The organism is Streptomyces sp. NPDC104367 (assembly GCF_055583825.1).
On sequence record NZ_JBVJND010000038.1, the window covers coordinates 1 to 87,941 of the forward strand.

Annotated in this window: 68 protein-coding genes, 2 tRNA genes and 5 pseudogenes; 42 read left to right on the forward strand and 33 right to left on the reverse strand. The window is 71.6% G+C overall.

The features are described from left to right. Positions 1-116 (reverse strand): annotated as a pseudogene (locus ACZ619_RS38590) (DNA-directed RNA polymerase subunit alpha); the annotation flags it as partial. Between the two features lie 150 nt (positions 117-266). On the opposite strand from ACZ619_RS38590, the gene ACZ619_RS38595 reads away from it, so the two are divergent. Continuing rightward, a complete protein-coding gene (locus tag ACZ619_RS38595; RefSeq protein WP_469609450.1) occupies positions 267-488 on the forward strand; it encodes a hypothetical protein in 222 nt (73 codons plus the stop codon). Positions 489-635: 147 nt separating this feature from the next. Here ACZ619_RS38595 and ACZ619_RS38600 read toward each other — a convergent pair. Then, a pseudogene (locus ACZ619_RS38600) lies at positions 636-1,176 on the reverse strand (site-specific integrase); the annotation flags it as partial. A 467-nt stretch (positions 1,177-1,643) separates the two neighbouring features. Between ACZ619_RS38600 and ACZ619_RS38605 the strand changes: the two are divergent. The 4 genes and pseudogenes from ACZ619_RS38605 to ACZ619_RS38620 form a co-directional block, all read left to right on the forward strand. After that, positions 1,644-1,877: pseudogene (locus ACZ619_RS38605) on the forward strand (UTRA domain-containing protein); the annotation flags it as partial. A 253-nt stretch (positions 1,878-2,130) separates the two neighbouring features. Further along, positions 2,131-3,795 (forward strand): energy-dependent translational throttle protein EttA, encoded by a 1,665-nt coding sequence (gene ettA / locus ACZ619_RS38610; protein ID WP_469609453.1) that lies wholly within the window; start codon positions 2,131-2,133, stop codon positions 3,793-3,795. A 6-nt stretch (positions 3,796-3,801) separates the two neighbouring features. After that, positions 3,802-4,212 (forward strand): acyl-CoA thioesterase, encoded by a 411-nt coding sequence (locus ACZ619_RS38615; RefSeq protein WP_469609456.1) that lies wholly within the window; start codon positions 3,802-3,804, stop codon positions 4,210-4,212. Continuing rightward, positions 4,209-4,877, forward strand: a complete 669-nt coding sequence (locus tag ACZ619_RS38620; RefSeq protein ID WP_469609459.1) for a DUF8010 domain-containing protein — start codon at positions 4,209-4,211, stop codon at positions 4,875-4,877. The genes ACZ619_RS38615 and ACZ619_RS38620 overlap by 4 nt, the downstream gene beginning before the upstream one ends. 36 nt (positions 4,878-4,913) lie before the next feature. Here the strand turns inward: ACZ619_RS38620 and ACZ619_RS38625 are convergent, their stop codons facing one another. Next, positions 4,914-5,318, reverse strand: a complete 405-nt coding sequence (locus ACZ619_RS38625) for a globin (RefSeq protein WP_469609462.1) — start codon at positions 5,316-5,318, stop codon at positions 4,914-4,916. 99 nt (positions 5,319-5,417) lie between these two features. Here ACZ619_RS38625 and ACZ619_RS38630 point away from each other — a divergent pair, with 99 nt between their 5' ends. After that, the gene (locus ACZ619_RS38630; protein WP_469609464.1) at positions 5,418-6,389 is read left to right on the forward strand and encodes a methyltransferase domain-containing protein; all 972 of its coding nucleotides are present in this window, start codon (positions 5,418-5,420) and stop codon (positions 6,387-6,389) included. 13 nt (positions 6,390-6,402) lie between these two features. Here the strand turns inward: ACZ619_RS38630 and ACZ619_RS38635 are convergent, their stop codons facing one another. The 14 genes from ACZ619_RS38635 to ACZ619_RS38700 form a co-directional block, all read right to left on the reverse strand. Next, a complete protein-coding gene (locus ACZ619_RS38635) occupies positions 6,403-8,037 on the reverse strand; it encodes an FHA domain-containing protein (RefSeq protein WP_469609467.1) in 1,635 nt (544 codons plus the stop codon). A gap of 79 nt (positions 8,038-8,116) precedes the next feature. Continuing rightward, positions 8,117-9,457, reverse strand: coding sequence for a vWA domain-containing protein (locus tag ACZ619_RS38640; RefSeq protein WP_469609469.1), 1,341 nt, complete (start codon positions 9,455-9,457; stop codon positions 8,117-8,119). A 135-nt stretch (positions 9,458-9,592) separates the two neighbouring features. Continuing rightward, positions 9,593-10,918 carry a PP2C family serine/threonine-protein phosphatase gene (locus tag ACZ619_RS38645; RefSeq protein ID WP_469609472.1) on the reverse strand — a complete coding sequence of 442 codons (1,326 nt, stop codon included), beginning with the start codon at positions 10,916-10,918 and terminating at the stop codon, positions 9,593-9,595. A gap of 3 nt (positions 10,919-10,921) precedes the next feature. After that, complete coding sequence (locus ACZ619_RS38650; RefSeq protein WP_469609475.1) at positions 10,922-13,438, reverse strand: serine/threonine-protein kinase; 2,517 nt, start codon at positions 13,436-13,438, stop codon at positions 10,922-10,924. Positions 13,439-13,460: 22 nt separating this feature from the next. Further along, a complete protein-coding gene (locus ACZ619_RS38655; RefSeq protein WP_469609478.1) occupies positions 13,461-14,792 on the reverse strand; it encodes a hypothetical protein in 1,332 nt (443 codons plus the stop codon). Positions 14,793-14,840: 48 nt separating this feature from the next. After that, the gene (locus ACZ619_RS38660; protein ID WP_469609481.1) at positions 14,841-15,875 is read right to left on the reverse strand and encodes a glutamate ABC transporter substrate-binding protein; all 1,035 of its coding nucleotides are present in this window, start codon (positions 15,873-15,875) and stop codon (positions 14,841-14,843) included. A gap of 14 nt (positions 15,876-15,889) precedes the next feature. Continuing rightward, the gene (locus ACZ619_RS38665; RefSeq protein WP_469609483.1) at positions 15,890-17,275 is read right to left on the reverse strand and encodes a hypothetical protein; all 1,386 of its coding nucleotides are present in this window, start codon (positions 17,273-17,275) and stop codon (positions 15,890-15,892) included. 180 nt (positions 17,276-17,455) lie between these two features. Next, complete coding sequence (locus ACZ619_RS38670; protein ID WP_469609486.1) at positions 17,456-18,427, reverse strand: N-acetylglucosamine kinase; 972 nt, start codon at positions 18,425-18,427, stop codon at positions 17,456-17,458. Then, on the reverse strand, positions 18,418-19,686 hold the full coding sequence (locus ACZ619_RS38675; RefSeq protein ID WP_469609489.1) for a 6-phospho-beta-glucosidase: 1,269 nt from the start codon (positions 19,684-19,686) through the stop codon (positions 18,418-18,420). The genes ACZ619_RS38670 and ACZ619_RS38675 overlap by 10 nt, the downstream gene beginning before the upstream one ends. Before the next feature lie 7 nt (positions 19,687-19,693). Further along, a complete protein-coding gene (locus ACZ619_RS38680; protein ID WP_469609492.1) occupies positions 19,694-20,587 on the reverse strand; it encodes a carbohydrate ABC transporter permease in 894 nt (297 codons plus the stop codon). A gap of 2 nt (positions 20,588-20,589) precedes the next feature. Continuing rightward, positions 20,590-21,531, reverse strand: a complete 942-nt coding sequence (locus ACZ619_RS38685) for a carbohydrate ABC transporter permease (RefSeq protein WP_469609495.1) — start codon at positions 21,529-21,531, stop codon at positions 20,590-20,592. 2 nt (positions 21,532-21,533) lie between these two features. Beyond that, positions 21,534-22,886 carry an ABC transporter substrate-binding protein gene (locus ACZ619_RS38690; protein WP_469609498.1) on the reverse strand — a complete coding sequence of 451 codons (1,353 nt, stop codon included), beginning with the start codon at positions 22,884-22,886 and terminating at the stop codon, positions 21,534-21,536. 87 nt (positions 22,887-22,973) lie between these two features. After that, entirely contained in the window at positions 22,974-24,185 is a 1,212-nt protein-coding gene (locus ACZ619_RS38695) for an ROK family transcriptional regulator (RefSeq protein WP_469609501.1), read from the reverse strand. Between the two features lie 255 nt (positions 24,186-24,440). Next, positions 24,441-25,274, reverse strand: a complete 834-nt coding sequence (locus ACZ619_RS38700; RefSeq protein ID WP_469609504.1) for a hypothetical protein — start codon at positions 25,272-25,274, stop codon at positions 24,441-24,443. A gap of 249 nt (positions 25,275-25,523) precedes the next feature. Here ACZ619_RS38700 and ACZ619_RS38705 point away from each other — a divergent pair, with 249 nt between their 5' ends. Continuing rightward, on the forward strand, positions 25,524-26,069 hold the full coding sequence (locus tag ACZ619_RS38705; protein ID WP_469609507.1) for a hypothetical protein: 546 nt from the start codon (positions 25,524-25,526) through the stop codon (positions 26,067-26,069). Then, positions 26,066-26,710 (forward strand): hypothetical protein, encoded by a 645-nt coding sequence (locus ACZ619_RS38710; RefSeq protein WP_469609509.1) that lies wholly within the window; start codon positions 26,066-26,068, stop codon positions 26,708-26,710. Before ACZ619_RS38705 ends, ACZ619_RS38710 begins: the two co-directional genes overlap by 4 nt. Before the next feature lie 166 nt (positions 26,711-26,876). Here the strand turns inward: ACZ619_RS38710 and ACZ619_RS38715 are convergent, their stop codons facing one another. Next, positions 26,877-27,980, reverse strand: a complete 1,104-nt coding sequence (locus tag ACZ619_RS38715; RefSeq protein WP_469609512.1) for a mechanosensitive ion channel family protein — start codon at positions 27,978-27,980, stop codon at positions 26,877-26,879. 324 nt (positions 27,981-28,304) lie between these two features. Here ACZ619_RS38715 and ACZ619_RS38720 point away from each other — a divergent pair, with 324 nt between their 5' ends. Next, the gene (locus ACZ619_RS38720; RefSeq protein WP_469609515.1) at positions 28,305-28,841 is read left to right on the forward strand and encodes an HNH endonuclease; all 537 of its coding nucleotides are present in this window, start codon (positions 28,305-28,307) and stop codon (positions 28,839-28,841) included. A 106-nt stretch (positions 28,842-28,947) separates the two neighbouring features. Here ACZ619_RS38720 and ACZ619_RS38725 read toward each other — a convergent pair. Further along, positions 28,948-29,292: pseudogene (locus ACZ619_RS38725) on the reverse strand (ABC transporter permease); the annotation flags it as partial. A gap of 14 nt (positions 29,293-29,306) precedes the next feature. Beyond that, on the reverse strand, positions 29,307-29,840 hold the full coding sequence (locus ACZ619_RS38730; protein WP_469609518.1) for a PadR family transcriptional regulator: 534 nt from the start codon (positions 29,838-29,840) through the stop codon (positions 29,307-29,309). Positions 29,841-29,980: 140 nt separating this feature from the next. Here ACZ619_RS38730 and ACZ619_RS38735 point away from each other — a divergent pair, with 140 nt between their 5' ends. From ACZ619_RS38735 to ACZ619_RS38745, 3 genes are all read left to right on the forward strand, one after another. Beyond that, positions 29,981-30,190, forward strand: coding sequence for a hypothetical protein (locus ACZ619_RS38735; RefSeq protein WP_469609521.1), 210 nt, complete (start codon positions 29,981-29,983; stop codon positions 30,188-30,190). Further along, the gene (malQ, locus tag ACZ619_RS38740; protein WP_469609524.1) at positions 30,191-32,257 is read left to right on the forward strand and encodes a 4-alpha-glucanotransferase; all 2,067 of its coding nucleotides are present in this window, start codon (positions 30,191-30,193) and stop codon (positions 32,255-32,257) included. A gap of 69 nt (positions 32,258-32,326) precedes the next feature. Continuing rightward, complete coding sequence (locus tag ACZ619_RS38745; protein WP_469609527.1) at positions 32,327-32,578, forward strand: hypothetical protein; 252 nt, start codon at positions 32,327-32,329, stop codon at positions 32,576-32,578. Positions 32,579-32,679: 101 nt separating this feature from the next. Here the strand turns inward: ACZ619_RS38745 and ACZ619_RS38750 are convergent, their stop codons facing one another. After that, positions 32,680-33,279 carry a TetR/AcrR family transcriptional regulator gene (locus tag ACZ619_RS38750; RefSeq protein WP_469609530.1) on the reverse strand — a complete coding sequence of 200 codons (600 nt, stop codon included), beginning with the start codon at positions 33,277-33,279 and terminating at the stop codon, positions 32,680-32,682. A 116-nt stretch (positions 33,280-33,395) separates the two neighbouring features. Here ACZ619_RS38750 and ACZ619_RS38755 point away from each other — a divergent pair, with 116 nt between their 5' ends. Continuing rightward, complete coding sequence (locus ACZ619_RS38755; protein WP_469609532.1) at positions 33,396-34,841, forward strand: FAD-dependent monooxygenase; 1,446 nt, start codon at positions 33,396-33,398, stop codon at positions 34,839-34,841. Between the two features lie 286 nt (positions 34,842-35,127). On the opposite strand, the gene pepN (ACZ619_RS38760) is transcribed toward ACZ619_RS38755, so the two are convergent. Both pepN (ACZ619_RS38760) and ACZ619_RS38765 read right to left on the reverse strand, forming a co-directional pair. Beyond that, complete coding sequence (pepN, locus tag ACZ619_RS38760) at positions 35,128-37,701, reverse strand: aminopeptidase N (protein WP_469609535.1); 2,574 nt, start codon at positions 37,699-37,701, stop codon at positions 35,128-35,130. Positions 37,702-37,886: 185 nt separating this feature from the next. Continuing rightward, entirely contained in the window at positions 37,887-38,903 is a 1,017-nt protein-coding gene (locus ACZ619_RS38765; protein WP_469609537.1) for an aspartate-semialdehyde dehydrogenase, read from the reverse strand. A gap of 316 nt (positions 38,904-39,219) precedes the next feature. Between ACZ619_RS38765 and ACZ619_RS38770 the strand changes: the two genes are divergently transcribed. Together ACZ619_RS38770 and ACZ619_RS38775 are read left to right on the forward strand one after the other, a co-directional pair. After that, positions 39,220-39,747 (forward strand): RNA polymerase sigma factor, encoded by a 528-nt coding sequence (locus ACZ619_RS38770; RefSeq protein ID WP_469609540.1) that lies wholly within the window; start codon positions 39,220-39,222, stop codon positions 39,745-39,747. 2 nt (positions 39,748-39,749) lie between these two features. Next, positions 39,750-40,655: a hypothetical protein gene (locus ACZ619_RS38775; protein WP_469609543.1), complete on the forward strand. Its 906-nt coding sequence runs from the start codon at positions 39,750-39,752 to the stop codon at positions 40,653-40,655. A 61-nt stretch (positions 40,656-40,716) separates the two neighbouring features. On the opposite strand, the gene ACZ619_RS38780 is transcribed toward ACZ619_RS38775, so the two are convergent. Continuing rightward, positions 40,717-44,025: a S8 family serine peptidase gene (locus ACZ619_RS38780; RefSeq protein ID WP_469609546.1), complete on the reverse strand. Its 3,309-nt coding sequence runs from the start codon at positions 44,023-44,025 to the stop codon at positions 40,717-40,719. A gap of 210 nt (positions 44,026-44,235) precedes the next feature. On the opposite strand from ACZ619_RS38780, the gene ACZ619_RS38785 reads away from it, so the two are divergent. The 3 genes from ACZ619_RS38785 to ACZ619_RS38795 all read left to right on the forward strand — a co-directional run bounded on the left by ACZ619_RS38785 (position 44,236) and on the right by ACZ619_RS38795 (position 48,246). Beyond that, complete coding sequence (locus ACZ619_RS38785; RefSeq protein WP_469609549.1) at positions 44,236-44,700, forward strand: NUDIX hydrolase; 465 nt, start codon at positions 44,236-44,238, stop codon at positions 44,698-44,700. A 244-nt stretch (positions 44,701-44,944) separates the two neighbouring features. Next, on the forward strand, positions 44,945-46,726 hold the full coding sequence (locus tag ACZ619_RS38790) for a TIGR03767 family metallophosphoesterase (RefSeq protein ID WP_469609552.1): 1,782 nt from the start codon (positions 44,945-44,947) through the stop codon (positions 46,724-46,726). Positions 46,727-47,043: 317 nt separating this feature from the next. Next, entirely contained in the window at positions 47,044-48,246 is a 1,203-nt protein-coding gene (locus ACZ619_RS38795; protein ID WP_469609630.1) for a glycosyltransferase, read from the forward strand. A gap of 69 nt (positions 48,247-48,315) precedes the next feature. Here ACZ619_RS38795 and ACZ619_RS38800 read toward each other — a convergent pair whose 3' ends face one another. Continuing rightward, a complete protein-coding gene (locus ACZ619_RS38800) occupies positions 48,316-49,353 on the reverse strand; it encodes a hypothetical protein (RefSeq protein ID WP_469609554.1) in 1,038 nt (345 codons plus the stop codon). Between the two features lie 228 nt (positions 49,354-49,581). Further along, positions 49,582-52,167, reverse strand: coding sequence for an aminopeptidase N (gene pepN / locus ACZ619_RS38805; RefSeq protein WP_469609557.1), 2,586 nt, complete (start codon positions 52,165-52,167; stop codon positions 49,582-49,584). 137 nt (positions 52,168-52,304) lie between these two features. Here pepN (ACZ619_RS38805) and ACZ619_RS38810 point away from each other — a divergent pair, with 137 nt between their 5' ends. Next, on the forward strand, positions 52,305-52,967 hold the full coding sequence (locus ACZ619_RS38810) for a mycothiol-dependent nitroreductase Rv2466c family protein (RefSeq protein WP_469609560.1): 663 nt from the start codon (positions 52,305-52,307) through the stop codon (positions 52,965-52,967). An 18-nt stretch (positions 52,968-52,985) separates the two neighbouring features. Here ACZ619_RS38810 and ACZ619_RS38815 read toward each other — a convergent pair whose 3' ends face one another. Together ACZ619_RS38815 and ACZ619_RS38820 are read right to left on the reverse strand one after the other, a co-directional pair. Beyond that, positions 52,986-53,207 (reverse strand): hypothetical protein, encoded by a 222-nt coding sequence (locus ACZ619_RS38815; RefSeq protein ID WP_469609563.1) that lies wholly within the window; start codon positions 53,205-53,207, stop codon positions 52,986-52,988. Between the two features lie 358 nt (positions 53,208-53,565). Beyond that, positions 53,566-54,955: pseudogene (locus ACZ619_RS38820) on the reverse strand (amino acid permease). A 708-nt stretch (positions 54,956-55,663) separates the two neighbouring features. Between ACZ619_RS38820 and ACZ619_RS38825 the strand changes: the two are divergent. Beyond that, positions 55,664-56,242, forward strand: a complete 579-nt coding sequence (locus ACZ619_RS38825; protein ID WP_469609566.1) for a biotin transporter BioY — start codon at positions 55,664-55,666, stop codon at positions 56,240-56,242. A 106-nt stretch (positions 56,243-56,348) separates the two neighbouring features. On the opposite strand, the gene ACZ619_RS38830 is transcribed toward ACZ619_RS38825, so the two are convergent. Then, on the reverse strand, positions 56,349-56,993 hold the full coding sequence (locus tag ACZ619_RS38830) for a hypothetical protein (RefSeq protein WP_469609633.1): 645 nt from the start codon (positions 56,991-56,993) through the stop codon (positions 56,349-56,351). A 371-nt stretch (positions 56,994-57,364) separates the two neighbouring features. Between ACZ619_RS38830 and ACZ619_RS38835 the strand changes: the two genes are divergently transcribed. From ACZ619_RS38835 to ACZ619_RS38845, 3 genes are all read left to right on the forward strand, one after another. Next, positions 57,365-58,900, forward strand: coding sequence for a serine/threonine-protein kinase (locus ACZ619_RS38835; protein WP_469609569.1), 1,536 nt, complete (start codon positions 57,365-57,367; stop codon positions 58,898-58,900). 187 nt (positions 58,901-59,087) lie between these two features. Further along, the gene (locus tag ACZ619_RS38840; protein ID WP_469609572.1) at positions 59,088-59,573 is read left to right on the forward strand and encodes a ribose-5-phosphate isomerase; all 486 of its coding nucleotides are present in this window, start codon (positions 59,088-59,090) and stop codon (positions 59,571-59,573) included. Between the two features lie 111 nt (positions 59,574-59,684). Further along, entirely contained in the window at positions 59,685-60,494 is an 810-nt protein-coding gene (locus ACZ619_RS38845; protein WP_469609575.1) for an Fpg/Nei family DNA glycosylase, read from the forward strand. A gap of 47 nt (positions 60,495-60,541) precedes the next feature. Here the strand turns inward: ACZ619_RS38845 and ACZ619_RS38850 are convergent, their stop codons facing one another. Next, entirely contained in the window at positions 60,542-61,792 is a 1,251-nt protein-coding gene (locus ACZ619_RS38850) for a GNAT family N-acetyltransferase (RefSeq protein ID WP_469609578.1), read from the reverse strand. 175 nt (positions 61,793-61,967) lie between these two features. On the opposite strand from ACZ619_RS38850, the gene ACZ619_RS38855 reads away from it, so the two are divergent. Further along, entirely contained in the window at positions 61,968-63,131 is a 1,164-nt protein-coding gene (locus tag ACZ619_RS38855; RefSeq protein WP_469609581.1) for a SpoIIE family protein phosphatase, read from the forward strand. A gap of 27 nt (positions 63,132-63,158) precedes the next feature. Further along, positions 63,159-63,611 (forward strand): HD domain-containing protein, encoded by a 453-nt coding sequence (locus ACZ619_RS38860; protein WP_469609583.1) that lies wholly within the window; start codon positions 63,159-63,161, stop codon positions 63,609-63,611. Between the two features lie 110 nt (positions 63,612-63,721). On the opposite strand, the gene ACZ619_RS38865 is transcribed toward ACZ619_RS38860, so the two are convergent. After that, positions 63,722-64,840 (reverse strand): acyltransferase family protein, encoded by a 1,119-nt coding sequence (locus ACZ619_RS38865; protein WP_469609586.1) that lies wholly within the window; start codon positions 64,838-64,840, stop codon positions 63,722-63,724. 463 nt (positions 64,841-65,303) lie between these two features. Here ACZ619_RS38865 and ACZ619_RS38870 point away from each other — a divergent pair, with 463 nt between their 5' ends. Continuing rightward, entirely contained in the window at positions 65,304-65,498 is a 195-nt protein-coding gene (locus ACZ619_RS38870; protein ID WP_469609589.1) for a hypothetical protein, read from the forward strand. Between the two features lie 166 nt (positions 65,499-65,664). On the opposite strand, the gene ACZ619_RS38875 is transcribed toward ACZ619_RS38870, so the two are convergent. After that, positions 65,665-65,735 (reverse strand) — tRNA-Gly (locus tag ACZ619_RS38875). 165 nt (positions 65,736-65,900) lie between these two features. Between ACZ619_RS38875 and ACZ619_RS38880 the strand changes: the two genes are divergently transcribed. The 5 genes from ACZ619_RS38880 (at position 65,901) to clpX (ending at position 70,686) form a co-directional block, all read left to right on the forward strand. After that, positions 65,901-65,977, forward strand: a tRNA-Pro gene (locus ACZ619_RS38880). A 187-nt stretch (positions 65,978-66,164) separates the two neighbouring features. After that, the gene (gene tig / locus ACZ619_RS38885) at positions 66,165-67,553 is read left to right on the forward strand and encodes a trigger factor (protein ID WP_469609592.1); all 1,389 of its coding nucleotides are present in this window, start codon (positions 66,165-66,167) and stop codon (positions 67,551-67,553) included. A 313-nt stretch (positions 67,554-67,866) separates the two neighbouring features. Continuing rightward, positions 67,867-68,472, forward strand: coding sequence for an ATP-dependent Clp protease proteolytic subunit (locus ACZ619_RS38890; RefSeq protein WP_469609635.1), 606 nt, complete (start codon positions 67,867-67,869; stop codon positions 68,470-68,472). Between the two features lie 72 nt (positions 68,473-68,544). Then, positions 68,545-69,210: an ATP-dependent Clp protease proteolytic subunit gene (locus tag ACZ619_RS38895; RefSeq protein WP_469609595.1), complete on the forward strand. Its 666-nt coding sequence runs from the start codon at positions 68,545-68,547 to the stop codon at positions 69,208-69,210. 189 nt (positions 69,211-69,399) lie between these two features. Further along, the gene (gene clpX / locus ACZ619_RS38900) at positions 69,400-70,686 is read left to right on the forward strand and encodes an ATP-dependent Clp protease ATP-binding subunit ClpX (protein WP_469609598.1); all 1,287 of its coding nucleotides are present in this window, start codon (positions 69,400-69,402) and stop codon (positions 70,684-70,686) included. A gap of 74 nt (positions 70,687-70,760) precedes the next feature. Here clpX and ACZ619_RS38905 read toward each other — a convergent pair whose 3' ends face one another. Next, positions 70,761-71,708, reverse strand: coding sequence for a hypothetical protein (locus ACZ619_RS38905; RefSeq protein ID WP_469609601.1), 948 nt, complete (start codon positions 71,706-71,708; stop codon positions 70,761-70,763). Between the two features lie 137 nt (positions 71,709-71,845). Between ACZ619_RS38905 and ACZ619_RS38910 the strand changes: the two genes are divergently transcribed. The 11 genes from ACZ619_RS38910 to ACZ619_RS38960 all read left to right on the forward strand — a co-directional run bounded on the left by ACZ619_RS38910 (position 71,846) and on the right by ACZ619_RS38960 (position 87,387). Next, positions 71,846-74,470, forward strand: a complete 2,625-nt coding sequence (locus tag ACZ619_RS38910) for a valine--tRNA ligase (protein WP_469609604.1) — start codon at positions 71,846-71,848, stop codon at positions 74,468-74,470. 114 nt (positions 74,471-74,584) lie between these two features. After that, complete coding sequence (gene folC, locus ACZ619_RS38915) at positions 74,585-76,084, forward strand: bifunctional tetrahydrofolate synthase/dihydrofolate synthase (protein ID WP_469609607.1); 1,500 nt, start codon at positions 74,585-74,587, stop codon at positions 76,082-76,084. 2 nt (positions 76,085-76,086) lie between these two features. Then, positions 76,087-76,446 carry a DUF4233 domain-containing protein gene (locus ACZ619_RS38920; protein ID WP_469609610.1) on the forward strand — a complete coding sequence of 120 codons (360 nt, stop codon included), beginning with the start codon at positions 76,087-76,089 and terminating at the stop codon, positions 76,444-76,446. Positions 76,447-76,513: 67 nt separating this feature from the next. Next, complete coding sequence (gene ndk, locus ACZ619_RS38925; protein ID WP_093503045.1) at positions 76,514-76,927, forward strand: nucleoside-diphosphate kinase; 414 nt, start codon at positions 76,514-76,516, stop codon at positions 76,925-76,927. A 341-nt stretch (positions 76,928-77,268) separates the two neighbouring features. Then, positions 77,269-78,288 carry a rod shape-determining protein gene (locus ACZ619_RS38930; RefSeq protein WP_099928866.1) on the forward strand — a complete coding sequence of 340 codons (1,020 nt, stop codon included), beginning with the start codon at positions 77,269-77,271 and terminating at the stop codon, positions 78,286-78,288. A 183-nt stretch (positions 78,289-78,471) separates the two neighbouring features. Next, entirely contained in the window at positions 78,472-79,425 is a 954-nt protein-coding gene (gene mreC / locus ACZ619_RS38935; protein ID WP_469609615.1) for a rod shape-determining protein MreC, read from the forward strand. A gap of 14 nt (positions 79,426-79,439) precedes the next feature. After that, the gene (gene mreD / locus ACZ619_RS38940) at positions 79,440-80,117 is read left to right on the forward strand and encodes a rod shape-determining protein MreD (RefSeq protein ID WP_469609617.1); all 678 of its coding nucleotides are present in this window, start codon (positions 79,440-79,442) and stop codon (positions 80,115-80,117) included. 115 nt (positions 80,118-80,232) lie between these two features. Then, entirely contained in the window at positions 80,233-82,485 is a 2,253-nt protein-coding gene (mrdA, locus tag ACZ619_RS38945; RefSeq protein WP_469609620.1) for a penicillin-binding protein 2, read from the forward strand. Continuing rightward, positions 82,482-83,681 carry a rod shape-determining protein RodA gene (rodA, locus tag ACZ619_RS38950; RefSeq protein WP_469609623.1) on the forward strand — a complete coding sequence of 400 codons (1,200 nt, stop codon included), beginning with the start codon at positions 82,482-82,484 and terminating at the stop codon, positions 83,679-83,681. The genes mrdA and rodA overlap by 4 nt, the downstream gene beginning before the upstream one ends. A gap of 128 nt (positions 83,682-83,809) precedes the next feature. Next, positions 83,810-85,312 carry a CYTH and CHAD domain-containing protein gene (locus ACZ619_RS38955; protein WP_469609626.1) on the forward strand — a complete coding sequence of 501 codons (1,503 nt, stop codon included), beginning with the start codon at positions 83,810-83,812 and terminating at the stop codon, positions 85,310-85,312. A gap of 101 nt (positions 85,313-85,413) precedes the next feature. Beyond that, positions 85,414-87,387 carry a TIGR03960 family B12-binding radical SAM protein gene (locus tag ACZ619_RS38960; RefSeq protein WP_469609629.1) on the forward strand — a complete coding sequence of 658 codons (1,974 nt, stop codon included), beginning with the start codon at positions 85,414-85,416 and terminating at the stop codon, positions 87,385-87,387. Positions 87,388-87,941: the final 554 nt, after the last annotated feature.

The following is an 87,941-nucleotide window of genomic DNA, read 5'->3' on the forward strand; positions in this document are numbered from 1 at the left end:
CGAAGGGAGTTGCCGAGGGTGTAGCCGAAGCCCGGCTCCAGCGGCTCGATCACGAACCGGGACCGGAACTCGTCGACGACCTCTTCGGTCAACGAGGGACGCTGAGCAATCAGCACGGGGTATTGCCTCCAGTGTTTGGCGCCCGCTATGTGACGCCGTAGTCAACGAAGGGTACGGCGGGTTCGGCCGTGCACGAAGCCGAACCGCCCGCACCCACCCTTCCGAGACCGGCCACAGAGGCGGTCCCAGGGCGCATACTGGGGACGATGACTAAGCCTGCCGCACCGAAGCGCCACTTGCCCACCAGCCCCTTCAGGGCCCCGGACACCCCGGCTCCCAAGCAGTTCGCCGTGGGCGACCAGGTCACCCATGACGTCTACGGCCTCGGCCGGGTGATCGGCATCGAGGAAGGAATCGCGGCACTCGTGGATTTCGGTTCCTCGCAGATGCGGATCCTCAGCCCCTACCCCAAGATGACCAAGCTCTAGCCCCCGCCCCCGAAACCCCAGCTCACAGCCCCCGACCGAACGGGTTGACACCCGAGGCCGGACATCAGGCAAGATGGGCTATTTCTTGCCAGGAGAGGGCACGAAAGGGCCCCTCACCAGCAGGTTTCCCGCCGATGAGGGGCCGTTTCAGGCAGCCTGGGCCGCCCCTGGGCCGTCATGAGCATGACCGGCGGCCCGGTACATCGCGGAGACGGCTTTCCGCGTCCGCGTCTCGCTGGACGGCATGAGGTGCGTGCAGACCCGGAGGGTGAACCCCGGGTCGCTGTGTCCGAGGTGGAGACTCGGCGCCTTGATGCTCTCTCCGGCGTCCAGCAGGACCGAGGCGCAGAGGTGCCGGAGCGCGTGCATCCCGTGCTCGCGGGCGGCGGCGTACCGCCGGCCCTTCTCGGGCACCGGGATGATGCCCGCGGAAGCGAGCGCGGGCTTCCATGCCTGATCATTGAAGCCCTGGCTCCAGATGGCGGCGCCGATGCCGCTCGTGAAGACGAGCCGGTGCGTCACCTTCGGACCGGCAGGGGTCAGCCACGGCAAGGTCACCTCGACGGGCGGGAAGCGCTCCATGCGCTCGCGGAGAGCCGCGGAGAGCCGCGGAGACCTCGGGATCGAGAGGAACATCACGTACCTTGCCGCGCTTCCGTGGTGCGAAGACGAGCGTGCCGCGGACCTTACAATGCGGAACTGGCGCGTGAGGTGGCGTCAGCTGGGGTTCAAGCAGGGGATGGTCAGTAGAGGACGACTTGCCAGGGCTCGACCCACCGGTGCCAAGCGCCCCCCGGCCCGCGGAGCAACACGCGGTCCTCCTCCAGGCCCCAGACCGTCCCGTAAAGCGTCGCGTCGGGAAGATCCGCCCGGACGACGTCGTGGACCGCCAAGTCCGTCTCGATCAAACGAGACCAGACGTGGCCGCAGCGGTCGCACGTGTAGCTGACCTCAGCGCGGTCGGCGGCGCAGGGCGGGGTGCCCAGACGGACTGCTTCGTTGGCGCAGCTAGGGCACGGGTCGGCGGTATGCGGGCCGATCAGACGGGACACCCAGCGATCCTGCGGTACGGCAGCCGAGTACGACAACCCCAGCGATTCGCACAGTCCCCCACGGCCTTCCCCGCTGCCTGTACGACCTCGAACGACCGATCTCGTCGTGAACCGCATGGCCGCGATCGGGATCGTCGTCGGCCACGCCGTGGAGCAGCCCGAGCCCCGGCAGGCCACCGCCGAGGAGGCCTCACTCCTCGGCATCCAGAAGGCCGCGCTCGTCACCCACATCCGGCGGACCTGTTACAGCGACCAGGGACGCCCCGTGGAGACCGCGGACATCATCGTGCCCGCCGCTCACTGCGAGATCGTCTACGAGATCCCGATCAACCGATAGCCGGCAGGCGGGCCTTTGGTTCGGCGTCGCTCGTCGCGTACTCGGTTCGAGCGGCTGAGTGTCGTGCCGGGCCGTGCGAGGGCGGCCGAGGCCGATCGCCGGTGACCGGTGGTGACCGGCGCGGCGGTGGCACCTGAAGGGAAACCGCAGGTCACAGCCCCCCGACCGAACGGGTTAACACCCGAGGCTGGACGTCAGGCAAGATGGGGTGTATCTGCCCACTGCCAGATTTCAAGCTGCCGGACGGTTTCTCTTGGCTGAGTTCATTTACACCATGCGCAAGACGCGCAAGGCGCACGGCGACAAGGTGATTCTCGATGACGTCACCCTGAACTTCCTGCCGGGGGCCAAGATCGGCGTCGTCGGTCCGAACGGTGCCGGTAAGTCGACCGTGCTGAAGATCATGGCGGGCATCGAGCAGCCCTCCAACGGCGACGCGTACATCTCCCCGGGTTACAGCGTGGGCATCCTGATGCAGGAGCCCACGCTCAACGAGGAGAAGACCGTCCTGGAGAACGTCCAGGAGGGCGTCGCCGAGGTCAAGGGCAAGCTCGACCGGTTCAACGAGATCGCCGAGCTGATGGCCACCGACTACTCGGACGCGCTGCTCGACGAGATGGGCAAGCTCCAGGAGGACCTCGACCACGCCAACGCGTGGGACCTCGACGCCCAGCTCGAGCAGGCCATGGACGCGCTCGGGTGCCCGCCCGGCGACTGGCAGGTCACCACCCTCTCCGGTGGCGAGAAGCGCCGCGTCGCGCTCTGCAAGCTGCTGCTGGAGGCCCCCGACCTACTCCTCCTCGACGAGCCCACCAACCACCTCGACGCCGAGTCGGTGAACTGGCTGGAGCAGCACCTCGCCAAGTACGCGGGCACCGTCGTGGCCATCACCCACGACCGGTACTTCCTCGACAACGTCGCCGAGTGGATCCTCGAACTCGACCGCGGCCGCGCCTACCCGTACGAGGGCAACTACTCCACGTACCTGGAGACCAAGGCCACCCGTCTCAAGGTCGAGGGCCAGAAGGACGCCAAGCGGCAGAAGCGGCTCAAGGAAGAGCTGGAGTGGGTGCGGTCGAACGCCAAGGGGCGCCAGGCCAAGTCCAAGGCCCGTCTCGCGCGGTACGAGGAGATGGCCGCCGAGGCCGACAAGATGCGGAAGCTGGACTTCGAGGAGATCCAGATCCCGCCGGGCCCGCGGCTGGGCAACGTCGTCGTCGAGGTCGACAAGCTGAACAAGGCCTTCGGTGAGAAGGTCCTCGTCGACGGCCTGTCCTTCACGCTCCCGCGGAACGGCATCGTCGGGATCATCGGCCCCAACGGCGCCGGCAAGACCACCCTGTTCAAGATGATCCAGGGGCTGGAGAACCCGGACTCCGGCGACATCAAGGTCGGCGAGACCGTCAAGATCTCCTACGTCGACCAGGGCCGCTCCAACATCGACCCGAAGAAGACGCTGTGGGAGGTCGTGTCCGACGGGCTCGACTACATCAACGTCGGCCAGGTCGAGATGCCGAGCCGGGCCTACGTGTCCGCGTTCGGCTTCAAGGGCCCGGACCAGCAGAAGCCGGCCGGCATCCTCTCCGGCGGTGAGCGCAACCGCCTCAACCTCGCGCTCACCCTCAAGCAGGGCGGCAACCTGCTGCTCCTCGACGAGCCGACGAACGACCTGGACGTCGAGACCCTGTCCTCCCTGGAGAACGCGCTCCTCGAGTTCCCCGGCTGCGCCGTGGTCGTCTCCCACGACCGGTGGTTCCTGGACCGGGTCGCCACCCACATCCTCGCCTACGAGGGCGAGTCCAAGTGGTTCTGGTTCGAGGGCAACTTCGAGTCGTACGAGAAGAACAAGATCGAGCGACTCGGTCCGGACGCCGCCCGTCCGCACCGTGCCACCTACAAGAAGCTGACCCGGGGCTGATCGGTCTTGCGCCACATCTACCGCTGTCCCCTGCGCTGGGCCGACATGGACGCGTACGGCCACGTCAACAACGTGGTCTTCCTCCGCTACCTGGAGGAGGCCCGTATCGACTTCCTGTTCCGTCCGGAGAAGGACTTCCAGCAGGGGTCGGTCGTGGCGCGCCACGAGATCGACTACAAGCGGCAGCTCGTCCACCGGCACCACCCGGTGGACATCGAGCTGTGGATCACCGAGATCAGGGCCGCGTCCTTCACCATCGCCTACGAGGTGAAGGACGGCGACCTGGTCTACGTGCGGGCCTCGACCATGGTCGTGCCGTTCGACTTCGAGGCGGGCCGGCCGCGCCGGATCACCGCCGAGGAGCGGGAGTTCCTCGCGGAGTACCGGGACGACAAGGAGGAGGCCGTCGCCGCATGACGGTGCTCCATCTCGCCGACGAGGGGGAGGCGGCGGACCTCGCGGCCTTCCTCTCCCGGCTGATCCACTACGACCGTGGCGCCGCGGTCCGTCTCCAGGCCGCCGGGACGGCCCTGGCCGTCTTCGGACGGCCGCCGTCCTTCGAGGTCCTCGCGATCCGCGCGGTACGGCTGGCGAAGCCGTACGAGGACGGCCTGGACGTCACCCTCGACGTCACCGTCTCCGCCGGTGAACTGCTGGAGTCCGTGGACGAGAAGGCCGCCACGGCCGCCGTGCCGGGCGCGGTGACCGGACCGCCGTGGGCGGGCGTGCTGCCCCCGCGCGGCGGCTGGCGGCCCGAGCCGGGGCTGCCCGCGCCGGCCACGCTACGGGCCACCGTGAGCGCCGCCGTGAGCGAATTCCGTTCCCGTACCCAGGAGTTGGCGCCGGACGGCCGTACCAGGGCCGCGCTCGACCGGATCGGGCGGGACATCTGGTCCCGGACCGTCGGCGCGACCGCGCTGCCGGTGCGGGCCCTGCACGCCGCCCAGTCGCTCGGCTTCCTACGGCCCGACGACGAGGCCGTCCTGCTCGGCGCCGGGGCGTGGCTGCGGCTGCGCACCCCGTTCGGCTCGGTCGCCGTAAGGCGGGCCGGGCTCGGGATGTTCGACGTCAGCGTCCGCTGACCGGAACCAGCGGCTCTGACGGCGTGCGGCGGCCGGTCACTCGGCGGTGTTGACCATCGAGGCGGCCGCGTAGGTGAGGTAGTTCCAGAGCTGTTCGCGGTGCTCCTCGGAGAGACCCAGCTCGTCCACGGCCACCCGCATGTGCTTCAGCCACGCGTCGTGCGCCGCCCGGTCCACGGTGAACGGGGCGTGCCGCATGCGCAGCCGCGGATGGCCGCGGTTGTCGCTGTACGTCGTGGGGCCGCCCCAGTACTGCATGAGGAACAGGACGAGCCGCTCCTCCGCCGGGCCCAGGTCCTCCTCCGGGTACATCGGCCGCAGGAGCGGGTCCCCGGCGACGCCCTCGTAGAAACGGTGGACCAGCCGGCGGAACGTCTCCTCCCCACCGACCTGCTCGTAGAAGGTCTTCTCCTGAAGCGTGCCGCGCCGAATCTCTCTCACCCGTACATGGTCTCAGACGGGACGGCCGAGGTCTCAGGGCTTAGGACCCGCGGTATCCGGTACCGGGGGCCGGCCGGGGCACCGCTCTAGGGTGGACGCATGGGCGTCTACGACTCCGGGACCGAGGGGCTCGCCGCCGTGGCGCGGGACGGGCTGGTGCGGGGGATCGACGCCGAGGGGATCTGGGCGGCGGACCCGGTGTGGCGGGAGGCCTTCGCCGCGGTGCCCCGGCATCTGTTCGTGCCGTACTACTACGCCCCCGGGGGAGGGGGGTACGAGCGGCTGTGGGGCGAGAGCCCCGACCGCGCGGCCCGTCAGCGGTGGGTGCGGGGGGCCTACGAGGACGTGCCGCTGGCCACCCGGATGCGGGACGGCGAACTGCTGTCCTCCAGCAGCCAGCCCTCCCTGATGGCGCGGATGCTGGTCGCGCTGCGGGTGGGCGACGGGGACCGGGTGCTGGAGATCGGCGCGGGCACCGGGTACAACGCGGCGCTGCTGGCGCACCGGCTGGGCGACGACTCCCTGGTCACCACCGTCGACGTGGAGCCGGAGATCGCCGAGTCCGCGCGGCGGCACCTGGCGGCGGCGGGGTACCGGCCGGCGGTGGTCACGGGGGACGGGGCGCGCGGGGTGCCGGAGCGGGCGCCGTACGACCGGATCATCGCGACCTGCGCGCTGCCGGGGGTGCCGCGGGGGTGGGTCGGGCAGTGCGCGCAGGGGGCGCGGATCCTGACGCCGGTCGCCACGGGGCTGCTGGCGCTGTCCGTGCGGGGCGGGACGGCCGAGGGGCGGTTCCTGCCGTCGGCGGCGTACTTCGTGCCGTTGCGCGGGGTGGAGCGGGCGGCGGCGGGGGACTTCGGCGGGGTGCCGGAGTGGGCCGTCGAGGACGAGCTGTTCCAGTTCCTGGCGGAGCTGACCCGGGGGGTGCTCAGCCCTGCGGAGGCGTACCGGGTGTGGGCGCGGGCGGGCAGACCCGGGCGGGAGCGGTACGGGGTGAGCGTGGCGGCGGACGGGGAGCGGGTGTGGCTGGACGACCGGGAGGGGCCGTGGGTCTGGCCGCTCCCGGTCTGACGTCCGCTACGCCTCAGCCCCGCCGGACGGTGATCGTGGTCCAGGCGCCCACGTGCACCCGGTCCCCGTCCAGGAGGGGCACCGGAACGAAGGGCTGGATCGGCTCCTCGCCGTTGTTGACCGTCGTGCCGTTGGTCGAGTTCTGGTCGACGACCGCCCAGCCGCCGTCGGGCTGCTGGACCAGGACCGCGTGCTGGTGGGAGACGCCCGGGTCCTCCGGCGGCACCGCGAGGTCGATGTCGGGGGTGTCGCCGGTGGAGTGCCGGCGGCGGCCGATGGTGACCTGGTTGCCGCTGAGCGTGCGCTGCTGCTCCGGGGAGTAGGCGGGCAGGTTGAGGCCGGCCGCCTCCGGGCCCGAGCGCTGCATCATCGCCATGAAGTACTCGCGGTCCGGGCCGATCGTCGCCGTCCAGGTCGCCGGGCCCTGGGGGGCCTGCGGGAAGGCGGGGCCGGACGGGGCCTGCGTGGGGCCGGGCTGCGGGTAGCCGTAGCCGCCGGGGGCGCCGGCGGACGGCGGGGAGATCACCCAGTCGTCGTCACCGCCGCCGAACGCCGGGCCGCCGGCCGGGGGCCTGGTCTCCTGCGGGAAGCCGGGCGGGGCCGACTGCTGGAAGACGCCGGGAGGGCCACCGGCGGTCGTGCCGGGGCCGGGCGGCGGGACCGGCGGCCGGGAGGGGTCCCCGCCGCCGAAGGGGCCGGCGGCGGGGCCGCCGGACGGGTCGCGGGTGAAGGGGCCGGCCGCCTGGCCGGTGCCGGGGCCCTGGCCGGGAGCGCCGCCGAAGGCGGACGGACCGGAGGGGGCACCCGGGTTCTGCCCGGGGCCGCCGCCACCGAACGGCGAGGGCGGCCCCGAGGGACCGCGCTCACCACCGAACGGCGGGGGACCGGACTGCCCGCGGTCGCCACCGAAGGCGGGGGGACCGGACTGGCCGCGGTCGCCGCCGAAGGGCGGGGGACCGGACTGGCCCCGGTCACCGCCGAAGGCCGGCGGGCCGGACTGCCCACGGTCATCGCCGAACGGGGAGGGTGCGGACTGGCCGCGGTCGCCGCCGAAGGGCGGGGGACCGGACTGGCCCCGGTCGCCACCGAAGGCCGGCGGGCCGGACTGGCCGCGGTCGCCGCCGTAGGGCGGAGGGGACGGGGGGCCGGAGGGGCCGCCGCCGGGGCCGCGCTCGGACGCGAACGGGGTCGGGCCCGAGGGCTCGCTGCCGAAGGAGGGGATGGGCTCGGCGGGGCGGTTCACCTGCGAGGGGCGCGAGCCCTGGTACTCGAACGAGTCGCCGCCGCCGAAGGCCGGCGGGGCGGGCGGCCGGAAGGTGGGCGAGCCCTGGCCGGGCGCCGGCGGGCGCGGGGCGGCCGGGGTGTACGAGGTGGCCGTGTTGGTGAGGAAGTTCCAGCGGCACTCCTCGCAGAACGGCGCACCGCCCTCACGGGGCGTACGGCACTGCGGGCACAGCTCAGGCTCGGGCGCGTTCGGCACGGAGGACAGATGGCGGCCGCCGCCCGGGGCGCCGGGCGCGGGCGGCGGGAAGCCGTAGCCGCCGGAGGTCGGCGGGGGCGGCGGAGGTACGGCACCGGCCATGCGGTGACCGCACACCTCGCACCAGTCGTCGGAACCCGACTGGTGTCCGTTCGGGCAGGTCGGCATGTCGGCGCTTCCCTCTCTGTCAGGTTCCTCCGCCGGGTTCGTCCTGGACCCGGCCGGGTGTCCTGCGTGTACTGCTAGGTCACTTCTTTACACGAACAGTCTTTGTGGACCTGGTCTCGAGAGTCATCTCGTCGGCCTCCGCAACCTTCGCTTTCAGTCGCACAGTACCCGTCGCGGCGTCGACCACGTCCACCACCTTCGCAAGCAGTTTCGCAGTATCCGCGTTCCCCGAAGCGCTTGCCAACTGAACGGCCCGTCCCAGTTTGGCGGTTGCCCCATCCATATCGCCCGCTTTGCGTAGATCGAGCCCTTGTTGGATGGCTTGTGCCAGTTCGGCCTGACCTGTGTAGTGGGCGACTTGGGGGTTGATGGAGGTGGAGGCGGCCATGTCGTCCGTCCAGACCGCCCTGATCAGCCCCTGCGCGCCCAGGTTCTGGACGCTGCCGTCGGGCTGCGGGACGACCAACGAGACGCGGGCGGCGAGCATTTCCTGGCCGAGACCGGCCGAGGGGACCTCGACGCAGACGTGGTAGTCACGGGACTCGTCGCCCCAGGAACCGGTCGGGTAGTCCCCGGCCCGCGGCCCGGCCTCGGCGCGGCGGTCGGTCAACTGCTCCACCGTGGGCGCCACTTGCTTGACGAACTTGATGGCCGTGCCGACCGGGGTCCACAGCCGCAGCGCGACGTCCGCGACCTCCTTGCCCATCGCCGTCTCCATCATCCGCGTGAAGTCGGCGGCCAGGGCGGTGGGGTCGGCGACGATGTCGGCGGTGCCGAGCAGCGCCGAGGCTATCCCTGTGACTTCTTTCACTTCCCAGTCGGTGCCCACGCCCCGCGCGTCACAGGTGAACCGTCCGGCGCAGGAGTCCAGGGCGGCCCTCAGGTCCTCCGGCGACTCGTGCTCGTTGCGGCCGTCGGTCAGCAGGATGCCGTGCCGGATGGTGACGTCCGCGGAACCGAGCAGCCGGTCCGCGAGCCGGAGCCAGGTGCCGATCGCCGTACCGCCGCCCGCGCTCAGTCTGCGCAGCGCCTGCTTGGCCTGCTCCCGGGTGGAGCGGTCGGCCACCGCGAGCCGCCCGCCGCCCGGGTAGACCTCCTTGGCGACGTGCGTGCCGGCGATCACCGCGAAGTGGGTGCCGTCGCGCAGGGTGTCGACGGCCGCCGCCGTGGCGTCGCGGGCGTTGCGCATCTTGGTGGGCGGGTAGTCCATCGAGCCCGAGCAGTCGACCATGATCGCCACCCCGGCCGAGGGCCCCTGCCCGGGTGCGTACGACGCGCCGACCGCGGTCCCGACGGTGCCGCCGCCGGTCGCCGTCACCGTGACGATCGCGTTGACCTCACGGCCTCCGTCCGGCAGGTACTCGTTCTGGTACACGTCCACCGAGAACTGCGGCACGTTCGACTTCGAGAAAATGGCCATGACTGCTTCGGTCCCCCTCCACCCACACCTGGGTGCTGACGATGTGCGGACCGGTCCCCTCCGGTCCGCGGGCGCTGCCGCCCCGTACGTCCGCCCCGAACGCTCTTCCCCGTTTGGGGACGTTTTGCGGCGGCCTCAGGCGGATCCTGCCCCCTGCGGGGTCGCGGGGAACGGCAGCAGCGCCACTGTTACGTTGTCGTGGCCCCCGCCGTCCAGGGCGTGGCCGACCAGGACCCGGGCCGCGTGCAGCGGTCGCAGGGCCGCGTCGGCGGGGACGACCTCGGACATCTCCTCGGCCGTCTCCGCGTAGTTCCACAGGCCGTCCGTGCACACCACCACCACACCGGGCCGGTCCGGCTTGAAGGAAGCGGTGTGCGGCTCCAGTTCGTAGGCGTCCGCGCCGAGCCAGCCGGTGATCGCGTGGGCGCGCTCGTCGGCGTACGCCTCCGCCTCGCTCATCAGCCCCGCGGCCACCATCTGCGCCGCCCAGGAGTCGTCCTCGGTGAGCCGGGCCGCCGGGGAACCGGGATCCACCGGCACCCAGTAGGCGCGGCTGTCGCCGACCCAGCCGACCACCAGCAGGCCGGAGGTGACGACCGAGGCGACGATCGTGCACGCCGGGGCGTTCTGGTGCGGGCTGTGCTCACGGGCCGAGGCGGGCTCGTCGACGAGGGCGTTGACCGCGTACGAGGCCGCCACGATCGCCTCGTGCAGCGCCTGCTGCGGATGCGTGCCCTGCGGCAGCGCGGCCAGCAGCGACTCGATCGCGGCCCGGGACGCCGCCATGGACGCCTCGTCGGGACGGGTCGCCGAGGAGACGCCGTCGCAGACGACGGCCAGCACGGCCGGGGTGCCGTCCGGCAGCGCGGTGCGGCCGACGGTGAACGCGTCCTCGTTGCGGTGATGGCGCAGCCCGCGGTCGCTGACGGCCGCCACCGGGCCCGACTCCTGCTCCATGTGGTCGCGTTCGCGGGGCTGGGCGTGCCCGCAGTTCTCGCAGTAGCCGTCGTCGTCGACCCGGCCCGCGCGGCAGGCCACGCACACCTTCGCCGACGGGACGGTCTCCGCGGACTCCGGGTCCTCGGCCGGCTCCCCGGCGGAGGCGGCCACCCGCGGGTCCGGCGCCTGGAGCGCGTAGTCCTCGTCGGGCACCGGCGGCCGGTCGAACCGCACCCCGCCGGCCGCCGGCGGCGGCGAACCCGCCAGCGGCTTGCCGCCCGAGTCCGTGCCCGGCAGGTCGGTCGGCAGATGCGCCGCCGCGGGCCTGCCGGAGCTCTCCGCCTCGGGTGGTGGCCAGTCCACGCCGGAGGCGCCCATGGTGAGGGTCGGGTGGTCCTGCGGAGCGGCGGGCACGGCCGACAGGTCGTACCCGCACGCACCACAGAACAGGTCACCCGATTCGAGCGGCTCCGCGCAGCTCGGGCACTTCGCCGGTGCGGCCTGCTGGGGCATCTGCGACATCAACTACACCCAAGTCCGGGGGCGGTAACGGTTGGCCCGTTCCACCAGGTCGATCCTCTCCTCACCGCCGGTCGCCAGTCTGGCCAGCGTGCGGTACGAACGTTCCAGGCCGAACCGGAGGCCCCGCTCGTCCAGACCGCTGCCGAGCAGTACCCGGCCGCCGGCGGCGGCGGGCTGGGTGCCCTGGCCCCCGGAGAGTATCCAGTCCAGCGCGCAGCCGAGGACCTCTGCCGACAACTGCTCACGCCGGGCCGGGTCCAGACCGTACGAGTCCAGCGCCTCCACCTGCCGCGCGGCGGCCGTCAGATCGTCCAGGAACGGCGTGTCCCCGGCCGCCGCGGTCCGCTGCCGCAGCCGCGCCCGCACGGCCGCCACCCGGGCCGCCGTGTAGTGGATCGACGCCTCCGGCACCGACTCCAGCGTCCGTACGGCACCGGTCCGGTCGCCGGCCGCCAGCCGCACCCGGGCCAGCCCGAACGCGGCGCTCACGAAGCTCGGGTCGGTCGCCCACACCAGCCGGTCGTACTCGGCCGCGTTGTCCAGCTGGCCCAGCACCTCCGCGCACAGGCCGAGCGCCAGCTTGGGCGCCGCCTCGCCGGGGAACGCGTCGTAGATCGCGTCGAAGGACAGCGCCGCGCCCTCGAAGTCACCGGTGACCAGGGCCGCCACGCCCCGGTACCACACCACCCGCCAGTCGTCGGGCCGTTCGTCCTCCAGCTTGCGCAGCGCGCTCAGCGCGGCCTCGTGGTCGCCGCCCTCCAGCCGGGCCCGGATCTGGCGCAGCCGGGTCTCGACCGTCTGCGCCGGCGCGGCGGCCAGCGCCCCGAGCAGCTCGCCCGGCGCCGAGGCCATCAGACCGGCCAGGAAACCGGCGTTGGGGTCGTTCGGGTCGACCAGCGGCACCGGCAGGGCCAGGGCGGCCGCCGGGGTCGCCACGGGCCGCACCAGGGCGGTGACGGGCGCCGCCGCGAGCGCCGCCCGCTCCGCCGCCGACGGCGCCAGCGCGAGCCGTCTGGAGGCCACCGGACGCCCGCCCAGCCGGGACACGTCCCCGTCCAGCCTCGGGAACAGCTCCGTGTCGGTGACCTTGACCTCGGGCCCGAACAGCGTCGACAGGGCGGGGCGGGCCCGGCCGGTCTGCACCGACACGACCTCCCGCAGCACCCCGGTCAGCTGCTCGGCCATCTCCTGCGCGGAGGCGAACCGGCGGGCCGGGTCCGGGTCGGTGGCCCGCACCAGCAGCCGGTAGAACGACTCGTACTGCCGGAAGACCTCGATGTTGTCCGGGTCGGGCAGCGAGTCCACGAACACCGTCGTGTAGCCCTGGAAGTCGAAGGTGAGCACCGCGAGGGTGCGGCCCACCGTGTACAGGTCGGACGCGACCGACGGGCCGACCTCGGCGACCTCGGGCGCCTGGTAGCCGATCGTGCCGTAGATGGCCGACTCCTCGTCGTCCATCCGGCGCACCGCGCCCATGTCGATCAGCTTGAGCTGGTCCTCGCTCTGGATGGCGTTGTCGACCTTGAAGTCGCAGTAGAGCAGGTTGCGGCTGTGCAGGTGGCCGAGGGCCTCCAGGGCCTCGATGCCGTACGCGCACGCCTGCTCCACCGGGAGCGGGTCCCGGCGGCCCTCCGGGGTGCGCAGGGCGTTGGCGATCTCCTTCAGGGACTTGCCGCCGACGTACTCCATGACGATGTAGCCGTCGAGCGAGCCGGTGCGCTGGTCGAGGTGCTCGACGAAGTTGTAGATCCGCACGATGTTGGCGTGCTCGATCTCCGCGAGGAACCGCCGCTCGGAGATCGCCGCCGCCATCGCGTCCTGGTCACCGGTGTCCAGCAGGCCCTTGAGCACCACCCAGCGGTCCGAGACGGCCCGGTCCACGGCCAGGTAGATCCAGCCCAGACCGCCGTGCGCCAGACAGCCCACGACCTCGTACTGGCCGTGCACCACGTCGCCGCCCTTGAGCTTGGGCACGAACGAGTACGGGTTGCCGCACTTCGTGCAGAACCCCTCGGTCCGGCCCGCCCGTTCACCGCGCGCCCGGCCCACCGGCGCCCCGCAGTCCGACCGCGAGCAGAACCGCTTGCGCTCGGGCACCTCCGGGTTCTCCAGGACCATCTCGCGCGGTTCCGGCTTCGGCACCTGCGGCACCGCGACCAGACCGGCGCCCAGCCGGCTCCGCCCGGACGCGCTCGTCGACGAACCCGAACTGCGCACCGACACCGAACGGCCCGTCGACCGCCCCGACACGGAGCGCGAGAGCCGCCCGGAGACCGAGCGCCGCGACTTCGACGACTGCGACGACGTACGCGAACTCGTCCGGCCGCTGGAGCGCGAACTCCCGCTGCCCGTCGAACCCCGGCCGCCCGCCGTGATCCCGGTGGGCGGCGAGCCGACCATCCCGGTCTGCGACACCACCGGGGCCAGCCCGCAGGTGTCGCAGTACAGCTCACCGCCGCCCACGTCCTCGTACGACCCCTCGCAGCCCGGCCGCTGGCACGACTGTCCCGCCTGACTCATGGCGCTGCTTCCCCCTCGTCCCTCACGCTCCCGGCCCTCCGCGGTCCTCGGGCCCGCTCTGCTGCGGCACCCGCGGGGCGCTCAGCGCGTCGGCCGCCGCCCGCTGGTAGCGCAGCACCGCCTGCTCCGCGACCCGCAGGTCGCAGGGCGCGCTCCACAGCATCCGCCGGGCCGCGTCGTACCGCTCGACCAGGAACGGGTCCTCGGCCAGCCCGTGCCGGGCCACCTTCGCCTTGTAGGCGTCCAGCCGGCCGCGCAGCTCCGCGCGCACCGCGAGCGGCGCGGTGACCGCCGTCAACGACTCGCGGGCGCGCAGCAGTTCGTCCTCCGCCTTCTGCTCCAGCGACTCCAGGAGCGGCGACAGCCGGTGCCACTGCGCCTGCCGGCGGTACTCGGCGGCCGCCGCCAGCTGCTCCTGGAGCGCGGTCGGCGGACCGCTGACCACCGGCACCTCGGTCGCCGCGATCTTCGCCAGCACCTCGCCGCGCGCGGTGCGCGCCTCGGCCAGGGTGCGGTCCGCGCGGGACAGCACGTCCCGCAGCCTGATCAGCCGGGCCTCCGCGTCCTGCCGTACCGTCAGCACGGCGTCGATCTCCCGCCGCACCTCCTCCAGCGCCCGCGCCTCCCGGTCGTACACCGTGGTGTCCGGACGGCCGCCGCCCGGCGCCGAACTGCCCGGCGCGGGAATCCAGGAGCCCAGCGGGTCCGAGACCACGTCCTCGCGCAGCTTCGTCAGCACGCGGGTGATCCGTTCCAGGTCGTCGCCCGCCGGGTGCTCGCCCGGGCGCACCCCGACGGAGTGCGCCAGCTTGCGGGTGCGCTGGAGCTCCGCGGCGAGTAAATCGATCCGCGCGGGCAGCGCCGACCACACCGCGTCGGCGGTCACCACCATGTCCAGCGAGGACGCGTACAGCTCGTTCATCCGGTCCACCAGGGCCACCAGCGAGAAGCGCTCGCTGAGCCGGCCCGGCGCCGACAGCAGCGTCGGCGCGTTCGCCGTCGCCGTGGCGCTGCCCGCCACCGTGACCGAGTCGCCGCGCAGCAGCTCGGTCAGCTCCACCAGGTCCTCACGGCTCGACCAGCGGCGCCGGGCCCTGATGTCCCGCGCGCAGCGCAGCGTGTCCGTATAGGCGTCGAAATAGGCCCACAGCAGAGTGATCGAGGCCTCGGCGGCCGTCCACCGCTCCCGGGTCGTCCCCGTCAGCTCGGCGCCCTCCAGAAGCCTGCGCCCCGCGTGGTCCTGGAGGGCGAGCAACGAGGTCTCGATCGCCTCGTGCTCGGCGCCGAGCCGCGCCAGCGCACGGTCCACCTCGTCCCGGTCCATCACCGGCCCGGCGGGGTCCGTGACGCCCATCGATCACCTCTCGCTTCGCTCGTCGGGGCTGAGCCGCGCGGATGCGGGTCAGCTCGTGCGCAGGTACTGCGGCGCGGGCGGCTTCGACGGCGTCGAGTCCTTTCCCAGTGTCGCCGACAGCCATGTGTCGTACGAGGTCTGCCAGCCGTCGGCCCGGTAGTCGACCAGGATCTGATTGACCCGGCGTACCAGATCCTTCGCCGACTTGTTCATCGCCACGCCGTAGTACTCGGTGGTGACCGCCGGGCCCTTCAGCGTCAGCGTCGGATCCTGGGCGGCCTGGCTGGCGGCGAGCGCGCCGTCGGTGACCACCGCGTCGACCTCGCCGAGCTGCAACCGCACCAGACAGTCGAGCTGGTTGGGAACGGTGACGACCTTGACGGAGGAGGGCAGCTTGGATCCCTTGTCCTCGTTCACCTTCTTGTCCGCCGTCGAAGTGTCCGCCGTGCAGACCGTCTTGTTCGCGAGCGTGCTGTTGTACCCGCTGATCGACGACGACTTGGGCGCCAGCACCTGCTGCCCGGTCTTGAAATACGGTGCGGAAAAAGCGACGTCGCCGAGCCGCTCGCAGGTGATGGTCATCGTGCGCACCACCATGTCGACCTGGTGGTTCTGGAGCGCCGGTATGCGCTGGCTCGTCGGGATCGCCTTGAAGATGACGTCGTTCGCGTCGCCGAGGATGTCCTTGGCTATCCGGTGCACCAGGTCGATGTCGAAACCCTCCAGATCAGCACTGGAGTTGTTCGGGTTGCGGTAGCCCCAGCGGTAGCTGTTCTGGTCGATGCCGACGATCAGTTTCCGCGCGTCGCCCTTACGGGCTTTGATGGCCTCGATCGTCGGGCCGTCCGCGCCCGACGGCGACCAGGTCTCGTTCTGCGGCTGGGAGTTGTCGCAGGTGCCGGCCTTGGTCTGGGTGCCGTTGGCGAGGCCCTGACCACCGAGCGCGGCACCGTCACCGCCGCCGCCCCGGGACTGGGTGAACGGCAGCAGCAGGACGAACGCCAGTGCCAGGGCACAGCCTGCCGCCATCGCGCCCACGCCGCCCCAGCCGCGCAGGGAGACCCGTATCCTCCGCACGAACATCGCCACGCCCCCTCTCACCGGTACTCCGAAAGCCTGCGCCCGATGCCGAACAGCGCGCCGGCCGCGGCCGCCACGCCCAGCATGGCGGCACCGACCGGCAGCCCGGTCAGCGCTTCCCGTCCGTCGGTGGCCCGCTCCTGGAACTCCTGCTCCTCGCGGGTCAACGCGGTGTCCAGGTTCTTGTCGACGCTTCTGAAACACTCGGCGGTGGCGTTCTTCGCGCCGATCACCCTGTCCAGCGCCGTCTGGTAGTCACCCCTCTCGTCCGCGTCGCGGGCGGCGGTGTGCCGTTCCTTCCACACCTGCATGTTCCCCTGGGCGGCCACGACGGGCTTGCTGCCGGCCGAGTCGTCCGCGAGCTTCGCGGCGTCGGCGAGGCCCTCGCCGAGGTCGTGCATGTCCTGGTCGAAGGAGAGGTAGTAGGCGTCGTACTCCTTGGTGCCGACCTTCTTGGTCACGGCCCCCCGGGACACCAGGCCCAGGTTCTCGTTCCCGCGCGCCTTCAGGGAGGCGATCCGGGCGTTGTGCAGCACGTTCAGCGAGCGGACACCGTGGTCGTAGGAGCCTTCCAGGCCGGCCCGGGCGAAGGTGTGGCCGACGACCAGCCACAGCAGCGTGACGACGGTCGCCGCGGAGGCCGCGACCAGGCCGTGGTTCAACAGCCGGTTGGTACGCCGGTAGTGGCGCAGCTGAGCCCAGCCGAGCGCGACGAGCGCGAGGACGCCGAGGACGATCGCCGCCCAGGGGTACGGGGTCGCGTCCGCGTAGTCGGACGACAGCCGCGCGTTCTCCTTCTGGTAGAGCTGCTGCGCCGCAGGCAGCATCTCGTCCTGCATCTTCTCGTTCGCGTACCGCAGGTAGGCGCCACCGACCGGGTAACCCTGCCGGTTGTACACCCGGGCCCGCTCCACGAGCCCCTTGTACTCCGGCAGCAGCTTGTTCAGCTTCGCGACGGCCGCCTCGGCGGGGGAGCCGGGCTCGGAGTTGGCGGCGGCGTTGACCAGCCCGGCGGCGGCGTTCCTGATGTCCCGCTCGTAGGTGTCGCGGGAGGCGGCCGTCTCCTGACCGCCCTCCAGGAACCCGCTGGACGCGGCGGTGTTGGCGTCCGCGAGCGACCGGTAGATGTCGGCCGCGCTCGAACTGAGCGGCTGGCTGCGGTGCAGCACGTCGTCGGCGGCGGCCGCGCGGTCGCTCATCTGCCAGGCCGTGACCGAGCCGAAGGCGACGATCAGCAGGGCGAGCACGGCACCGATGAGGCGGAGCCGGCCGGGCTCCGTCGTCGCCGCGACGCGTATCCGCTCGGCGCCCTCCGCGAACGCGGAACGCCGAGGGGGTGCCGGCACGGGCACGGCCGAGCCGTCTCCCGGCGGTGCCTCGCCGTTCTTCAGCGGGTGTGTCACTCGACCTCCCCCATGGTCATCCGGTCGCCGCGCCCAGTATCGCCGCCCGGACTGACATTCGGCACCGGCCTTCACTGGATCTTGATCGGATCGCAGTGGAACCCCTTCCCATGAACACGTCGGGGGAATCGGTTCGGTTCCGCAGGGGTGGTGCGGGGGCGCTCCGGCCCCCGCACACGGTCACCGCCCGAAGTACTCCCGCACCCTCTCCTGCGCGCCGGCCCCCGGCCCCACCGCGTCCAGGCCCAGCAGGGCGGCGCCCAGCACCGGCCGCGCCGTCACCACGCGCGGCACCGCCTTCGGCGCACGGGACGCGAGGAGTTCACGTACGCCGTCGTCGAGTTGCGGATGGCCGCCGGCCAGCACACCGCCGCCCAGCAGCACCGGGGTCTGCTCGTCCAGCAGTTCCAGCCGGGTCAGGGCCACCACGGACATGGTGACCACCTCGTCGGCCAGCCGGTCCACGAGCGCGCGGGCGACCGGATCGCCTGCGGCCGCCGTCGCGAACAGGACCGGGGTCAGCTCGTGCCGGCGGACCGGCTCGACCTCCTCCCGGTGCAGGGCCTCGATGAGCGCCGGCATACCGCCGTAGCCGAAGTGCGCGGGAAGGGCGCGGGCCAGGGCGGTGCCCTCGCCCCGGCCGTCCTCCGCGCGGGCCGCGTGCCACAGCGCCTCCTCGGCCAGCCCCCAGCCGCCGCCCCAGTCACCGGAGATGCGGCCGAGCGCCGGGAAGCGGGCGGTGCGGCCGTCGGGGCGCATGCCGACGCAGTTGATGCCCGCGCCGCACACCACGGCGACACCGCGCGGCTCGCTCACCCCGGCCCGCAGGATCGCGAAGGTGTCGTTGCGGACCGTCACCGTCGTGCCCCACGCGCGCGTGCCCAGCGCCGCGGCCAGTTGCTCCTCCTCGAAGGGGAAGTCGGCGTTGGCCAGACACGCCGAGACATGCGCGACGGAGCCGACCCCGGCGGCGGCGTACGCCTCGGTGACCGCCGCCGCCACCTCGTCCACGGCCTGCTCGACGCCCACCACCGGCGGGCGGAAGCCGCCGCCGCGGGCCGTGGCGAGGACCTCGCCGTCCGCTGCCACCACCGCGACGTCGGTCTTGCTGTTGCCCGCGTCGATGGCGAGGACGCTTGCGGTCAGGCCCACGCGAGGTGCTCCCGGTTGTGCGCGATCAGACGGTCCGTCAGGGCGTCGGCGTACGCGTACTGGCCGACCAGGGGGTGCGCCAGCAGGGCCCGGAAGACCCGGTCGCGGCCGCCGTGCAGCGCCGCCTGGAGCGCCAGCTCCTCGTACGCCGTCACGTTCGCCACCAGGCCGGCGAAGAGCGGGTCGACGTCCGGGACGGACATCGGCACCGGGCCGTTCGCGCCCACCGCCGCCTGCACCTCGATCACCGCGTCGTCGGGCAGGAACGGCAGCGTGCCGTCGTTGTACGTGTTCACCACCTGGTAGGGGTTCCCGCCGCCGCCGAGCAGCGCCGCGGCCAGGTCGACCGCCGCCTCCGAGTAGTAGGCGCCGCCCCGCTTGGCGAGCAGCGCCGGCTTCTCGTCGATGGCCGGGTCGCCGTACATCTCCAGCAGCTGCTTCTCCATGGCCGCCACCTCGGCGGCCCGCGAGGGCTTGGTGCCCAGCTCCCGTACGACCTCGTCGTGCGCGTAGTAGTAGCGCAGGTAGTAGGAGGGGATCACCCCGCCCAGACGGTCCAGGAGCGCCGGGGGCAGTCTCAGGTCGGCGGCGATCGTCCCGCCGTGCTCCGCGAGCAGCTTGGGCAGGACGTCCTCGCCCCCGGGGCCGCCGAGGCGGACCGCCGTCTCCCAGGTGAGGTGGTTGAGGCCGACGTGGTCGAGGTGGACCTCGGACGGCGTGGTGCCGAGCAGGTCCGCGAACTTCCGCTGGAAGCCGATCGCCACGTTGCACAGCCCGACCGCCCGGTGGCCCGCCCGGAGCAGCGCGCGGGTCACGATCCCCACCGGGTTGGTGAAGTCGATGATCCAGGCGTCCGGGCTGGCACGGCGGACGCGTTCGGCGATGTCCAGGACGACGGGCACGGTGCGCAGGGCCTTCGCCAGGCCGCCGGCGCCGGTCGTCTCCTGGCCGATGCAGCCGCACTCCAGCGGCCAGGTCTCGTCCCGCTGCCTGGCGGCCTGGCCGCCCACCCGCAGCTGGAGCAGTACCGCGTCCGCGTCCGCCACGCCCGCGTCCAGGTCGGACGTGGTGACGACCCGGCCGGCGTGCCCCTGCCGGGCGAAGATACGGCGGGCCAGTCCGCCCACCAGCTCCAGGCGTTCGGCGGCCGGGTCCACCAGCACCAGTTCCTCGACGGGCAGGGTGTCCCTGAGCCGCGCGAAGCCGTCGACGAGTTCGGGGGTGTAGGTCGAGCCTCCGCCGACCACAGTGAGTTTCATACCTGGGTTAACCCTTCACTCCGGTGAGCGTGACGCCCTCGACGAACGCCTTCTGGGCGAAGAAGAACACGAGGATCACGGGGGCCATGACCAGTACGGTCGCGGCCATGGTCAGGTTCCAGTCGGTGTGGTGCATGCCCTTGAACGACTCCAGGCCGTAGGACAGTGTCCAGGCGCCCGGGTTCTCGGACGCGTAGATCTGCGGCCCGAAGTAGTCGTTCCAGGCGCAGAAGAACTGGAACAGCGCCACCGCGGCGATGCCCGGCTTCGCCATCGGCGTCACCACGCGCAGCAGCGTCCCGAGGTCCCCGCAGCCGTCCACCTTCGCCGCGTCCAGGTACTCGTTCGGGATCGTCATCAGGAACTGGCGCAGCAGGAAGACGGAGAACGCGTCGCCGAACGCCATCGGCACGATCAGCGGCCACAGGGTGCCGGAGAGGTCCAGCTGCTTCGCCCAGAACAGGTACATCGGAATGATGATCACCTGCGGCGGCAGCATCATCATCGAGATCACCAGCATCAGGGACAGATCGCGGCCCCGGAAGCGGAACTTGGCGAGCGCGTACGCCACCGGGAGCGAGGACACGACGGTCAGGACGGTACCCAGACCGGCGTAGAACAGTGTGTTCCGCCACCAGGTCAGGAAACCCGGTGTGCCGAGGACCTTCCGGTAGTTGCCCCATTCCCAGGTGTGCGGGATCAGGTCCCGGCTCAGTGCCTGGCTGTCGCTCATCAGCGAGGTCAGGAGGACGAAGACGAACGGCAGCGTGAAGAACAGGGCGGCGGCGACACCGAGCGAGTGCACCGCCACCCAGTTCAGCAACGCCTGGCGGCGGGCCGTGCGTTCGGCGCCCGACCTCGGCGCCGTCAGCTCCGCCGGCCGGTCCGGCACATGAGTCATCGTCAGTCACCTGCCTGGATGAGACCGCCCCGGCGCCGCATCAGGATCGCGGTGAACGCCAGGGACAGGGCGAAGAGGACCAGGGCGACGACACACGCGGAGCCGTAGTCGAAGCGCTGGAAGCCGAGGTTGTAGACGAGCTGGGGAAGGGTGAGCGTCGACTTCTCCGGATAACCGGGCTCGAACTGCGTACCGGCGCCCTGGATCACCCCCGAGGCGACCTTTCCGGCGATGAGCGGCTGTGTGTAGTACTGCATCGCCTGGATGACACCCGTGACGACCGCGAACATCACGATCGGCGAGATGTTCGGGAGCGTGACGAACCGGAACCGCTGCCACGCCGACGCGCCGTCGAGTTCCGCCGCCTCGTACTGTTCCTTCGGTACGTCGAGCAGCGCGGCCATGAAGACGACCATCAGGTCGCCGACGCCCCACAGGGCCAGCAGGGTCAGGGCCGGCTTGGACCACGTGGGGTCGTTGAACCAGCCCGGGGCCGGGATGCCGACTTTCTCCAGGACCGAGTTGACCGGTCCCGTACCCGGGTTGAGGAGGAACGCGAACGCCATGGTCGCCGCCACCGGCGGGGCCAGGTACGGCAGGTAGAAGAGGGTGCGGAAGATTCCGGTGCCTGTTTTTATCTTCGTGATGAGCAGGCCGATGCCGAGGCCGAAGACGACCCGCAGCGAGACCGTCACGACCACGAGCCACAGGGTGTTGCGCATCGCGGGCCAGAAGAAGGGATAGTGCTCGAAGACGTACGTCCAGTTCTTCGTGCCGCTCCACGTCGGCGGTCTGAAACCGTCGTAGTGCATGAACGAGAAATAGACCGTCGAGATCAGCGGATACGCGAAGAAGACCGTGAAGCCGATCAGCCAGGGCGACATGAAAGCGGCCGTACGAAGCGCCGACCGGCGGCGCTTCGACGCCGGCGTGACGGTGCTCATCGCTACTTCGCCTGCGCGATGTCCGTGTCGATCTGCGCGGCGGCCTGCTTCAGGCCCGCCTTCAGGTCGGTGACCTTGCCGCTCTCGTAGTCGTAGCCGAGCTGCTGGACGGTCGTCAGGTACACACCGCCGTTGACCGAGGCGGGTGCCGTGGTGGAGTTCGGGTCCGCGGCGATGTCCAGGAACGTCTTGAACCGCGGGTCGTACTTCAGCTTCGGCGACTTGAGCGCGGCCAGCGTCGAGGGAACGTTGTGGATGGCGTTGGAGAAGGCCACCACCGCGTCCGTGTCGGTGCTGATGTACTTCACGAACTCCCAGGCCGCGTTCTGCTTCCTGCTGGTCGCGGCGATACCGGCGATGGTGCCGGTGATGTAGCCCTTGCCGTACTGGGCGACCTGGTCGTCGGGGACCGGCAGCGGCGCGACGCCGATGTCGAAGTCGGTCTTCGCGTCCACGGCCATGCCGAGCCGCCACTCGCCGTCGAGCTGCATGGCGACCTGGCCGGTCTGGAAGGGGTGCCTGGGGCCCCACTCGTCGCCCAGGGTGGCCCGGAACCGCTCCAGCTTCTGGTAGCCGCCGAGTCCGTCGACGAGCTTCTTCTGGACCGTGAAGGCGTCGGCGAAGGCCGGGTCCTTCGCCACGTTCGAGCTGCCCGCGCTGTCGAAGTACGTCGGCGAGAACTGCCCGAGGTAGTGCTCGGTGGTGGTCTCCCAGCCGTGGTAGTCCGGCATGAAACCGAGCTGCCTGTAGCCATCGTCTTGACTTATGGTCAATTTTTTCGCGTCGGTCTCGAATTCCGACCAGGTTTTCGGCGGGCTGGTGATGCCGGCGGCCTTGAACGCCGTCTTGTTGTAGTAGAGGCCGTAAGCGTCCCCGAGCAGCGGCACCGAACAGCGGTCGCCGTCGAACTGGGTGTACTCGTTCATCGCCTTCGGGAACGTCGACTGCGCGTCGATGCCCGACTTCTCGAAGAAGGGGTTCAGGTCGACCAGCGCGCCCGACGAGCAGAACTTGCCGACGCTGTTGGTGGTGAAGGACGAGATGACGTCCGGCGCCTTGTCGCCGCCCGTGCGCAGCGCCTGGTTGATCTTGTCGTCGGTCATGTTGCCGACCACGTCGACATGGATGCCGGGGTGCGCCTTCTCGAAGCCGGCGATCAGCGCGTCGACCGCCTTCACCTCGCTCGGTGCGCTCCAGGCGTGCCAGAAGTTGATGGTGGTGTCCGTGGAGGCGTCGTCCGAGGCGCCGGAGGAGGTCTGGCCGGTACAGGCGGTGGTGAGCAGGGCCAGCGAACTGGCCAGCACGGTCATGGCAAAAGCCGTCTTTCGGACGGCGAAGGGTATGGCTTCGGGCATGGCGGGATCTCCCAGGGACGGGCGGTGAGGAAGGGACCGGTGCGGGGTCCGGAGGGGGAAGAGCCGGTGCGGGGGTCTGAAAGGGGATCAGCGCGAGGTGTCGAAGACCTCGTCGCGGGTGGTCGCGAGCGCGCTCTCCAGCGCGCCGCGCAGCACGGGACAGATGCGGACGTCACCGACGACGAGCCGCGGCCGGGCGGCCGCCAGCTCCTCCAGCTCGGCCTGGACCAGCGCGCGCAGCACCTCGCCGCCGGAGGCCAGCACGGTGCCGCTGAGGACGACGAGTTCGGGGTCGAGGACCGAGACCAGCGAGGCGAGACCGGTGGCGAGCCGGGTCGCGTAGGTCCGCAGCAACCGGTGGTAGGGCCCGCTCGCGTGGTCGGCCGCGCGGGCGATGATCTCGGCGGCGGCCTCGGTGTACGGGCCGGAGGGCAGGTTCTCGATGCCGAGCTCGCGGGCGAGCCGGGGCACCGCCTGCGAGCCGGCGAGTTCCTGGTAGCCGCCGCTGTTGGCCTTGGTGACCTGGCGGACCAGCGGGGTGCCCGGCACCGGCAGGAAGCCGACCTCGCCGGCGCCGCCGGTCCAGCCGCGGTGCAGCCGGCCGCCGAGGACCAGGGCGGCGCCGAGGCCCTCCTGGTTCCACAGCAGCACGAAGTCGCCGTGGCCGCGGGCGGCGCCGAGCCGCTGTTCGGCGACGGCGGCGAGGTTGACGTCGTTCTCGTACTCGACGGGCATCGGCAGCGCGGCGGCGAGTTCGTCGAGCAGCGCGGGGGAGTGCCAGCCGGGCAGGTGCGAGGCGTAGCGCAGCCGGCCGGTGTTGGGGTCGAAGGCGCCCGGGGTGCCGATGACGACCCGGTGGACGTCGTCGCGGGCCAGTCCGGCCGCCTTCACCGCGCCGTCGAGGGCGTCGGTGACCTGCCGTACGACGGACTGCGCGGGGCGCCTGCCCGGGGTCACCAGTTCGTACTCGCCGACGGTGCGGCCGGTGACGTCGGCGACGGCGGCGCGGATCCGGCCCGGCGTGACGTCGAGTCCGGCGGCGTGCGCGGTGGCCGGGTTCACCGAGTACAGCTGGGCGTTGGGCCCCGGGCGGCCCTCGCTCGTCCCGGTCGCCAGCACCAGGCCGACCGCCTCCAGGCGGGCCAGCAGCTGCGAGGCGGTCGGCTTCGAGAGGCCGGTGAGCTTGCCGATGCGGGTGCGCGAGAGCGGGCCGTGCTCCAGCAGCAGGTCGAGTGCGGCGCGGTCGTTCATGGCGCGCAGCACGCGCGGAGTGCCCGGCGTACCGGCTGTTCCTGCCATGTGAGTCGACACCTGCCTTTCCAGCCGCTCAGTTTCCCAGTGATCAGGACGATCGGTCCAGCCGGATGACCTGCCGGAGCCGCTCTCCTTTGATCACTGTTAGGAAAGTTTCCTGTTGGCTGGAAAAGTAGGCCGCCGGGACGGGGGCGTCAAGAGCCCGCCGGGTCGGCGATCCGGTCGTCACCCGCCCACGGACACGGGAAGGGCCCGCCCGGGGAGACCGGGCGGGCCCTGTGACGCGGGACGGTGAGGGTGTTACTTGACCTTGATGTAGTCGCCGGCGGCCTTCGCCGCCGCGGTGGTCGACGTACCCGCGAAGACGTAGCGGTAGTAACCGCTCTTCGACGCCTTCACCGTGGTGGACAGCTTGCCGCCGGTGCCGGACGTGATGCCCTTGACGTTCGTGTACGCCGTGCTGCCCGCGGCGCGGAACTGAAGGACGGCCTTCTGGCCCTTGTAGCCCTTGTAGGCGACCGCGTCCCAGTCCGCCCGGCTCAGCTTGCCCTTGACCGTGATCGTCCTGCCCTTGGCGACCGGTTCCGGCGAGGCGTCGGCCGTCACCTTGGCGGCGCGCTGCACCTTCGCGGTGCCGAGGTTGCCCCAGATGGCGATGCCGGCGTTGTAGCTGAGGAAGTCGTCCGTGCTGGTGCTGTCGCTGTAGCCGTAGATGCCGCCGGCCTTCCAGGTGCCGGCGTCCGCGGCCTCGAACAGGTCGCCCTCGGGATCGATGGTGATCTTCTCGGTGCAGCTCGCGGTGACGGTCGTCTCCGTCGTGGCCGTCGTCGTGCAGGTGGGCACGTCGTAGGGCCCGACCATGTTCTGGAGCGACTTCAGGGTGCCGCGGTAGAGGATCACTCCCGCGTAGTCGGTGCCGTTGTCGAGCGTCACGCCGACGGGCCGGGTCACCGTGTACGTCACCGGCACCCGCACCGTCTTGGTGGTGCCGACCACGATGGCCTTGCCGCTGTTCACCTTCACGTCGGTGAACGTCAGGTCGGGCGTGCTGGTGGCCGCGGAGGCGGCGGGCGCCGCGATGCCGGCCACGGCCAGGGCGCCGGACAGGGCGGCGCCTATGGCGAGCTTTCTCATGTGTCCCCACATTCGGAACGGGCCCCCGGGCGGCGTCGCGCTCCAGAACAAGGACCCGTAATGCGGCGACACTAGATCATCACGAGGAGGCGGGGAATGCGCGGGTTATGTGAAGGGGATGAGAATCCGGCCGCTCCCGAATTCTTGATCACGGCTGCGTCACGATCCGCGTCCGCGCTGGTCGGAAGGGTTCCTCTCACAGTTTCCTGCTCTTTGATCCCGACACCGACCGGGAGAGCGGGGATTCGTATGGCCCACCGAGGGCGGCTGTTCGTACGGTTGGTGCGGAGCACACTCGTCAGCTGTCCGCAGGTGATGCTGATGCTGTACGTCATCGGCTTCAGCGGCCACGGCGTCTCCTGGTCGTCCCTGGGGGCGGCGGTCGAGCTGCCGGTCCTGTGGACGCTGTGCTCCCTGCTGTGGGCGGCCCGGCGGACCTGGGTGCTGGCCCGCGCGGCGCGCCGACTGGGCGTCGAGGTGTCCGAGAGCGTTCTGGACGACGTCCAGAGCCACACCCTGACCGGCGTACCGCGCTCCCTCGCCCGCGCCGAACTGGCCGTGGCCCGGCGGGCGTCCGGGCTCGACGACGGCGACCCGCTGTGCTTCGGCCGGCGTCCGCTGCGGGTGTGGGCGCGGGCCGACGGGTCGGTCACCTTCGACGCGGCCGCGGGAGAGGCGCGCATCGAGCTCCGCGCGGGCAAGGGTTTCAAGGCCGGCGTCCCGGTCTTCCACGGAGCGGTCTTCATCGCCCTCTGCCAGACGGTCCGCACGCTGGACCCCGGGAGCGCGAGATGAGGCGGCGTCACCTGGCCGCGCTGCTCGGCGCACTCGTCCTGGCGGCGAGCGGCTGCACCACGACGGCGGCGCGGCCCGCGGCGAAGACCGGGACCACGCCCTCGGCGTCCGCCACTACGCCCTCGGCGTCCGCCACCACCCGCGCCTGTCCGGGCGGGACCTTCCGGTGGGCCGGGGTGAGCCGGGAGACCCGGCTCACCGAGATCTCCCCGGTCGTGACGGTGAAGGAGGGCGACCACCGCTCGATCACCTTCCGCACCCGGCTCGTCCGCGACATCGTGCCGCGCGTCGACACCAGCGACGGCAGCCTCTCCGCGCACCGTGTCCTGGCCGCGCTCGCCGCGCACCTCAAGGGCTTCGACATCGGGATGTTCGCGGTCCCGGGCGAGGACTCGGCCGCGCGGGAACGCGGCTCGGTCACGATGGGGCCGCTGACCCACGGCGGGCGCTTCGTGCAGGCCGAGGGCGTGTGGGTGGTCGAGGCGGTCTTCACCGTCTCCTGCCCCGGCCGTCAGGTGTACGGCAGCGTGCGCACGTGGATGGGCGACAGCATGGCCTCCCTGGCCTGCGGCGCCGACCCCGGTGACGAGCCCTGGGTCAGGGAGGCCTACCGGCTCTCCTGCGGCGGCACCACGCCCTGAACCGCCCGCGGCTCCCCGCCCGCGGCCGGTCTCCCCGGCGTCCGTGCGTCCGGGGCGCGGCCGGTCCCTCCTGCGTCCGTGCGTCCGGGGCGCGGCCGGTCTCCCCTGCGTCCCTGTATCCGGGGCGCCGTCTGTCTCCCCGGCGCCCCTGCGTCCCGCGTCCCGTCTACTTCCCGGCTGTCGCCGACCGCTGCGGAGTGATCGGCGCCGTGGCCGCCACCTGCGGGGAGTCCGCGTTGGAGAAGGCCGACGGCGCGGCCACGGAGTCCGTCGGGTCAGGGAGCTCGTCCTGCGAGGCCGAGACCGGCGCCCCGCCGACGATCCGGATGTCCGCCGCGTCGAACGCCCGCTTGATCCGCCAGCGCAGCTCGCGCTCCACGGTCGTCGCCTTGCCCGGCATGGTCTTGGCGGAGAGGCGGACGACCATCGAGTCGATGAGGACGGAGTCCAGGCCGAGGATCTGGATCGGGCCCCACAGCAGCTCGTTCCAGGGCTCCTCCTTGGCCATCTTCTCGGCGACCTCGTCGAGCGTGGCGCGGACCTTGTCGAGGTCCTCGGCCGGCCGCAGGGTGACGTCGACGCCGGCCGTGGCCCAGCCCTGCGAGAGGTTGCCGATGCGCTTGACCTCGCCGTTGCGGACGTACCAGATCTCGCCCTTGTCGCCGCGCAGCTTGGTCACCCGCAGACCCACCTCGATCACCTCGCCGGAGGCGACCCCCGCGTCGATCGAGTCACCGACGCCGTACTGGTCCTCCAGGATCATGAAGACGCCGGACAGGAAGTCCGTGACCAGGTTGCGGGCGCCGAAACCGATCGCCACACCGGCGACACCGGCCGAGGCCAGCAGCGGCGCGAGGTTGATCTGGAAGGCGGACAGCACGGTCAGCGCGGCCGTGCCCAGGATCACGAAGCTCGCCATCGACCGCAGCACGGACCCGATCGCCTGCGACCGCTGCCGCCGCCGCTCCGCGTTGACCAGCAGCCCTCCGAGGGTGGTGCCCTCCGCCGACTCGGCCGTGCGGTTCATCCGGTCGATGAGCTTGGTTATCGACCGGAGCACGACCCTTCTGAGCAGCACCGCCACCACCAGGATCAGCAGCACCCGCAGACCGATCGCGAGCCAGGTCGACCAGTTCTGCTCGACCCAGCTGGCGGCGTTCGTGGCGCTCTCCTGGGCGTCCTGGAGCGTGGGCACGGTCGGGGTCGACGATCCCGAGGGCGTCGGCGACGGCGACGAACCGGCGGCCAGTAGGACGGCGGGCAAGGACACGGCGGGTACCTCCAGGCGGTGCGGTACTGCCCCCGGTGCGGCGATCAAGGTCAGGTCAGGCGTTCAAGGTCACGAAAAGGTCACCGGACGGGCAGGATCACCACACTAACGGGGCATTGCGTGTGCACCGGACCGTTACGAGAAGGAGAGACCGTGCTCACGCCCGCTTGAACAGGGCGGTCGCCGGGGGATGAATGCGGTGTGGTCGAAAACACTCCCAGCCCGTTACCGGGACATGGTGGCGCGTCCACCAGGCAAGAGGGGAGACTGGCCACAGATCGTCCCGGCGCGAGCCACGCGCCGCCGACGCCCAAGGAGGCACCCGTGCCGCATGTCCTGGTCCTCAACGCGTCGTACGAGCCGCTCGGCGTCGTACCGCTCCGCCGCGCGCTCATCCTCGTCCTGGAGAACAAGGCTGTCGCCTTGGAGGAATCCGGCGCCTATATGCACAGCGCGACCGTCACAGTCCCCGCACCCAGCGTGGTCCGGCTCAAGCGATTCGTACGGGTTCCCTACCGGGGGCCCGTTCCTCTTACCCGCCGGGCGCTGTTCGCCCGGGACGGGGGCCGGTGCATGTACTGCGGTGGCGTCGCAACCAGCGTCGACCACGTCATCCCGCGCAGTCGCGGGGGTCAGCACGTCTGGGACAACGTGGTGGCGTCCTGCCGCCGCTGCAACCACGTCAAGGCCGACCGCCATCTCGTCGAGATCGGCTGGCGGCTGCGGCACAAACCGGCCCCGCCCACCGGACTGGCCTGGCGCATCATCGGCACCGGCCATAGGGACCCGCGCTGGCTGCCGTACTTGCAGCCCTACGGCGCGGACGACGCCCTGGCCCGGATCGACGGCATATCCGCCTGACGATCCGGGCCTTCGCACACCCTGTGGCCGCCGGCTCGGCCACGGGGTCCTTCGGGACGCGCGGGCTCCGGCCCCGGCGTTCCCCTGCCGAAGGCCGGTCCGGCGGTCACGCGTAACGCAGCTCCGCCGGGCGCACCGAGCGGCGCAGCAGGGGCAGCGAGGTGGCCGCGGCGAGCAGACCGCACCCGTACACGCCCACCGGCACCAGCAGCGCCGCGTACGGCACGCCCGCGTCGGCTCGCTCCCCGACGAGGGCGGAGTACCAGACACCGATCCCCATGCCGCCTACGCCCGCCACCGCGACCGCGGGGAGCAGCGGCAGCGCGGTCTCCAGCAGCAGCGCCCGGGCCAGCACCCCGTACGGCACCCCGGCGGCGGTCTGGACCGCCAGGCCCCGGCGCCGGGTGGCCAGAGACTCCGCGGTGCCCACGGCGAGGGCCGACAGCGCGAGTGTCCCCCTGGTGCTCATGCTGAGTCGACCTCCGCGGTCAAAGTGGTGAGCCGGGCCGCCGTCGTGGTCATCCAGCGGAGGTCGGCGTCGAGGTGGTTGAGGGCGAAGTCCGCCGAGAGCACGGTCGTCAGGTCGGCCGTGCGCGCCGTCTTGACGGCGGTGAGCTCCCGCATCCGCTCCATGTGCGCGGCGCGCTGGTCGCGGAGGTAGGCGGCCGGGTCCCCGCCGGCGAGGATCGACACCACGACCTTGGCGAAGATCTCGTTCGCCACGAACGGTGCCGGCGGGGTGATCGCCCCCGCCCACCGGGCCAGTTCGTGCGCGCCCGCCTCCGTCGAGCGGTAGCGGGTGCGCTCCGGTCCGCCGTCGGCGTCGGTGCCCTCGACCTCCGCGAGGCCGTCGCGGACCAGGCGTTGCAGGGTCGTGTAGACCTGTCCGTAGGCCAGCGGGCGGGCCTGCGGGAAGCGTTCGTCGTGGCGCCGCTTGAGGTCGTAGCCATGACTCGGGCCGGCCTCCAGCAGTCCCAGGAGGATGTGCCGGGTGCTCATGGAGATCAGTATGCACTGGGTACATGTACTGAGTGAATAGTCTCTCCGGCTTCCGTCGAGAGTGCCGTCCCGCTCACTGGGTAGGCCTGCCATGAGCCGGCACCCGCCGCCGTACCCGACGAAACGACGAGGAGGCCACCGTGGCCGCAGCGGTTCATCATCCGATCCCGGCCCAGTTCAAACCCGCGACACGGACCGAGGAGGAGCCGCACGTCTGCGTCTTCAGCGCCGAGGGCGCCTGTGCCGAGGCCCCGCTGACCAGCGAGCCGCCGCTGCCCGAGGCCGAGCCCCTCACCAGCGAGCCGCCGCTCGCCGCCGTGGTCCCGCTGACCAGCGAGCCGGGGTTGTAGATGGGCCGAGCCGCTCCTCTCGACGAGGAGCTGTCCCGGCTGGCGGAGCTGCACGGTGTCGCCACCTCCTACCGCCCCTCCCCGGACCGTACGGTCGCGGCCTCCGCCGGTGCCGTGATCGCCGTACTGGGCGCCCTGGGCGTCGACGCGAGCCGCCCGGAGGCGGTCCGCGCCGCCCTCGCCGACCGCGAGCGCGAACTCGCCGGACGGCTGCTGCCGCCGACGGTCGTCCACTGGGCGGGCGCCGGCGAGATCTCCCTCGGCCTGCCCGCCGGCACCCGGGTCGAGGTGCGCACGGAGCAGGGCGAGACCCGCGACCACGTCCGTGACCTGCCGCTCGGCGTCCATCTGCTGACCGCCGACGCCCCCGACGGCCGTACCGCGCGCGTCCACCTCGTGGTCGCCCCCGACCGGCTGCCCACGCCCGCCACCCGCTCCTGCGGCCTGCTCGTCCAGCTCTACTCGCTGCTCTCCGAGCGCTCCTGGGGCATGGGCGACCTCGGTGACCTCGCCGAGCTGGCCGACTGGGCCGGACGCACCGCCGGGGCGGGGTTCGTCCAGGTCAACCCCTTGCACGCGGCCGTGCCCGGGGCCCCCGGCGGTGCGACCGACCCCTCCCCGTACCGCCCCTCCTCCCGCCGCTTCCCCGACCCGGTGCACCTGCGTCCTGAGTCCGTCCCCGAGTACGCCGGCGTCCGCGTCCCCGCGTTCGCCGAACGCGCCGCCCGGCTGCGCTCCGCCGTCCTCGACCGGGGCGCGCTCATCGACCGGGACGCCGTGTGGGAGCTGAAGCGGGAGGCGCTGGAGGCGGTGGCCGCCGTACCGCTCGGAGCGGCGCGGCAGGCCGAGTACGACGCCTTCCGCGCGGAGCAGGGCGAGGCGCTGGAGGACCACGCCACCTGGTACGCCCTCGCGGAGGAGTACGGCCCCGACTGGCAGCGGTGGCCGGAGGGCCTGCGGGACCCCCGCTCGCCCGAGACCGCCCGCGCCCGCGCCGGACTGCGCGACCGGGTCGCTCTCCACTCCCTGCTCGCCTGGCTCACCGACACCCAGCTCGTCGCCGCCCAGCGCGCCGCCCGGGACGCCGGGATGCCGGTCGGGATCGTGCACGACCTCGCGGTCGGAGTGCACCCCGGGGGCGCGGACGCCTGGGCGCAGGGCGAGTTCTTCGCCGCCGGGATGTCGGTGGGCGCCCCGCCCGACGCGTTCAACGCCCGCGGCCAGGACTGGGGCCTGCCGCCCTGGCGCCCCGACCGCCTCGCCGCCTCCGGCCACGCCCCCTTCCGCCGGCTCCTGCGCGCCCTCTTCCGCTACGCCGGCGCCCTGCGCATCGACCATGTGATGGGCCTGTTCCGGCTCTGGTGGGTGCCGCAGGGCGGCCCGCCCACCGAGGGCGCGTACGTCCGTTACGACGCCGAGGCCCTGCTCGCGCTGCTGGCCCTGGAGGCGACCCGGGCGGGCGCGCTGGTGATCGGGGAGGACCTGGGCACGGTGGAGCCGGGGGTGCGCGAGACGCTGCAACGGCGCGGGGTGCTCGGCACCTCCGTCCTCTGGTTCGAACGGGACTGGGAGGGCGACGGCCGTCCGCTCGCCCCGGACCGCTGGCGCGCCGACTGCCTCGCCACCGCCACCACCCACGACCTGCCGTCCACCGCGGCCCGGCTCACCGGCGAGCACGTCGGACTCCGCGACCGGCTCGGTCTGCTGACCCGCCCGGTGGCCGAGGAGCGGGCCGAGGCGGCCGCCGACACCGCGGAGTGGCTGGCCCTGCTGACCCGCCTCGGGCTGCTCGCCGAGTCCGAGGCCCGCGACGAGGAGGCCGGGATCCGCGCCGTCCACCGCTTCCTGCTGCGCACCCCGGCCCGCATGATCGGTGTCTGGCTCCCCGACACCGTCGGCGACCGCCGCCCGCAGAACCTCCCCGGCACCTGGGACCAGTACCCGAACTGGCGTCTGCCGGTCGCCGACGCCAAGGGCCGCCCGGTGACCCTGGAGGAGCTGATGGCGTCGGGGCGGGTGCGGGACCTGCTGGAGGTGCTGACCGGGCACGGCCCGTCCGGCGGGTGAGCGCGAGGGGCGCCTCGTACGGGTACCCCGGACGCGCGCCCCTCAGGTCGGCCCGCTAACTTTGGCACCGTGGACAAGAAGAACGCCCTGCGCGCCGGCGCCCTGGCTGCCGGTACGACGCTGATGATGCTGCTCATGTCGTCCCCCGCGCTCGCGCTCACGCGCGACGACGGCGACGACCCCGGCCCGGGTCTGAGCGTCGGCGCGACGCTGGGCCTCTACGTCCTGACCCCGCTCGTGCTGTTCGCGGTCATCGCCGGCCTGGTGATGGTGCTGGACAAGTCCACGCTCCGGGTCACCAAGCCGAAGTCCAAGGCCTGAGCCCAGGCTTCACCGCGCCACCGAGGGCGCCGGTCTCCTCGCGTACGCACCGCGCGTACGCCGGCTGACCGGCGCCCTCGGCGCGTCCGGGCCGGGCACGCTCAGGGGCCGGTCGCGGTCAGGTACCGCTGAAGGGTCGGCCCGAGCCACCCGACGATCTCCTCCCGGCCCAGCTCCACGGCCGGCGGCAGCCGCAGCACGTAACGGGTGAGGGCCAGCCCCATCAGCTGCGAGACGCACAGCGCCGCCCGCGCCGGCACCTCCCCGGGGTCGGGGCACACCTGCTGGACCACCGGGACGACCTGCTCCCGGAAGAGGTCCTGCAACCGCTCGGCGCCCGCGCTGTTGGTGACGCCCACCCGCAGTACGGCGGTCGGCTCCTCGTTCTCCTCCCAGATCCGCAGGAAGGTGGTCACCAGGGCCGCTCCGACCTCGGTGCGCGGCACCCGGCTCAGGTCGGGCAGCCGCAGGTCGAGCGTGACGGCGGCCGCGAACAGTCCGTCCTTGCTGCCGAAGTAGCGCATGACCATGGACGGGTCGATGTGCGCGTCCCCGGCGATGGCCCGGATGGTGGCGCGCTCGTAGCCGTCGGCGGCGAAGCGCTCGCGGGCGGCGGCCAGGATGGCCGCACGGCTGGCGTCCGAGCGGCGTGCCGCCGTGCCGTTCGCGGGATCCGTGCTTCTACTGGGAGTGCCGGTCATGCCAACGAGCGTAGGCCAACATACGTAGGCCAACAAGTGTTGACTGCTTGTCGTCCGCCGGCCTACGCTTGCCAACAAGCGTTGACCAACAACTGTTGGCACACCGGGAGGCCTCCATGAACGCCACGACCGGCACCACCTCCGAGACCCGCCGCGTGATCGTCGTCGGCTCCGGTCCCACCGGCCTCCTCCTGGCCGGTGACCTCGCCGCCGCCGGCATCCCGGTCACCCTCCTCGAAAAGCGCCCGCGCGGGATCAGCAACCTCTCCCGCGCCTTCGTCCTGCACGCCCGCGCCCTGGAGCAGCTCGACGCCCGCGGCCTCGCCGACGAGCTGGAGGCGGCGGGCCGGCCCCTCGCCCGGCTCAGCCTCTTCGACGGGCTCACCATCGACCTCGGCACCCTCCCCTCCCGCTTCCGGCACGTTCTGGTCATCCCGCAGTACGAGGTCGAGAGGGCGCTGGAGCGCCGGGCGGCCGAGGCCGGCGTCGAATTCCGCCACGAGTGCGAGGTCACCGGGCTGACCCAGGACGCGGACGGCGTCACCGTCCACGTCAGGGGCGGCGGGAGCCTGCGCGGCGCCTACGCCGTCGGCACCGACGGCATGCGCAGCGCCGTGCGGGAGGCGGTCGGACTGCCGTTCCCGGGGCGGTCGGCGATCCGCTCGGTCGTCCTCGCCGACGTCCTGCTCGCCGAGAAGCCCCCGACGCCGCTCACGGCCGCCGCGGTCGGCGACGCGTTCGCCTTCCTCGCGCCCTTCGGCGACGGCTACTACCGGGTCATCTGCTGGCACCGCGGCCGGGACGTCCCCGACCACGAGCCGGTCGGCCTCGACGAGGTCAGGGAGATCACCCGGCTGGCGCTGGGCCGGGACTACGGGATGCACGACGCCCGCTGGATCTCCCGCTTCCACAGCGACGAACGGCAGGCGCCCCGCTACCGGGTCGGCCGGGTCTTCCTGGCCGGCGACGCGGCGCACGTGCACACCCCGGCCGGCGGCCAGGGCCTGAACACCGGCCTCCAGGACGCGGCCAACCTGAGCTGGAAGCTCGCCGCCGTCCTGGACGGCCACGCCGGCCCCGGCCTGCTCGACAGCTACCAGGCCGAGCGGCACCCCGTCGGCAGGTCCGTGCTGCGCAGCAGCGGTGCCATCGTCCGGCTCGCGATGGCCAAGGGCCCCCTGCTCACCGCGCGCCGCGCGCTCACCCGCACCCTGGACCACGTCGGCCCGGCCCGCCGCAGGATCATGGGCCAGATCACCGGCATCGGCTACCGCTACCCCGCCCCGCGCGGCGCCCACCGCCTCACCGGCACCCGGGTCCCCGACCTCGCCCTGGAGGGCGGCGGCCGCCTCTACGAGAGCCTGCGCGGCGGCGGGTTCGTCCTGGTCACCCCGGACCCGTACTACCCGGGCGCGGACCGCGCGGACCGGCTGACCGTGGCGCACTGGGCGACCGGCCGCCGTACGACCGTGCTGGTGCGCCCCGACGGATACGTGGCCTGGGCGGCCGAGAACGCCGGGGAGACGGAGATCGGGCGGGCGCTCGCCGGCCACGTCGGGTGACCGGGGTCCACTCGCGCCGTCCCACGCCTCTCGGGGCACCCGGGCCGCTCTTGACACGGACTGCCCCCGGGAGTCCCATGGGAAAGCTCAACGCCCTTGGAGAGAAGGAGAGTTGACATGGCGACGAAACTCGTGATCCGGCCCCTGGAGAAGAAGGAGACGACGGGGGACAGCAACTCCAACGGCTCCTGACCCACGACGCACGACCCACGCGCGGGGCGCCCGGTGTCACGGACACCGGGCGCCCCGTCTCGTGCTCCCGCCGGGCCGGCGGCCGAGCCGGCGGTTAGCGTGCCGCCGCGTCCGCGGCCTGGGCGCGCAGCGCGCGCTCCACGCCCGCGCGGGACTCCGAGACCAGCCGGGCCAGGGCCGCGTTCGGCTGCGCCGCGGCCAGCCAGGTGTCCGTCCTGGCCAGGGTCTCCTCGGAGACCTGGAGGGCCGGGTAGAGGCCGACCGCGATCTGCTGGGCGATCTCGTGGGAACGGGAGTCCCACACCGACTTCACGACCTCGAAGTACCGGTCCGTGTACGGCGCCAGCAGCTCACGCTGGTCGGTCTGGACGAACCCGGAGATCACCGCCTCCTGCACGGCGTTCGGCAGCTTGTCGGAGTCGATGACCGACGCCCACGCCTCCGCCTTGGCCTCCTCGGTCGGCCGGGCGGCCCGGGCGACCGACGCGTGGCGCTCGCCGGCGGCGGTCCGGTCACGGTCGTACTCGCCCGCGATCTCCGTCTCGTCGAAGCGGCCCACCGCCGCCAGCCGCTCCACGAACGCCCAGCGCAGCTCGGTGTCGACGGCCAGGCCCTCGACGGTGTGGGTGCCGTCCAGCAGCCCCTCCAGCAGGTCCAGCTGCTCCGGCGTACGGGCGGTGGCCGCGAAGGCGCGCGCCCAGGCCAGTTGGTGGTCGCTCGCCGGAGCGGCGGCCCGCAGATGGGCCAGCGTGGCGTCGGTCCAGCGGGTCAGCAGCGCCTCGCGGGCGGTCGGGTCGGCGTACAGCTCCACGGCCAGCTTCACCTGGCGGTGCAGCGACTGCACGACACCGATGTCGGACTCCTTGCCGATGCCGGACAGCACCAGGGACAGGTAGTCGCGGGTGGGGAGTTCGGCGTCCCGGGTCATGTCCCAGGCCGACGCCCAGCACAGGGCCCGCGGCAGGGAGGACTCGAAGTCGCCGAGGTGCTCGGTGACGAACCGCAGGGACTCCGCGTCCAGCCGGACCTTCGCGTACGACAGGTCGTCGTCGTTGAGCAGGAACACCGCCGGACGGCGCCGCCCGGTCAGCTGCGGCACGGCCGTCAGCTCGCCGTCCACGTCCAGCTCGATCCGCTCCTCGCGGACCAGCTTGCCGCTCTCGTCGTCCAGTTCGTACAGGCCGATCGCGATCCGGTGCGGCCGCAGCGTCGGCTCGCCCTTGGCGCCGGCCGGCAGCGCCGGGGCCTCCTGGCGGACCGCGAAGGAGGTCACGACACCGTCGGCGTCCGTCTCCACCTCCGGCCGCAGGATGTTGATGCCGGCCGTCTGCAGCCACTTGCGCGACCAGGCGCTCAGGTCGCGCCCGGAGGTCTCCTCCAGGGCGCCCAGCAGGTCGGACAGGCGCGTGTTGCCGTACGCGTGCCGCTTGAAGTACGCCTGCACGCCGGTGAAGAACTCGTCCGTGCCGACGTACGCGACCAGCTGCTTGAGGACGGAGGCGCCCTTGGCGTACGTGATGCCGTCGAAGTTGACGAGGACGTCGTCCAGGTCGCGGATCTCGGCCATGATCGGGTGCGTGGAGGGCAGCTGGTCCTGCCGGTACGCCCAGGTCTTCATGGAGTTCGCGAAGGTGGTCCACGAGTGCGGCCAGCGCGACTCGGGCGCGTACGCCTGGCAGGCGATGGACGTGTAGGTGGCGAACGACTCGTTCAGCCACAGGTCGTTCCACCACTCCATGGTGACCAGGTCGCCGAACCACATGTGCGCCAGCTCGTGCAGGATGGTCTCGGCGCGCATCTCGTACGCCGCGTCGGTCACCTTGGACCGGAAGACGTACTGGTCGCGGAAGGTCACCGCGCCCGCGTTCTCCATCGCGCCCGCGTTGAACTCCGGCACGAACAGCTGGTCGTACTTCTTGAACGGGTAGTCGTAGTCGAACTTCTCCTGGAACCAGTCGAAGCCCTGCCGCGTCACCTCGAAGATCGCGTCCGAGTCCAGGTACTCCGCGAGCGACGGCCGGCAGTAGATGCCCAGCGGCACGCTCTGCCCGTCCTTCTCGTACACGCTGTGCACGGAGTGGTACGGGCCGACGATCAGCGCGGTGATGTACGACGAGATGCGCGGGGTCGGCTCGAAGACCCAGGTGTCGTCCTTGGGCTCGGGCGTCGGCGAGTTGGAGATCACGGTCCAGCCCGACGGCGCCTTGACCGTGAACTGGAAGGTCGCCTTCAGGTCCGGCTGCTCGAAGGAGGCGAAGACCCGGCGCGCGTCCGGCACCTCGAACTGGGTGTAGAGGTAGGCCTGCTCGTCGACCGGGTCCACGAACCGGTGCAGACCCTCACCCGTGTTGGTGTACGCGCAGTCCGCCACGACCCGCAGGACGTTACGGCCCTCCAGCAGGCCCGGCAGCGCGATCCGGGAGTCCGCGAAGACATCGGCCGCGTCGAGCGGGTCCCCGTTCAGGGTGACCTCGTGGACCGCCGGGGCGACCAGGTCGATGAAGGATTCGGCGCCGGTTCCGGCGACGTCGAAGCGCACCGTGGTCACGGACCGGTAGGTACCGCCCTCCTGCGCCCCGGAGAGGTCGAGATCGATCTCGTACGAGTCAACGGTGAGCAGCTTCGCCCGCTGCTGCGCCTCTTCGCGAGTCAGGTTTGTGCCAGGCACGCGGTCATCTCCTCGTTATGTGTGGGTTGCGCCATCCTTCCATGCGACCGGGCCCGGGGTGTCGAGGGAAAACCCGAGAGATTGCGGTGCCCCGCAGGGGCGCGGGGACTGCGCGACCAGCCACGACGGTGCCGCAGCCGCACGACGGCAGACCGCGGCACCCCCCGGAGGCGCTTCAGGCACCCCTACTTCGACAGCTCGGCCGCCACCAGCTCCGCGATCTGCACGGCGTTCAGCGCGGCGCCCTTGCGGAGGTTGTCGTTGGAGACGAACAGCGCGATCCCGTTGTCCACCGTCTCGTCACGGCGGATCCGCCCGACGTACGACGGGTCCTGGCCGGCCGCCTGGAGCGGCGTCGGGATGTCGGAGAGCTCGACCCCGGGTGCCGCGGCGAGCAGCTCGGTCGCCCGCTCGGGGCTGATCGGCCGGGCGAACCGCGCGTTCAGCTGGAGGGAGTGCCCGGAGAACACCGGCACGCGCACACAGGTGCCGGAGACCTTCAGCTCCGGCAGCTCCAGGATCTTGCGGGACTCGTTGCGCAGCTTCTGCTCCTCGTCGGTCTCGTTCAGACCGTCGTCGACGAGGTTGCCGGCGAACGGCAGCACGTTGAAGGCGATGGGCCGCTTGTAGACCTGCGGCTCGGGGAAGTCGACCGCGCCGCCGTCGTGGGTCAGCTTCTCCGCGCCGGCGACGACCTTCTGCACCTGGCCCTGCAGCTCCGCGACGCCCGCGAGGCCGGAGCCGGACACCGCCTGGTAGGTGGTGGCCACCAGCGCCTGGAGGCCGGCCTCCGCGTCCAGCACCTTCAGGACCGGCATCGCGGCCATCGTGGTGCAGTTCGGGTTGGCGATGATGCCCTTGGGCCGGTCCGCGACCGCGTGCGGGTTCACCTCGGAGACGACCAGCGGGACCTCGGGGTCCTTGCGCCAGGCCGAGGAGTTGTCGATGACGACGGCGCCCTGCGCGGCGACCTTCTCCGCGAGCGCCTTGGAGGTGGCCCCGCCCGCCGAGAACAGCACGATGTCCAGGCCGGTGTAGTCCGCGGTCGCCGCGTCCTCCACGGTCACGCCGTCGAGCACGGTCCCGGCCGAGCGGGCCGAGGCGAACAGACGCAGCTCGGTGACGGGGAAGTTCCGCTCCGCGAGGATCCTGCGCATGACCGTGCCGACCTGACCGGTGGCTCCGACGATTCCGACCCTCACGGCGACTCCCTCTGCTTGCGGCGATGTGTGCCTGCGGTGATGTGTGCCTGCGGCCTTTCCATCATGCGGCCGACCCGGGCCCGCCTGTCCAATTCTTTGCGCGCCATGCCCACCGGCTGGACCGGCCGCCCCGTGGAACTCCCGCCCGCACCCCTGCTGAGCTGCATAAATTGCCTTTCCGTTGGCTTCGTACCGCAAGCTGTGCTGCGCCGCGCACCGGTGTGACGTACGCCTCGGAGAAGAATGTCCGCGATCCGGCCGAACGTTTCCGGGGCCCGTGGCGTCGTAGGGGAAACGCGGGGAGGGGGTGGGTCGTGTGCTGCGCAGAAAGGCCCGCCGCGCCCAGGGGGACGAGCACGGTGACCCCCTGGACGCGGACCAGGAGCGCCGGGTGCGGGCGGTGCTCGCGCTGGGCGGCGTACCGCAGGCGGACCTGCCGGACGGGGTGCAGCAGGTCCGCCTGCGGCTGCTGGAGCGGGCCGCGGGCGGCCGGGAGGCGCCGCGCGACGTCTCGGCGTGGGCCGCGGTGGTCGCCTCCAACCTCGCCATGGACTGGCACCGGGCCAAGCGCCGCCAGGAACGCCTCGGCGAACGGCTCGCCGCCCTCCGCCCCGCCGACCACGCCTCCGGCGAGGACAGCAGCCTGCTCTCCGTCGCCGTCGCCCGCGGCCTGGACGAACTCCCCGACTCCCAGCGCCAGGTGCTGGTCCTGCGGTTCTACGCCGACCTTCCGGTGCGCGGGATAGCGCAGGCGCTGGGCATCCCCGAGGGCACGGTCAAGAGCCGCCTGCACACGGCGGTACGGGCCCTGCGCGCCCGCCTGCACGAGGACGAGGTGGTGTGACCATGCCCGCCGCGCACGACGACCACGACACCCCCGCCGACCCGCCCGCCGACATCCCTGCCGGCGCCGGTCCCGACACCCCTGCCGGTGCCGGTGCCGGTGCCGGGGACGACGACGCCCTGCTCGCCGTTCTCCTGGGCGACGCGCCGACCGAGGGGCAGCGGGCCGATCCCGGGTTCATGGCCGAGCACCGGGCCGCCGCCGCCGACGTGGCCCTGCTGCGTGAACAGCTCGGGGCCATCGCCGACGCCCTCACCGAACCGCGCCCGCGTACCCGCCCCGCCCCCGCCGGGAGCCCCCGTCCGGCCGGACGCCGTCCGCGGGGTCCCGGTCTCGCCGGTGCGCCCGCCGGGCCGGGCCCGCGGCCGCCGGAACGGGCCCCCGTCGCCGCCCCGCGCCCCCGGTCCGCCGGGCGCCGTCTGCGGGCGCTCGGCCTGGCCGGCGGGCTCGCGGCCGTGTTCGCCTCGGCCGTGTTCGGCGTCGGCTGGCTGGCCGCGCACGGCACGGACGGTACGGCGGCGGACAGCAGCGCCGACAAGGCGGCCGGCGGCGGGGTCAGTGCGCCGGCCCAGGAGGACTGGGGCGACGCCCGCTACCTGGCCTGCGCCCGGCTGGTCGTCGAGGGCACGGTCACCGGCGTGGAGCGGCTCCCGCACACCGGCACGGAACGCGTCACCCTGCGCGTGACCCGCGCCTACAAACCCGCGAGGACGGCCGACGAGGTCGCGTTCCTCTTCGCGTCCGACGCCGACACCCGGGTCCGCGAGGGCGCCCGCCTCCTGGTCGCCGTCGCGCGCGGGCAGCGGCTGCCCGACCGGTACGCGGTCGGAGCGGCGGAGATCGCGCGGGAACGCTCCTGGATCGTCCGCGAACTGCCCGCGTCACGGACCACCACCTGCCCCCGGTGACGCCGAAGGGGCGGGCGCCCCGCAGGCCGCCCGCCCCCACCGCCGTCCGAGGACGCACGACCTACTGCGTGACCTTCTCGATCTTCACGCTGCCGGTGCCCGCGACCGTGCCGCGCGCGTCGACCAGCTGGACCCGGCCGAAGAACTCACGTCCCTCGGGAGCCGCCGCGGCCACCGTGACCTGCCCGGTCACCGTGGCGGAGGCGCCCGTGCCGAGCACGACCGCCGCCGAGCCGCCGACCGTGACGCTGCCGAGGGCGGTGGAGAAGAACACGTCCCGGTAGTCGTAGTCGGTGCTGCCCGACGGGACCGAGTAGCCCGCGACCTCGACGGTGTACGTGCCGGCGGCCGGGGAGGCGATGGACACCGACTCCTCCGAGTCGCCGTCGGCGGACTGCGCGACCTGCGCGCCGGACGCGTCGTACACCGTCAGGTCGAGGTCGGCCGCCGTGTCGGAGACGTTCCCGATGGCCACGTCCAGCGACGTGGCACCCTCGGGCACGGTCACCGTGGTGGTCTGCGTCTCGCCCTCCGCGATGGCGGGACGGTCCGACTTCGAGGAGCCGAGCGGGCCGCCGGTCAGTGTGCCGTCGAGGGCGGCGAACTTGTTGGTCACCTTCCAGGAGGCGTCGACCGGGGTGCCCACCTCGGCCTCGGGCACGGTCACGGTCTGCGGGTCGAAGACCGCGCCGAGCACGGTGACGCCCAGCTCGTAGGGGTTGTCGAGCAGCGGCGAGGTACGGCGCGACTCGACCTCGATCTCCCAGACCCCGGCCTGCGGGTCGGCGTAGGACCGCACGTCGGGCCTGCAGCCGTTGCCGTCCAGGTAGTTGTTGTAACAGTACGGGGTGCTGGTGTTGTCCACCGGGACGCCGTACGGGTGGATGGCGATGAACCGCGTCTGGCTCTTGCCGGCCAGCCCGCCGATCGCGACCTCCAGCGAGGTGGCGCCCTCGGGCACGGTCACGAAGTACGACGTGGAGCTGTTGCGCTGCACCGAACCCGACGCCGACCAGGTGTAGGCGACGGGGGTCGACACCACGACCGTGGTCAGGATCTGCTTGTCGACGCCCCCGGTGCGCGGGTCGTCGACGTCCAGGATCGCCGACTTGATGCCCGCGCTCCGCGGCTGCGCCTGCACCCTGACCGTGACCGGCCGGTTCAGCGGCAGCTTCACCTCGTCGTCGCCGACGATCCGGAAGGTGTTGCCGGCGTTGTTCTCGAAGGACAGCTCGTGGCGGACCGCCTTGTCCGCGCCGGAGGTCCGGGTGATGGTGACGTCGTAGGTCTTCTTCTGCCCGGCCTTCAGGCCGCCCTCGCGGTCGTACAGGCCCGTGCCGTGGCCCGGGGTCTCCAGCGCGTAGTCGATCGCGGTGTCGACGGGCGCCTTGACGGTGTAGTCGTGCGCGGTGGCGTGGTCGCGGACGGCGTCCCAGGCGTCGACGACGTCGATCCGGCCCGCGCCCTCCTCGTAGGCCTGGACCCCCTTGATGTGGTGGGCCGTCGAGGTCAGGGCGGTGCGCAGGTCGGCGGGGGAGAGGGCGATGCCCTTCTGCCCGGCGGCGCTCAGCAGCAGCGCGCTCGCGCCCGCCGCCTGCGGGGAGGCCATCGAGGTGCCCTGGAGCATCGAGTAGCCGGCCGGCAGCGAGTAGCCCGCGTCGGCGACCGGGGAGCCCGGCAGCCAGGTCTGGGTGGTGTTGATCGCGGCGCCGGGGGCGACCAGCGTCGGGGTGAAGCCGCCGTCCTCGCGCGGGCCGCGGGAGGAGAAGGGGAGCAGCTGGTACTTCTTCGTCACCTGGGAGCCGTAGTCGGCGGCCCAGGTCTCCTTGGAGATGGCCGCGCCGACCGAGATCACCTTGTCGGCCAGACCGGGGTCGCCGATGGTGTTGGCGCCCGGGCCGGAGTTGCCGGCCGAGATCACCAGCTGCACGCCGTAGGTGTCGATGAGCCGCGTGTACAGCTCGGCGCGGGCGTTGTTGCCGTCGTTCAGCGCCGGGAGGCCGCCGATCGACATGTTCACGATGTCCACGCCCCGGTTGGCGACCAGGTCGATCATGCCTTCGGTGAGGGCGACGTTGGTGCAGCCGCCGCTCCAGGTGCAGGCCCGGGAGGAGACGATCTTCGCGCCCGGTGCCGCGCCGTTCATCCTGCCGCCGAACAGGCCGTTGGCGGAGGTGATGCCGGCGACGTGGGTGCCGTGCTCGGACTCGATGACCCCGATGTTGACGAAGTCGGAGGTCTTGCCGACCCAGTCCCCGCCGTAGGGGTCCATGGGGACGTCCTTGCGGATCTGCACGACGAACGGCTGCCGCTCGACGACGTCGGTCGTCGGGTCGTCGGTGCCGAAGTAGCCGACCTGGTAGCCGTTCCCGTACGGCTTCATCGGTGTGTCGTCGGAGAAGTCGTTGTTGTTGTTCAGGTCGACGGTGACGGTGCCGGCCGCCGGGTCGTAGAGCACGCCCCAGCTGTCGGTGGTGTCGCCGTCGCGGTTGGCGTCACCGGCCGCGTCGCCGCCCGCGGTGTACGACTCCTTGAACGTGCTGACCCGGTACGACCCGGCGGGCGCCGTCCAGGTCCTGCCGCCGTAGGTGAAGCTCGGGCCGGACACGGCCGTGACCATCGGCCGCCAGGTCTGGTCGCTGTCGACGATCGGGTCGGTGGAGGTCACCCAGTCGACGATCTTCCGCTCGCCGGTGGTGGTCTTCTGGAGCGCGGGGTGGCCGAGGTCCACACCGGAGTCGAGGATGCCGATGGTGACGCCCCGGCCGTCCGCCTTCGGGTGCTGCCTGACGAAGTCGACGGCACCGGTCTCGAAGGAGGGGTTGTACGGGTTCGCGGCGGGGGTGTCGCGGCCCGGCCCCGAGTAGGCGGTCGTGGCGGTGGCCCTGGTCCCGGCGCTGCCGTCCGTGACCGTCGGGTCGTCGAGCGCGATCTCCTGGCGCAGGTCGATCGCGTGCACGGAGGAGAGCGCGGCGGCGGCGGCGATCGCCGCGTCCGCCCGGCCGGTGGGGACGGTCGCCCGGACGTAGCCGAGCCTGTCGTACGTACGGCCCACCGAGCCGCCCTTGACACCGTTCAGCTCGGCGGCGACCTGCGCGGTCCGGCCGGGTGCCGTCGCGATCATCATCGTGACGTTCTTGGCGCCCGCGGCCTTGGCCTCGGCGAGCAGTTCGGCGTCGTCCGAACCGAGCTTCTCGTGGGCCGACTTGACGACGGGATCGGCGGTGGCGGCGGCCGGGGACGGGGTCGCGGCGGCGGCCAGGGGCATCGGTCCGGCGGCGGACAGCGCGGCCACGACACCGACCGCGACGGCCATCCGGCCCAGACGTCTGCGGCCCGGTATCGGGTCGTTCTCGGGGGTGTGGGTCATCTGCATCCCTTGTAGGTAAAGGAACGAGCGTGGAACGACCGGGCATGGTCATGACCGGTACGTCAGGCGCACAGCCTTCCCCAAGGGAACCTATTTTTGGGAACGTTGACCGAATCGATATGAACGTATGGGGAAAACCCCCTATCGGCCCGCTTGCGACGGGCGGAAATCCCGTTGGCCGCCGCCCCCGGGGAGCCCTACCGTGCGCATGTGCGCGAGAAGTTGAGGGTGGCGGCCTACGCCGTGTGCGTCCGTGACGGACAGATCCTGCTCGCCCGTTCCCCGGCAGCCGACGGCACCCCCGAGTGGGTCCTGCCCGGCGGCGGCATGGAGCACGGCGAGGACCCCTACGACACGGTCCGCCGTGAGCTGCTGGAGGAGACCGGCTACCGGATCGAGGTGACCGGGCTGCTGGGCATCGACTCCTTCCGGCAGCGCTTCGCCCGCGGCACCCCGCTGGCCCGGGTCACCGACCACCACGGCGTGCGGATCGTCTACTCCGGCGAGATCACCGGCGGCGAACTGCGCAACGAGGTGGGCGGCTCCACCGACCTGGCCGCCTGGAAGGACCTGGACGCCGTACCGGACCTGCGGCGCGTCCCGCTGATCGACGTGGCGCTGCGGCTGTGGCGGGAGCGGCCGGCCGCGGGACGCCTCGCGGGGGAGCGGTCGTAGCCGCCGAGGACCCTCCCCTACCCCGGCAGATGAACGCGGGGCGACCGCACCCCGGCCACCCGAAATCACCTCCGTGACCAGGCCCTTCACCGCCTGATCCACGTACGGTGATCGGCGCTGCGCGTTGCCGCCGCGTTCACGCGCAGGTCACCCCCGGTGCCAACGATCCAGAGCGAGCGGGAAGTTCGCGCAAGCGATCGCCCGCGACCATCGCCGACGCGTTCGCACCCGGGGAGACCGCGCCATGTCGCGCATACGCTCTGTCGCCACCTCCGCCGCCCGCAAGGGCCGGGAGGCACTGGAGATCAACCGTCGTACCGTGCTCGCCGCCGCCGGAGCCGTCTCGCTCTCCGCGGGCGTCGGCTACGCACTGCGCCCCACCGACAGCCAGGCCGCTCCCGACGCCACCGCGCGGGAGGAGCCGATCGCCAACAGCCGCAGGGCGACGGCCGCCGCCCCCCTCACCCCCTACACCAAGGGCACGACCGTCGCCTCGGTCGCGGCGCCCCGCACCGGCTCCGGGTTCCGCCGCCTCGGCGACGGCGCCGGCTGGCCGCGGGTGCTGCGCTCCGACCTCGCCGCCGCCAGGTCCGGCCGCGCGAACCGCCGTACCGCCCTCGCCGCGTTCGTGCAGTTCACCGATCTGCACCTGATGGACGTCCAGCACCCGCTGCGCCTGGAGTTCCTGCGCGCCCACGACCCGCACGGCTGGCGTCCGCACGAGGCGCTCACCGTGCCCGGCGCGATCTCGCTGGTGGAGCGGGTCAACGCGCTGCGCGGCGCCCCGGTCACCGGCTCGCCGCTGCACTTCGTGATGACCACCGGCGACAACACCGACAACAACGCCCACTCCGAGCTGGAGTGGTTCATGAAGGTGATGAGCGGCGGCCGGATGACCCCCAACAGCGGGGACCCGGCGCACTACGAGGGCGTGCAGAACAGCGGGCTCAAGCTGTACTGGCAGGCCGACTCCGCCGTCCGCGACGGCGACAAGGCGCTCGGCTTCCCGCACCTCGCCGGCTATCTGGCCGCCGCGATCCGCGAGGTGCGGAGCCCCGGCCTCAACCTCCCCTGGTACTCCACCGTCGGCAACCACGACGCCCTGCCGCTCGGCTGCTTCGGCTCGCACGCCGACCCCTACCTCGCCGCGGCCGCGGTCGGCGGCAGGAAGCTGATGACCGCGACCGACGCCGAGGCCAAGAAGCTCCAGGACGCCCTCCGCGGGGCCAAGGACCCGAAGGGCGCCGGCTACCGCGACTTCCTCAAGGCCCACACGCGCTCGATGCGCTCGGTGACCCCGGACGAGAAGCGCGCCCCGTACACCGTCCCGGACTACCTCAAGGCCCACCTCGACCCGGCCCACCAGGGCCTCGGCCCGGTCGGGCACGGCTACTCGACCGCCAACCTCGACGCGGGCACCCAGTACTACGCCTTCCGCGTCTCCGACGACGTCATCGGCATCAGCCTCGACACGACGGACGCGGGCGGCCACTACGAGGGCTCCGTCGGCACGGCCCAGCTGCGGTGGCTGGAGCGGACCCTGAAGGAGAACAAGGACTCCTACGCGGTCGTCTTCAGCCACCACACCAGCAAGACGATGGCCAACACCCGCCCCGACCCCGCCCGCCCGGGCGAGCGCCGCCACACGGGCGCCGAGCTGGTCGCCCTCCTCAACCGCCACGCCAACGTGCTGGCCTGGGTGAACGGCCACATCCACCGCAACCTCATCACCCCGCACACCGCCTCGGACGGCCGATCCTTCTGGGAGATCACCACCGCCTCCCACGTCGACTACCCCCAGCTCGCCCGGGTCGTCGAGCTGGCCGACAACAAGGACGGCACGATCTCCGTCTTCACGACCCTGATCGAGTCGGCGGCCCCGCACCGCACCGACTTCTCCGACCTCTCCCAGACCGGTCTCGCCGCCCTCTACCGGGAACTCGCCTTCAACGCCCCCGGCGCGAGCAAGGTCCTCGGCGGCGACGCGGCGGACCGGAACACGGAGCTGGTCCTGAAGAAGGGCTGAGCGGCCGCGCCGTCCTACATTCGGGTTCCGTTCTTGCCTTGTTCTTTGCCGTGACCCGGCTGGCGCAGCGACTTTTCCGGCCTTGATCGCCATGGAGAAAGTGCAGGTCAGCGAGGTGACGGCGGCGGTGGGTGACGGACCGCGCCGGTGCTGTGTCCGGCGCCCGCCGTGTAAATGAATCGGACTCCGGTACGAGACATCCCGTTCATCCGAATGAAACGTCCGTACCGCCTCATATCGGCTAACCCGCGGTTCCCGGGGATGGCTCGATCTGGTGCAAGGCTGGTGATCGTGTGGACGCTCGGCTCGGACTTCGTGTGCTCTCGGTCTACGAGGGGTTTTTCTCCGGGGGCGCCCGGATCGTGCACAGTGACGTGCTGCTGGGCCTGGTGGAGGGCGGTCAGCAATGGCATCGCGTGCTGAGTCTGCACGGTGAGGTCCACCGGGAAGCCACGACGCAGCGCATGGAGGACGACGCCTGCTACCGCGCGCTGACGGCCGGAGGTGTCGACGTCACCTCCCTCGGCCGGACCGCGGGCCTGGTCGACGGCAGTGTCGCGGCGTCGGTTTTCAGCGGGCCCGAACTGGCCGATACGGCGCGGGCCATGGCCGGCGCGGACGTCGTCCTCTCCCTGAAGGAGCAGCCGCTGGCGCTGCTCAACCAGGGCGGTCTGCCGCGCCGCCCGATCGTGGTCTGCCTGCACCGGTCCGACCCCGAGAACCAGGGGCCGGCGCTGGACGAGCTGAAGACCGCCATCGCCGACGGGAAGGTCGTGGCCTGCGTCTGCTGCGCCGAGTCGACGCGCGACGCGTACGAGGCCGCCGGCATCCCCGGCGAGCTGCTGCACGTGATCCCCAACGGGGTCGACCTGCTCCGGTTCCGGCCGGACGCGGCGCTGCGGTCGGCCTTCCGGGAGTCCCTCGGGATCCCGGCCGCCGCCCCCGTCGTCGTCTTCGCGGCCCGGTACGCCGGGATGAAGAACGTGCCGCTCTTCCTGCGTGCCGCCCGCGCCTGGCTCGCCCGTGAGGGCGGCGGGCACGTGGTCATGTGCGGGGCCGGGATGACCGACGACAACCCCGCGCTCTGGGCCGACACCGAGGTCGCCTTCGGCGGTGACCGGGCCGCCCTCGGCGACCGGGTGCACCTGCTCGGCGTCCGGCGCGACATGGAGTCCGTCTACGCCGGCTCCGACGTCGTCGCCCTCACGTCCGTCTCCGGCGAGGCGGCGCCGCTCTGCCTCATCGAGGGCATGATGTGCGGCGCCGTACCGGTCACCACCGACGTCGGCGACAGCGCCTCGATCGTGGCGGGGCACGGGTTCGTGACGCCCTTCGACCCCGACGCCGTCGCCCTCGCCTGGTCGGCGGCGGTGGCCGGGCGGGAGGCCCTCGCGCCGGCGCTGGCGGCGAGCCGCGAGCGGTTCAGCCGGACCCGGATGATCGCCGCCTACGCCGACCTGCTCGCCCGTGTGGCCGGCGACGTGCGCGACGAACTGCGCCCGGGCGTGCCCGGCCAGTAGCGGCACCGGCCGCGTGCGGAGGGGCCGCCGGCCCCTCCGCACGCGGCCGGCCGGTGCGCCGGTCCGCGGCTAGCGCGGCAGCACCACGACGTGGGCGGCCGGGTCGCGGTCGGCGGCCGCCATCAGGGCCGTACGGACCACCGCCGCCTGCTGCTCCATGGCCTCGCGGAGCTTCTTCGGCGTGAGGTGGACGACCGTGATGCCGAGCCGCTCCAGGTGCTCGCGCTTGCGGGCGTACTCGGACCACGTCGCGTCCTCGTCCTGGCGGGGCGCCCGGGTGTCGAGTTCGAGGGCGACGGCCTGCTCGGGCCAGTACGCGTCGAGGCCGCCCAGGTGGGGCCCGCCGGGCAGGCGCAGGTCGACGTTCCAGACCGGGTCGGGCAGGCCGTACTCCTCGACCATCCGGTACAGGCGGTCCTCCGCGATGGAGCGGCCCTCGGCGAGCAGCGAGTCCACGGCGTCCACCACGTGCGGGCGCGTCAGCAGCTTCGCCCGGTTCAGCTCCCGTACCACCGCCGCCGGTTCGCAGTGGCCGCCGCGCACCGCCTCGGTGAGCAGCCGCCGTACCGCCTCCGCGTCGGCGAGTTCCGCGACCGCGTCCGCGAGGGCGCGCTGGACCGGGGCGACCGGCAGGCCCGTCACCGGCTCCGGCGTCGGCAGGGCCGAGGTGCGGATCACGCGCACGTAGGAGGTGGAGCGCAGCCGGCGCAGCCGCGGGACCAGCACGTCGACGTGGTCCAGGGCGAGCGGCGCCGGGGCGGCCGAGAAGCCGTGCAGGGCCAGCGCCGCAAGGCCGGTGATCATCGCCTCCGCGTAGACCTGGCGGTGCGGGCTCCCGGCGCCGGGCTGGGCCGGGACACCGGGGGCCGGCTCGCGGGCGGTGAACAGCAGGGCCGCGTGCAGGCGTTCCTCGCCGGTCGGCGGGCCGGAGTGGAGCAGGACCACGCCCGGGAGCAGCTGCCGCCAGGGACCGCCGGGGCGGCACCGCTCGGTGACCTCGGCGGCCGGGACGCCGTGGGAGCGGAGCTGGGCCGTCGTCAGCACCCTGCGGCGGACGTCACCGAGGTGGCGCAGGGGGCGGGGGGAGAGCGGGGTGTTGTGGGTCATGGCCTCGGGATTCCCGGGGCCGGTGGGGTCTTTAACCGGTGTTACACGTTCGTCGACGAATACGGACAAGACGGGGCTAAAGGGCAGGTGTTCGGATGCCGAGTAGGCACCGGAAACCCCTGGTCCGATCGGGTGCGGACCAGGGGTTACGGGGGTGATCGAATGAATTGCGTAACGGTCACCGCGCACCGGATCCATGGCCAAAGGTCGGCCGGCGGCGGCCCGCGGTCAGCCGGTGGCGGTCCCCGCGTCGCACGCCTGTCCGCGCAGCGTCCGCGCCAGGTCGTCCCGCTCCTCCAGCACCAGCCGGCGCAGCGCCGGGGGCGCGTCGGCGTGCGCGGCCAGCCACGCGTCCGTCGCCTCCAGCGTCCCGGGGCGGTCCTGGAGCGAGGGGTACAGCCCGCGGACCACGTCCATGCCGATCTGGATCGAGCGGTCCTCCCACACCCGGGCGATCGCCTCGAAGTACTTCTGCGCGTACGGCGCCGTCAGCTCCCGCTGCGACGGCTGGACGAAGCCCGCGATGGTCGCCTCCACCAGCGCGTTGGACAGCGCCTGCGACTCCACCACCTGCGCCCACGCCTGCGCCTTGACGGCGGCCGAGGGGCGCGCGGCCAGGCAGCGCACCTGGTGGCGCTTGCCGGACGCCGTGTCGTCACGGGCCAGTTCGGCCGCCAGCACCGACTCGTCGGCCGCGCCGTGCGCCGCGAGCGGCTCCAGGAACGCCCAGCGCAGCTCCTGGTCGACGTCCAGACCGTCGATCACCGCCGTGCCGGCCAGCAGCTCCTGGAGCAGCGCGAGATCGGCCGCGCCGGTCGCCGCCGACGCGAAGAACCGCGCCCAGGCCAGCTGGTGCTCGCTGCCCGGCTCCGCGCGCCGCAGCTCCGCCAGGGCGCCGTCGGCGAGCAGCCGCTCGGCCGCCTCCCGCCGCTCCGGCGCCACGTAGTGCACCAGCGCCGAGCCCGCCCACGCCTGGAGCATCTGGAGCACGCCGATGTCCGACTCCCGGGCCGCGAACCGCAGCACCAGGTCGACGAAGTCCCGGGCCGGCAGCAGCGCGTCCCGGGTCAGGTTCCACAGCGCCGACCAGCACAGCGCCCGGGCCAGCGGGTCGGTGAGCGAGCCGAGGCTCTCCCGCAGCGTCTTCAGGGACGTCTCGTCGAAGCGGATCTTGCAGTACGTCAGGTCGTCGTCGTTGACCAGGACCAGTTCCGGCGCGTCGGCCCCGGCCAGCCCGGCGACCACCGTGCGAGGGCCGTCGACGTCCGCCTCCGCGCGCGCGTACCGCTCCAGGGCGCCCCCGGCCGTGCGGCGGTAGAGGCCGACCGCGACCCGGTGCGGGCGCAGCTCCGGGTGCGACTCTGCGGCCTCCTGGAGCACGGCCAGCTCGGCCACCCGGCCCTCCCCGTCGAGGAGCACCTGCGGGGTCAGCGAGTTCACGCCCGCCGTCTGGAGCCACTTGCGGGCCCAGGAGCTCATGTCCCGGCCGCTGGTCTCCTCCAGGACCGACAGCAGGTCGCCGAGGCGCGTGTTGCCGTAGGCGTTGCGCTTGAAGTAGCGGCGGGCGCCCTCCAGGAAGGCGTCCTGGCCGACGTACGCCACGAGCTGCTTCAGGACGCTCGCGCCCTTCGCGTACGTGATGCCGTCGAAGTTCAGCTTGGCGTCCTGGAGATCGCGGATGTCGGCCGTGACCGGGTGCGTGGAGGGCAGCTGGTCGGCGCGGTAGGCCCATGCCTTGCGGCGGTTGGCGAAGGTGATCCAGGCGCCGTCGAAGCGGGTCGCGCCGACGTTCGCGAACGTGCCCATGAAGTCCGCGAAGGACTCCTTCAGCCACAGGTCGTCCCACCACACCATGGTGACCAGGTCGCCGAACCACATGTGCGCCATCTCGTGCAGGATGACGTTGGCCCGCGCCTCGTACGACGCCTGCGTCACCCGGCCGCGGAAGATGTACTCCTCGCGGAAGGTCACCAGACCCGGGTTCTCCATCGCGCCGAGGTTGTACTCGGGCACGAACGCCTGGTCGTACTTCCCGAACGGGTACGGGTAGTCGAAGTGGTCGTGGAAGAAGTCCAGGCCCTGCTTGGTGATCAGGAAGACGTCCTCGGCGTCGAAGTGCGGGGCCAGGCCCTTGCGGCACAGCGCGCCCAGCGGGATCCGCAGCGTCGAGCCGTCCGGCAGGGCGCGCGTGTAGGAGTCCGTCACGTAGTGGTACGGACCGGCCACCACACACGTGATGTACGTCGAGATGGGCTTCGTCTCCGCGAACCGCCAGACGCCGTCGGCGAGTTCACCGGCGCCGTTGCTCCACACCGTCCACTCCTCGGGCGCCCGCACCTCGAAGCGGAACGGCGCCTTGAGGTCCGGCTGCTCGAAGCCCGCGAAGACGCGGCGGGAGTCGGCCGGCTCGTACTGCGTGTAGAGGTAGACCTCGCCGTCCTCGGGGTCGACGAAGCGGTGCAGGCCCTCACCGGTGCGGGAGTAGGCGCACTGCGCGTCCACCACCAGCTCGTTGTCGGCGGCCAGGTCCTCCAGGGCGATCCGGGTGCCGTCGAAGACCTCGCCCGGGTCGAGGTCCCTGCCGTTGAGCGTCACGGCGGTCACGCTCGGCGCGACCAGGTCCGCGAAGCTGGAGGCGCCCGGCTCGTTGCAGCGGAAGCGGATCGTGGTCACCGAACGGAAGGTCCGCGGCCCGTCCGCGTCCTCGCCGGCGGCTGCCGCGGACCGTACGTCCAGCGACACGTCGTAGCCGTCGACCGACAGCAGGGCGGCCCGCTCCCGGGCCTCGTCGCGGGACAGATTCTCACCGGGCACGGGCGGCACTCCCTCATCGTTGTCGGTACGCCGGAACAGGACCGATCCTCCCATGCGCCCCTGACGCCGGGCACCCGGGAATGAGGCGGCCGGCGCCGGTGTTGGCGCAGGAAAGGACCGCTTTTCCGAGGAGACCGATGTCCGAGACCGTGACCAGTGCCGGCAAGACTCCCGTCGATTTCTGGTTCGACCCGCTGTGCCCCTGGGCCTGGATGACCTCCCGGTGGGTCCTGGAAGTGGAGAAGGTCCGGGACATCGAGGTCCGCTGGCACATCATGAGCCTGGCGGTGCTCAACGAGTCCAGGCTGGACGAACTGCCCGAGGAGTACCGCGAGCTGCTGGAGACCAAGGCGTGGAAGCCCGTCCGCGTGGTCACCGCGGCCTGGCAGAAGCACGGCGCGGACGTCCTCGGCCCCCTGTACACCGCGCTCGGCACCCGTATACACAACAACGGCGAGGGCCCGACCCTGGAGGCCGTCGCCGGCGCCCTCGCGGACGTCGGTCTGCCCGCCGACCTGATCGACTACGCCGACCAGGAGGACTTCGAGTTCGACGCGCAGCTGCGCGCCTCCCACAAGGAGGGCATCGACAAGGTCGGCCAGGACGTCGGTACCCCGGTCATCGCGGTCCCCGGCCCGGACGGTGAGCAGATCGCCTTCTTCGGCCCGGTCGTCACCCCCGCCCCCAAGGGCGAGGAGGCGGCCCGCCTGTGGGACGGCACGGTCGCGGTCGCCTCGGTCCCCGGCTTCTACGAGCTCAAGCGCACCCGCACCAAGGGCCCCGACTTCAGCAACCTGTGACGGCCGCCCCGGTGCCGGTCAGCTGAAGGAGGCGGGGAGCGAGAAGCCCTCCGACCGGTCGAAGTAGGGCTGGACCCACAGGCACTGTCCCTGTGCCGTCCGGCCCTCGCACCGCCAGAAACCGCGGGCGCCCTTCTTCTCGTAGACCGACGCGATGTGCTTCTCCTCCTGCGCGGTCACCCTGCGGAACGGGTGCAGCTTCTCTCCGGGGCAGGTGCGGCAGTGCAGCCTGTCGGACACGTCGGCCTCCCGGACCGGTCCGGCGAAAAGGGTCGGAACCGGGATCTTAGGTGCGCCGCTCTCCTGTCCGTGAGCCCGGAATCCGCCGCACCGGGGCGGATTCCGGCCGCGGGCGCCCGCTGTCCGGGCCGGCCGCCGAAGAGCCCCCGCGCGTCACGTCCTCGCGGGGGCTCTCCCCTTTTCCGCCCGCCCCGGTGAACGGTGAGAAGACGGTCACGAGGCGGGACGAGCGGGCGGCGCGCCCTCTCTTGCTGCGATGAACTTGCAATTACACGTTAGCAACAGGAAGCCGGGTGCGGGCAGGAGGCGAGGCCCCCGCGTGTCGTCACGCGAGGGCCTCGTCGCAGGAGCGCGCGCGTCAGCCGCCGGTGCGCCGGCGCTGCCAGGTGTAGCCCGCCGCCGCCAGGGCGGCCGTCATGCCGCCCGTGGAGAAGAGCTGGGTGCGGGTGCCGGGGTCGCGGGCCATCAGGAGGAAGACCGTGGCGATGCCGGCCAGGGCCAGCCAGGTGAGGTGGGGGAACGCCCACATCCGGACGACCAGCTTCTTCGGGGCCTCGCGTTCGAGGCGGCGGCGGAGCAGCAGCTGGGAGACGGCGATGAGGATCCAGACGACGAGGATCACCGCGCCGATCATGTTGAGGAGCCAGGAGAAGACGTCGTCCGGGCGCCAGTAGCTGAGCAGGACGCAGACGAAGCCGAAGGCGCAGGACGCGAGGACCGCGAGGCGGGGCACACCGCCGAAGACGCGCGCCAGCGCCCTCGGGCCCTGGCCGCGCTCCACCAGGGAGTGGACGATGCGCGAGGCGCCGTAGACGTTGGCGTTCATCGCGGACAGGAGGGCCACCAGCACGACGACGTTCATCAGGCCGCCGGCGCCGGGGATGCCCAGGCGGTCGAGGGCGGCGACGTACGGGCCCTTCGTCACGACCTCCGCCGAGTCCCACGGCACCAGGGTGACGATGACCGCCATCGAGCCGACGTAGAAGAGCGCGATGCGCCGCATCGCGGTGCGGACCGCGCCCGCCACACCCCGCACCGGGTCCTCGGACTCGGCCGCCGCGATGGTGACCGTCTCCAGGCCGCCGTACGCGAAGACCGACGCCAGCAGGCCGATGACCAGGCCCTCGCCGCCGTGCGGGAGGAAGTCGGCCAGGTTCGAGGCGCCGGGCGAGTCCGTGCCGGGGAGCACCCCCGCGACCGCCAGCACGCCCAGGACGAGGAAGAGGCCGATCGCGCCGACCTTCAGGGCCGCGAACCAGAACTCGAACTCGCCGAAGTTGCGCACCGAGGCCAGGTTCGTCCTACAGAAGACGACCATGAACAGGGCGACCCACGCCCACTCCGGCGTCCCCGGCAGCCAGCCCGTGACGATCTTCGGCGCCGATGCCCTCCAGGCCCACCGCCGTGCACAGCAGCACCCAGTACGACCAGCCCGCCGTGAACCCCGCCCACGGCCCGATCGCCCGCTCGGCGTGCGCCGAGAAGGAGCCCGACGACGGGTACGCGGCCGACATCTCGCCCAGCATCCGCATCACCAGCGTCACCAGGAGGCCGGACAGGGCGTAGGCGACGACGATCGACGGCCCGGCCGCGGCGATGCCCGCACCGGAGCCCACGAACAGGCCCGCGCCGATCACACCCCCCAGCGCGATCATCGACAGATGGCGCTGCTTGAGGCCGGGGGAGAGCGAGACACCGCCGTCGTCGTGCGTCGGCGGTGTCCCGACCGGGGTGCTGCGGTGCGGCATGGGCGCGGATCGTCCAATGCGTGAGACGGCAAAAACGCCCACAGTGTGGGCGGCCTCTCCGCCGCGAGGAGAAGCCGCCCACCATCCGGACGCGTCCGGCGCGCGGAGTGACCAGGCCGCTACGGGCGTGCAGAGCGAGGCGCCGCCCTCGATCGAGCGGCTCTCCCTGCCCTCGGTGCCGACCGGGACGCCACCGGCCAGGGGCGCCCGGCCGATCGCCACGGTCTTCGCGGCGAAACCCTGGAACCGGTCCTGGACCGGCGGAATCCCCGCCTTGTTCGCGAGGGCCGGGAACCGAGAACCCACGCGGAGAAAAGCGCGCCCCGGGCGCGCCGGGACGTCAGCGGCTAAGAGTGCGACAGGTGGCGGTTTTCTGCCGTCGCAGGTCGACATGGCGACGTGACCTGAGGTTCAGGGACCGGGCGGCCATGCCCGAGAGCGTGGGCCGGAGACCTCGACCCCCACCGGACCGCCCGGGTGCGATTGGTGGAACTCCACAGGCATGTTCAACGCCGTTGGCGTGACTGAAACATCTCTGCCTCAGTGATCGGCGTCACCTCGTACCGCGTGTAACCCACACTCTTTGTGGGGAGCCAACCAAGCGCTCCTTCCGGCCTTTGTCGATCGCTGACGTGTTCGGTTCAGACGGGCCGGGATAGCGTCACGGTGTCCCACGTGTCCGCCCGCCCTCACCCCCGCGGAGTCCCCATGAGCACCGCCACCGCGTCCACCCGTACCGGCACCGTCCTCGCCGACCTCCTGCCCGCGTCCCGGGTGCGCGATGTCGCCCTCGTGCTGGGCGGTGCCGCGCTCACCGGCCTCGCCGCCCAGATCGCCGTCCCGGTCCCGGGCTCCCCGGTCCCGGTGACCGGCCAGACCTTCGCCGCCCTGCTGGTCGGCACCAGCCTCGGCGCCCGCCGCGGTGTCGCCTCCCTCGCCGTCTACGCGCTGGCCGGTCTCATGGGCCTGCCGTGGTTCGCGGGCGGCACCTCCGGCCTCTCCGTCTCCTTCGGCTACATCCTCGGGATGATCCTCGCCTCCGCCGCCGTCGGCGCCCTCGCCCGGCGCGGTGCCGACCGGGGCGTGCTGCGCATGGCGGGCACGATGGTGCTCGGCGAGGCGATCATCTACGCGGTCGGCGTGCCCTACCTCGCCCAGGCCGCCCACCTGTCCGCCTCCGCGGCCGTGGCCGCCGGCCTCACCCCGTTCCTCGTCGGTGACGTACTGAAGGCGGCCCTGGCGATGGGTGCGATGCCCGCGGCCTGGAAGCTCGCCGGCAAGCGCTGACATCACGCGGCCGGTCACACGGCCGGTCACGCGGCCGGTCACGCGCGGCGGGGCCCGGGGTGCCGGAAGGCGCCCCGGGCCCCGCCGCCGTCGCGGCGGCCGTTCGTCAGCCGGTCCGCCGCGACCACCACGCACCCGCCGCCCCGGCCGCGATCAGCGCCGCGCCGGCCGCGCCGAGCGGCAGCACGTCACCTCCCGCGCCGGTCTTCGGCAGCTGGTCCCCGCCGGGCCCCACCGGCTTGTTGTCGGTGCCCAGCAGCAGCGGGGTGGCCGGCGCGTTCGGCGACGGGTTCGTCGTACCGAACGGCACCGGGCCCTGCTGCCAGAACGTCTTCTTCCCGTCGGCGCTCTGCACGGGCAGGCAGATCTTCCCGGTCTTCCCCAGGTCGAACGTGGCGTCGACCGCGTACGACTTCGACGCGCCGGCGCCGAGCGCGCCGACGGGGCAGCTGAAGCCGCTGTTCGAACCGGCGGGCAGATCCTTCTTCGCGATGGCGTCGCAGCCCTGGACGCCGTTGACCTTCAGGCCGTCGAATCCGACCACCAGAAGCCTGACGGCGTCGCTGTCCTTGGTTCCCCCGTTCCTGACGGTGACGGTGACGGCCGTTTTCTGCGAACCGTTGTCGACCGAGATCCTGGCGGGCAGCGTGGTCGTCAGCCGCACGCCCGTCGGCGCCTGGTCGACGGCCTTTCCCCCCTTGCTGCTTCCTGGTCCCTGGTCGTCGGCGGCGGCCGTGGACGGCAGGATCATCACGGCCGAGAAAGCCGCCGTGACCAGCGACCCCGTGACGACGGCCGACCGTCGGGCCATACGACGAGAACTCATGTTCGTCCCCCTTGCAACCCCCTGGACCGCGCATGAATTCGCGGCCACTTGAAGAGGTACCACAAGATTTCTCCGCACTATGCTGGTAAGGCCATAAGTGTGACCATTGTGTGTCGTCAGGGCGGTCGTTGAGGGGGTGCAGCGAATTGCCGGAGAATTCAGGGATCCCAGGGATTTCAGAGAGTCCAGGGAGTTCGGGGAGTTCGGGGAGTTCGGGTAATTCAGAGAGCTCGGTGAATTCGGAGGGGCCGGGGAATTCGGGGGGTGCGGGGCCCGGTGGTGTCCCCGGGCTGCTGGTGACCGGCCGCTACCGGCTGGCCGAGAGCATCGGGCAGGGGGGAATGGGGCGGGTGTGGCGGGCCGCCGACGAGACGCTCGACCGGCGGGTCGCCGTCAAGGAGATGCGCATAGACGGACTCGACGCCGAGGACAGCCGCACCCGCCGCGAACGCACCCTGCGCGAGGCCCGGGCCACCGCCCGGATCGACCACCCCAACGTCGTCCGCGTCTACGACGTCGTCGACGAGGGCGAACGCCTGTGGATCGTCATGGAGTTGGTCGTCGGCCGCTCCCTGGAGCGGATCACGGCCGAGGACGGCGCGCTGACCCCGCACGAGGCGGCCCGGATCGGCCTCGGACTGGTCGCCGCGCTGCGCCAGGTGCACGCCGGGGGAGTGCTGCACCGCGACATCAAACCCGGCAACGTCCTGGTCGAGGACGCCGGCGGCCGGGTCGTCCTCACCGACTTCGGCATCGCGGCCATCCAGGACGCGAAGGCCCTGACGATGGCCGGCATGCTGGTCGGCTCTCCCGACTACATGGCCCCCGAGCGCATCTCCGGCCGTCCCCAGGGCCCGCCGTCCGACATCTGGTCGCTCGGCGCGACGCTCTGCGCGGCGCTGGGCGGCCGTTCCCCCTTCGCCCGCGGCACGACCCTGGCCACGTTGCACGCGGTGTTGTACGAGGAGCCCGAACTCCCGCCCGTCACAGGCCCGTTGCGCGACCTCTTGGCGGCTCTCCTGGAGAAGGACCCGGCGGCCAGGCCGACCCTGGCGGAGGTGGAACGGACCCTGCGCCCGGCGGACCGCCCCACTCCGGCATACCTGGACCTGGCGGAACTGCGCGAGTCGCTGCGCCCCGAGAGGGGCGCGGGGAACGGCACGACCAGCCCCCAGGAACCCGCACCCGCCCACCGCCACAGGCCCGCCCACCGCCACAAGCCCACCCGGCGCACCACGCTCCTCGCCGTACTGGGAGCCGCGGCCCTCGCCACCGCCCTCGCGGTCCTCCTCACCACCACCGCGGACGGCGGTGACGGGACGGCGGCCCACGCCTCCTCCACCTCCCCCGCACCCTCCGCCTCGACGTCCCCCTCGGCCACCGTGGCGGGCACGGCCCGCCCCCGCACCCTCCCGCCCGGCACCCACGAGGAGGCCGGCGGCTTCGCCTGGGCGCCGCCCGCCGGCTGGCGCAGGGACGTGAAGACCGGCGCCGAGGTCCACTACACCTCCCCCGACGGCGGCCAGGAACTCGTCGCCAAGTCCTCCCTCGCCCGCGGCGACCTGATGGACAGCTGGAGCGCCTCCGAGCGCAGCGCCCACCAGGGCCGGGACTACGCCAAGATCCGGCTGGCCCGGACCGCCTTCCGGGGCTACCCGGCGGTGGTCTGGGAGTACACCTTCACCCTCAAGGGCACGCGGTGGCACGCACGGCTGCTGGGCTTCGACGCCGACGGCAAGTCGTACCAGATCAACACCTGGTACCAGCCTGCGGCCGAAGCCCAGGCCGTACGGACGTACGAGCGGGTGAAGGAGAGCTTCACCCTGCTGTGAGCGCCGGGAACGGCTCCCGTGCGCGCGGCGCAGGAGTTGATCCAGTGAAACGGAGGTGGAGTGGTTCGAGAGCCTTTGATTGCGGATCACTGCTTGAGTTCTTCCTGAGGTTCTGCGCAATCACTCAGGCTTTCCGGGAGGTGGCCCCGGCCCTGCCGGGCGTCGGCGCCCGTGTCACACTCGTCCCATGCGCGTGTATCTCGGCTCCGACCATGCGGGCTTCGAACTCAAGAACCACCTCGTCGAGTGGCTGAAGGCGGCGGGCCACGACCCCGTCGACTGCGGCCCCCACATCTACGACGCCCAGGACGACTACCCGCCGTTCTGCCTCCGTGCGGCCGAGCGGACGGCGGCGGACCCGGAGTCCCTCGGCATCGTGATCGGCGGCTCCGGCAACGGTGAGCAGATCGCCGCGAACAAGGTGAAGGGTGTGCGGGCCGCGCTCGCCTGGAGCGAGGAGACCGCGTCGCTGGGCCGCCAGCACAACAACGCGAACGTCGTCGCGGTGGGCGCCCGGATGCACACGGAGGACGAGGCGACGAAGTTCGTCGAGACGTTCCTCGCCACGCCGTTCTCCGAGGACGAGCGGCACATCCGCCGCATCGACATGCTCGCGGCGTACGAGACGACGGGCGACCTTCCGCCGGTCCCCCCGCACCACCCCCAGCCGTGACCTCCGCCCGGCCCGCCCGTCCCGGCCCGCCGAACGGCCGGGACGGGCGGGCCGGGGCTCGCACGGGGGCGCGGCCGTGACCGACCGCCCCTCGGGAAAGGAAAAGCCGCAGTGCCAGAGGGGCACACGATCCACCGGCTGGCGCTGGACTACGGCGACCGCTTCCGCGGCGCGCCCGTCAGGGTCAGCAGCCCGCAGGGCAAGTTCTCCGACGCCGCGAGCCTGCTCGACGGTGCCCGCCTCACCCGCACCGAGGCCCACGGCAAGCACCTCTTCCTCGGCTTCCGCGACGGCGACTGGGTGCACATCCACCTCGGCCTCTTCGGCAAGGTCGGCTTCGGCGACGCCCCCGCGCCCCCGGCGACCGACACCGTCCGGCTCCGGCTCGCCAACCCCGCCTCGTACGTCGACCTGCGCGGCCCCACCACCTGCGCCCTGATCACCGACGACGAGAAGGACGCGATACACGCCCGGCTCGGCCCGGACCCGCTCCGCCCCGACGCCGACCCGGCCGCGGCCTACCGCCGGATCTCCCGCAGCCGTACGACGGTCGCCGCGCTGCTGATGGACCAGAAGGTCATCGCCGGGGTCGGCAACGTCTACCGCGCCGAGGTGCTGTTCCGGCACGGCATCGACCCGTACCGCGCGGGCCGGGACCTCGGGCCCGCCGAGTGGGACGCCGTCTGGGCCGACCTCGTCGGGCTGATGCGCGAGGGCGTCAGGAACAACCGGATCGACACCGTCCGCCCCGAGCACACCCCGGAGGCGATGGGCCGCCCGCCGCGCGTGGACGACCACGGCGGCGAGGTGTACGTGTACCGCCGGGCCACCCTGCCCTGCCACGTCTGCGGCACCGCCGTGCGCACCGCCGACCTGGCCGCCCGCAACCTCTTCTGGTGCCCCACCTGCCAGCGGGCCTAGCCCAACCGGCAGGCAGGCGGGCCCAGTCCCGTCTGGCGCCGGGTCCGTCAGAAGCCGTGCGGCAGCCACGGCAGGACCGGTGAGCCGAAGGCCACCGACGCCTCCGTGAGCGCCCCCGGCCGCAGCTCGGTGACCCGGCCGGACCGGGCCAGCGACCGCAGCGAGACACCGCCGAAGTACGCCGCCCCCAACTCCCGCACGGACAGCGCGAGATCGGGGGAGTCGGCCGTACGCTCGCAGGACGCGCCCTTGGCGTCGCCGCTCAGCCGCCAACGGCCCGCGTTCCAGGGGCAGAAGGCGTCCTCCACCTCCAGCACCACGTCCACCGGCGCCTGGTAGGTGCGCGCCGCGAGCGCCGTACCGACGTCGACCAGACGGACGAACCCCATGTCCCGCAGCCGCGTCCGGCAGCGCCGGAGGTCGGAGACCAGGTACTGCCACGCGTCGTCGACCGGCCGCCCCCGTACCGTCCGCACCGTCGACATCAGGTCGATTCCCAGCAGGAACCGCCACAGCGCCGCGTCGCTCGCGGGGTCGAGGGCGATCAGCTCCTGCACCGACACCGTGCCGTCGTGCCCGCTCGGCGACCAGCCCAGCTTCGTACGGAACCGGGTGTAGCCGGTGACCCGCCCGTCCCGCTCGGCGACCACGCACTGCAGCGCCGACGCCCCGTCCCGCTCGCTCGCCGGGTCGAGCAGCGCCACCTGCTCCCAGCCGGGCTGCCGGACCAGCATCCCGGGCCGCCGCCGCACCAGCTCCGCGTACACCGCCTCGCACTCGTCGAGCACGTCGGCCGGCCGGGCGTAGCGCAGCCGTACGTCGTCGGTGCCGGCCGGCACCGCCAGCGTCACCCGGGTCGCGTCGATCTCGGCGTACAGCTGATGGATCGCGGAGCCGTACCCGAAGCGGCCGTAGATCGCCGGCTCGGAGGCGGTCAGCGCGGCCAGCGGCTCGCCCCACTCGCGCACGTCGTCCAGCTGCCGGCGCATCATCGCCGTCAGCACCCCGCGCCGGCGGTGGGTCGCGGAGACGCTCACCATGCTGACCCCGGCGGTGGGCAGCACGGCTCCGCCCGGCACGGTCATCCGGAACCGGAACGCCCCCGCCGTCCCCACCAGGGTGTCGCCGTCCCAGGCGCCCAGCGAGCGGTCGAACTCGGTGAGGGAGCGGTCCAGTTCACGCTCCTGTGCGGAGGCCGGACCGTCCCCGAAGGACCGCACCAGATGGTCCCACCACCCGTCGAACTCCTCGGCCCGCAGCACCCGCAGCTCGGTCGTCCTCGCACCCTCAGTCGCCATGAGCCATGCCTACCAGGGGCGATGCGGGACGGGCCAACGAATTTCTCCCGGACGACGACGCGACGGCCTCCGGTGGGTTTCACTGTGAAGTTGCACTCCAAGTTGAGCCTCGGACGGGGGACAAGTGGGACCTCCCGTGCCAAGCAGCTGGTCCGATGGATAGGGTCCCGAACTAATGGCTGTAGACGGAGAGCGGCGCGGGAAGGCCGAGACGCTTACGGCCCGGTGGAAGATGCAGTGGCACCGGGCCCGCGTCGGCGTGCGCAGAAGCGCCGTGGACTACTTCCGCGGCGACGGCTCCGACTGGATCGCCCTGGTCGGCCTGCTCCTGACCATCCCGGTCCTCGCGGCCATGACCCTCGCCAACTCCGTGTGGTTCTCGCCGGCCGCGCTGGTCCTGCCGATCGTCGCGGGCGGCCTGCTGCTGCGCCCGGCGAGCCTGCTCGGCCTGTACGCGGCGGCGGCCACCGCGCTGATCGTGGAGTCGGTGCGGCTGGGCCCCTACACCGAGGGCCCCTCCCGGGTCACCCCGGGTGTCGTCCTGGTCGTCGCGGCCTGCGGCTCCTTCGGACTGCTCACCGCGCAGTTCCGCAGCCGGGTCGGCGTGCCCTGGCGGCGCGGCGGCACCATGCTCTTCGACCTGCGCGAACGCATCCGGGTGCAGAGCAAGCTGCCGAAGCTGCCGCTCGGCTGGCACCGCGAGATGGCCCTGCGGCCGGCCGGCGGCCAGTCCTTCTCCGGCGACTTCGTGGTCGCGGCCCGCACCAACAACGGCCGCACCATGGAGGTCGTCCTCACCGACGTCTCCGGCAAGGGCATGGACGCCGCGTCCCGCGCGCTGCTCCTGTCCGGCGCCTTCGGCGGCCTCCTCGGCTCGCTCCCGCCGCACGCCTTCCTCACCGCCGCCAACGGCTACCTGCTGCGCCAGGACTGGGACGAGGGCTTCGCCACCTCCATCCACCTGGTCCTGGACCTCGACTCCGGCGACTACGAGCTGTACTCCGCCGGCCACCCGCCGGGCCTCCAGCTCAGCGCGGGCAGCGGCCGCTGGGAGGAGAAGGCGGCGGAGGGCCCCCTCCTCGGCGTGTACGACGGCGCCCAGTTCGACCCGGTCAAGGGCTCCCTGCGCCCCGGGGACGTCCTGATGCTCTTCACGGACGGGCTGGTGGAGACCGCGGAGCGGGACATCGTGGAGGGCATCGACCGGCTGACCGGCGAGGCCGACCGTTATGTCGCCGGCGGCTTCCACGGCGCCGCCTGGCACCTGATCGAGGCGGTCGCGAAGGACGTGAACGACGACCGGGCGCTGCTGCTGATCTGCCGGGAGGCGGCGCGCTGACACCGGCGGCCACGGCATACTCGCACCGTGCCCCCGACCCAGCTCTCCCTCGGCGACGTGGCGGAACTCGCGCGCCGCGCCCACGCGGGCCAGACCGACAAGGCCGGCCGCCCCTACGCCGAGCACCTGGCCGCCGTGGCCGACGGGGTCCGCGCCCGCGGCGGCGATGCGGACCAGATCGCCGCCGCCTGGCTGCACGACTCCGTGGAGGACCACGCCCTCACCGAGGAGTGGCTCGCCTCGGCCGCGCTCACCACCCGCACCAGGGCCATCGTCCTCGCCCTGACCAAGCGGCCCGGCGAGGCCCCGGAGTCCTACGCCCGGCGCATCCTCGCCACCCCGGGCGCGCTCCTGGTCAAGGAGGCCGACCTGGCGCACAACGCCGACCCCGGCCGGCTCGCCGTGCTCGACGGCCCCACCCGAACGCGGCTGACCGAGAAGTACGCACGGATGTGCGCCCTTCTCGGCCTCTCCGCGTAGGCGGCCCGGATCACGCGTAGGCGGCTCGGACCACGCGTGGGCGGCTCGGATCACGCGTAGGCGGCCCGGACCATGTGCGGTCGGCCCGGATCACGGGTGGGTGCCCGGGATCAGACGTTCGCCATCTCCCGGCTGCGCTGTCCCCGCTCCCGCGCCAGCTCCGCCGGGTCCTGCCGGAACGCCCACTCCATCCTCGGCTCCATGGCGAACCGGAACACCCGCTGGACGGGCCGGGTGCACAGCAGCGTCACCACGGTGCCCGCGACGGCCGTGACGAGGAGCGTGCCGAGCGGGCTGTGCAGCCACCCCGGGTCGAACCAGCCCCGGTAGTCGGCGTACTTCACGACGAAGCCGTGCAGCAGGTAGCCGTAGAGGGTGCCCGCGCCCAGGGGCGTGCACCACAGGGTGCGGCCGGGAACCCAGGACAGGAAGCCGGCCGTCAGCACCAGCGAGCAGCCGAACATGGCGAGGACCATCACCGGCCCGCACCACCAGGGCGCGCCCAGCTCCTGCGCGGAGTCGCGGTGGTAGAACCACGCGGTGTTCATGCGCGGCACCGACCACCAGGCGAACGCCAGCGCGGCCGCGAACACCGGCAGCGCGGCGATCCGCACCCGCCGGCGGCGCACCATCCGGAAGTGCTCGGGCCGCAGGCACAGGCCGAGCACGAAGTACGGCAGGAACTGCAGGACCCGCTGGAGGTCGAGGTCGTCCCCGATGCTCGGGGACACGGACGCCAGCATGGCGACCGCGAAGGCGAGCGGAAGCGGGTGGCGGACGACCTTCCACAGCGGAGTGGTCAGCCGCCAGAGGAACAGCGCGCACAGGAACCAGGTCAGGAACCAGGGGTCGAGCAGGCTGATCTCCTGGTGCGGGTCCCCGCCGACCCAGCGCTCGAAGAGCGAGTAGGCCGTCTCGAACAGGACGTAGGGGACGACGACCCCGGTGACCAGGCGCTTCAGCCGGTCCGGGCGCATGTCGAAGTTCCGGGAGAAGTAGCCGGAGATGATGATGAACGCCGGCATGTGGAAGCTGTACACGACGGAGTACACCGCCTCCAGGACGCGGCTGTCGCCCTTGAGCGGCTCCCACGAGTGACCCATCGCGACGAGCACGATCGCCAGGTACTTGGCGTTGTCGAAGAACGCGTCGCGCTGTCTGCCCACCGGCGGCCGTGCCGGGGGGCGTGGGGTGCGGTTCTGGCCGGGGGAGGTGTCGGCGTCAGACATCTGAGGCACCCTAGCGTTGCCTGTGGGATTTCGTAAAACCGCCGAGGTGATTCCCTGATATGCGTCTCGACCGTCGGTGAACAGGGCCTCGATTTAGCGGAGTCGACGTGTGTGCCGATGCGCTTCCATGCGTCACTTACACCCTTGATGTCCCTATTCATCCTGACGAATTGGTGCATAACGCCAGGCTGCGGACCGGCCCTGCCGCGCCTGTGTCAACAATTCGAATTGGCTGCGCCCATGTTGTGTGGACACCGAAACGAACTCCGCCAATTGCCCCCGATCCGGGGGCGGGTGGTCTCTCGAATTGCTGTGCGGCGACGGTCGGGCGCGGGGTGCTCTGTCGACGTTGTGTCACGGCCCGCATAGTGCGGGCGGGTTGGTGGCACGATGGTTCTGGCGGGGGGTGCGGGGTCGCACCCCTGGGCCGGGAGAACTGAACCGACCGAGGGTGTGATCAGTAGTGGTCATTTCACTGTCCGTGGTGCTGATTTTGGCGATCATCCTGGTGGTGTTCATCAGAGGGGGGAGCATCAAGGCCGGACCCGCGATCGTCGCGGTCCTCTTCGGCTTCTTCCTCGCCTCCACCGGGATGGCCCCGTCGATCCAGAGGTTCCTCGACTCGATAGCGCAGACGATCAACTCGATCAGCTTCTGACGGCGCCCGGGCGCTTCCGTCCACGCGGAAGCGCGCGCCGCGGGGTGCGGACGGCGGAACACGGGGCCGTACGGCACCCTCGCCCCGGCCTGCCCGGCCGACCCCCGGGACGACGAAAGGCCCGGGCGGGAGGTCGGAGCCTCTCACCTGGGCCTTCGTCATACAGAGCGGGCGACGGGAATCGAACCCGCGTAGTCAGTTTGGAAGACTGAAGCTCTACCATTGAGCTACGCCCGCACCACACGCACCGCAGGTCGGTGACCGCGGCACAGGAGGCATCGTAGCGGGTCGCCGGCCGCCCGGGCCAACGTGTTCCGTCCGCGCCGGGACCGGCGCCGACGCGGGTGAACAAAGCGAACGACGCAGGCGGCCCGGGCATGTACCCTACGTGTCGCACCGATACGGGGTGTGGCGCAGCTTGGTAGCGCGTCCGCTTTGGGAGCGGAAGGCCGTGGGTTCAAATCCCGCCACCCCGACCACCGAAACGACGACGTCCGCCTTGAGCGCCTTTTGGGTCGCTGAGCCGCTGCGGTTACTATGCAAGCTGCGTGCCCGCGTGTCCCGGCCACCGCACGGCGGCCTACGAACTCCTCCGGGCGGCGAAACTCCGCCGGGCCCCTCTGGCACCGGCAGAACCCAAGAAGTCAGCCACAAGGAGACCGAACCGTGAAGAGCGCCGTGGAGACCCTGAACCCGACCCGGGTTCGGCTCACTGTCGAGGTGCCCTTCGAGGAGCTCAAGGACAGCCTCGACGCGGCGTACCAGAAGATCAACCAGCAGGTCACGGTGAAGGGCTTCCGTAAGGGCAAGATCCCGGCCCGGGTCATCGACCAGCGGTTCGGTCGCGGTGCGGTGCTGGAGGAGGCCGTCAACGACGCGCTCCCGAAGTTCTACACCGAGGCGGTCAACGAGGCCGAGCTCAGCCCGCTCGGCCAGCCCGACGTCGACATCACCGAGCTGAAGGACGGCGAGACGCTGAACTTCACCGCCGAGGTCGACGTCCGCCCCGCCCTGGAGATCCCGGACTACTCCGGCATCGAGGTCGAGGTCGACGCCGTCGAGGTGACCGACGAGGACGTCGAGAAGTCCGTGGAGCAGCTGCGTGAGCGCTTCGCGTCGACCGCCCCGGTCGAGCGGGCCGCCGAGGACGGCGACGTCGTCACCATCGACCTGGAGGCCAAGGTCGGCGGCGAGGTGCTGGAGGACGGCATCGCCAGCGGTGTCTCCTACACCATCGGCTCCGGCGAGCTGCTCGACGGCATCGACGACGCCGTCAAGGGCCTGGAGGCCGGTGGCGAGGCCACCTTCGCCTCCGAGCTCAAGGGCGGCTCCGCGGCCGGCCAGGAGGCCGAGGTCAGCGTCAAGGTGACCCAGGTCGCCGCGCGCGAACTCCCCGAGCTGGACGACGAGTTCGCGCAGCTCGCCTCCGAGTTCGACACCCTGGAGGAGCTCAGGGCCGACAGCCGCAAGCGGCTCGCCAACATGAAGACGTACGACCAGGCCACCCAGGCCCAGGAGCGCGTCCTCGAGAAGCTCCTGGAGCTCGTCGAGGTGCCCGTCCCCGAGAAGCTCCTCGAGGACGAGATCAACACCCGCAAGCACAACCTGGAGCACCACCAGCTCGGCCAGATGGGCCTGGACCTGGAGAAGTACCTCGAGATCCAGGGCAAGACCGCCGAGGAGTTCGAGGCCGAGACCCGCGAGGCCGCGGTCAAGGGCATCAAGACCCAGTTCGTCCTCGACGAGCTGGTCAAGAAGGAGAAGCTGAACGTCAACCAGGAGGAGCTCACCGAGCACCTCATGCGGCGCGCGGCCTCCTCCGGCATGTCCCCCGACCAGTTCGCCCAGGCCGTCGTCGAGGGCGGCCAGGTTCCGCTGCTCGTCGGCGAGGTCGCCCGCGGCAAGGCCCTGGCCGTCGTGGTCGAGGCCGCCACGGTCAAGGACACCAACGGCGAGATCGTCGACCTCGACGACGAGGACGAGGACGAGACGGAGGCCCCTGAGGCCGCCGCCGAGGCCACGGACACCGCCGACGAGGAGAAGGCCGAGGGCTGAGCCCCACGGCGCCCGTAACGGCGCACAAGGGGCTCCTGGGCACTGTCCCGGGGGCCCCTTCGTCATAGGCACCCCGCAGACCCACCCAGGGGCGCGGGGAACTGCGCGACCGGCCCCCACGCATCCGCACGCGCCCCCGTACCGCACCCCGAACGGCGCTACGCCCCCGGCGAACAGCCCTGTTACCGGGATTCCCCGAAGGGACCATCGCGTTAGGGTCCATGAGTACGAGGGCAGCCAAGCCCCCGGCTACGGAAACGTGAGACGGCCCGGCGCCGTCGTAAGACGAGCAGGTGGATACGTGACGAATCTGATGCCCTCCGCCGCCGGCGAGCCTTCCATCGGTGGCGGCCTCGGCGACCAGGTGTACAACCGGCTGCTCGGTGAGCGGATCGTCTTCCTCGGCCAGCAGGTCGACGACGACATCGCCAACAAGATCACCGCGCAGCTGCTGCTGCTCGCGGCCGATCCCGGCAAGGACATCTTCCTCTACATCAACAGCCCCGGCGGCTCGGTGACCGCCGGTATGGCGATCTACGACACCATGCAGTTCATCCCGAACGACGTGGTGACGATCGGCATGGGCATGGCGGCCTCGATGGGCCAGTTCCTGCTCACCGGCGGCACCGCCGGCAAGCGCTTCGCCCTGCCGCACACGGACATCATGATGCACCAGGGCTCCGCGGGCCTGGGCGGTACGGTCTCGGACATCAAGATCCAGGCCCAGTACCTGCTGCGCACGAAGAAGACCATGACCGAGCTGACCGCGCTCCACTCCGGCCAGTCGGTCGACACGATCCTGCGCGACGCCGACCGCGACCGCTGGTTCACCCCGGAGGAGGCCAAGGAGTACGGTCTCATCGACGGGATCATCACGCATGCCTCCGGTGTTCCGGGAGGCGGCGGCACCGGCGCCTGACCACAGGCCCGGCCACGCCACGCTCCGCCGAGACTCCAGCCCCCGAACGCCACCAGGACGGTGAACACCCTCATGAGCAACTTCCACGGCGCCGCCGACGCCCGTTACGACGGTCCCCGGCCCGACGCCCGCTATGTCATCCCGCGCTTCGTGGAGCGCACCTCCCAGGGCATCCGCGAGTACGACCCGTACGCGAAGCTCTTCGAGGAGCGCGTGATCTTCCTCGGCGTCCAGATCGACGACGCCTCCGCCAACGACGTCATGGCGCAGCTGCTGTGCCTGGAGTCGATGGACCCGGACCGGGACATCTCGATCTACATCAACAGCCCGGGCGGCGACATGACCGCCCTCACGGCGATCTACGACACGATGCAGTTCGTGAAGCCCGACATCCAGACGGTCTGCATGGGCCAGGCGGCCTCCGCCGCGGCGATCCTGCTGGCCGCCGGTACGCCCGGCAAGCGCATGGCGCTGCCGAACTCCCGCGTGCTGATCCACCAGCCGGCCGGTTCCACCGGCCGCGGCCAGCTCTCCGACCTGGAGATCATCGCCAACGAGTTCACGCGGATGCGTGAGCAGCTGGAGAACATGCTGGCCAAGCACTCCAACCGGCCGATCGAGAAGGTCCGCGAGGACATCGAGCGCGACAAGATCCTCACGGCCGAGGAAGCGCTCGAGTACGGCATCGTGGACCAGATCATCTCCACCCGGAAGATGAACAACTCGTCGGTCCGCTGACAGAGGATGTATTCTCTGCCGCCCTTGGCATGGTTTGACCGCGTGCCCGGCAGGGTGCACGTCAAAGTGAACCGTGCCAAGGGGGGCCCGTACGGGGGGCCCGGCAAGGTACCGTCGACATAAGGCAGCACCAGGAGCCGCTGGACTCGAAAGTGTCCAGGCGTCTCCCAGGCGAAGGGGAAGCACACCGTGGCACGCATCGGTGACGGCGGCGATCTGCTCAAGTGCTCGTTCTGCGGCAAGAGCCAGAAGCAGGTCAAGAAGCTCATCGCAGGGCCCGGTGTGTACATCTGCGACGAGTGCATCGATCTCTGCAACGAGATCATCGAGGAGGAACTCGCCGAGACGAGCGAGGTGCGCTGGGAGGAACTCCCCAAGCCCCGCGAGATCTACGAGTTCCTGGAGGGGTACGTCGTCGGCCAGGAGGCCGCGAAGAAGGCCCTCTCCGTCGCGGTGTACAACCACTACAAGCGGGTCCAGGCCGGTGAGAACGGCGGCGCCCAAGGCCGCGACGACGCCATCGAGTTGGCGAAGTCCAACATCCTCCTGCTGGGCCCCACCGGCTCCGGCAAGACGCTTCTGGCGCAGACCCTGGCCCGGATGCTGAACGTCCCGTTCGCGATCGCCGACGCGACCGCGCTGACGGAGGCGGGCTACGTGGGCGAGGACGTCGAGAACATCCTCCTCAAGCTGATCCAGGCGGCCGACTACGACGTCAAGAAGGCCGAGACCGGGATCATCTACATCGACGAGATCGACAAGGTCGCGCGGAAGAGTGAAAACCCGTCGATCACGCGGGACGTCTCCGGCGAGGGCGTCCAGCAGGCCCTGCTGAAGATCCTCGAAGGCACCACGGCCTCCGTCCCGCCGCAGGGCGGCCGCAAGCACCCGCACCAGGAGTTCATCCAGATCGACACGACGAACGTGCTGTTCATCGTGGGCGGTGCGTTCGCCGGCCTGGAGAAGATCATCGAGTCCCGGGCGGGCGCCAAGGGCATCGGCTTCGGCGCCACCATCCGCTCCAAGCGCGAGCTGGAGGCCAAGGACCAGTTCGAGGACGTCATGCCCGAGGACCTGGTCAAGTTCGGCATGATCCCCGAGTTCATCGGCCGCCTCCCCGTCATCACGAGCGTCCACAACCTGGACCGCGAGGCGCTGCTCCAGATCCTCGTCGAGCCGCGCAACGCGCTCGTCAAGCAGTACCAGCGCCTCTTCGAACTCGACGGCGTGGAGCTGGACTTCGAGCGCGAGGCCCTGGAGGCCATCGCCGACCAGGCCATCCTCCGCCAGACCGGCGCGCGTGGCCTGAGGGCCATCATGGAGGAGGTCCTGATGTCGGTGATGTACGAGGTGCCGTCCCGCAAGGACGTCGCCCGCGTGGTCGTCACGGCCGACGTCGTCCGCTCCAACGTCAACCCGACCCTGATCCCGCGCGACGCGCGCGGCCGGGGCTCGGGGGAGCAGAAGTCGGCGTAACCCCGTTCGACAGCGAAGCGCCGGGCCCTTCCCGAAGGGCCCGGCGCTTCGCTGTTCCACCGCTCGGAGGGGCGCTACCTGGCGACGCGCACGTCCCCGCGCACCTGGGTCGCTATCTTCGCCGACTCGTCCAGGGTGTACGTCTTCACACCCGCGGTCGGCTCCACGACACCCATGGTGCTGTAGTCGGCCCAGATGCACATGTACGTCGTCTGTTCCTTGCCGGTGAGCTGGTTCTTGCTCTGCGCCTGCTGGCACTTCATCACCGCGCCGTCGAGGCCGTCGGGCGACACCGACTGCGCGTCGCCGACCAGCTTCACGTCGTCGGAGCTGCTGTCCTTCGTCATCTGCGCGAAGGTGGTGTCCAGGGCGGCCTGCGGGTCCTTCACCGTGCCGTAGACGCCGAAGAAGGTGACGTTCTCGGCGGTCTGCGCCTTCGCCACCGACGTCGGGTCGCTGGTGTCGAGGGACGACAGGTCGATGGTCGAGTAGATCGCGCCGACCGTGGTGGCGTCGGTGACACCGGCCTTGGCGAGGTCCTTCGAGTCGCTCGAACTCGCCTTCTCCTCGTTGGAGTCGCCGTACCGCTTGTACTTCGCCGACAGGATGGTGGCCGGCGTGGTGAGCTTGTGCGGGCCGTCGTCCTCCAGCCCGCCGCCGCCGCTGCCGGCGAGCACGAAGTACGCGCCCACCGCGACGGCGGCGACCACCGCGACCGCCCCGATGACGAGCCCCGTCTTCTTGCGGCCGCCCGGAGGCGGCGGCTGCGGGACACCGTAGGGCGGCTGGCCGTACGGGGGCTGGCCGTAGGGCGGCTGCTGCTGGCCGTACGGGTTCTGCTGCGGCGGGACCGGCGGGGCCTGCTGCGGGTAGCCGTAGCCCGGCGCCGGCGGGGCCTGCTGGGGGTAGCCATAGCCGGGCTGGGGCGCCTGCGGCGGCTGGCCGTAGGGCCCCGGCTGCTGCCCGTACGGTCCCGGCTGCTGCGGCGGCCCTCCGTACGGGCCCGGCTGGTTGTAGCTCATCTCTGGGTTCCCCTCCAGATGCTTATGTGTTCCTGACATCCTGGCGCAGCCACAGGGGACTCATGGCATGGGGGTGCCCACCGTTACAGAACAAACGCGTTTCGGGACAGGCCTGAGACACCCCTAAACTGAGCCCCGTGACCGAGAACGCTCAGCAGCAGCCCACCGCGCCCAGCACCGAACTGCCGACCCAGTACGCGCCGGCCGACGTAGAGGGGACGCTGTACGAGCGCTGGGTGGAGCGCGGTTACTTCGCGGCCGACGCCAAGAGCGACAAGCCCGCGTACACCATCGTCATCCCCCCGCCGAACGTCACCGGCTCCCTGCACCTGGGCCACGCCTTCCAGCACACGCTCATGGACGCCCTCACGCGCCGCAAGCGCATGCAGGGCTTCGAGGCGCTGTGGCTGCCCGGCATGGACCACGCCGGCATCGCCACCCAGAACAAGGTCGAGCAGCAGCTCGCCGAGGAGGGCAAGTCCCGCCACGACCTGGGCCGCGAGGAGTTCGTCGAGCGGGTCTGGCAGTGGAAGGAAGAGTACGGCGGCAAGATCCTCGGCCAGATGCGCCGGCTCGGCGACGGCGTCGACTGGGACCGCGAGCGCTTCACCATGGACGAGGGCCTGTCCAAGGCCGTCCAGACCATCTTCAAGAAGCTCCACGACGACGAGCTGATCTACCGCGCCGAGCGGATCATCAACTGGTGTCCGCGCTGTCTGACGGCCATCTCGGACATCGAGGTGGAGTACCAGGAGGACGACGGCGAGCTGGTCTCCATCAAGTACGGCGAGGGCGACGAGACGCTGGTCGTCGCGACCACCCGCGCGGAGACGATGCTCGGCGACACCGCCGTCGCCGTCCACCCGGAGGACGAGCGCTACCGGCACCTGGTCGGCAAGCGCATCAAGCTCCCGCTGACCGACCGCACCATCCCGGTCGTCGCCGACACCCACGTCGACCCCGAGTTCGGCACGGGTGCCGTCAAGGTCACCCCGGCCCACGACCCGAACGACTTCGCGATCGGCCAGCGCCACGGCCTGGAGTCCATCACCGTGATGGACGAGCGGGCGGTCATCACCGTCCACGGCCCCTTCGAGGGCCTGGACCGCTTCGAGGCGCGCTCCGCGATCGTCGCGGCGCTGCGCTCGCAGGGCCGGATCGTCGCCGAGAAGCGGCCGTACGCCCACAGCGTCGGCCACTGCTCGCGCTGCAAGACCACCATCGAGCCGCGGCTGTCCATGCAGTGGTGGGTCAAGGTCGGCCCGCTCGCCAAGGCCGCCGGTGACGCCGTCCGCGACGGACGGGTCGGGATCCATCCCGAGGACATGTCGAAGCGGTACTTCGACTGGGTCGACAACATGCACGACTGGTGCATCTCGCGCCAGCTGTGGTGGGGCCACCGCATCCCGGTCTGGTACGGCCCCGAGGGCGAGGTCGTCTGCGTCGGCCCCGACGAGCAGCCGCCGACGGGCGAGGGCTGGCACCAGGACACCGACGTCCTCGACACCTGGTTCTCCTCCGGCCTGTGGCCCTTCTCCACCCTCGGCTGGCCCGAACAGACCGCGGACCTGCGGAAGTTCTACCCGACCGACGTCCTGCTGACCGGCCACGACATCATCTTCTTCTGGGTCGCCCGGATGATGATGTTCGGCCTCTACGCCATGGACGGCGAGGTCCCCTTCCGGACCATCGCCCTCACCGGCCTGGTCCGCGACGAGCGCGGCAAGAAGATGTCGAAGTCCTTCGGCAACGTCGTCGACCCGCTGGACTGGATGGACAGGTACGGCTCCGACGCCGTCCGCTTCACCCTGGCCCGCGGCGCCAACCCCGGCACCGACGTCCCGATCGGCGAGGACTGGGTCCAGGCGTCCCGCAACTTCGCCAACAAGATCTGGAACGCGACCCGCTTCGCCCTGATGAACGGCGCGACCGTCGAGGGCCCGCTGCCGGACCCGGCCGAGATGTCGGCGACGGACCGCTGGATCCTCTCCCGTCTCAACAAGACGGTCGCCGAGGTCGACGCGTTCTACGACGACTTCCAGTTCGCCAAGCTCTCCGACTCCCTCTACCACTTCGCGTGGGACGAGGTCTTCGACTGGTACGTCGAGCTGTCCAAGACGACGTTCCAGGCGGGCGGCCGCGGCGCCGAGGTCTCCCAGCGCGTCCTCGGCGAGGTCCTCGACGTCACCCTGAGGCTCCTCCACCCGGTCGTCCCGTTCGTCACGGACACCCTGTGGACGACGCTGACCGGCGGCGAGTCGGTCGTGATCGCCGACTGGCCGTCCGACAGCGGCTTCCGCGACGCGGCGGCCGAGAAGGAGATCGAGACCCTCCAGTCCGTCATCACCGAGGTCCGCCGCTTCCGCGCCGACCAGGGCCTCCAGCCCGGCCAGCGGGTCCCGGCCCGGCTCACCCTCGACGGCACGGCGCTCGCCCCGCACGAGGCCGCCATCCGCCAGCTGCTGCGCCTGACGCCCGAGGGCGACGCCTTCGCGGCCACGGCCACCCTGCCGGTGGCCGGTGCCACGGTCGCCCTCGACCTCTCCGGCACCATCGACGTCGCCGCCGAGCGCAAGCGCCTCGCGAAGGACCTCGCCGCCGCCGAGAAGGAGAAGGCCCAGGCCACGGCCAAGCTCGGCAACGAGGCGTTCCTCGCGAAGGCCCCGGACAACGTGGTCGACAAGATCCGCGGCCGCCTCGCCAAGGCCGACGAGGACATCGCCCGCATCCAGACCCAGCTGGACCGGCTGCCGCAGGCCTGACCGGGATCACCACGGTCCCCGGAGCCCACGGCTCCGGGGACCGTGGCGTCCCTGCGGACCGGCGGCCGGGGACCACGCCCGGCCACCGCGGGCCGGCCCCCCTAAACTGGCCCTGTGAGTGATAGCGACCCCTTCGACGACGACCCCTTCGACGACATCGTCGCCGCCGAAACAGACCGCGACCCCGACCTCGCCGTCATCGAGGCCGGCAGCCGCACCCTGCGCACCCAGGGCGGCCGGCCCCACCCGGACGTCCCGGCCCGCCCCGAGGACCCCGAGGTCGACAAGGCCCTGCGCGAGGTCGAGGCGGAGCTCGCCACCCGCTGGGGCGAGACGAAGCTGGAGCCGTCGGTCACCCGCATCTCCGCCCTGATGGACGTCCTGGGCGAGCCCCAGCGCGCGTACCCCTCGATCCACATCACGGGCACCAACGGCAAGACCTCCACCGCCCGCATGATCGAGGCCCTCCTCGGCGCCTTCGACCTGCGCACCGGCCGCTACACCAGCCCCCACGTGCAGTCGATCACCGAGCGGATCAGCCTCGACGGCGCCCCCATCCCCGCCGAGCGGTTCATCGAGACGTACCACGACATCAGGCCCTACGTCGAGATGGTCGACGGACAGCAGGACTACCGCCTGTCGTTCTTCGAGGTGCTCACCGGCATGGCCTACGCGGCCTTCGCGGACGCCCCCGTCGACGTCGCCGTCGTCGAGGTCGGCATGGGCGGCTCCTGGGACGCCACGAACGTCATCGACGGCGACGTCGCCGTCGTCACCCCCATCGACCTCGACCACACCGACCGCCTCGGCGGGACCACGGCCGAGATCGCCGGCGAGAAGTCCGGGATCATCAAGCAGGACGCCACGGTCATCCTGGCCCAGCAGCCGGTCGACGCGGCCCAGGTCCTGCTGCGCAAGGCCGTGGAGGTCGACGCCACCGTGGCCCGCGAGGGCCTGGAGTTCGGCGTGGTCGCCCGCCAGGTCGCCGTCGGCGGGCAGCTGCTCACCCTGCGGGGCCTGGGCGGCGAGTACGACCAGGTGTACCTCCCGCTGCACGGCCCCTACCAGGCCCACAACGCGGCCGTCGCGCTCGCCGCGGTGGAGGCGTTCTTCGGCGTCGGCTCCCAGCGCCCCGAGCCCCTCGACATCGACACGGTCCGCAAGGCGTTCGCCGCGGTCTCCTCACCGGGCCGCCTGGAGGTCGTACGGCGCTCGCCCACCGTCGTGCTCGACGCCGCGCACAACCCGGCCGGCGCCCGCGCGACTGCCGAGGCCGTCGGCGAGGCCTTCGACTTCAGCCGGCTGATCGGCGTGGTCGGGGCCAGCGGCGACAAGAACGTCCGGGGCCTGCTGGAGGCCTTCGAGCCGCTGTTCGCCGAGGTCGTCGTCACCCAGAACTCCAGCCACCGCGCGATGGACGCGGACGAGCTGGCCGCGATCGCCGTCGAGGTGTTCGGCGAGGACCGCGTCCAGGTCGAGCCGCGGCTGCCCGACGCCCTGGAGGCCGCGATCACGCTGGCCGAGGAGGAGGGCGAGTTCGCCGGAGGCGGTGTGCTGGTCACCGGCTCGGTCATCACCGTGGGCGAGGCCCGACTGCTCCTCGGGAGGCACTGACCGTGCGCACGCTCTGTTCCTCGACCCTGATCGGCGAGTTCTTCGTCATCGGCTTCGCGGCGCTGGTCGCCATGAAGGACCCCGACCTGTCCACCTCGACGGTGTGGCTGGTCAGCGGCATCGCGATGGTCCTGTGCGTGGCGCTGTGCGGGGTCGTGACCCGGCCCGTGGGCACGGCGCTGGGCTGGGCGCTGCAGATCGCGCTGGTCGCCTCCGGGGTCTTCGTGCCGACGATGTACTTCCTGGGCCTCGCCTTCGGGGCCCTGTGGTGGGCCTCGGTGCACTACGGCCGCAAGATCGACGAGGCCAAGGCCCGCTTCGCGGCGCAGGCCGAGGCCACGCGTACACCTGACGCTGCGTAACGGGCGCCCAGCCACGCCCTGTAGCCTGCCAGCACCGCACCCGTCAGTACCGCGAAGGAGCCCTCCCGTGACCCAGCGCACGCTCGTCCTGCTCAAGCCCGACGCCGTCCGTCGCGGCCTGACCGGCGAGATCATCAGCCGCATCGAGCGCAAGGCCGGCTGGCAGATCACCGCGCTGGAGCTGCGCACCCTGGAGCGCGCGACGCTGGAGCAGCACTACGCCGAGCACGTCGGCAAGCCGTTCTACGAGCCGCTGGTCGAGTTCATGTCCGCCGGCCCGTCCGTGGCGCTGATCGTCGAGGGCGAGCGGGTCATCGAGGGCATCCGCGCGCTCGCCGGCCCGACCGACCCGATCGCCGCCGCGCCCGGCTCCATCCGCGGCGACTTCGGTGTGATCGTCCGCGAGAACCTGATCCACGCCTCCGACTCCGAGGAGTCCGCCGAGCGCGAGGTCAAGATCTTCTTCCCGGGCCGCGCGTAACCCCGCGCGGGCTCCCGAACGCCGTCGGCCGGGGCCGGTACGGAGTTTTCGTGGAAGTTTTTGACGAGGCGTCAGCCAGCTGACCAGCCTGACCTGGGACGGCCGAACGTTTTCGGCCGTCCCTCGGCATATGCGTGCCGATCGGGGGAACGAGTGCCTCCGTTGGACCGTCTCCACAAGCGAGGCGGCTCCGTACGTGCTGACAATGGCGAAGACCCTCGCGCAGTGTTCGTGCAGGCGCGTCTACGATGGAAGCCTTCACGTCACAGCACCCACTTCGCCGTCCTGAAACGCTCTCAAAAGCTCCCGGGAAGGCCAGACGAATCCTGATGGGGAACTCAATGTCGTTCATCGGCCGTGACATGGCTGTCGACCTCGGGACCGCCAACACGCTGGTGTACGTCAGGGGTCGCGGGATCGTACTCAACGAGCCGTCCGTCGTCGCGATCAACACGAACACCGGTGGAATCCTCGCGGTCGGCGCGGAGGCGAAGAAGATGATCGGGCGCACGCCCGGCAACATCGTCGCCGTCCGGCCGCTGAAGGACGGCGTGATCGCCGACTTCGAGATCACCGAGCGGATGCTCCGCTACTTCATCCTGAAGATCCACAAGCGCCGGTACCTCGCCCGGCCGCGCGTGGTCGTGTGCGTGCCCTCCGGCATCACCGGCGTCGAGCGCCGCGCCGTCATCGAGGCGTCGTCGCAGGCCGGTGCCCGCCAGGTGCACATCATCGAGGAGCCCATGGCCGCGGCCATCGGCTCCGGCCTGCCGGTCCACGAGGCCACGGGCAACATGGTGGTGGACATCGGCGGCGGCACCACGGAGGTCGCGGTCATCTCGCTCGGCGGCATCGTCACCGCCCAGTCCATCAGGGTCGCCGGCGACGAGCTCGACAACGCGATCATCCAGCACATCAAGAAGGAGTACTCGCTCCTCCTCGGTGAGCGGACGGCCGAGCAGATCAAGATCACGATCGGTTCGGCGTACGACCTCGACGACGACCAGCACACCGAGATCCGTGGCCGCGACCTGGTGTCCGGCCTGCCGAAGACCGTGGTCATCTCGGCCGCCGAGGTCCGCAAGGCGATCGAGGAACCCGTCAACGCGATCGTCGACGCCGTGAAGACGACGCTCGACAAGTGCCCGCCGGAGCTGTCCGGCGACATCATGGACAGGGGAATCGTTCTGACCGGCGGCGGAGCGCTGCTGCGCGGTCTGGACGAGCGGCTGCGCCGGGAGACCGGCATGCCGATCCACATCGCCGAGGACCCGCTGGACAGCGTGGCGCTCGGCTCCGGCAAGTGCGTCGAGGAGTTCGAGGCGCTCCAGCAGGTCCTGGACGCCCAGCCGCGCAGATGACGTAACTCTTCGATTCCGCCGTACGAGATGATCTCCTCTCGTACGGCGGATCGTTGATATAGAGGCATAAGCTCGCACAAAGCGAGTGGCGCCCCGCAAGCGCCCGCACCCCCCCCACATGCTTCACAAGCTTCCGCAATCAAGCCCCGCAGATTCCTATCGAGGAAGGCACGGCCGCCGCACGTGAGGGACACGAAAGAGAGCCGGCTGCTCCTGGTGCTGCTGATCGCCATCGCGTTCGCGCTGATCACGGTGGACATCCGAGGAGGCCGGAACTCCCCGGTCGACGGCGCGCGGCAGGCCGCGGCAGCCGTCTTCGGCCCGATCGAGAACGGCATGTCGACGGTGGTGGACCCGGTCGGCAACGCGGTCTCCGCGGTCCGTGACTCCGGCGAGCGGCACGACCGGCTGGCCCGCCTGGAGACGCAGAACGCGACCCTCAAGGCGAAGCTCGGCAGCGACGACCGCAACCGCAGCCGCCTCAAGCAGCTCGACAAGATGCTGAACGTGGCCGCCGAGGGCCAGTACGGCATCAAGGGCGCCCAGGTGATCGCCATAGGGTCGGCCCAGGGCTTCTCCTGGACCATCACCATCGACGTCGGCGCCAACGACGGCATCGAGCGCGACATGACCGTCCTCAACGGCAGCGGCCTCGTCGGCCGCGTCACCACCGTCGGCCCCGACGCCTCCACCGTGCTGCTCGCCAACGACCCCGACTTCACCGTCGGCACCCGCATGGAGGGCAGCGACGAACTCGGCTTCGCCTCCGGGCAGGGCGACCGCCCGCTGCGCGTCGAACTCCTCAACGGCAAGGCCGAGGTGAAGAAGGGCGACCGGCTCGTCACCTTCGGCTCCCAGGGCGACAAGCCGTTCGTGCCCGGCGTCCCGGTCGGCACGGTCGCCCGCGTCGACCCCTCCAACGGCGGCCTCACCCGCACCCTGTACGTCACCCCGTTCGTCTCCTTCACCAAGCTCGACATCGTCGGCGTGGTCGTCGAGGCACCCAAGAAGGACCCGCGCGACGAGGTGCTCCCGGCCAAGCCCAGGCCGACCCCGACCCCGACGGTGACCGTCACGGTCACCCCGTCCGCGGACGCGAGCACCAACGCGTCCGACACCACCGGCGAGCAGCAGTAGGAGCTGAATCCCCCATGCGTGTCAACCGGATCCTGCTCTCCTCGGCCCTGGTCGTCGTCGCCCTGGTGATCCAGGTGAGCGTCCTCGCCCGCCTGCACCTGCCGGGCGCCGTCCCCGACCTCTTGCTGCTCACCGTCCTCGGCCTCGCCATGGTCTACGGCCATGTGGGCGGCGCCCTCGTCGGCTTCGGCGCCGGCCTGCTCGCCGACCTCGCCCCGCCCGCCGACCACGCGGCCGGCCGCTACGCCCTGGTTCTCTGCGTCGTCGGCTACTTCGCCGGGCTGATCAGGCCGGAGAACGGCCGCCTGAAGTCCGCGACCGGCCCGATGGTCGTCGTGGTCGCCGCCGCCGTCGGCTCCACCCTGCTGTACGCGGGCGTCGGCGCCCTCGTCGGCGACACCGCCGCCCGGCACGTCGGCATGACCAGCCTGCTGATCACGGCCGCCCTGTACGACCTGCTGCTGGCCCCGTTCGTGGTCCCCGGCATCATCGCCCTGGCCCGCCGCGCCGACAACGACCCGCTGACCGAGGCCAACTCCGGCGGCAAGGCGGGCGACATCTCCTCGGGCTGGATCTCCTCCGGCACCGGCATGCGCATCGGCAGCCAGCGCGGCGGCCTCGGCTCGCTGAAGGCCAAGGCCCGCACCCGCGGCGTCCGGGTCGGCCGCATCAAGGGGGTCAAGCGCCTGTGAACGCGGAGGAGTTCACCCGAACGGGTGTCCAGGGGCGGAACGCGGCCTCACAGGTCGATCGTTCATCATGCGTACGCGCAAGCGCATTTGTGCAGCGAGAGGGGGAGGAAACCCAGTGACCAACATTCCCGAGACCGGCCGGACCCCACGGGTCCAGGTCCGTCTCGTCGTCATCCAGATCCTCGTCCTCTCACTGCTCGGCACCCTCGGCGGCCGCCTGTGGTACCTCCAGATCCGCGAGGGCGCCGAATACCAGAAGGAGGCCTCCGGCAACCACGTCCAGCAGGTCGTCGAGCCCGCCGTGCGCGGCTCGATCCTGGACGCGCGCGGAGTCCCCCTCGCGGACAACGAGACCCGGCTGGTCGTCTCCGCCTCCCGCACCGACCTGCTCAAGCAGAAGGACGACGGCAAGGCGGTCCTCACCAAGCTCGCTGACGTCCTCGGGATGAGCGCCACGGAGGTCGTCCAGAAGGTCCGCCTCTGCGACTCCAAGACCCCCCAGCCTTGCTGGAACGGCTCGCCGTACCAGCCGATCCCGATCACCGACGAGGCCACCGCCAAGCAGGCCCTGCAGATCCGCGAGCGCTCCGAGGACTTCCCCGGCATCACCGCCGAGCCCGAGGCCGTGCGCCGCTACCCGAGCCCCGGCAAGTCCAACACCGCCCAGGTCCTCGGCTACCTCTCCCCGGTCACCGACGACGAGATCGAGCAGGCCAAGGACTCCTCCTCGCCCTACCTCCGCTCCGACCAGGTCGGCCGCTCCGGCCTGGAGCGCGAGTACGACAAGGAGCTGCGCGGCAAGGCCGGCGTCACCCGCTACGAGGTCGACAACCTCGGCCGGGTCATCGGCAAGGCCGAGTCCGACGCGGCCGAGTCCGGTTCGAACCTGGTCACCAGCATCGACTCCCGCGTCCAGCGCGTCGCCGAGTACGAGCTGGACAAGGCCATGAAGGCAGCCCGCCAGCAGTACGACAAGATCACCCAGGAGAACTACAAGGCCGACTCCGGCGCCGTCATCGTGATGGAGGCCAAGACCGGCCGGATAGTGGCCATGGCCTCGGCCCCCACCTACGACCCGAACGTCTGGGTCGGCGGCATCTCCGCCAAGGACTACAAGGCGCTCACCGGCAAGAACTCCGACTACCCGCTGCTCAACAGGGCCATACAGGGTCAGGCGGCCCCCGGTTCGACGTTCAAGGTGGTCTCCACCGCCGCCGCGGTCCAGGCCGGCTACGACTGGAACGGCGGCTACCCCTGCACCAGCTCCTACTCGGTGGGCGGCCAGGTCTTCAAGAACTTCGAGGGCGAGAACTTCGGCGACATCTCCCTGGGCCGCGCCCTGGAGGTCTCCTGCGACACCGTCTTCTACGGCCTCGCCGACCGCGAGTGGAAGAAGGACGGCGGGATCAACCCGAAGAAGGGCGAGCCCAAGGACTGGTTCTTCAAGACGGCCCACCAGTTCGGCCTCGGCAAGGAGACCGGCGTCGACCTGCCCAACGAGGTCACCGGCCGCGTCCCCGACCGCCAGTGGAAGCTCGACTACTGGAAGGCCAACAAGGACGCCTGGTGCAAGTCCGGCAAGAAGGACGGCACCTACGTCGAGAAGATCGAGTACGAGAACTGCCTCGAAGGCAACAAGATGCGCGAGGGCGACGAGATCAACTACTCCATCGGCCAGGGCGACACCCTCGTCACGCCGATCCAGGAGGCGATGATCTACGGCGCCGTGGCCAACGGCGGCACCGAGTACCAGCCGACCATCGGCAAGGCGATCATCAGCGCCGACGGCAAGACCGTCAAGGAGATCAAGCCCAAGGTCGTGCGCAAGCTGCCCGTCACCCAGGCCACCCTCAAGGGCATGGACGACGCCTTCGCGGGCGTCATCACCCGCGGTACCGCCGCCTGGAAGTTCGGCGGCTGGCCGCAGGACAAGATCGCCCTGCACGGCAAGACCGGTACCGCCGAGGTCTACGGCAAGCAGACCACGTCCTGGCTCGCCACCTACAGCAAGGACTACACGGTCATCATGACCATCGCCCAGGCCGGTACCGGTTCCGGTGCCTCCGGTGAGGCGGTCCGCAACATCTACAGCGCGCTCTACGGCGTCTCCGCCGACGGTTCCGTCGACAAGTCCAAGGCGCTGCTCTACACCCCGCAGAAGGGCCTGCCGAAGGTCCGCACGGACGGCACCATCACCTCCCCGAAGGTCTCCAGGGACCCGGCGAAGGACTTCCAGGCCTCCCAGCAGGGCGACGACAACACCGACAACGGCCAGACCCCGGCCGCCACCACGGCCTCACCGTCCACGGGCAACCGCGACACCCGAAGGCGGCCGCGCAAGCGGGGAAGCCGGAGGATGCTCACATGACCGGCGTCAACAGCTTCTCCGTCTCCGGTTACGGCCCGGCACGCGCCGGCTGGACCCGGTTCCTCGCCCGTGACTCGATGACCCGCCGCCTGGACTGGCCGATGCTGCTGGCGGCGGTCGCCCTGTCCCTGCTCGGCTCGCTGCTGGTCTACTCGGCCACCCGCAACCGCACCGAGATCAACCAGGGCGACCAGTACTACTTCCTGCTCCGGCACCTGATGAACACCGGCATCGGGCTCGCCCTGATGATCGGCACCATCTGGGTCGGCCACCGCCAGCTGCGCAACGCCGTACCGATCCTCTACGGCCTCTCGGTCCTCGGCATCCTCGCGGTGCTCACCCCGCTGGGCGCCACCATCAACGGCAGCCGCAACTGGATCGTCTTCGGCGGCGGCTTCTCGCTCCAGCCCGCCGAGTTCGTGAAGATCACGATCATCCTGGGCATGGCGATGATACTGGCGGCCCGGGTGGACGCCGGTGACAAGAAGTACCCCGACCACCGCACCGTCCTGCAGTCCCTGGGCCTGGCCGCGGTCCCGATCATGATCGTGCTGCTCATGCCCGACCTCGGCACGGTCCTGGTCATGGTGACGATCATCCTCGGCGTGCTGCTCGCCTCCGGCGCCTCCAACCGCTGGATCTTCGGCCTGCTCGCCGCCGGCGTGACCGGCTGCATCGCCATCTGGCAGCTGCACGTCCTGGACGAGTACCAGATCGCCCGCTTCGCCGCCTTCGCCAACCCCAGCCTCGACCCGGCCGGCGTCGGCTACAACACCAACCAGGCGCGCATCGCGATCGGCTCCGGCGGACTGACCGGCTCGGGCCTGTTCCACGGCTCGCAGACCACCGGCCAGTTCGTCCCCGAACAGCAGACCGACTTCGTCTTCACGGTCGCGGGCGAGGAACTGGGCTTCGTCGGCGCGGGCCTGATCATCGTGCTGCTCGGCGTCATCCTGTGGCGCGCCTGCCGCATCGCCCGCGAGACGACCGAGCTGTACGGCACGATCGTCGCCGCCGGGATCGTGGCCTGGTTCGCGTTCCAGGCGTTCGAGAACATCGGCATGACCCTCGGCATCATGCCGGTCACCGGCCTGCCGCTGCCGTTCGTCTCCTACGGCGGCTCGTCGATGTTCGCGGTCTGGGTGGCGGTCGGACTGCTCCAGTCGATCAGGGCGCAGCGCCCGATGTCGGCGTAGAACAGCCCTTTCGGGCGGGGTGGGCACATCGTTTCCGGTGTGTTCACCCCGCCCTCATTTCTGCTTTTCCTCCGATTCACCCACTTTGGCTTCTGTCCCTGTGGCCCCGGGCCAACTAGATTCGGTTCATGGCGGATGCGAAGCGTGAGATCGAGCGCAAGTACGAATCCGACGACAGTGGGCTGCCCGACCTGACCGGCGTCGCCGGAGTGGCGAACGTCCTCGACAAGGGCACCGCGGAACTCGACGCCACCTACCACGACACCTCCGACCTGCGCCTGGCCTCGGCCAAGGTCACCCTGCGCCACCGCAGCGGCGGCAGCGACGCGGGCTGGCACCTCAAACTCCCCGTCGCCCCCGGCGTCCGGGACGAGATCCGCGCCCCCCTCTCCGACACCGTCCCCGGCGAACTGGCCGCCCTCGCCCGCTCCCGGGTCCGCGAGGGCCGGCTGGTCCCGGTGATCCGGCTGCGCACCACCCGCGACGTCCAGCACCTCGTCGACGCCGACGGCACCCTGCTCGCCGAGGTCAGCGTCGACCGCGTCCGCGCCGAGCGCCTCTTCGGCGGCACCGGCAGCGCCCAGTGGACCGAGATCGAGGTGGAACTCGCCGACGGCGGCGACCCGGCCTTCCTCGACAAGGTCGGCAGACGCCTCGGCAAGGCGGGCGTACGGCCCTCGAAGTCCTCCTCCAAACTGGCCCGCGCGCTCGCCGAGACCAAGGGCGGCAGACCGCGCCCGGACAAGGACCCCGGCAAGCCGGCCACGGCCGGCGACCACGTCATGGCGTACGTCCGCGCCCAGCGGGACGCCGTCGTCGCCCTCGACCCGGCCGTCCGCCTGGACGCCGAGGAGGCCGTGCACGACATGCGCGTCGCCACCCGCAGGATGCGCAGCACCTTCCGCACCTTCGGCAAGGTCCTCGACCGCACGGTCACCGACCCCGTCGCCGACGAGCTGAAGTGGCTGGCCGGCGAACTGGGCGTGGGCCGCGACCAGGAAGTCCTCGCCGCACGCCTGACGGCCGCCCTCGCCGACGTACCGCCCGCCCTCGTCGACGGCCCCGTCCACGAGCGCCTGCACGGCTGGGCCGAGGCCGGCGAGCGCGGCTCCCGGGGCCGGCTGCTCGCCGTCCTGGACTCCGAGCGCTACCTGGCCCTGCTCGACACCCTGGACGCCCTCACCGCCGACCCGCCCCTGCTGAAGGCGGCCGCCGCCGACCCCGAGCAGGTGCTCACCAAGGCCGTGCACAAGGACTTCGCGAAGGTCGCCGAACTGATCGAGGCCGCCATGGCGCAGCCCCCCGGCCACGACCGCGACCTCGGCCTGCACGAGGCCCGCAAGAAGGCCAAGCGCACCCGCTACGCCGCCGAAGCCGCCCGCCCCGCCCTCGGCCGCCCCGCCAAGAGGCTCCTCACGTCCATGAAGTCCGTCCAGACGCTGCTCGGCGAGCACCAGGACAGCGTGATGGCCCGCGAGACCCTGCGCGAGCTGTCCGCGGTGGCCCACGCGGCGGGCGAGAACACGTTCACCTACGGCCTGCTCCACGGCCGCGAGGAGCGGCGCGCGGCCGCGGTCGAGAGCGGACTGCCGAGGGCATGGCGCGAAGTCAAGGCGGCGGCACCCCTCTGAGCAGCGCGTTCGGGCCGGGCCGCGGACCGGGTTAGGCTAGATGGTCACCCTCCCCAGCCACCGGCCGGGGGACCCCCAGCCACCTCACAAAGGTCCGCGAGATGCCTGCCGAAGCCGCCGCCCAGGCCGCCGAGTCTGTGTTCCCGCAGCTCGAAGCTCTGCTCCCGCACGTGCAGAAGCCGATCCAGTACGTCGGCGGAGAGCTCAACTCCACGGTCAAGCCGTGGGAGGCCTGCGACGTCCGCTGGGCGCTCATGTACCCGGACGCGTACGAGGTCGGCCTGCCCAACCAGGGCGTCATGATCCTCTACGAGGTGCTCAACGAGCAGCAGGGCGTCCTCGCCGAGCGCACCTACAGCGTGTGGCCGGACCTGGAGGCGCTGATGCGTGAGCACCGCGTCCCGCAGTTCACGGTGGACAGCCACCGCCCGGTGAAGGCCTTCGACGTGTTCGGCCTGTCCTTCTCCACCGAGCTGGGCTACACCAACATGCTCACGGCCCTCGACCTCGCGGGCATCCCGCTGGAGTCCAGGGACCGCACGCTCGACGACCCGATCGTCCTCGCGGGCGGCCACGCGGCCTTCAACCCCGAGCCGATCGCGGACTTCATCGACGCCGCGATCATCGGCGACGGCGAGCAGGCCGTCCTCGACATGACGAACATCATCCGCGCGTGGAAGGCGGAGGGCCGCCCCGGCGGCCGCGAGGAGGTCCTCCTCCGCCTCGCGAAGACCGGCTCGGTCTACATCCCGGCGTTCTACGACGTCGAGTACCTCCCCGACGGCCGGATCGCCCGCGTGGTGCCCAACCGGTCGGGCGTCCCGTGGCGCGTCTCCAAGCACACCGTCATGGACCTCGACGAGTGGCCCTACCCCAAGCAGCCCCTCGTCCCGCTCGCCGAGACGGTCCACGAGCGCATGTCGGTCGAGATCTTCCGCGGCTGCACGCGCGGCTGCCGCTTCTGCCAGGCCGGCATGATCACCCGCCCGGTGCGCGAGCGCTCGATCACCGGGATCGGCGACATGGTCGAGAAGGGCCTGAAGGCGACCGGCTTCGAGGAGGTGGGCCTGCTCTCCCTGTCCTCCGCCGACCACTCGGAGATCGGCGACATCGCCAAGGGCCTGGCCGACCGCTACGAGGAAGACAAGATCGGCCTCTCGCTGCCCTCCACCCGGGTCGACGCCTTCAACGTCGACCTGGCGAACGAGCTGACCCGCAACGGCCGCCGCTCCGGCCTCACCTTCGCCCCCGAGGGCGGCTCCGAGCGCATGCGCAAGGTCATCAACAAGATGGTCTCGGAGGACGACCTCATCCGCACCGTCTCGACGGCCTACGGCAACGGCTGGCGCCAGGTGAAGCTGTACTTCATGTGCGGCCTGCCCACCGAGACGGACGAGGACGTCCTCCAGATCGCCGACATGGCCACGAAGGTGATCGCCAAGGGCCGCGAGGTCTCCCGCTCCAACGACATCCGCTGCACGGTCTCCATCGGCGGCTTCGTCCCCAAGCCGCACACCCCCTTCCAGTGGGCCCCGCAGCTGTCGGCGCAGGAGACGGACGAGCGCCTCGAAAAGCTCCGGGACAAGATCCGCGGCGACAAGAAGTACGGCCGCTCGATCGGCTTCCGCTACCACGACGGCAAGCCCGGCATCGTCGAGGGCCTCCTCTCCCGCGGCGACCGCCGTATCGGCGCGGTCATCCGCGCGGTCTACGAGGACGGCGGCCGCTTCGACGGCTGGCGCGAGCACTTCTCCTACGACCGCTGGATGGCCTGCGCCGACAAGGCCCTGGCCCCCTTCGGCGTCGACGTCGACTGGTACACCACCCGCGAGCGCACCTACGAGGAGGTCCTGCCCTGGGACCACCTCGACTCGGGCCTCGACAAGGACTGGCTCTGGGAGGACTGGCAGGACGCCCTCGACGAGACCGAGGTCGAGGACTGCCGCTGGACCCCGTGCTTCGACTGCGGGGTGTGCCCGCAGATGGATACTTGGCCACAAGTAAGTAACAGCGGCAAGAAGTTGCTGCCGCTGACGGTCAAGAAGGATGTTCCGACCAGCGGACACACCCACTGACGTGAGTGAGGCGTTGCGGCGGATCGTAGAGGCTTTGGAGGGCGGCAGCGAGGAAGAGACGGCTGCCGTCCTGCGAGAGCTCGGTGCTAGGAGCGGCCGGCAGGAGAGTGTGAAAGAGCCCTTGAGAACGCCTCTGCCGCCTCCCAGGAGCACTGCGAGCATCCATAGTGAGGTGGAGTGGGTCTGAGGTCCTCGGAGCGGGCAGAGGTGCTCTGAGCGATCGTTCTGAGTCGGACTGGGGGAGTCAGAGTGGCAAGTATGCGGATTAGGCGTGTTGTTGCTCCTGGATCTCCGCGATTTGCTTTGCATACGCTGGGATGGCGCGCTTTTCAAGATCTGTGTGCAGCTGTTCTTCGGCAGGTATGGGGGCAAAGTGTCCACACCTTCGCTGACTCTAATGATGCTGGACGCGACGGGGCATTCTATGGAAGTTGGGCCACTCCAACGGGGACCGTTGAAGCTGAGGTTGAAAGGGTGGGGTGACAGGGCTACGGGGGCTCCAGCCCGAGTTCGGTCTCGGCTATGAAGCCGTCGAGGATCTCGGGTCGGCGTTG

What these genes read in the sequence shown, in the direction of transcription:
- ACZ619_RS38595 (WP_469609450.1), top strand. Translation starts at nt 267, where the DNA reads ATGACTAAGCCTGCCGCACCGAAGCGCCACTTGCCCACCAGCCCCTTC.
- ACZ619_RS38620 (WP_469609459.1), top strand. Translation starts at nt 4,209, where the DNA reads ATGACGGTGCTCCATCTCGCCGACGAGGGGGAGGCGGCGGACCTCGCG.
- ACZ619_RS38630 (WP_469609464.1), top strand. Translation starts at nt 5,418, where the DNA reads ATGGGCGTCTACGACTCCGGGACCGAGGGGCTCGCCGCCGTGGCGCGG.
- ACZ619_RS38635 (WP_469609467.1), bottom strand. Translation starts at nt 8,037, where the DNA reads ATGCCGACCTGCCCGAACGGACACCAGTCGGGTTCCGACGACTGGTGC.
- ACZ619_RS38640 (WP_469609469.1), bottom strand. Translation starts at nt 9,457, where the DNA reads ATGGCCATTTTCTCGAAGTCGAACGTGCCGCAGTTCTCGGTGGACGTG.
- ACZ619_RS38645 (WP_469609472.1), bottom strand. Translation starts at nt 10,918, where the DNA reads ATGTCGCAGATGCCCCAGCAGGCCGCACCGGCGAAGTGCCCGAGCTGC.
- ACZ619_RS38650 (WP_469609475.1), bottom strand. Translation starts at nt 13,438, where the DNA reads ATGAGTCAGGCGGGACAGTCGTGCCAGCGGCCGGGCTGCGAGGGGTCG.
- ACZ619_RS38655 (WP_469609478.1), bottom strand. Translation starts at nt 14,792, where the DNA reads ATGGGCGTCACGGACCCCGCCGGGCCGGTGATGGACCGGGACGAGGTG.
- ACZ619_RS38660 (WP_469609481.1), bottom strand. Translation starts at nt 15,875, where the DNA reads ATGTTCGTGCGGAGGATACGGGTCTCCCTGCGCGGCTGGGGCGGCGTG.
- ACZ619_RS38675 (WP_469609489.1), bottom strand. Translation starts at nt 19,686, where the DNA reads ATGAAACTCACTGTGGTCGGCGGAGGCTCGACCTACACCCCCGAACTC.
- ACZ619_RS38680 (WP_469609492.1), bottom strand. Translation starts at nt 20,587, where the DNA reads ATGACTCATGTGCCGGACCGGCCGGCGGAGCTGACGGCGCCGAGGTCG.
- ACZ619_RS38685 (WP_469609495.1), bottom strand. Translation starts at nt 21,531, where the DNA reads ATGAGCACCGTCACGCCGGCGTCGAAGCGCCGCCGGTCGGCGCTTCGT.
- ACZ619_RS38690 (WP_469609498.1), bottom strand. Translation starts at nt 22,886, where the DNA reads ATGCCCGAAGCCATACCCTTCGCCGTCCGAAAGACGGCTTTTGCCATG.
- ACZ619_RS38695 (WP_469609501.1), bottom strand. Translation starts at nt 24,185, where the DNA reads ATGGCAGGAACAGCCGGTACGCCGGGCACTCCGCGCGTGCTGCGCGCC.
- ACZ619_RS38700 (WP_469609504.1), bottom strand. Translation starts at nt 25,274, where the DNA reads ATGAGAAAGCTCGCCATAGGCGCCGCCCTGTCCGGCGCCCTGGCCGTG.
- ACZ619_RS38705 (WP_469609507.1), top strand. Translation starts at nt 25,524, where the DNA reads ATGGCCCACCGAGGGCGGCTGTTCGTACGGTTGGTGCGGAGCACACTC.
- ACZ619_RS38710 (WP_469609509.1), top strand. Translation starts at nt 26,066, where the DNA reads ATGAGGCGGCGTCACCTGGCCGCGCTGCTCGGCGCACTCGTCCTGGCG.
- ACZ619_RS38730 (WP_469609518.1), bottom strand. Translation starts at nt 29,840, where the DNA reads ATGAGCACCCGGCACATCCTCCTGGGACTGCTGGAGGCCGGCCCGAGT.
- malQ (WP_469609524.1), top strand. Translation starts at nt 30,191, where the DNA reads ATGGGCCGAGCCGCTCCTCTCGACGAGGAGCTGTCCCGGCTGGCGGAG.
- ACZ619_RS38750 (WP_469609530.1), bottom strand. Translation starts at nt 33,279, where the DNA reads ATGACCGGCACTCCCAGTAGAAGCACGGATCCCGCGAACGGCACGGCG.
- ACZ619_RS38755 (WP_469609532.1), top strand. Translation starts at nt 33,396, where the DNA reads ATGAACGCCACGACCGGCACCACCTCCGAGACCCGCCGCGTGATCGTC.
- ACZ619_RS38775 (WP_469609543.1), top strand. Translation starts at nt 39,750, where the DNA reads ATGCCCGCCGCGCACGACGACCACGACACCCCCGCCGACCCGCCCGCC.
- ACZ619_RS38780 (WP_469609546.1), bottom strand. Translation starts at nt 44,025, where the DNA reads ATGACCCACACCCCCGAGAACGACCCGATACCGGGCCGCAGACGTCTG.
- ACZ619_RS38790 (WP_469609552.1), top strand. Translation starts at nt 44,945, where the DNA reads ATGTCGCGCATACGCTCTGTCGCCACCTCCGCCGCCCGCAAGGGCCGG.
- ACZ619_RS38800 (WP_469609554.1), bottom strand. Translation starts at nt 49,353, where the DNA reads ATGACCCACAACACCCCGCTCTCCCCCCGCCCCCTGCGCCACCTCGGT.
- ACZ619_RS38810 (WP_469609560.1), top strand. Translation starts at nt 52,305, where the DNA reads ATGTCCGAGACCGTGACCAGTGCCGGCAAGACTCCCGTCGATTTCTGG.
- ACZ619_RS38825 (WP_469609566.1), top strand. Translation starts at nt 55,664, where the DNA reads ATGAGCACCGCCACCGCGTCCACCCGTACCGGCACCGTCCTCGCCGAC.
- ACZ619_RS38830 (WP_469609633.1), bottom strand. Translation starts at nt 56,993, where the DNA reads ATGATCCTGCCGTCCACGGCCGCCGCCGACGACCAGGGACCAGGAAGC.
- ACZ619_RS38840 (WP_469609572.1), top strand. Translation starts at nt 59,088, where the DNA reads ATGCGCGTGTATCTCGGCTCCGACCATGCGGGCTTCGAACTCAAGAAC.
- ACZ619_RS38850 (WP_469609578.1), bottom strand. Translation starts at nt 61,792, where the DNA reads ATGGCGACTGAGGGTGCGAGGACGACCGAGCTGCGGGTGCTGCGGGCC.
- ACZ619_RS38855 (WP_469609581.1), top strand. Translation starts at nt 61,968, where the DNA reads ATGGCTGTAGACGGAGAGCGGCGCGGGAAGGCCGAGACGCTTACGGCC.
- ACZ619_RS38865 (WP_469609586.1), bottom strand. Translation starts at nt 64,840, where the DNA reads ATGTCTGACGCCGACACCTCCCCCGGCCAGAACCGCACCCCACGCCCC.
- ACZ619_RS38890 (WP_469609635.1), top strand. Translation starts at nt 67,867, where the DNA reads ATGCCCTCCGCCGCCGGCGAGCCTTCCATCGGTGGCGGCCTCGGCGAC.
- ACZ619_RS38895 (WP_469609595.1), top strand. Translation starts at nt 68,545, where the DNA reads ATGAGCAACTTCCACGGCGCCGCCGACGCCCGTTACGACGGTCCCCGG.
- ACZ619_RS38905 (WP_469609601.1), bottom strand. Translation starts at nt 71,708, where the DNA reads ATGAGCTACAACCAGCCGGGCCCGTACGGAGGGCCGCCGCAGCAGCCG.
- ACZ619_RS38930 (WP_099928866.1), top strand. Translation starts at nt 77,269, where the DNA reads ATGTCGTTCATCGGCCGTGACATGGCTGTCGACCTCGGGACCGCCAAC.
- mreD (WP_469609617.1), top strand. Translation starts at nt 79,440, where the DNA reads ATGCGTGTCAACCGGATCCTGCTCTCCTCGGCCCTGGTCGTCGTCGCC.
- rodA (WP_469609623.1), top strand. Translation starts at nt 82,482, where the DNA reads ATGACCGGCGTCAACAGCTTCTCCGTCTCCGGTTACGGCCCGGCACGC.
- ACZ619_RS38955 (WP_469609626.1), top strand. Translation starts at nt 83,810, where the DNA reads ATGGCGGATGCGAAGCGTGAGATCGAGCGCAAGTACGAATCCGACGAC.
- ACZ619_RS38960 (WP_469609629.1), top strand. Translation starts at nt 85,414, where the DNA reads ATGCCTGCCGAAGCCGCCGCCCAGGCCGCCGAGTCTGTGTTCCCGCAG.